General features: G+C 51.9%; 100 protein-coding genes and 1 pseudogene (2 of these 101 cut by a window edge). 35 read left to right on the forward strand and 66 right to left on the reverse strand.

The features are described 5' to 3' along the window. The 6 genes from Dvar_RS40365 to Dvar_RS40390 all read right to left on the reverse strand — a co-directional run. A protein-coding gene (locus Dvar_RS40365) for a hypothetical protein (RefSeq protein ID WP_419659117.1) crosses the window boundary here: on the reverse strand, positions 1-78 show its 5' portion. 120 nt of this gene lie to the left of the window's left edge; the window shows 78 of its 198 coding nt (coding positions 1-78); it begins with the start codon at positions 76-78; its stop codon lies off the left edge, out of view. Between the two features lie 275 nt (positions 79-353). Then, complete coding sequence (locus Dvar_RS40370; protein WP_419659118.1) at positions 354-1997, reverse strand: IS1634 family transposase; 1644 nt, start codon at positions 1995-1997, stop codon at positions 354-356. Beyond that, a complete protein-coding gene (locus tag Dvar_RS40375) occupies positions 1987-2922 on the reverse strand; it encodes a nitrilase-related carbon-nitrogen hydrolase (protein WP_419659119.1) in 936 nt (311 codons plus the stop codon). The genes Dvar_RS40370 and Dvar_RS40375 overlap by 11 nt, the downstream gene beginning before the upstream one ends. A 32-nt stretch (positions 2923-2954) precedes the next feature. Next, a complete protein-coding gene (locus Dvar_RS40380) occupies positions 2955-4406 on the reverse strand; it encodes a trimethylamine methyltransferase family protein (RefSeq protein ID WP_419659120.1) in 1452 nt (483 codons plus the stop codon). A gap of 79 nt (positions 4407-4485) precedes the next feature. Continuing rightward, entirely contained in the window at positions 4486-5844 is a 1359-nt protein-coding gene (locus Dvar_RS40385; RefSeq protein ID WP_419659121.1) for a sigma-54-dependent transcriptional regulator, read from the reverse strand. After that, positions 5826-7754 carry an ATP-binding protein gene (locus Dvar_RS40390; RefSeq protein ID WP_419664233.1) on the reverse strand — a complete coding sequence of 643 codons (1929 nt, stop codon included), beginning with the start codon at positions 7752-7754 and terminating at the stop codon, positions 5826-5828. Before Dvar_RS40390 ends, Dvar_RS40385 begins: the two co-directional genes overlap by 19 nt. 397 nt (positions 7755-8151) lie before the next feature. Here Dvar_RS40390 and Dvar_RS40395 point away from each other — a divergent pair, with 397 nt between their 5' ends. From Dvar_RS40395 to Dvar_RS40405, 3 genes are all read left to right on the forward strand, one after another. After that, positions 8152-9162 (forward strand): ABC transporter substrate-binding protein, encoded by a 1011-nt coding sequence (locus Dvar_RS40395; protein WP_419659122.1) that lies wholly within the window; start codon positions 8152-8154, stop codon positions 9160-9162. 267 nt (positions 9163-9429) lie between these two features. Next, the gene (locus Dvar_RS40400) at positions 9430-10191 is read left to right on the forward strand and encodes an ABC transporter permease (protein ID WP_419659123.1); all 762 of its coding nucleotides are present in this window, start codon (positions 9430-9432) and stop codon (positions 10189-10191) included. Beyond that, positions 10179-10979 (forward strand): ABC transporter ATP-binding protein, encoded by an 801-nt coding sequence (locus Dvar_RS40405; RefSeq protein ID WP_419659124.1) that lies wholly within the window; start codon positions 10179-10181, stop codon positions 10977-10979. Before Dvar_RS40400 ends, Dvar_RS40405 begins: the two co-directional genes overlap by 13 nt. A gap of 150 nt (positions 10980-11129) precedes the next feature. Here the strand turns inward: Dvar_RS40405 and Dvar_RS40410 are convergent, their stop codons facing one another. The 7 genes from Dvar_RS40410 to Dvar_RS40440 form a co-directional block, all read right to left on the reverse strand. Further along, a complete protein-coding gene (locus Dvar_RS40410; protein WP_419659125.1) occupies positions 11130-11636 on the reverse strand; it encodes an ADP-ribosylglycohydrolase family protein in 507 nt (168 codons plus the stop codon). A 92-nt stretch (positions 11637-11728) separates the two neighbouring features. Then, positions 11729-12121 (reverse strand): hypothetical protein, encoded by a 393-nt coding sequence (locus Dvar_RS40415; RefSeq protein ID WP_419659126.1) that lies wholly within the window; start codon positions 12119-12121, stop codon positions 11729-11731. 70 nt (positions 12122-12191) lie between these two features. Further along, positions 12192-13367 carry an MFS transporter gene (locus tag Dvar_RS40420; protein ID WP_419659127.1) on the reverse strand — a complete coding sequence of 392 codons (1176 nt, stop codon included), beginning with the start codon at positions 13365-13367 and terminating at the stop codon, positions 12192-12194. 321 nt (positions 13368-13688) lie between these two features. Beyond that, positions 13689-14177, reverse strand: coding sequence for a GNAT family N-acetyltransferase (locus tag Dvar_RS40425; protein ID WP_419659128.1), 489 nt, complete (start codon positions 14175-14177; stop codon positions 13689-13691). Then, positions 14174-14971, reverse strand: a complete 798-nt coding sequence (locus Dvar_RS40430; protein WP_419659129.1) for a type III pantothenate kinase — start codon at positions 14969-14971, stop codon at positions 14174-14176. Before Dvar_RS40430 ends, Dvar_RS40425 begins: the two co-directional genes overlap by 4 nt. 317 nt (positions 14972-15288) lie before the next feature. Then, positions 15289-15987, reverse strand: coding sequence for a signal peptidase I (gene lepB / locus Dvar_RS40435; RefSeq protein WP_419659130.1), 699 nt, complete (start codon positions 15985-15987; stop codon positions 15289-15291). Between the two features lie 94 nt (positions 15988-16081). Continuing rightward, the gene (locus Dvar_RS40440; protein ID WP_419659131.1) at positions 16082-16546 is read right to left on the reverse strand and encodes a response regulator; all 465 of its coding nucleotides are present in this window, start codon (positions 16544-16546) and stop codon (positions 16082-16084) included. 1086 nt (positions 16547-17632) lie between these two features. Here Dvar_RS40440 and Dvar_RS40445 point away from each other — a divergent pair. Both Dvar_RS40445 and hpf read left to right on the forward strand, forming a co-directional pair. Next, a complete protein-coding gene (locus Dvar_RS40445; protein WP_419659132.1) occupies positions 17633-17989 on the forward strand; it encodes a helix-turn-helix transcriptional regulator in 357 nt (118 codons plus the stop codon). A 195-nt stretch (positions 17990-18184) separates the two neighbouring features. Then, positions 18185-18526 (forward strand): ribosome hibernation-promoting factor, HPF/YfiA family, encoded by a 342-nt coding sequence (gene hpf / locus Dvar_RS40450; protein WP_419659133.1) that lies wholly within the window; start codon positions 18185-18187, stop codon positions 18524-18526. Between the two features lie 288 nt (positions 18527-18814). Here the strand turns inward: hpf and Dvar_RS40455 are convergent, their stop codons facing one another. Then, positions 18815-19132 carry a HigA family addiction module antitoxin gene (locus tag Dvar_RS40455; protein WP_419659134.1) on the reverse strand — a complete coding sequence of 106 codons (318 nt, stop codon included), beginning with the start codon at positions 19130-19132 and terminating at the stop codon, positions 18815-18817. 8 nt (positions 19133-19140) lie between these two features. After that, positions 19141-19410: a type II toxin-antitoxin system RelE/ParE family toxin gene (locus Dvar_RS40460; protein WP_419659135.1), complete on the reverse strand. Its 270-nt coding sequence runs from the start codon at positions 19408-19410 to the stop codon at positions 19141-19143. A 500-nt stretch (positions 19411-19910) separates the two neighbouring features. Between Dvar_RS40460 and Dvar_RS40465 the strand changes: the two genes are divergently transcribed. After that, positions 19911-20465, forward strand: a complete 555-nt coding sequence (locus tag Dvar_RS40465; protein ID WP_419659136.1) for a L,D-transpeptidase family protein — start codon at positions 19911-19913, stop codon at positions 20463-20465. A 236-nt stretch (positions 20466-20701) separates the two neighbouring features. Here the strand turns inward: Dvar_RS40465 and Dvar_RS40470 are convergent, their stop codons facing one another. Both Dvar_RS40470 and Dvar_RS40475 read right to left on the reverse strand, forming a co-directional pair. Then, the gene (locus Dvar_RS40470) at positions 20702-21097 is read right to left on the reverse strand and encodes a hypothetical protein (protein ID WP_419659137.1); all 396 of its coding nucleotides are present in this window, start codon (positions 21095-21097) and stop codon (positions 20702-20704) included. Between the two features lie 23 nt (positions 21098-21120). Beyond that, positions 21121-21765 carry a hypothetical protein gene (locus tag Dvar_RS40475; protein WP_419659138.1) on the reverse strand — a complete coding sequence of 215 codons (645 nt, stop codon included), beginning with the start codon at positions 21763-21765 and terminating at the stop codon, positions 21121-21123. 366 nt (positions 21766-22131) lie between these two features. On the opposite strand from Dvar_RS40475, the gene Dvar_RS40480 reads away from it, so the two are divergent. From Dvar_RS40480 to Dvar_RS40505, 6 genes are all read left to right on the forward strand, one after another. Beyond that, positions 22132-22917 (forward strand): IclR family transcriptional regulator, encoded by a 786-nt coding sequence (locus Dvar_RS40480; RefSeq protein WP_419659139.1) that lies wholly within the window; start codon positions 22132-22134, stop codon positions 22915-22917. A 93-nt stretch (positions 22918-23010) separates the two neighbouring features. Further along, the gene (locus Dvar_RS40485) at positions 23011-24516 is read left to right on the forward strand and encodes a long-chain-fatty-acid--CoA ligase (RefSeq protein ID WP_419659140.1); all 1506 of its coding nucleotides are present in this window, start codon (positions 23011-23013) and stop codon (positions 24514-24516) included. Between the two features lie 61 nt (positions 24517-24577). Then, entirely contained in the window at positions 24578-25099 is a 522-nt protein-coding gene (locus tag Dvar_RS40490; RefSeq protein WP_419659141.1) for a (2Fe-2S)-binding protein, read from the forward strand. Next, a complete protein-coding gene (locus tag Dvar_RS40495) occupies positions 25092-27359 on the forward strand; it encodes a xanthine dehydrogenase family protein molybdopterin-binding subunit (RefSeq protein ID WP_419659142.1) in 2268 nt (755 codons plus the stop codon). Before Dvar_RS40490 ends, Dvar_RS40495 begins: the two co-directional genes overlap by 8 nt. Before the next feature lie 156 nt (positions 27360-27515). Continuing rightward, complete coding sequence (locus Dvar_RS40500) at positions 27516-28487, forward strand: FAD binding domain-containing protein (RefSeq protein ID WP_419659143.1); 972 nt, start codon at positions 27516-27518, stop codon at positions 28485-28487. An 88-nt stretch (positions 28488-28575) separates the two neighbouring features. Further along, positions 28576-30861 (forward strand): xanthine dehydrogenase family protein molybdopterin-binding subunit, encoded by a 2286-nt coding sequence (locus Dvar_RS40505; protein ID WP_419659144.1) that lies wholly within the window; start codon positions 28576-28578, stop codon positions 30859-30861. 149 nt (positions 30862-31010) lie between these two features. On the opposite strand, the gene Dvar_RS40510 is transcribed toward Dvar_RS40505, so the two are convergent. Together Dvar_RS40510 and Dvar_RS40515 are read right to left on the reverse strand one after the other, a co-directional pair. Further along, positions 31011-31307 (reverse strand): hypothetical protein, encoded by a 297-nt coding sequence (locus Dvar_RS40510; protein WP_419659145.1) that lies wholly within the window; start codon positions 31305-31307, stop codon positions 31011-31013. A 109-nt stretch (positions 31308-31416) separates the two neighbouring features. Further along, positions 31417-32310, reverse strand: coding sequence for a LysR family transcriptional regulator ArgP (locus Dvar_RS40515; RefSeq protein ID WP_419659146.1), 894 nt, complete (start codon positions 32308-32310; stop codon positions 31417-31419). Between the two features lie 185 nt (positions 32311-32495). Here Dvar_RS40515 and Dvar_RS40520 point away from each other — a divergent pair, with 185 nt between their 5' ends. From Dvar_RS40520 to Dvar_RS40535, 4 genes are all read left to right on the forward strand, one after another. Then, a complete protein-coding gene (locus Dvar_RS40520; RefSeq protein ID WP_419659147.1) occupies positions 32496-33101 on the forward strand; it encodes a LysE/ArgO family amino acid transporter in 606 nt (201 codons plus the stop codon). Positions 33102-33170: 69 nt separating this feature from the next. After that, positions 33171-33473, forward strand: a complete 303-nt coding sequence (locus Dvar_RS40525) for a hypothetical protein (protein WP_419659148.1) — start codon at positions 33171-33173, stop codon at positions 33471-33473. A gap of 24 nt (positions 33474-33497) precedes the next feature. Then, complete coding sequence (locus Dvar_RS40530; protein WP_419659149.1) at positions 33498-33710, forward strand: DVU_1557 family redox protein; 213 nt, start codon at positions 33498-33500, stop codon at positions 33708-33710. Positions 33711-33797: 87 nt separating this feature from the next. Then, positions 33798-35111 carry a DVU_1553 family AMP-dependent CoA ligase gene (locus tag Dvar_RS40535; RefSeq protein WP_419659150.1) on the forward strand — a complete coding sequence of 438 codons (1314 nt, stop codon included), beginning with the start codon at positions 33798-33800 and terminating at the stop codon, positions 35109-35111. 146 nt (positions 35112-35257) lie between these two features. Here the strand turns inward: Dvar_RS40535 and Dvar_RS40540 are convergent, their stop codons facing one another. Then, on the reverse strand, positions 35258-35965 hold the full coding sequence (locus tag Dvar_RS40540) for a galactosyltransferase-related protein (RefSeq protein WP_419659151.1): 708 nt from the start codon (positions 35963-35965) through the stop codon (positions 35258-35260). A 195-nt stretch (positions 35966-36160) separates the two neighbouring features. Here Dvar_RS40540 and Dvar_RS40545 point away from each other — a divergent pair, with 195 nt between their 5' ends. The 9 genes from Dvar_RS40545 (at position 36161) to Dvar_RS40585 (ending at position 43734) form a co-directional block, all read left to right on the forward strand. Then, a complete protein-coding gene (locus Dvar_RS40545) occupies positions 36161-36790 on the forward strand; it encodes an acetyltransferase (protein WP_419659152.1) in 630 nt (209 codons plus the stop codon). A gap of 16 nt (positions 36791-36806) precedes the next feature. After that, positions 36807-37271 (forward strand): phosphonate C-P lyase system protein PhnG, encoded by a 465-nt coding sequence (locus tag Dvar_RS40550; protein WP_419659153.1) that lies wholly within the window; start codon positions 36807-36809, stop codon positions 37269-37271. 5 nt (positions 37272-37276) lie between these two features. After that, positions 37277-37870: a phosphonate C-P lyase system protein PhnH gene (phnH, locus tag Dvar_RS40555; protein ID WP_419659154.1), complete on the forward strand. Its 594-nt coding sequence runs from the start codon at positions 37277-37279 to the stop codon at positions 37868-37870. Positions 37871-37874: 4 nt separating this feature from the next. Then, positions 37875-38978 carry a carbon-phosphorus lyase complex subunit PhnI gene (locus Dvar_RS40560; RefSeq protein ID WP_419659155.1) on the forward strand — a complete coding sequence of 368 codons (1104 nt, stop codon included), beginning with the start codon at positions 37875-37877 and terminating at the stop codon, positions 38976-38978. Then, positions 38975-39904 carry an alpha-D-ribose 1-methylphosphonate 5-phosphate C-P-lyase PhnJ gene (locus Dvar_RS40565; RefSeq protein ID WP_419659156.1) on the forward strand — a complete coding sequence of 310 codons (930 nt, stop codon included), beginning with the start codon at positions 38975-38977 and terminating at the stop codon, positions 39902-39904. Before Dvar_RS40560 ends, Dvar_RS40565 begins: the two co-directional genes overlap by 4 nt. Then, positions 39901-40764, forward strand: a complete 864-nt coding sequence (locus tag Dvar_RS40570) for an ATP-binding cassette domain-containing protein (protein ID WP_419659157.1) — start codon at positions 39901-39903, stop codon at positions 40762-40764. Before Dvar_RS40565 ends, Dvar_RS40570 begins: the two co-directional genes overlap by 4 nt. A 186-nt stretch (positions 40765-40950) precedes the next feature. Beyond that, positions 40951-41658, forward strand: a complete 708-nt coding sequence (locus Dvar_RS40575; protein WP_419659158.1) for a phosphonate C-P lyase system protein PhnL — start codon at positions 40951-40953, stop codon at positions 41656-41658. Between the two features lie 2 nt (positions 41659-41660). Further along, a complete protein-coding gene (phnM, locus tag Dvar_RS40580; protein WP_419659159.1) occupies positions 41661-42845 on the forward strand; it encodes a phosphonate metabolism protein PhnM in 1185 nt (394 codons plus the stop codon). A gap of 31 nt (positions 42846-42876) precedes the next feature. Beyond that, positions 42877-43734: an inositol monophosphatase family protein gene (locus Dvar_RS40585; protein ID WP_419659160.1), complete on the forward strand. Its 858-nt coding sequence runs from the start codon at positions 42877-42879 to the stop codon at positions 43732-43734. 5 nt (positions 43735-43739) lie between these two features. Here Dvar_RS40585 and phnE read toward each other — a convergent pair whose 3' ends face one another. The 3 genes from phnE to phnC all read right to left on the reverse strand — a co-directional run bounded on the left by phnE (position 43740) and on the right by phnC (position 46578). Then, positions 43740-44537 (reverse strand): phosphonate ABC transporter, permease protein PhnE, encoded by a 798-nt coding sequence (gene phnE / locus Dvar_RS40590; protein WP_419659161.1) that lies wholly within the window; start codon positions 44535-44537, stop codon positions 43740-43742. A 95-nt stretch (positions 44538-44632) separates the two neighbouring features. After that, the gene (gene phnD, locus Dvar_RS40595; protein WP_419659162.1) at positions 44633-45646 is read right to left on the reverse strand and encodes a phosphonate ABC transporter substrate-binding protein; all 1014 of its coding nucleotides are present in this window, start codon (positions 45644-45646) and stop codon (positions 44633-44635) included. Between the two features lie 77 nt (positions 45647-45723). Beyond that, positions 45724-46578: a phosphonate ABC transporter ATP-binding protein gene (phnC, locus tag Dvar_RS40600; protein WP_419659163.1), complete on the reverse strand. Its 855-nt coding sequence runs from the start codon at positions 46576-46578 to the stop codon at positions 45724-45726. A 161-nt stretch (positions 46579-46739) separates the two neighbouring features. Here phnC and Dvar_RS40605 point away from each other — a divergent pair, with 161 nt between their 5' ends. Further along, the gene (locus Dvar_RS40605) at positions 46740-47480 is read left to right on the forward strand and encodes a DnaJ domain-containing protein (protein ID WP_419659164.1); all 741 of its coding nucleotides are present in this window, start codon (positions 46740-46742) and stop codon (positions 47478-47480) included. A 23-nt stretch (positions 47481-47503) separates the two neighbouring features. Here the strand turns inward: Dvar_RS40605 and Dvar_RS40610 are convergent, their stop codons facing one another. Then, positions 47504-48121, reverse strand: a complete 618-nt coding sequence (locus Dvar_RS40610) for a DUF2239 family protein (RefSeq protein ID WP_419659165.1) — start codon at positions 48119-48121, stop codon at positions 47504-47506. Positions 48122-48212: 91 nt separating this feature from the next. On the opposite strand from Dvar_RS40610, the gene Dvar_RS40615 reads away from it, so the two are divergent. Further along, the gene (locus Dvar_RS40615; protein WP_419659166.1) at positions 48213-48404 is read left to right on the forward strand and encodes a hypothetical protein; all 192 of its coding nucleotides are present in this window, start codon (positions 48213-48215) and stop codon (positions 48402-48404) included. A 106-nt stretch (positions 48405-48510) separates the two neighbouring features. Here the strand turns inward: Dvar_RS40615 and Dvar_RS40620 are convergent, their stop codons facing one another. The 3 genes from Dvar_RS40620 to Dvar_RS40630 form a co-directional block, all read right to left on the reverse strand. Next, complete coding sequence (locus Dvar_RS40620) at positions 48511-48816, reverse strand: hypothetical protein (RefSeq protein ID WP_419659167.1); 306 nt, start codon at positions 48814-48816, stop codon at positions 48511-48513. 987 nt (positions 48817-49803) lie between these two features. Continuing rightward, positions 49804-49944, reverse strand: coding sequence for a YwbE family protein (locus Dvar_RS40625; protein ID WP_419659168.1), 141 nt, complete (start codon positions 49942-49944; stop codon positions 49804-49806). Beyond that, complete coding sequence (locus tag Dvar_RS40630; protein WP_419659169.1) at positions 49895-51628, reverse strand: DEAD/DEAH box helicase; 1734 nt, start codon at positions 51626-51628, stop codon at positions 49895-49897. The genes Dvar_RS40625 and Dvar_RS40630 overlap by 50 nt, the downstream gene beginning before the upstream one ends. A gap of 157 nt (positions 51629-51785) precedes the next feature. Between Dvar_RS40630 and Dvar_RS40635 the strand changes: the two genes are divergently transcribed. Further along, positions 51786-51980, forward strand: coding sequence for a hypothetical protein (locus Dvar_RS40635; protein ID WP_419659170.1), 195 nt, complete (start codon positions 51786-51788; stop codon positions 51978-51980). 9 nt (positions 51981-51989) lie between these two features. Here the strand turns inward: Dvar_RS40635 and Dvar_RS40640 are convergent, their stop codons facing one another. The 17 genes from Dvar_RS40640 to Dvar_RS40720 all read right to left on the reverse strand — a co-directional run bounded on the left by Dvar_RS40640 (position 51990) and on the right by Dvar_RS40720 (position 72860). Beyond that, the gene (locus Dvar_RS40640; RefSeq protein WP_419659171.1) at positions 51990-52202 is read right to left on the reverse strand and encodes a GGDEF domain-containing protein; all 213 of its coding nucleotides are present in this window, start codon (positions 52200-52202) and stop codon (positions 51990-51992) included. Continuing rightward, positions 52148-52783, reverse strand: coding sequence for a GGDEF domain-containing protein (locus Dvar_RS40645; RefSeq protein WP_419659172.1), 636 nt, complete (start codon positions 52781-52783; stop codon positions 52148-52150). Before Dvar_RS40645 ends, Dvar_RS40640 begins: the two co-directional genes overlap by 55 nt. A 232-nt stretch (positions 52784-53015) precedes the next feature. Beyond that, positions 53016-53192, reverse strand: coding sequence for a hypothetical protein (locus tag Dvar_RS40650; protein WP_419659173.1), 177 nt, complete (start codon positions 53190-53192; stop codon positions 53016-53018). A gap of 141 nt (positions 53193-53333) precedes the next feature. Next, entirely contained in the window at positions 53334-54518 is a 1185-nt protein-coding gene (locus Dvar_RS40655) for a thrombospondin type 3 repeat-containing protein (RefSeq protein ID WP_419659174.1), read from the reverse strand. 432 nt (positions 54519-54950) lie between these two features. Further along, on the reverse strand, positions 54951-56300 hold the full coding sequence (locus tag Dvar_RS40660) for an SGNH/GDSL hydrolase family protein (protein ID WP_419659175.1): 1350 nt from the start codon (positions 56298-56300) through the stop codon (positions 54951-54953). A 308-nt stretch (positions 56301-56608) separates the two neighbouring features. Continuing rightward, the gene (locus tag Dvar_RS40665; protein ID WP_419659176.1) at positions 56609-56950 is read right to left on the reverse strand and encodes a hypothetical protein; all 342 of its coding nucleotides are present in this window, start codon (positions 56948-56950) and stop codon (positions 56609-56611) included. Between the two features lie 17 nt (positions 56951-56967). Then, the gene (locus Dvar_RS40670; RefSeq protein WP_419659177.1) at positions 56968-57471 is read right to left on the reverse strand and encodes a hypothetical protein; all 504 of its coding nucleotides are present in this window, start codon (positions 57469-57471) and stop codon (positions 56968-56970) included. A gap of 338 nt (positions 57472-57809) precedes the next feature. Continuing rightward, positions 57810-59966, reverse strand: coding sequence for a C25 family cysteine peptidase (locus Dvar_RS40675; RefSeq protein ID WP_419659178.1), 2157 nt, complete (start codon positions 59964-59966; stop codon positions 57810-57812). A gap of 41 nt (positions 59967-60007) precedes the next feature. Next, entirely contained in the window at positions 60008-62374 is a 2367-nt protein-coding gene (locus Dvar_RS40680) for a VWA domain-containing protein (protein WP_419659179.1), read from the reverse strand. 109 nt (positions 62375-62483) lie between these two features. After that, a complete protein-coding gene (locus tag Dvar_RS40685; protein ID WP_419659180.1) occupies positions 62484-63455 on the reverse strand; it encodes a hypothetical protein in 972 nt (323 codons plus the stop codon). 303 nt (positions 63456-63758) lie between these two features. Then, complete coding sequence (locus Dvar_RS40690) at positions 63759-65183, reverse strand: hypothetical protein (protein ID WP_419659181.1); 1425 nt, start codon at positions 65181-65183, stop codon at positions 63759-63761. A gap of 664 nt (positions 65184-65847) precedes the next feature. Further along, the gene (locus Dvar_RS40695) at positions 65848-66909 is read right to left on the reverse strand and encodes a metallophosphoesterase (protein ID WP_419659182.1); all 1062 of its coding nucleotides are present in this window, start codon (positions 66907-66909) and stop codon (positions 65848-65850) included. Positions 66910-67102: 193 nt separating this feature from the next. Next, the gene (locus Dvar_RS40700; RefSeq protein ID WP_419659183.1) at positions 67103-68419 is read right to left on the reverse strand and encodes a hypothetical protein; all 1317 of its coding nucleotides are present in this window, start codon (positions 68417-68419) and stop codon (positions 67103-67105) included. A 519-nt stretch (positions 68420-68938) separates the two neighbouring features. Then, a complete protein-coding gene (locus tag Dvar_RS40705) occupies positions 68939-69352 on the reverse strand; it encodes a hypothetical protein (protein ID WP_419659184.1) in 414 nt (137 codons plus the stop codon). 608 nt (positions 69353-69960) lie between these two features. Continuing rightward, positions 69961-70143 carry a hypothetical protein gene (locus tag Dvar_RS40710; RefSeq protein ID WP_419659185.1) on the reverse strand — a complete coding sequence of 61 codons (183 nt, stop codon included), beginning with the start codon at positions 70141-70143 and terminating at the stop codon, positions 69961-69963. Between the two features lie 147 nt (positions 70144-70290). Further along, a complete protein-coding gene (locus Dvar_RS40715) occupies positions 70291-72144 on the reverse strand; it encodes a hypothetical protein (RefSeq protein WP_419659186.1) in 1854 nt (617 codons plus the stop codon). Next, entirely contained in the window at positions 72141-72860 is a 720-nt protein-coding gene (locus tag Dvar_RS40720; protein WP_419659187.1) for a hypothetical protein, read from the reverse strand. The genes Dvar_RS40715 and Dvar_RS40720 overlap by 4 nt, the downstream gene beginning before the upstream one ends. Before the next feature lie 1327 nt (positions 72861-74187). Here Dvar_RS40720 and istA point away from each other — a divergent pair. Further along, positions 74188-75721 (forward strand): annotated as a pseudogene (gene istA, locus Dvar_RS40725) (IS21 family transposase). Between the two features lie 2 nt (positions 75722-75723). Beyond that, the gene (istB, locus tag Dvar_RS40730; RefSeq protein WP_419659188.1) at positions 75724-76482 is read left to right on the forward strand and encodes an IS21-like element helper ATPase IstB; all 759 of its coding nucleotides are present in this window, start codon (positions 75724-75726) and stop codon (positions 76480-76482) included. A gap of 251 nt (positions 76483-76733) precedes the next feature. Here the strand turns inward: istB and Dvar_RS40735 are convergent, their stop codons facing one another. From Dvar_RS40735 to Dvar_RS40760, 6 genes are all read right to left on the reverse strand, one after another. Then, a complete protein-coding gene (locus tag Dvar_RS40735; protein ID WP_419659189.1) occupies positions 76734-77483 on the reverse strand; it encodes a hypothetical protein in 750 nt (249 codons plus the stop codon). Positions 77484-77528: 45 nt separating this feature from the next. Further along, positions 77529-78290 carry a hypothetical protein gene (locus Dvar_RS40740; protein WP_419659190.1) on the reverse strand — a complete coding sequence of 254 codons (762 nt, stop codon included), beginning with the start codon at positions 78288-78290 and terminating at the stop codon, positions 77529-77531. A gap of 823 nt (positions 78291-79113) precedes the next feature. Continuing rightward, positions 79114-79443, reverse strand: a complete 330-nt coding sequence (locus Dvar_RS40745; protein ID WP_419659191.1) for a hypothetical protein — start codon at positions 79441-79443, stop codon at positions 79114-79116. A gap of 20 nt (positions 79444-79463) precedes the next feature. Further along, positions 79464-80342 carry a hypothetical protein gene (locus Dvar_RS40750; protein ID WP_419659192.1) on the reverse strand — a complete coding sequence of 293 codons (879 nt, stop codon included), beginning with the start codon at positions 80340-80342 and terminating at the stop codon, positions 79464-79466. A 166-nt stretch (positions 80343-80508) separates the two neighbouring features. Beyond that, positions 80509-81537, reverse strand: a complete 1029-nt coding sequence (locus Dvar_RS40755) for a hypothetical protein (RefSeq protein ID WP_419659193.1) — start codon at positions 81535-81537, stop codon at positions 80509-80511. 517 nt (positions 81538-82054) lie between these two features. Beyond that, positions 82055-82675 carry a YiiX/YebB-like N1pC/P60 family cysteine hydrolase gene (locus Dvar_RS40760; protein WP_419659194.1) on the reverse strand — a complete coding sequence of 207 codons (621 nt, stop codon included), beginning with the start codon at positions 82673-82675 and terminating at the stop codon, positions 82055-82057. 376 nt (positions 82676-83051) lie between these two features. On the opposite strand from Dvar_RS40760, the gene Dvar_RS40765 reads away from it, so the two are divergent. Beyond that, positions 83052-83645 carry a DUF2284 domain-containing protein gene (locus tag Dvar_RS40765; RefSeq protein ID WP_419659195.1) on the forward strand — a complete coding sequence of 198 codons (594 nt, stop codon included), beginning with the start codon at positions 83052-83054 and terminating at the stop codon, positions 83643-83645. A gap of 346 nt (positions 83646-83991) precedes the next feature. Here the strand turns inward: Dvar_RS40765 and Dvar_RS40770 are convergent, their stop codons facing one another. The 14 genes from Dvar_RS40770 to gltB form a co-directional block, all read right to left on the reverse strand. Beyond that, on the reverse strand, positions 83992-84921 hold the full coding sequence (locus Dvar_RS40770; RefSeq protein WP_419659196.1) for an AraC family transcriptional regulator: 930 nt from the start codon (positions 84919-84921) through the stop codon (positions 83992-83994). Continuing rightward, positions 84908-87187, reverse strand: a complete 2280-nt coding sequence (locus Dvar_RS40775) for a PEP/pyruvate-binding domain-containing protein (RefSeq protein ID WP_419659197.1) — start codon at positions 87185-87187, stop codon at positions 84908-84910. The genes Dvar_RS40770 and Dvar_RS40775 overlap by 14 nt, the downstream gene beginning before the upstream one ends. Continuing rightward, a complete protein-coding gene (locus Dvar_RS40780) occupies positions 87184-87654 on the reverse strand; it encodes a pyridoxamine 5'-phosphate oxidase family protein (RefSeq protein ID WP_419659198.1) in 471 nt (156 codons plus the stop codon). Before Dvar_RS40780 ends, Dvar_RS40775 begins: the two co-directional genes overlap by 4 nt. 320 nt (positions 87655-87974) lie before the next feature. Beyond that, positions 87975-89213: a diaminopimelate decarboxylase gene (lysA, locus tag Dvar_RS40785; RefSeq protein ID WP_419659199.1), complete on the reverse strand. Its 1239-nt coding sequence runs from the start codon at positions 89211-89213 to the stop codon at positions 87975-87977. Between the two features lie 382 nt (positions 89214-89595). Continuing rightward, complete coding sequence (locus Dvar_RS40790; protein WP_419659200.1) at positions 89596-90063, reverse strand: aminoacyl-tRNA deacylase; 468 nt, start codon at positions 90061-90063, stop codon at positions 89596-89598. Positions 90064-90471: 408 nt separating this feature from the next. Further along, entirely contained in the window at positions 90472-91884 is a 1413-nt protein-coding gene (gene glnT / locus Dvar_RS40795) for a type III glutamate--ammonia ligase (protein WP_419659201.1), read from the reverse strand. Between the two features lie 95 nt (positions 91885-91979). Continuing rightward, positions 91980-95057: a glutamate synthase-related protein gene (locus Dvar_RS40800; protein ID WP_419659202.1), complete on the reverse strand. Its 3078-nt coding sequence runs from the start codon at positions 95055-95057 to the stop codon at positions 91980-91982. A 220-nt stretch (positions 95058-95277) separates the two neighbouring features. Continuing rightward, complete coding sequence (locus Dvar_RS40805; protein WP_419659203.1) at positions 95278-96192, reverse strand: amidophosphoribosyltransferase; 915 nt, start codon at positions 96190-96192, stop codon at positions 95278-95280. A 225-nt stretch (positions 96193-96417) separates the two neighbouring features. Then, positions 96418-97038, reverse strand: coding sequence for a helix-turn-helix domain-containing protein (locus Dvar_RS40810; protein ID WP_419659204.1), 621 nt, complete (start codon positions 97036-97038; stop codon positions 96418-96420). A 379-nt stretch (positions 97039-97417) separates the two neighbouring features. Then, positions 97418-98920 (reverse strand): ammonium transporter, encoded by a 1503-nt coding sequence (locus Dvar_RS40815; protein WP_419659205.1) that lies wholly within the window; start codon positions 98918-98920, stop codon positions 97418-97420. A gap of 560 nt (positions 98921-99480) precedes the next feature. Beyond that, positions 99481-100476, reverse strand: coding sequence for a sensor histidine kinase (locus tag Dvar_RS40820; protein ID WP_419659206.1), 996 nt, complete (start codon positions 100474-100476; stop codon positions 99481-99483). A gap of 21 nt (positions 100477-100497) precedes the next feature. Next, the gene (locus Dvar_RS40825) at positions 100498-100674 is read right to left on the reverse strand and encodes a hypothetical protein (RefSeq protein ID WP_419659207.1); all 177 of its coding nucleotides are present in this window, start codon (positions 100672-100674) and stop codon (positions 100498-100500) included. 333 nt (positions 100675-101007) lie between these two features. Then, positions 101008-102468, reverse strand: a complete 1461-nt coding sequence (locus tag Dvar_RS40830) for a glutamate synthase subunit beta (RefSeq protein WP_419659208.1) — start codon at positions 102466-102468, stop codon at positions 101008-101010. A 238-nt stretch (positions 102469-102706) separates the two neighbouring features. Next, entirely contained in the window at positions 102707-107245 is a 4539-nt protein-coding gene (gltB, locus tag Dvar_RS40835; protein ID WP_419664234.1) for a glutamate synthase large subunit, read from the reverse strand. Positions 107246-107658: 413 nt separating this feature from the next. Between gltB and ptsP the strand changes: the two genes are divergently transcribed. The 4 genes from ptsP (at position 107659) to gabD (ending at position 114825) form a co-directional block, all read left to right on the forward strand. Then, a complete protein-coding gene (ptsP, locus tag Dvar_RS40840; protein ID WP_419659209.1) occupies positions 107659-109935 on the forward strand; it encodes a phosphoenolpyruvate--protein phosphotransferase in 2277 nt (758 codons plus the stop codon). A gap of 100 nt (positions 109936-110035) precedes the next feature. After that, positions 110036-112510, forward strand: a complete 2475-nt coding sequence (locus Dvar_RS40845) for a mechanosensitive ion channel domain-containing protein (protein WP_419659210.1) — start codon at positions 110036-110038, stop codon at positions 112508-112510. Further along, positions 112507-113244, forward strand: a complete 738-nt coding sequence (gene nfsA / locus Dvar_RS40850) for an oxygen-insensitive NADPH nitroreductase (RefSeq protein WP_419659211.1) — start codon at positions 112507-112509, stop codon at positions 113242-113244. The genes Dvar_RS40845 and nfsA overlap by 4 nt, the downstream gene beginning before the upstream one ends. A gap of 120 nt (positions 113245-113364) precedes the next feature. After that, complete coding sequence (gene gabD / locus Dvar_RS40855) at positions 113365-114825, forward strand: NADP-dependent succinate-semialdehyde dehydrogenase (RefSeq protein ID WP_419659212.1); 1461 nt, start codon at positions 113365-113367, stop codon at positions 114823-114825. A 9-nt stretch (positions 114826-114834) separates the two neighbouring features. Here gabD and Dvar_RS40860 read toward each other — a convergent pair whose 3' ends face one another. Both Dvar_RS40860 and Dvar_RS40865 read right to left on the reverse strand, forming a co-directional pair. Continuing rightward, positions 114835-115173 (reverse strand): LysR family transcriptional regulator, encoded by a 339-nt coding sequence (locus Dvar_RS40860; protein ID WP_419659213.1) that lies wholly within the window; start codon positions 115171-115173, stop codon positions 114835-114837. A 17-nt stretch (positions 115174-115190) separates the two neighbouring features. Continuing rightward, on the reverse strand, positions 115191-115343 hold the end of the coding sequence (locus tag Dvar_RS40865) for a response regulator (RefSeq protein WP_419659214.1). The gene runs 240 nt beyond the window's last position; the window shows 153 of its 393 coding nt (coding positions 241-393); its start codon lies beyond the right edge, outside the window — the gene reads right to left on this strand; the stop codon is at positions 115191-115193.

Genomic DNA, 115343 nt, shown 5'->3' on the forward strand with positions numbered 1-115343 from the left:
GACAATCGCCGGAACCGGTCCCTTCCAGCGCTTGACAAGCTTGCGGCTTTCCAAATAATTGACGTTGCTGTTCTCCATGTTTTCTCCCTCTCCAATGGCTGTTGACAAAATCAATCATCTGACGCTGACGATTATGATAGTATGCGATTACCTCCTTTCTTTAAGAGCCTGTTTTAGAAGTCTGCTGCGGGTTGGATCTGAATTTTGTAATTTTTGGAGTCGGATGTTGGTTGACGTGCTGCCCGGTCGGCAGGCCTAATTTTGAACATATGTTATTTACCGGCGTTTGATAAGACGAGACCCAAAAAAATGCAGACAAATCAAACTCGATCGCTTCACGCCAGGCGGGATTATCAAGCCGATGCGTGGATTTGGGGAAGATCAATGCGCAGTTGTTGCAGGATCTTTTTTTGGGTTGCAGTAAGCGCTGTATATTTAAACATACGACGATTGCCGTCGGCAAATTCTCCGAGATGAAGCCCCTGCATATCGCGGCACAGGTCTTTCCAGGACAGGCCGGTCTTCAGTTCGGCAATACGTCTGAGCAGCAGAATCAACCATGCCAGCAGCATGCCGGGGTCGGTGAAATCATCGCTTAAGGAGGCCCATGCGGCCTGCGCCTCAGTCCTTTTCAACTCACGATAGATTTGGTCGATGTCAAGCAGTTGTTTATGTCCCCTGGCCAGGGTTTCGGGCGGCAGACGGTGATCATTGGACATGAGCAGGTACTTCCCATCTTGTTTTTCGTCTTGTCTGACCTGGACGTGGTTGATCGTGGGCGTTTTTTTTTCTGATATTTTGAGATACCGCTCCATTTTGTGCGGGTACCCGGGCCTTGCCGCGTTATCCGTGGTTTTGCTCTTATTCCAATTCTCCAGTTGCATCCGCAATCGCCGGAGATGGTGTTGCCTGGCCTTACGGTCCATGGCGGCCTGCCCAGGATGATAGGTGATCACGCACTGCCCGCAAGGGGCGTCTTCTTTAAGGATCGGCGCCTTGAATTGCAGATCAGGGCCGAGGATTTTAAAACGGCCTTTTGGCATCGTTGCCGCTTGTGCCATGCCGCTATCACGCAGTGTCCGGCCCAGAATATACGTGCAGCCGCTTTGCTGCAACGCATTCTGAAGTGCATCGCCGGTGGCCGGCCGGTCCATCACCCACACGATCCGGCGTGGTGACCATGGCATGAGATTTTCTTCTACGGTTTTTATCCCATCCGTGTCGATGGTATGGCCGAGCATCAGCCAGCAGCCGATGGGAATTCCCATTTGCGATACGGCCAGGGCAAGAGTCCCATTACTCGGCCCATCAGCGTAGTGATGCGATGCCCATGGCTCCTTTTTGTGTATCGGAGAGTCAATCCGATCGTTCAGGACGCTTGCGGGAATCAGATCAACAAATACCAGGTCAAGATCCAGATTCAAGTGACTGGCAATCGCCCGGAAAATCTCCTGCTGGACGGCTTCAATATGACCGGACAACATGTCCATCGCATGATCAAAATGCCGATCCGCAAGGGATATGCGTTGTCCTGAGCTGGCCAGAAAACCTTCCGATACAATCTGCAAAATGGTCTGCTCGGCCGCAAAGGGGGCCAGGGCGCTGCTGGCCACCAGCGCAAACAGAGCGTTTTGGCTGGATGCGGAAAAAGACGGCGGGGCCAGCGCTTTTTGCAGGCACGCATTAATGCCGAACCGATCCCACAGGGCATGCAGAATCAGGATACCGCCGACCGGCAGACTGCGAACGAAAGCCATGCAAGACGTATCGGGCCGGGCCGGCGGTTCTGCCGGCGTTTCGTCAAGATCGACAAATCGGCTGATGCTCGCCACGAGGCGTTTCAGCCCATCGACATCCAGTTGTTCTCTTCTACCAAAGGAATGGATGACCTCGGCCTTGGAATAGCCTTTTACCGGGTGGCGGACATTGTGGGCCAGCTGAACATATTCGACGACCGAGCCGTCTTTGTTTTTACGTTTAATCGTCCTAAGATACATGCTTACGCGCTACCGGTTTTTTATACAGGATACGCTCCAGTTCCCGGTGGGTAAAATAAGGATCGTCATTGCGCAGATAGGGCAGAACAATCCGCTTGGTACGAATCAGATCACGGGAAATTTTCGCAAAAATGGCATCCGGGTCAAACAGGGCGGCCGTGACGATTGCCTGGCCAAAGGGATTGACAATCTCACTGCCACCCCAGAACCGGAAGGGATTGTCATCCAGCTCGACGCCTTCAGCCGGGCCCTGTGCGCCATCTGTGCCTGCACTCGAGCTCCGACGGTCTTCGAAAAGCTCGCAGCCCACGCGATTGGCGCAAAGGTTGTAGACGCCGAAAACCCGGGAGTAAAAGCGGTTGATGATGTTCCAGCTTTCAATATTGGAAAATTCGGTGCCCATGGACCCCCGGGAAGAATTAAACAAGGTGAGAAAAATATCCGCTTTCTGGGTAATCCCAAGGTACGGCAGGGAGGGGTGCCACAGGTCATTGCAGATAAACGGCGCAATGGTCAGGCCCTTGAGTCTGAACACGCGCACATGCTTGCCGCCGGAAAAAATCTTACGTTCCTCGAATACGCCGTAGTTGGGCAGATTCAACTTACGGTAGGCGAAAAGGATCTGTCCATCCACGGCCACCAGGGCCGAATTATAAAAATTCATGGCCTGGGACTCTTCGATAAACCCCACCACCGCGGCCGTTCCCTTGGTGGCCTTGGCCAGCTGCTGGATTTCCTTGGAGTCCATTCGCAGCGCGACTTCGTGGTAGCGCTCCCGAACAAAATAACCGGTCAGCGACAGCTCTGGAAATAAAACGAGTTCCACGCCTTCGGCTTTGGCGGCATGAATCTTCTCAATCACATCGGCCAGATTGGCCTTGACATCCAAAAGGACCGGGTCGGTCTGATAAATTCCCACTTGCATGGCAAAAATCCTTTCAACTTTCCGGATGAACACTATAGCAGGATATTGAATTTAGCCCGCATTGCCTTGTCAATGTCCGCCGGAATATATGGCGCCTGTTCTTCGGCCAGAAGTTTGCGGGCCATCTGCCTGGCCCGTTCACGGGTATCCATGGCCCCGCCCTGCTCCCATTGAGGACGGCTGCGACGGTCGCTGACCCCATTGCCCTGAAAATATTCCTGGCGCATGTACTTCATGGTATGGGGGGACATCATGAAATTACCGGCCGGACCGACCGTATCGATGACATCCAGGGCCAGGTGCTCTGCATCCACCTCGATCCCTTTGAGCACCTTGCAGGCCATGCCGATGATTTCATCATCGATCACATACTGCTCAGGAGCCACGGTAAGCATGGATTCAAGCATGCCGGCGCTGTGATGCATGTAATTGGATCCGCCCATGGCAGCGAGCAGAATCGTCATGGCTTTTTCCCATCCGGCCTGGGCATCGGGGAGTTTGGCATCGGAGAGCCCCGCGGAGTTGTAATTGGGCACGTTGATGTGAGCAGACAACTGGTGGATCGCGGCATTCATCATGCCACACTCCACCCCACCGCCCTGATAGCCCATGGTGGCCATGTTGGCCATGCTGGGGATGCCACCGTAAAGAAGCGGTGCGCCGGCCTGGGTCAACTGACAAATCGTGATCCCGGCCATTTGCTCAGCGTGCAGCTGGGCCAGGGTACCGGCCATGGTCATGGGGCTGGTGGAACCGGACATGGGCGCGGCGGACAGCGCCACGGGGATGCCTTTTCGATTGCACGCCTGCATGATGCGGGTGGATTGCGTACACAGCTTCAGTGGTGAGATGGAAAAGGAGGTAATAATCGAAATAAAGGGGTTGGCCGTCAGCTGCGTTTCCCCCCCGGCCAGCATGGCGGCCATGTCGATGACCCGCTGCAGGCCATCCTCGTCGTTGACACCGCTCATGACGTGCTTTCCGGTGGCTTTGAGGCAGGCGTAAAACATGTTGACGTCGTAGTCCGCCTCGGGAATGTCCGTGGGAATGCAGGGCCGCAGAAAAAAATGAATGTTGTCGAGCCGGTCCACCAAACGGCCCAGATCGTACAAATCCTTCAGCGTCGATGATCGCGGCGCACCACTGTCAAGGTCCAGTATTTTGACGGCTGCGCCGCCCGTCCCCAAATGCACCTTGTCCTCAGTCAAATCCAGATCGTTTTTTCCATCACGGGCGTATAAGATCACCCGGCCGGGCGCCTTGGCCACCTGCTCGCTGATCAGCGCCGGAGAAAACCGAATCCGCTTTTTTTCCCGGTCGACCGTCGCTCCGGCATCGGCCAGCATGTCCACGGTTTCATCCAGCCCGGATTCATAGGTGATCCCTGTTTTTTCAAGGACGGATAACGACGCCGTGTGGATAGTATCGATACCATCAGGAGACAAGGGCCGGTAGATGCCGCCGCGAAGACCTTTTAAATCCATAGGAATGCTCCTTTTTCATTAAAGGGTTAACAAAACATAGACCTGCCTTTTCCCATGATGGGACATCCAGGCCCAAGCGTCAATCATCTATCTGATAGGCGGCCAATTTGTCATAAAGGGTTCGACGGCCGATGCCTAAAATAACGGCGGCCTTGGAACGGTTGCCACCGGCCAGCTTCAAGGCCCGCCGGATGGCCATCTTTTCCGCCTCCTCCACCGCTTTCTTGAGCACCACCGGTTTGGATGGAAGGGGATCGGTGCCGTTGCTGCCGCCGATATCGCCGGCAGCAAAGCAGTCCCCGTCGATCACCGGCCCGTCGGCCAACAGTACGGCCCGCTCGATAACATTTTTCAATTCCCGGATATTGCCTTTCCAGGGCAGCTCCATGATTTTTCTCAGCACAATCGGGCTCAGCTTGGTCACCTTTTTGTTGTGCCGTCGATTGAATTCGCTGACGAACCGGCCGACGAACTGCAAAAGGTCTTCCCGGCGCTGGCGCAATGGTGGAAGCCGGATGGGAATCAAGGACAGTCGATAATAAAGGTCTTCCCGGAAAAGGCCGGCCTCAACGGCGTTTTTCAGATTGCGGTTGGTTGCGGAGATAAAGCGCACATCGATCTTGATGGGGTGGTTACCCCCCACGGGACGGATCTCCCGTTCCTGAAGAGCGCGCAGCAATTTCACCTGGGTCGACACGGCCAGCTCGCCGATTTCATCCAAAAATACGGTTCCCCCGTGGGCCTCCTCCAACAAGCCGCGTTTGGCCCGCACGGCACCGGTAAAGGCGCCCTTGACGTGGCCGAAAAGCTCACTTTCCAGCAGGTTTTCCGGCAGGGTTCCGCAATCGATGGTCACAAAGGGGGTCTGGCTGCGGCTGCTCAGGGAGTGGATGGTTTTGGCCAAAACGGTTTTGCCCGTGCCTGTCTCTCCCTGGAGCAATACCGGCGTGTCCGCATCTGCAATTTTCCCGACAATGGTCATGATTTTCTGCATTTTGCGGCTGTTGCCAATGATGATCGGCCCGCCATCTGATTCCGACGCATCACTTAGTTTTGAGATGCGCCGGTGCATCAAGCCGTATTCCACGGCCCGCTGGACGGTAATCTCCAGTTCCTGGCGTTTGAAGGGCTTGGTCACATAGTGAAACGCGCCCAGCTTGATCGCCTCCACCGCACTCTCGATGCTTCCGGCCCCCGTGAGAATGACAAAGGGCAGATCGCGATCAATCTCCCGGATCTTATGGAGCAGTTCCATCCCGCTCATGCCCCCTAACACCAGATCGCAGAGCACCAGGTCATATTCGGTTTCGCTGATTGCGTCCCACGCCTCTTCGGCGCTTACCACCGCGGTGACTGCGTAGCCTTTGCGCCTAAAAAAGCGTTTGAGAAACATCAGCATTTCCGGTTCGTCTTCGACAATCAACAGACGCGTTTGCATACATACGCTTTCGTACAAGCGGGAAGATCGACGATCATCGCGGTACCGCCCAGGGTGCTGGCCGTGGCAAAAATCCTCCCGTTGTGGTTGTTGACGATCCGTTCGGCAACGAACAATCCAAGGCCGTTGCCCTGGGTCTTTCCGCGCGTGAAAAACGGATCGAAAATGTGCGGCAGGTGGTCGGACAAAATGCCCTTACCGCTGTCTTCAATACAGATCCGATTCGCCTTGTTCATTTTGTCGTCTATCGTGGCCACACTGACCTTCAATTTTCCTTCCCCGCCCATGCTCTCGATGGCATTGAGCAGCAAATTGATGAACACCTGCTGCAACTGGTTGTCGTCTCCGGTGACCCAATGCGTATTGGCATCCAGGGCCTGATGGACCACCGTTTTTTTCAGGCGTGGTTTTAAAAAATACAGGCACTCTTCTAAAAGCACGGCCACATCCAGGGCGACCCGCTCCGCCGGCGCCTGGGTGGCCTGATCCAAAAGCGCCCGGATCGTGCTGCCGGCCCGCAGGGCATTGCGCCGGATGGCGGTGAGGCTCTCCTGGGATTCCTCCCTATTGAGTTCACCGCTGATCAAATCCTCGGCATGGGCCAGGATAATACCGATTGGATTATTGACTTCGTGAGCCACGCCCGCCGCTATTTTCCCAATGGTGGCCAGTCGTTCGGAGGTAATCAGTTCCTGTTCGATCATTTTGCGGATGGTCAGATCCCGCGCAAAACAACAGGCCAGATCGCCTTCTTCTGTATTACCGCGCAGACGGGCAGCCATCAGTTCAACACTGATTTCGCGGCCGCTGAAATTTCTCATGCGTGTCTCCAGCGTGGCGATCCGATCGGAAAACAGGCGATCCCAAAATATTTTAAAACGGCCGAGTTCATCCGGCACCAGCAGGTATTGCAATCGATTGAGCAGCAGCTGGTCCTGAGGAATCAAAAGCCGTTTGCTGGCACTATGGTTGGCCAGCTGGATCCAGCCCTTGCGGTCGACCAGAAAGACCATATCCGGTGCAGACTCAATCAGCTGCCGGTAACGCACCTCTGAAGTTCTCAGGCGACCGGTCACCTGGGTCACTTTTCGTTTGAGCGCCATATGCCAACCCAGGAAAAACAATACCACAGACATGAGCATCAGGGCCGCCAGCACAAACCATGGTGCGAAGCGTTGCCAGATATAGGACGCCCAACTTTTTCCAAGCCACTTGTCGCGTACCCGATCAAGCTGCCCGCTCTTGATCGCCTGGCCCAATGCCTCGCGCAACCCGGAACCGAGCGCCCGGTTGTCCTTGGCAATGATCATGGTAAACGGAAAGCGCCCCATTTTCACACCGGCCTGCCGAACATTCGCCAGACCGTACTTACCGATCAGATAGGCCGCCAAATGATCCGAATAGTCAATAAACTGCCTGGCCTGGCCGGAGTCGACCATCATCAATGCATCCTTGATGGTTCGGGCCTGGATACAATTCTCACTTTGATTAAAAAAATCAGGTGCCATAAAAGGCTGATCGCGCACGACAACCAATGACACCCCGGAATGATCAACGGATTTGGTGTGATCCACACAGTGATGGACAAACACATAGTGCTTGACATAGATGAAAATTTCCAGGATATCAAATTCCTGTCGGTTCGATTCATTACTGACAATGCCAATCACCAGATCCAGATCATGATTCTTTAGCGCCTTTAGCAAATCCTCATGCCGGCCCACCAGATAGCGCGGCTTGACCAAGAGTTCCTTGGCTAAAATCTCAAGCACATCCACGCTATACCCACGCACTTCGCGTTCACCTTCAGCCTGATAGGCAAAAGGCGGGAAGCCCATGGGCACACCGATGCGCAATCCGTCTTGGGCCACGGCCGTTTCCTGCAAAGCCATGATCAAAATAACGATCATCACGGGGCCCCACCCCCACCACCTGAGTGTGCGTTTTTTTTGCATAGAATCAACGGCTATTGGGTTAACAACCTGTACGCCTGAAAACGCCATTGAACGGAAAAACGCGTTGACATCGCCTTTATCCTTCCAACCGCTACAATTGTCAAACCTTGAATTACCAGAGGAAAAGGGAAACTTTGTACGGCGTATCGCACAACTTTTGATCGTGTGCAGCCAGGCGCACAGTTTTTTACGGCGGTATGTCTTCTCATCATCGGCCAGGACAATCTAGCCCGGTGATATTACAGCCATGTTCTTTGCCTAAGCCATTGTGGCATGTTAATTGATAGTTCATATCTGTAAACAATATCCACTGTTCTCATCCCCCAACACAATTTAGATGAAGGAGACAACGATGAGAAAGATGGCAACGCTGACAGGCGTGTTCATCTGGGTTGTAGCATTGGTTTTCAGTATGGGTGCCCTTACGGTGCATGCGCAGGAAAAGCCGGAGAAGGTGACGGTGATCTATGGCGGATCATCCTGGCTGGGACATTATCCGGCGTGGGTGGGCATCGAAAAAGGATTGTTCAAGAAATACGAACTTGGGGTATTGTTCCAGAATTTCTATGCTTCTTCGGGCCGCATGGGCTCCCTGGTGGCCGGGGATCTGGATGTCGCATCGACTGGTTGCATTTCGGCAATTGCATTGATGGCATCGGGCAGCAAAGGCTTCATGGCCTTCGGCACGCAGGATTCTTACGCAACGGTGGAAGGCATCATTGCCAAAGACACGCTAAAAAGCATCAAAAGTCTCAAGGGCAAGCGCATTGCCGCGCCGTTCGCCTCCAGCGCCCATGTCCTGGTGCTGGACATATTGGCGCAAAACGGATTGAATCCAAACACGGATCTGACCCTGATCAACCTGAAAGTCAATGAAATGCCCGCCGCCATGGGCTCCGGTGAAATCGACGCCTGTGCCGCATGGACCCCCCACTTTAACAAACTGCTCAATATGCCGGGCAACCACCTTCTGGTCAATGACACGCAGTTCAGCCTGTACAAACAATACAAGCTCGGCCCCGGACCGGATCTCTTAGTCGTTCGCAGGGAATTTGCCCAAGAATATCCCAACACCTGCAAGGCCTTTGTCAAAGGCTACTTCGAGGCCGTGGACATGCTGATCAACGCGCCTGAAGAATGCGCCAAGGTGCTGGTCAAGCTCACCAACCTGAGCATGGAGGACCAGATGGCCGTGCTCAAGGATATTACCTGGATCAAGGGCGACGAGCAAAAAGCCCTCATGGTTCAGCCGGGCGGTTTTGTCACCGGTATGCAGCAGCTGGCCGACTTTCTGGTCAAACACCAGCAGATTGACAAAGCCCCCCAGGTAAAGCAGTGGATTGCAGAAAAGATGGTCCCCTAACAGCGCATCTTAAGTGTTAGCGCAACTGTAAGGCCGTGCCCTGTCCTGTGAACGGTGGGCAACCCATGAAACCATCAGAGCGGATCATGCGTTGAAGTGGTACTGCATCAGAAAGCGGGTCAGGTAGTTTGTTGAGCGTGAAAATCCCAATGGTCTCCAACAGGTCTCGACAGATAAGCTGAAGCGAAGCTCCTGTTCACCGTTCACATGACCGGGCACGGTCCTCCAATTTTGGTATGGCGTGCGTTGCTGCTTTTGGAGAACTCAATGAAAGTTGACAGCCCGGCCAAATCACTGGTTATCGGCACGGTTTCCCTTTTTTTGTTCATTACCGCCTGGGAGCTGTTCTGCCGCCTTGGTTTCATCGAACCCCTGTTTATGCCCGCCCCATCCAAGATCCTTGCCCGCGCCATCAAGATGATCGACAACGGCCAGCTCATCGCCCATACCCTGTCCTCCACAAGGCGGGTCATGGTGGGATTTTCCGTCTCCAGCCTGGTGGCCATCCCTTTTGGGATCTTTCTGGGGTCATCCCGCTTTTTCATGGCTGTCTTCGATCCACTCATCTCACTGTTACGCCCCCTGCCCTCCATGAGCTGGATACCCCTGTCGCTTTTATGGTTGGGCATCACCGAAACCCAGAAGTACTCGATCGTCTTCATGGGCTCCTTTGCCCCCTCGCTGCTCTACATTATCGAAGCCACCAAGAGCATCGACCCGTTGCTGATCCGGGCCGCCAAAAATTTAGGCGCATCCAAGCTGGATGTCATGCGCGAGGTCATCCTGCCCGGCGCCCTGCCCCAGATCATCGCCGGCTTGAAAGTCATGTTAGGCATTGCCTGGACATGCATCATCTCGGCCGAACTGGTGGCGGCCAGGGAGGGGCTGGGTTTCATGATCATGAACGGCAAGGAGTATTTCCAGACCGACACGGTCCTGTTGGGCATGGTGATGATCAGCGTCACGGTGATGATCATCGACGTGGTTTTTCGTAAAGTCGAGAAAAGGCTGCTGCCGTGGACACGCTAGGCCGAGCCAAAATTTCGGTCCAGGCGGTGACCAAGCGCTTCTCCGGTAAACGGGGCCAGGTTACTGCGCTTAAGGAACTTTCCCTGGATGTGCAGGATGGAGAATTCGTGGTGATCGTCGGCGCTTCGGGATGCGGCAAAACCACCCTGCTCAATCTGGTGGCCGGATTCGAAAAGCCCAGCCAGGGCCGGATTCTTCTCGACGAAGAGCCGGTCACCGGCATCACCCCGGAATGCGGCATGATCTTTCAGCAGTACGCCCTGTTTCCCTGGAAGACCGTTCAAGCCAATGTGGAATTCGGCCTGAAAATGAAACGCATGCCCGTCAAACAGCGCCGCGAACGGGCGGCACGGTTCATTGACATCGTGGGGCTCAAAGGATTTGAGAAGACCTATCCCCACCATCTGTCCGGCGGCATGAAACAGCGCGTGTCCATCGCCCGCAGTCTGGCCAACGACCCCAAGGTCATGCTGCTTGACGAGCCCTTTGCCGCCCTGGATGCCATGACCCGACAGGTCCTTCAGGAGCAATTGGTCCGCATCTACGAGAAGCATCGCAAGACCATTATCTTTATTACGCACTCCATCGACGAAGCGCTGTTGCTCTCATCGCGAATCGTTGTCATGACCGCCCGGCCCGGCCGCATCGCCCAGGACATCGTCAACGACCTGCCCCATCCACGCAACGCCACGGTGCAACTCTCCAGTCGCTACATGGATCTGAAACGAACCATCTGGGACAGCGTTCAGGCCGAAGTGATGAAGAGCATGGAGGTCGAAGCCGACTGATCCCATCACCCATCACCCATCACCCATCACCCATCACCCATCACCCATCACCCATCACCCATCACCCATCACCCATCACCTATCACCTATCACCTATCACCCATCGCCTATCGCCTATCGCCTATTGCCTATTGCAAAGCAATACTATTTCTATACCAACGCCGCCACAGCACTCGCCAACCGGCCCAATTCCGCCGCATTGTCGAGACCGTCGACAAACCGTTTGGGGATGCCCGACAAACCGGTCTGGGCGCCCGTCAGCGCACCGGTCAGGTTCTGCTGAACGCGCCGTCGCCAAGCCTCACGGATCGACTGGCTGGTGTAATTACCCGGCCCACTGACCGGCATGCCGTCGAGAAGCGGAAAGAGTTCGCTATCCATCCGCTCACAAAAATCTTTTTCATCGTATCCCCCGCAGGCGGCCAGGGATTTGAGCATCAGCGTGAGAATAAAGCCGGCCTGGGAAGGCTGGCCGGCCTTGATGCCGTCATGATATCGTCCGGGCTTTGGATTGGTATAGTCATCGATCCAATCCCCATAATCATTACGCAATTCGGCAAGATCATAGTACCAGTGGGGGCCTAAGGCCAAGGCGTCACCGATCAACGCGCCCATGATGGCACCGGATGCGCGGTCTTGAATGGTATTTGTAGGCATGAATCGCTCCGTTGGATATTTACCACAAAGGCTAACCATTCTGGTCGCCAGTTCAAGTCACTGCGTCAGAATCAAGGATCAATGACGAATTGTCAGGAATGCATGCGAAAAAAAAGGTAGGGCGCCAAGGCCGTCCAGACCAGTACCAGCAGCCAGACCCGTCCTTGGCGCAGATTGTAGTCGTGCAATAGCCGCTGCCAGGAATGTCCGATCACATAGTGACCGAAGACAAATTCGAACAGGATGGTCATGATCACCCACATGGCGCCGATGATCAGCGCCTGATTGGCGGATTGGATCCGGTACACACCGGTGAGTATCCAGGTATAAGCACCGAAAAAAAGCAGGCCGGTCAAGGTCGACAATTGGTGGGCGGACAATTCGCGCATCACCCGGCCATAGGTCTTCTCACGGATCAATCCGTTGAGAATGGCCAACGCCACTAGGCCCAGCCAGGCGATTGCATAAAATATCAACAGCTTCATGGCAGATCCGTCGAGGCAGCGGGCAGCGGCTCTGCCGCTGCCCGCTGCCCTTGTCTGAATTTAAAAAAATCTATGTTAATGAATCCCCACATGCCGTCGTCGTGCGGGAACCATGCGCCAGAGCGATTAGTTCAAGGCCAATGATACCGGCCAGAGACAGGAAACCGGTCTTGAACTCAAACGCGCTGATGACACATCCCCAAAAAAGCGGCCCCAGAAAATACCCCGCGCCCCAGAAAAAACAGAACACTGCGGAGATGGTGCCTTTTGCCGATGCAGGCGCGGATTCATTCAAAAAGGCCATCGCCGCGACGCAAAACACGCCCAGGCCAAAGGCGGCCACGGTCAACGGACCGAGCAGCCAGGGCAGTTCCAGAAACGGGGTGCCCGCGATTCCGCCACCGGCCATCATCAATCCGCAGAGCATTACGCCCTTTCTGCTATTACGATCAGAGAGGGGTCCCGCGATCAACTGTGATCCCCCCAGAACAACGTAAAAAAAGGTGAAAAACAAACCGACGGTGACGTTATCGCCATTTTTCACGCTGATCAGAAACGCTGGAATGAGCGTGATAAAGACACCATACCCAGCCCCGTAAAGAACAATCCCAGCCAACACCCGTTGAGTTGTAGAATTCTTCATAACCGCATACAGATACCGTCGACTGAGGATCTTTTTCTCCGTGTATGTCCGGTATGGAGGGACATCGACCAAAAAAACAGTCAACAACGCGGCTGCCAAACCGGCCACAGAGAACATCAGGAAGCAGGCTTCATCCTGCCATGCCGCACAAAGCGACATTCCCAAAAGGCTTCCGGCGGTCAGTCCGCAATGCAGCGACGCGTTGTATATCCCCAGGGATTTCCCTTTGCCAGACGGCGCCTGTAATGTCAGCAGGGCAGGCGCAAGGGCCCACATCGGGATTTCACCGACACCTTGCAACATCCTTCCCAAAAAGATCATGTTGGCTGATCCTGAGAAATAATACAGCAACCCAACCAGAGAACAAAGCAGATATCCACCGACAAGAAAGCGCTTGATTCCATACCTGTCGGCAAGCATGCCGATAGGAATCTGAAACGTCACATAAAACAACGCAAAAGCGGATGCAAGATAACCGACACTCGCCACCGATCCCGACAGATCCATGATCCGTTGAGGCAGCCGTGCGACGATCATCCCCACGCCTGCCATTTGAAGAAAAACAGCCGTATTGATGATGACAAAAGACAGATAAAGTCCCATAGAATCTCTCCGTAATTAGAGAACAGTTCACCAGGGCACGCAAAGTCAGGTCGGGATCGGGGTGTTGGTCCGGCTGACGCAACAAACACCTCACCCTTGGCTTTTAGCCGATTGCGGCCAAAAGCAGCCAAAAACTCACGTGCGTCTCATTTCCCTGAATATGAATGGGGTTAAATGAGAACGGGCGGTGATTTTAATCCTATGGAAGGCAGGTCCATAATAGTCTAATAATTCTGATAGGGTTTGTGTTATCTAGACCAAGTTCGATTTTGACGGATTCCTAATCCTATTTGATCCTTATAGGTGACCGATACCGCGAAATCAACCATCATCATCATCGTCGAGGAACAACCGCATCGCGTCGGGTAAGGCACAAAACCCGGCCTGTTCATAAATCCGCCGTCCGGCGTCACTGGCGTTCAGCAACACCCGCCGAATGCCAAGCGCCCTGCATTCGCGGATGGCTCGCTCAACGACTTTCCTGGCACACTGCTGGTGACGATGGGAGGAATCGGTATAGATGCTGTGCAGATAGGCGACAAACCGGTTGAGATCCCCTGGGACCGGCACCAGACTCACCAGGCTCATGGCTCCGCTGGCAATGATCTGGCGATCCGTTTTCGCCACCCAGGCCCGGCAACGTCCGTCTGGCATCTCCTGTTCGAGTTTTTCCCGGTAGGCCGCTTCAACCGCCTGGACTCTGGCGTCGTCAATGCTCAGTCCCTTTAGCGCCCACATCTCCAGAAACATCTTGCGATGGTGGCGGCACAACACCGGGATATCGGCCAGCCCGGCAGACTCGATGATCATTTTTTCGCCCGCCCGCCGTGATTCAGATCATAGATCAACCGCAAACCGTTGAGGGTCAATTGCTGATCAACGACATCGATCACATCCGTTTCCGGGGCGATCACCTCGGCCAGTCCGCCGGTGGCGATCACCGTAATGGGTTTCGCTGTCGAATCAGCGGCCATTTCGCTTTTCAAGCGCTCGACCATCCGTTCGACAAGCCCGGCAAAGCCGAAAACCATGCCCGACTGAATGGCATGCATTGAGTTTTTGCCAATGGCTGAAGGGGGCCTGACCAGTTCCACCTTGAACAGTTGGGCCGCCCGCGCGGTGAGTGATTCGAGGGCGCCGATCATGCCCGGCGCAATGGCACCCCCCAGATAGACCCCATCTGCTGAAACGCAGTCAAACACCGTGGCCGTGCCAAAGGCAATAGCAATCGCTGGACCGCCGTACAAGACGTGAGTCGCGTAGGCATTGGTAATGCGGTCGCCGCCCACTTCAGACGGGTAATCCTGGGCCAACTTGATCCCCATGTTGACATCAAGGCCAACAATAAATGATTCCAGGTTGAGATATTTGATCGAAAATTGCCTGAAAACCGATCGAAGGATAGGAACAACACACGAAATGGAAACCCCGGTGATTGATTTTGGATCGATATTAGAAGACCGGAACAGGTTCAAGAACAGCATGGCATAGTCATCGGCCACCTTATGGCGCTCTGTCGCGATCTGCCAGAAGGCGATGATTTCTTCATCTTTGAAAACACCTGCTTTGATGGTTGAATTGCTGACGTCTATGGTTAACAGCATAAACACTCCTGTAAATCAAATATAGCATTCAAGATAATGTTTTTGGGCTGCGTTATCGGTCGTCGCAGTATGACAATACGGCATCCGGCATCCTCCCTCTGGCCTTGCCAAAAACATTATCTTAAACACTATAGCTGTTGTTTCCTTGAGCGAGCCTTAGGGTTCGCGCAAAAATAAATTCATAAATTGTCAGTGTTCAGGCGCCCGCTCAGCAAGGCGCGAAGACAAAGGAATATCAGGCATATTCCGTGTTTTCGCACCGCCGCTGAGCGGGATGGATGGGCGCTGAAAATGGGAAGTTATTTTTGTGCGAGCCCTTAATCCAGCTGTGAGAAAAACCGTGACCATCGTGGCTGGTGATGGTTGAAAATGTCCAGTGAAATAACAATGGTCGTGGCCTGGCCCAAGATGCAATCCCTGTCGATAAAGCCAAAAAATCGTGAATCCGCGCTGTTGTCCCGGTTGTCCCCCATCATGAAATAGTGCCCCTCCGGAACCTTGATCGGCCGGAATGAACGAATCGATGGCTGGCCAGGCGTGATCATGGTTTGATGTTCGTGGCCGGTCAAATCCTCAACATAAACGCTATACTGTTTGATCTGTCCGGAATCCAATTTTTCCAAGTCGCTCGGCTGAACAAAGCGATAAGCCATGGCCTTGCCATTTACATAAAGCTGGTTGTTGGCCATGGCCACCACGTCTCCAGGGATCCCCACCACCCGCTTGACCAAGCGTTTATTATCCCGCGGTGAATGGAACACCACAATCTCCCCCCGCTGAGGATCATCCCAGGTTGCCAGATGCAGTGTGGTATAGGGTATTTTTAGGTCATACGCCAATTTATTGGTAAGAATCCGGTCCCCTTCAAGGATGGTGGGTTTCATGGACCCTGTTGGCACCACATACCAGTCGGCGACGGCCGATTTGATTGATGTGGCCACCAGCAACGCAACGAGAAAACTGCCGATCCATCCCCGCATGAAGGCTGATATGGAGTGTTTGACTGATTCTTTCATCCGTCCCTCCCTCGTAGATAGTGTCAATTTAAACGGGCAGGATTATAACACCTCCAAACCAGACTGCCAAGACACCCCTAAAAGCCCAAATTTTTCATTGCTCCAATATTTTTGATATCAAATCGCTTCGCTCACGCTCTGAGATATAAGGTTTTGTCCTGGCTTCAAACAACTTGGCTTCACGCTCCTTCTTACGCTGTGCCGCCTTTTGGGCCTTGGCCAGGAGGTCTTCGATGTCACAGGGCTTTTGCAAATAATCCATCGCACCGTGTTTGACCGTCTCCACCGCTGTCTGAACCGTGGCATGTCCCGTGAGCATGATGACTTCCATAAGCGGATGCTTTTTTTTGATTCGCTTGACGGTCTGAATGCCATCTAATCCGGGCATTATTACATCAAGGACCACAACGTCGAAAATTCCGCCCAATTCCAACCGGTCCAGCGCCGCCTGCCCTGAAAATGCGCATTCCACTTCATGGCCCCGTTGCCGAAGGCGCTGAGCAATGACTTCAATAAGTGCCTGTTCGTCATCGACCAACAAAAATGATATTGCTGCCATCGTTTTGTCCTCCTTTTATGAAAAACTGCCCGTTGTTATGTCCTAAACTGGGCAATTGTCGAGCTTGCCGCATATACAAGGCAGATGCCTTTCCGCTATAGTCGCCTATGCGGGAAGACATCTAACGCGGTTCGAAGATCCCGCGGCCGGGAAGATGCGGTGAGATCGGCAATCCCGTCAGGGGTTCAAATTCTGGGAGGTAATAATGACCAATCGTATGACCATGCTTACTAATATTCATGCATACCAGAATTTGAATCGCCCAGTTTAGTATGTGTATGGCTTCGCATGCGCAGGTTTGATGGCAAAATTTCGCCAACGGATGGGCGGCATCATTAGTGGACATATTCCACGTTAACGTCAAAAAGCCTACCATATGCCGTTGCCTGCAGTATTCCAGCGGCCCCATAATAATAATGTACCATAACGGATTTCAAATGTGGTCGAATAAAGCTAAAAATGAACCATTTGTTTATTCCATTTTCCAATCATAATGGACTCGTAATAAGTGCCTGGCTCGTCATGCCGGACATGATCCGGCATCCAGAACTTATTAAAAGGTGGCGCCTCGCTGCGCGCGGCGCCACCGGCCCGAGCTGAGCGGCGCGCCGCTCCAACGCCGTGGTGGCTGTCACTGGCTGGTGCGGATAAAGCATGTCAGCAACTCAAGCATAATAGGATAGCTTGCGCGCTGATTCGCGGTCGCCACCAAGTCGTTGGAGCGGACTGGCACGTCTTGCACGCAAGCCTTAAAGGCTTAAAGCAAGCCTGTGCCAGCCGCTCAACTCGGGCCGTTCGCATCTCAATCAGATAAATCTTGACCATAACCAAATATGGTTATATTATAACTTCATGTCATACGAGGTCAAAATCAAAAAGAAAGTTGCCCGCAGGTTGAAAAAGCTGCCGACAAATGTTCAAAAGCTTCTGTTCTTATTGATTGAAGACCTCAAGGCCGATGGCCCAATACAAAAAAGCTGGAGCAATTTTTCCCTTTGGGAGATGATATTTTTCATTGCCACTTAAATTATCGCTATGTGGCATGTTGGACTCATCGGCAAGGGGAAATCGAAATTGAGGTGTATTATGTTGGCTCTCGTGAAAAAGCCCCGTATTGAGATATCCCTTCAGGGGGAGAATGTTGAAGAACTCATTGAATGGATCAGAAAGAAATTCGAAGTCAGCATTCTGACCCCCGATAATTCTGAACGCATTGCCGTTGAGGATACCGATTTCTGGAAGGAAATGCAGTCAAATAGAATTGGGAACCTTCTTTCGGCAGCAAGGATCAAGGCGAATATGACACAAGCTCAACTTGCTGAGCAGCTTGAAATTCGTCAGAATATGATCAGTGATTATGAAAGAGGCAAACGCCGTCTGTCGCTCTCAATGGCAAAACGCATCGCAAAAATTCTTAAAATCAAAGTGGACAGAATCTCTTAGTGCGAACCACAGCTTTCACACCGACCGGGCTGGTCCAGGCATTTTTTGGAAAGCTTGTTCTTTCATTTGTTTCAAAGCTTTTTTGAACGCTTTTCCTGGCTTTCCGCCCGGCCGGGTGAAGCAAAGCGTTATGTCAATTTGAATTTTCAGGATTAAGTTATCCTGAAATTATACAACTGTAAAGGAGGGTTTAATATGGAAATTACAGTTAATTTTAAAAATATTAAATCATCTGATAAATTAAGAGAGTATGTTGAAAAGAAACTGAACAAGGTCGATAAGCTTTTCGATAAACTCTCAGAAGCACGCGTGGTTTTTTCCAAAGAAAAGGACATCCGTATTGTCGAGATTAATCTTATTGGCAGCAAATTAAATGTTCATGTAAAAGAGACCGGTAGAAATATGCGGCCAACGATAGATCTGGCAGTAGATAAATTAAAAAGTCAGGTAAAAAAAGTCAGGGAAAAGATTTACAACCATCGGACACGCCGTAAACCACGGGAAGAACTTGTTGAGAATGAAATTGTCGAGGAATAGATGCATCCCGGAATTTGGACAATGTGTTAACCTCAGCATTAATACCGATAAACAAATAGGCATTAAATAACCACTGGCTCCATTGGACCGCAAAAGTCGGACGACTGTGGCTTTAACGAAATCATCATTTAACATTTCGTTGGCGGTGCCCGTATACTTTTGCGGCCCATGAGCCAAGGCGGTGGCGCCTCGCTGCGCGCGGCCCCACCAGCCCGAGTTGAGCGGCACGCCGCTCAACTCGGGCCGGTGGGGCTGGTGAAATCAGGAAATCTACAGTCAGTTATAATGTCATGCGGCATTCAAAGGTTTGATTTGTGAAAGTTCTTTACTATACCGCTGTGCTGAATCCCAAAGATCCCATGAATGCTGAACATTCAGCCAGAATTCAGGTGAATTGCCAAAAAGACGTGATAATCTGAGCGCCATAACAGGGCTGATAGCTCGTCGTTCTCTTAAAATTTCATTTATTGTTTGGCGTGATACGCCTAAAGCCTTCGCCATAGAGGACGTGCTAAGATTATAGTCCGGCATGAAATCCTCTCTGAGCATTTCACCGGGATGAGTCGGCCTGATTTCTCGCTTTGTTGTATTAGGGATAGCCATCATTTCAGTCCTTAATGGTAATCGGTTATCTCAACATCGTAGGCATCGCCTTCAGTGAAACGGAAACATATTCGCCACTGGTCATTTATTGATATGGAATATTGCCCTTTTCTATCTCCTTTTAGCGCGTGGAGTCTGTTGCTGGGGGGCACCAAAAGATCATTTATGTCATTTGCAAAATGGATAAATTCTAAACGTCGTATTGCCCTTCGTAATAAATCCGAAGGGACACGTTTTGATTTGCCAGTAGTGAATAATCTTTGGGGTTTCCTTATCGGCAAATGTTTTTATCATAAACAAACTGTAAACAATCACGTGACAGTTGTCAATGGTTATGGTTGAAGTTCTATAATTAATGAGTTTGCCCCAACCTCCCCTTTCACTCCGACCGGGCGGGTCTTGGCATTTTATGGAAGCTTGTGCTTTTATTTTTTTCACGTTTTTCTGAATGCTTTTACTGGCCTTCCGCCCGGCCGGTGAAGCAGTTGGCCTCCTCCAAAGAGATAAAACATGTATATAGTATGTCTATCCACTGCCGAAAAGCTGTAAGCTTTACTATCGATTTGACTTTGGCGATAACTGGTACTTTGAGATTCGAAAAGTCGATTACTGCATCGAGGCTAATATCCGGCGATTTTCCAAATGCTGAAAGATTGTTGAGAAACGGTTTAAAGCAATTAAAAACAAGCTTAGTATGGGCATATCGTCTCGTAAATATTTACTTGGAGGTATTTTCAGACGGGAATTCCCAATAGGGAGTATTAAAGGAAGATCCCAACGAATGATTCCAATCCATTTTTACACCAGGTGCCGAGCAGCCAGTGTCTGTATAAAACGCTTCCTGTTTCCACAAATAAAAACGATTATATTTATTCTCATTTTGCTCATACCAGTCCATACTTTAGGGATCGAGCGTGCTGATAAGGTGCTGGTAGTGAAGTCAGAATCCAAATTGTATCTTATAAAAAATAAAAAGGTTCTAAGCGTCTTCAAGGTGGCTTTCGGTGCAAATCCAAAAGGACATAAGCAACAAGAAGGCGATGAAAAAACTCCCGAGGGAAAATACATTTTGGACTATAAAAAGAGCGATAGTGCATTTTATAAAGCAATTCATATCTCATATCCAAATGACGAAGATATAAAGCGCGCAAAAGCGGCTGGTGTCAGTCCCGGTGGCTTCATCATGGTACATGGTCAGAAAAATGGTTTTGGCTGGCTTGCATGGATCACTCAGCATTTTAATTGGACCGACGGTTGCATAGCGGTTTCAAATAGGGCCATGGATGAAATTTGGGAAGCTGTAACTGTTGGAACGTCAATAGAAATTAAACCATGAACACAGAACCTGGGTCTGCCGCAAGCAGGATCGAAGCGTTCAGGATCGAATATCAGAGGAAAACGGCATATTGCTAATCGCTCAATTTACTGTCCGTTCAGAAATGGTGAATTTCGCCCGAGTCCAAGGCGGCCAACAAATTCAAACTGGAGGAATATTCGTAATATTTTGAGGATTTGAATTTGTTGCCCAACGCCGGAATCGGGCGAGAGGCGCCGTTTTTGGATGGACAATAGTTAGAGCTTCAGGGCAGTACGCAGATTTTCGAACATGGGGCGGATATTTTTCTCAACTTCATGATATCCGATCTTTTTGGCAATGCTTTTACCGACTGGCACGTCAATTTTTTCCGTAAAGGCTTGATTGAGCAATATAACCAAAGTGCTGTCACGGTGGGGCAGGCAGCCGATGACCACCTGCAGGCTGTCCAAAGAGTGGTTCAGATAGAACCGCCGCTCGGTAATAATGGCATGGTCGGACCTGACATCCAAGACCCAGTGTTTGAGCATGAACAGCGGACGCCCCGATTCCCTCTGCTTGGCCCAGAAAAACTGATGCGCCAGTTTGGCGTGTTGTTTGTGCGGATAATGTCGCAGGCATTCAAAATAATGCGGGAATCGCTCCTTTACCAAAAGCAGGGATTCCGTGGCCGAAATCAATTCCTTGGACGGGTGGACCTGCTTCGACGCTTCTTCCTGGTATAAGGTGCCAGCCCCTCAAGCCCGTGCTCCTGGTAAGCCAAATATCGGCCTTTGAGCACATCACGCAGGGCAAGGGACATGGCTTTGATAGCCCCAGCGCCTGTTTTTTTGTTATCTTTTACCCTATCCGCATGTTTTTTTATCAATGCGATTTCATCCCGGCTGTAGTTGAAGTGTTTCCCAGGGCCAATTGCCATCATTTTTTCTACTTCGTTTATTTCCTCGGCTGTATAGGCAACACCATCAAATGCCTTGCATAGGTCTGAAGCCGATGCGTTTTTGATTTCGCCAATGGCGAGAATCCCGAAACCGTCCTTGGCAGTAGCCTGTCGTTGCAGGATATCAACTGTTTTTTCCAATGACGCAGGGACCAGGATCGCCATGAGCACATTGAGTTGGTTGGCGCGTTCGTGCTCCGGCCGGGTCATCATCACAATCTTACCGTTTTTCAGTTCCTCGACATGGGCACTCAGCGTACTGGTTTCCACGAATTCCCTGGCCGTAATCGGTGCGGATTGCGCGAAAATGTTCGCCCAAAGAAGAAACACTTGCAGTGGCACGATAATGCCAACACACACGACCGCTTTGATCTTTTGCATGAGTAATCCTTTCGATGTGGCAAGGAGTTTCGTGACTGGAAGGGGTAAAATCGGATTTCACGGTCTATCACGGACACTATAATGGATAAGCTATCACGGATCGCCATCCTATTCAAGCTGATGCCCACCAAAGTCAACCCCAATGCTGCGACATTGGGTTCAAGCTCTGAAAAACGCACAACGTAAGCAAAACGGGGTCGAATAAGCCCCAACACAATTGTTTTCTATCACCCACAGATGATTGATCTGCTGTGGTGCGGTTGCCCATTCGTCTATCCATCAGGTTTTTCTTGACAGCACAAGCAGGGGTTTGATAGGGGTTTTTCAGTTTCTATATACAAAACTTTGGTTTTTAATACCGAACTCATGGCAAAACAGAAAAAAACAACACCCACAGACAAGTATATCGTGCCGGCCGTGGAACAAGCCATGCGTGTGCTGTTTCGTATCGCCCAAAGCGATTCGGCACACATGAACCTGACCCAGATCTGCGAGCAGACCGGAATCCACAAAAGTACAGCCTTCTGCCTGCTGTACACCCTGCGTAAATACGGCATCGTCCAAACGGAAGGCCGTGGCAAGGGATATACGCTTGGCCCGGGACTGATCGGGCTTTCACGCAAATTCCTCGACACACTGAGCGCGCCTCGACTGGCCGACCCGATTCTGGCGGATCTGGCCGGTAAGGCCGGCGTTACTGCCGCCCTGGGACTGATCGCCGATAACAACGTCTTCGTGGCAGCCAAGCATGAAGGCGGGAACCCGCTCGGGCTCACCATGCGTGTGGGGCATCGGTTTCCGCTGACCTACGGCTGTCATGGCAAGGCCATCTGCGCCGTCCTGCCTGAAGCGGAGCTGGATGCGCTGCTTCAGGAAGAGAAACTGTACTTTCATGGAGATCCGTCAGCCTTCGATCGCAAGCGGCTCATGAAAGAAATCGCCCAATGCCGCCGGGACGGATTTGCCGATGACCTGGAAGAGACCATGCCGGGCCTTTATGCTGTCGCCGCTCCGGTCATCGGCCCCAACCAGCGGCCGATCGGTTACATTGCGGTTCTGGGACTGGCCTCCGTCGAGGCGGTCCGTCAATACGGCCCGATGGTCGCTGAAGCGGTAAAAGACCTGTCACGGCAACTGGGGACACAGATTTAGGAGGATTTGAATTTGTTGCCCAACGCCGGAATCGGGTGAAAGGCGCCGTTTCTGGATGGGCACTAACCACAAACCGGTACTGGAGGTCATGACATGGTAATTGGAGACGTACTCGCAAGACGCGCGTTTATTACGCCCCATCGTCCGGCATTGGTGTTCCAGGATCAGGAGATGTCCTTCCTCGAATTCGACAGGCGCACCAATCAGACTGCTCACATGCTGTTGGCCCAGGGCGTCAAGCCCGGTGACCGGGTCGGTTTGTTGATGCACAACTGCCCCCAGTTTCTGGAAGTGTTTTTCGCCACCGCCCGCATCGGCGCCGTGCTGGTATCGCTGAACGTCCGTCTGGTCTCGGCCGAACTGGACTTCATCCTGGATGACTGTGAAGTCGGCGGATTGATTTACGGCCCGGAATTTGAGGACACGGTCGCAGCCTTGACCATGCTGCCCCGCCTCACCTATCAAATCACCACGGCAGCGCCGGCACCGGGCGGCTGTCAAAACTATGAAACCCTGGTATCGTCACAGCCATCTACGGCACCGAAAATCGCCGTAGCCGAAAACGACCTGGTCGCCATCATGTACACGTCCGGCACCACCGGCCATCCCAAAGGCGTCATGCTGACCCACCACGCGGTCTATCACGCGGCGCTGAACATGCTGATCGGCCTGGATTACGAATACCCGGACAAGCTTTTGATGCTGGCCCCCTTTTTTCACACCGGCGCCAGCAGTCCCATCGTCGGCCACGTGATCAAAGGCATCGCCACGGTCATCACCGAGCGCTTCGATCCGGAGGGCACCCTGGCCCTGATCGAGCGGCATCAGATTCGGATCATCCAGGGGGTGACCGCCATGATGCGCATGATCCTGGACGTGCCGGATCCCGAGCGCTTTGATCTGAGCGCCTGGGAGATTGCGGCCCTGCCTGGCTCTCCCCTGCCCTTTTCACTGATCAAGGCCGCCCATGATCGGTTCGGGGTCCTGTGTCAAAACCTTTGGGGCATGACCGAAATCGCCGGCCCCGGTGCGCTGATGAACATCGAGGATATCATGGACAAACCCGAAAGCGCCGGCCGGCCGTACTTCGAGGTCGATCTGAAAATCGTCGATCCGGAAGGCCAGGCCCAGCCTGCCGGCGAGTCCGGAGAACTCGTGGTGCGCTGTCCGCACATGATGACCGGCTATTACAACCGCCCCGATGCCACAAAAGACACCATTGTCGATGGATGGCTGCACACCGGCGACATGGGCTATCTGGATGAAGACGGCTTTCTGTACATCATTGATCGTCTCAAAGACATGATCGTTTCGGGCGGCGAGAATGTCTACCCGGCTGAAATTGAAAAAGTGCTTCTTCAGTTGCCGGAAATCAATGAAGCCTCGGTGGTGGGAATTCCCGACGACAAGTGGGGAGAAGTTCCCAAGGCCTTTATTGTGTGCAAGCATAACGCGCCGCCGTCCAAGGAGGATATCATCGCTTTTTGCCGCCAGAACCTGGCCGGCTACAAGATTCCCAGGCACATCGAGCAAATCGACGAACTGCCCAAAAACCCGTCCGGCAAGGTATTGAAAAAAGTATTACGCCAGCAGGCGTAAGAGCCTTTTTAAGAAGTATGAACACTTTCATCAAGTACAACCGGCACAAAAAGAGGAGACTATGAGCACACAAGAACAAGAAAAGCAAACCATTCACCTGACTGTGAATGGCAAGGAATATGCCCTTTGCATCGGAGACACCGTGGGCGCGGTGGCCCCGTCCGACACCCTGACCCACACCCTGAGGGAAACGCTGGGCCTGACCGGCACCAAGATCGGCTGCGACCAGGGCTCCTGCGGATCATGCACAGTAATCATGAACGGCAAGCCGATTCTCTCCTGCATGACCCTGACCGTTGAATGCGACGGTGCCCAGGTGACCACCATCGAGGGGCTGGAGGACGCCGCCACTGGAGAATTGCACCCCCTGCAGCAGTCGTTCGTGGACAACAGCGCCTTTCAGTGCGGGTTCTGCACACCGGGCATTCTGATGAGCGCCAAATCACTGATCGATGAAGATCCGCATCCAAGCGTCGATTCCATCAAGGATGCATTGTCCGGTCATTTCTGCCGCTGCATTTCTCACTATGAAGTGATTGAGGCCGTCCGCGAAGCAACCGCAAAGGAAGGCGAGCATGAGTAAAGAATTAAGATTTATCGGTAAAGAAACGCCGCGCAAGGATGCGAGGGATATCGTTACCGGCAAGGCCCAGTATCTGGACGATGTCAAACTTCCCGGGATGCTGTACGGCAAAGTGAAGCGAAGTCCTCACGCCCACGCCAATATCACCCGTATCGATGGTTCGAAAGCCAAAGCACTGACCGGGGTCAGAGCCGTTTTGACCCACAATGACATCCCCCGTTGGGAATGGGGGCTTCCCAAGCATATGCCGGTGTTGGACAACAAAGTACGCTTTGTCGGCGATGCCGTGGCCCTGGTGGCCGCCGACACGCCCGATATCGCCGAGGAGGCCCTGGAACTGATTGACGTGGAATACGAGCCGCTTCCCGCAGTCTATGACGTGGAAGCGGCCATGACCATCGATGCACCGCCGCTTTATTCGCAGTACGCAAACAACACCTACCCCAATGAGGCGCCGGTGTACGAACCTCATCTGCTCCAACACCTGCGTCTGGGAGATGTGGAAAAAGGGTTTGAAGAAGCCGACTTTATCATCGAGGATACCTGCGGGTATGAAATTTTTCCCAATCCCCTGCCCCCCGAACCGCCCGGAGTGATCGCCACCTGGGAAACACCGGGCTGCCTGACGATCTACACCCCCTCCCAATCCATTGCCTTTTTCCGCTTCATCGGCATCCCGTTCATCGACATGGCCGACATGCGCGCCATCAGCACCCAATGCGGTGGCAGCTACGGCACCAAAAACGCCAACCTGACACCGGTGGGCTATGCCGCCCTGCTCGCCAAAAATACCGGCAAGCCGGTCAAGGTTTACTACACCAAGGACGAGCATTTCCACAGCTATTCCATGCGCCTGGGCTCGCGCGTGAAAGCCAAAGTAGGCATGAAAAAAGACGGCACGGTTTCCGCCATCAGCGGCCTATGGATGGTCAATACTGGCTCGGGATCGGAGTCCGGACCGTTCCAGATCGCCGTGGGACTGGGCGAGGTACAGTTGAACCTGCGCTGCGCCAACTGGGACCTGGCGGGCAAGCTGGTGTGTACCAACCGCTCGCCATCAGGGATCGTGCGCGGCTATGGCGGGCAGGAGCTGGAAAGCTCGATCCTGCCGATCATCGGCAGGGCTATGGAAAAAGCCGACATCAATCCGATCGACTTTTTCAAGAAGAACAGCGTCAAACCGGGCGACGGCTATTTCTGGCGCGAGGGCAACTGGTGGACGTACCGCGGCGTCAATTTCAACACGGCCATCGACAAGGGAGCCGAGGCATTCGGCTGGAAAGAGAAATGGCAGGGCTGGGGAAAACCAACGGCCGTCAACGGCACCAAGCGGGTGGGCGTCGGTGTGGGCGTTCACAGCAACGCGGATGTGGGTGAGGATTCATCCGAAGCCACAATCAAACTCACACCGGACGGCCGGGCCGTGCTCTACTGCTGCGTGTCCGAGGCAGGACTGGGCCAGCGCAGCAGCTTGTGCAAAATGGTCGCCGAAGTGCTGGACATGCCCCTTGAGCGGGTCGACATGTCGCCACCGGACACCCATCTCAACCCGTTCGAGTTCGGTCTGATGGGCTCCCGTGGCACCTACGCCGTGGGCTCGGCGGTGATTGCCGCGGCAGAAGATGCCCGCCAGAAGCTGCTTGAAATTGCAGCGCTCAAATTAGACGTCACCGCCGAGCAGTTGGAAACAAAAAACGGCAAGGTTTACATCATCGGCCGTCCCGACAAGAAAGTTCCCTGGCACCGCATCTTGGGGCTCTATCGCACGATTACCGGCAAGGGCCGGTTCGAGCCGGATTACTCGCTGTGCAACTTTTTGATGTCTTTTGTGGAAGTGGAAGTGGACACCGAAACCGGGCAGGTGAGCCTGACCCATGTGGTCAATGCCACGGATGTCGGGCAGATCATCGCCCCCAAAGTTCTCGAAGGCCAGCTCCACGGGGCGTTTGGGTCAGCCGGACTGGATACCGCCCTGTTTGAGGAGTCGGTTCTGGATGAAGCCAGCGGGCGCATTCTCAACGGAAACATGGTGGATTATAAATGGCGGACCTTCACCGATCTGCCTGATTTTACCAACGTGATTCTGGAAACGCCAATTCCCAGCCATCGCTTCAAGGCCGTCGGGGTGGGTGAAATCGCCACCTCGCCCGGCCCCAGCGCCGTGCTCATGGCGGTTTACAATGCCATCGGCACGCGGATTACGAGTTATCCGGTAACGGCCGATAAAATTCTCAGCGCCTTTTCGAAAACGGAAGTCTAAGGCCCGCTAACGGCGTTGGAAAGTGTCTCAAAATGCTCACATATTACATATATGCTCCGCTTTATAGCCACTTTCCGCCTTGTTATCGGACCTGATCCATCATTTTCAAAAAGGCGCTTACTCATTTGGAAAAATATAAAAGGGAAAAACAATGCCATGAAAACATTTCAGCACAAAACGGCCACCAGCGTGGCCGATACCCTATCCATCCTTTCCGAATATGGCGAGAAAGCCAAATTGATGGCCGGCGGCACGGATCTTCTCGGCCTGCTTAAGAGCAAATCAATGGTTGGCTATCCGGATGTCGTGGTAAACATAAAAACCATCGCCGGCCTGAATGAAATCAAAACGGACGCCCAGGGCCTGACCATTGGCGCACTGGCCCGCCTGGCCGATATCGCGGGCTCAACGGATGTCAAGGACACCTGGCCGATTCTCGCCGAGGCGGCAGCCTCGGTGGCCATGCCCCAGATCCGCAATGTCGGCACCCTGGGCGGCAACCTGGCTCAGGAAACCCGTTGCTGGTATTTCCGTTTTCCCAATGCCATTGGCGGACGCATCATGTGCAAGCGCAAAGGCGAAGGCCCGTGCCTGGCCGTCAAAGGCGACAATCGTTATCATGCCATCTTTGGGGCAAAGAAGTGCTTTGCCGTCTGCCCGTCCGACATGGCCGTGGCCCTGGCTGCCCTGGATGCTCAGATCAAGATCAGCGGGCCAAAGGGTGAACGAATGGTCGCCATGACGGACTTCTATCATCCGCTCGGCAATGCATTGGCAGCTGATGAAATCATCGTCGAGGTGCAGATTCCCCGGCCCGCCGACAATAATCGACAGGTATTTATCAAGCACCGCGTGCGCGATACCATCGATTTCGCCACGGTCAGCGTGGGTTTGGTGGTATCCATGGATGGTGAAACCGTCGCCGATGCGCGGGTCGTACTGGGCGCCGTGGCCCCGGGACCGTATCGCGCCACAAAAGCGGAGGCCGCTCTGAAGGGCCAACCGATCAACAGCGAAACCGCCGCAACCGCCTCTGCCGCAGCCATCGTTGGCGCGGTGCCGTTGAGCCGCAATGCCTACAAACTCGATATCACCAAAACGCTGGTAAAAAGGGCGCTGCTCCCCTAGCGTTGCCGAAAAACAACCTGTCAGCCAATTGCCGGATGGGCAAGAACCGTGTCCATCCATAGGTGACCAATCAAGAAGGAAGGCGACCATGAGTAGCAATTATCGATATATCGGCAAAGAGACACCGCGCAAGGATGCCCGGAACATCGTTACCGGAAAAGCCCAGTTTTTTGACGATATCAAGGTTCCTGGGATGCTCTACGGCAAAGTTCTCAGGAGTCCCCATGCCCACGCCAATATCACCCACATCGATGTGTCCCGGGCCAGAGGGTTGACCGGGGTCAGGGCGGTTCTCACCCACGAAGATATTCCCCCCTGGGAATGGGGGATGCCCAAACACATTCCGATCCTGGCCGGCAAAGTACGCTTTGTTGGCGATGCCGTGGCCCTGGTGGCCGCCGACACGCCGGACATCGCCGAGGCCGCCCTGGAGATGATCGATGTAGAATACGAGCCGCTTCCGGCAGTCTTTGATGTGGAAGCGGCCATGGAGATTGATGCGCCGCCGATTTACCGGCAGTTTGCCAATAACACCTATCCCGATGAACCGCCCGCCTTCGAGCCCGAGATGCTGGGCCACATCCAGATCGGCGACACGCAAAAAGGATTTGACGAGGCAGATTTTACCATCGAGGACACCTGCGGGTACGAGATTTTCCCCAATCCCCTGCCGCCCGAACCGCCCGGATTCATCGCCACCTGGGAGACACCGGACTGTCTGACGGTTTACACCCCGTCCCAGAGCATCGCCCAGGTCCGCCTGGTCGGCATGCCGTTTATCGGTATGGCTGACATCCGGGCCATCAGCACCCAGTGCGGCGGCAGCTACGGCACAAAGAACGCCAACCTGACCCCCATGGGATATGCGGCCGTGCTGGCCAAAGCCACCGGCAAACCGGTCAAGGTCTATTTTACCAAGGAAGAGCATTTTCACAGCTATTCCATGCGGCTGGGGTCCCGCGTGCGTGCCAAGGTCGGGATAAAAAAGGACGGCACCCTGTCGGCCATCCGTGGTGTATGGATGGTCAACACCGGTTCAGGATCGGAATCCGGCCCCTTGCAGATCGCCGTAGGACTCGGCGAAGTACAACTGGTCCTGCGCTGCGCCAATTGGGATCTGAAAGGCAAGCTGATCTGTACCAACCGCTCACCATCGGGCATTGTCCGCGGCTATGGCGGACAGGAACTGGAAAGTTCCATCCTGCCGATCATCGGCCGCGCCATGGAAAAAGCCGACATGGATCCGGTGGACTTTTTCAAGAAGAACAGCGTCAAACCGGGCAACGGTTATTTCTGGCGCGAGGGCCAGTGGTGGACCTATCGGGGCATCGACTTCAACACGGCCATCGACAGGGGGGCCGAGACCTTTGGCTGGAAAGAGAAGTGGCAGGGCTGGGGCAAACCGACGGCTGTCAACGGAACCAAACGTGTGGGCGTGGGTGTGGGTGTGCACAGCAATGCGGATGTAGGAGAGGATTCCTCCCATGCCACGGTCAAACTCACGGCAGACGGGCGGGCCGTTGTCTACTGCTGCGTGTCCGAGGCCGGGCTGGGGCAACGCAGCAGCCTGTGCAAGATGGCCGCGGAAGTATTGGACCTGCCTTTGGAACGGGTGACCCTGTCGCCACCGGACACCCAGCTCAACCCCTTCGAACTGGGTCTGGTGGGCTCCCGCGGCACCTATGCCGTTGGCTCCGCGGTCATCGCCGCCGCAGAAGATGCCCGGCGCAAGCTGCTTGAAATCGCGGCCCTTCAATTCAAAAGCACCGCAGACCAACTGGAAACCCAAAACGGGAAGATTTACATGATCGGTCGTCCAGACAAAAAAATTGCCTGGCACCGGATCATGGGCGTCTACAACTCCGTCACCGGTGTGGGGCAATTTGAACCGGATTACTCGCTGTGCAACTTTTTAATGACCTTTGTGGAAGTGGAAGTAGACACCGAGACCGGTCAGGTGGTCCTTACCCAAGTGGTCAATGCCACGGATTGCGGTCAGATCATCGCGCCCAAAGTCCTCGAAGGCCAGCTTCACGGTGCCTTTGGATCAGCCGGGTTGGATACCGCCCTGTTTGAGGAAACCGTCCTCGATGAAACCAGCGGCCGTATGCTCAACGGCAACATGGTGGATTACAAATGGCGAACGTTCACCAATCTACCCGATGTCAAGAATGTGATTCTTGAAACGCCAATACCCAGCCATCGCTTCAAAGCCGTCGGTGTCGGCGAAATTGCCACATCACCCGGCCCCAGCGCCGTGCTCATGGCGGTCTACAATGCCATCGGCACACGGATCACGAGTTATCCGGTGACGGCCGATAAAGTTCTCAATGCTTTTGGGAAAACGATAGAGGGAAAAAATACAAAGCATTAGCGTTTAAGATAATGTTTTTGGCAAGGCCAGGGGGAAGAAGCGGTATAATCAATACCGCGACGACCGATAACGCAGCCCGAAAACATTATCTTGAATGCTATATTCTCCCGGCTGTGGCACATCGCTCTTGTTCACGTCCTGTGCGTGGGTTAGTTTTGCTGCCCAATCGTGGTCTGCCTTATCGGCCACAGAAAGGTATAGGGCAATACCCACCGCAGCTGCCAAGTCATACATATGGCGGTAACTGCGAGCAGCGCCCAGGTTGTGGCTGTATTGAGATCAAGAAAAAACAAATGGGCGAACAGCAACAAGGCGGCAAAACTGCCAATCTGGAGGCGAGGAAAATCCAGCCCCCGCACCACCCAATGCTGATGTCGCGACATGGGCAAGAGCGTTGCAATCAATAACCCAATCGTACTGAAAACGAGTATTGGCAGCATTGTCATTCCTTACGAACGCCAAATTGTCTATATGCCCAGCCATGGCGTTTGTCGAAAAAGGAGAGGCTGATTTATAATCGGTATTTTCAAAAAATGGCACAGCCAAGCGATTCAATTATGCCGATGCGAGCATTTGTTCTCCCCCATCCACAAGCGCCCGGGTAAGGGCATCAAGGGATTTTGTGGCCACCTGCCAGCAGTGCCAGTAAAGAGCCACGTCCACCATTGCGCCCGGCCGTAGATCGATCAACAGGCCTTGCCGTGCAAGGGGCAGGGCCTGCAGTTCCGGTAACAGCCCGTAGGCCAGACCGGCCGTGATCCAATCGACAAATTTCTCCGACGAGGGCAGGTAATGGCGGGGAAACCGATCTGTGCGGATCTTGAATTCATCTTCCAGAAACCGGTGCAGCAAACGGTCCTTGCGGTTGTAGATCAGCGCCGGCGCTTCATCCACAGCAGCAGCCGTGATCCCTTTCGGAAAATGTCGCCGGGCAAAGTCCGGCGTTGCATAAAGCCGATAGGCCATTCGTCCTAAAGGTGTCATCCGGCATCCCTGCACCGGTGTGGGCCGCGTGCTGATGCATCCGGCAACATCACCATCACGCAGCATTCGATGTGTCTCATCCTGATCATCCATCCGGACGTCCAGAACTATCGGTAGCCCTTGCAGACAGGGGGCAACGGCTGTCATGAACCAGGTGGCCAGACTGTCGGCATTGATTCCGATGGCCAGGGACCGATACCCTGCAGATCCGACGAAGTCCGCCGCTTCGGCCAGTTCCGCCTCCAGCTGCGCCACTTGATGGTAATGTTTGACCAGACGTTTACCGACCGCGGTTGGCCGTGGGGGTGTAGTCCGGGCCAGCAGAATCTGGCCGATCTGGTCTTCCAATAGGCGCACCCGCTGGGAAACAGCACTCTGGGTGAGATTCAAGGCTGTCGCGGCCCGGTCGAACCCGCCTGACTGAATCACCATGGCCAGGGCCTGAAGAAGTTTGTAATCCAGCATAGGCAAATTGAAAATTCCGTCTAAGGCCCAATGAAAGTTACTGAGATTAAGGCTATATTAGCAAAATTAATATTATATAAAAACTATTAATTTTACTTTATCTATCGATTTGCCTAACCTGTCCCCAGGCAATAACGACGACAAAAGGCAAATCAATGATAGGACCCTTTTTACAAGGAGCTGGCGTGGGTGCAGGCCTGATCATCGCCATCGGGGCGCAGAACGCGTTTGTTCTCTCCCAGGGGGTACGCCGGAATTACCCGCTGCTGATTGCCCTGATCTGCTGGTGGTGCGACTGTGTGCTGATCCTGGCCGGAATGGCCGGGATGGGCAAAGCCGTGGCAACGCACCCGCAATGGATGCGACTGGCAGCCTGGGGTGGGGCGGCGTTTCTGCTGGTCTACGGATTCCGTTCATTGCAAGCCGCCTTTGCCGGTGGACGCCTTGAGACCGGCGGTACGCCGGCGGTCACCGCTCGCTCGGCCGTTCTCACCACACTGGCCGTCACCCTGCTCAATCCCCATGTCTACCTGGATACCGTGGTGCTGCTGGGCAGTCTCTCCGGCCAATTTCCAGGGACCGGCCGCTATGCCTTTGCCACTGGCGCCATCATGGCGTCATTTGTGTGGTTTTTGTCCTTGAGCCTGGGTGCCCGCATCCTGGCACCGCTTTTCAGGCACCCCGCAGCCTGGCGTGTGTTGGACAGCCTGGTATGTCTGACTATGTGGAGCATCGCCGCTTCGCTGGTATTTCAAAATTGGTTTCTTGACAAAATTCAAATGGCATCCTAATAATCGGTATCACTTTGTGGTACAATGCAATTTGCGGTTCATGCCTTTTGGCAACACGAGGGATATTCCATGGATGACCACCGACAAATGCACCTTTTCATTGCCCCTGAGGTCAACGCCGTCCTGGAAAAACGCCGACTGGGAAAAGAAGACATTCAAAAAACCCTTTTCGAGGCCGAAAAGACCGGCAAAAAGTTTGTTCACCCGGACAACGCCCATTTCCTGGCGGGGATGCGCCAGGGCGCTGTATCGGTCTGGGTGGAATACAGCCCCCGGGAAGATGGTTTTGAAATCCACAGCGCTTACCAGTACCGCCTTACGCTTTCGGCCTGGGATCTGAAAAAAGGCCAAACCCGGTCCGACCCGATTTAAAAACAATGATAGTGAGGCCAACCAATGCCTGTAGACCATATCAAACCTGAAGACCTTGTCTGGAAATGCTTCCGTTGTGATCAACAACTGGTGGTCGATTCCGTTCTCGCAGATTACCTGGGAATCAATATTACCACCCAACTGCCCCAGTGCCCGTCCTGCCACATGATTCTCGTATCCGAGGAACTGGCTGTCGGAAAGATTGCCGAGGTAGAAAAACTGCTCGAGAACAAATAGCTAAAGAGATTAACCAAGGGAATCGAGAACCATGGATGATACCCTTATCCAAATGCTTCGTTCCACATCCAAAGGATGTTACCGGTCATGACACCGATCGCTCCCACGCGCCTGGAAAACTGGCTCAAAAGCTGTCTGGGCCATCCCCATCTTTCTGTTGAGACGCTCAATGCCTTCCAGCTGGATCAGCTCAACCAGACCTTGGCCCACGCAAAGAAAAACAGCCCGTTTTACCGTGAGCGGTTGAGCAGCCTCCCGGATCAGCCGCTGACCGATCTCTCCCAAATCGCCCAGCTGCCGATGATCTGCGCCGACGATCTGCGCGAGCACCACCTGGACATGCTTTGCGTGTCCCACAGCCAGGTCTCGCGAGTGGTTACCATGCAGACCTCCGGCACCACCGCATCGCCCAAACGCCTATATTTCAGCGAAAACGATCTGGAACGGAACATCGATTTCTTCCATCACGGCCTGACCTTACTGATGGATCCCGGCCACCGTATTTTAATCATGCTGCCCAGCACCACACCGGACAGCGTGGCCGATCAATTGAAACAAGCCGCCAGCCGTATTCCGGCCACAGGATACATTCACTGGCCAGTTCTGGATTTAGAGGAGATTCTCGACTTTATCGAAAAGGAAAAGATCAACTGCCTGCTTGGCGTACCGGCCCAGATTTTTGCGCTTTGCCGGCATGCCCAATACTCCGGGCGGTTGACGCCCACCCCGCTGAAAAGTATTTTGCTGACCACCGATTACGTACCCCAGGTCGTTGTTGACGACATCCGAAGTGCGTGGGGATGCGAGGTGTTCGAGCATTACGGAATGTCTGAAATGGGCTTGGGCGGTGCACTGGAATGCGGTGCCCACCAGGGCTATCATCTGCGGGAAGCCGATCTGCTGATCGAAGTCATTGATCCCGACAGTGGCGCCTTGCTGCCACCCGGCAACTACGGTGAGGTGGTATTCACCACCCTCACCCGCCAGGCCATGCCCCTGATTCGCTACCGCACCGGCGATCGGGCGGCCTGGCTGGAAGGCCCTTGCCCCTGCGGCTCGTTCATGCGTCGCTTGGGCAAAGTGCGCGGCCGCATCGCGGATCTATCCTCCAGTCAACTGTCCTTTTCCATGCCGCAGTTGGATGAAACGATTCTGGCCCTTCCAGGCGTCTATTCCTTTCAGGCTGCCGTAGCATCAGAGGCAGAAACCGAATGTCTGAACATAACGCTGTTCTGCCCGAAGCAGCATGCGTCGCAATTGAAAAAAGACGTTGACATGGCAGTCAACGCATTGCTGGCAAGCCTTACGGCAAACGCACCGGTAGTCCGAGTCAATGCCCGGCCGCCAGAGGCACTGCGCTGGGACAGTACCGGCATGATCAAACGAACCATCGGTTCGTAGATCTTTCCCAATAGGGTCAAAGCCCCCCATGTTGCAAAGGCCGGAGACATTTTATAGTTGATGACGATAACAATTGGCGATTTTTTCTTAATCTTTTTCCTTCGCCCTAAGCCCACCGGAAGGCGATGGCCGGTGCCCGTATGCGGTCATCGATATTTATCGGGTTTGTCGATCCAATCTGATTTCTTGCGGATCAGTTCAATATTTTCCAGTGTCTGGATTTGCCGTGGATGCCATAAATGAATAATTGAACCGTCCTCAATTCTTTTATATTTCGCGCCCTTGGCAAGAAATCGGGCATGTCTTTCATCGTCTTCGCCACCATATGTGGCAAAGTCCTCATCGGTTCCGCCCCATTCAATGTATTTGTCTCTTCTGACCATAAATATGCCACCTGTACACGGTCTTCCAAAACTATCTCTTATTGCACAAGAATGGTTCTTGAAACATGTAGCGACGCCTTCCAGCGTCCCATCCCACGATTCCGGCAGATCACAGCAATGCGTAAAGGGATGCCCATAGTTGATTTTTCCCTTGTTCATCAGACGGTACAATTCTTTAATTTCAGTGGCACCGGCAAGAATGTCGTTATCAATGACCAAAACCATATCCGTTGTTGCTTCACGAACGCCGGCATTGATCACGGGTGCCTGCACGTGGGGCAGCGGTAAGGTAAAATAAAACACGGCATAGTCATCACAAGGAAAAACGGTTTGCTTTTCGTGGCTGACTTCTACCACAAGTTTCTGTACATCAGGAAAATAACGGATGTAGTATTGAAGTGTAACATCAAGATTTCGGGCACGATATTCATCCCCTTTTCGATGAGGGAAAATCATGGTCAAATTTTTCATGGCGCAACCCATTTAACCTGGAACCTTCCATTTCTGGCAATTTTGCAACGATAGAGTTTACCCTTCCACTTAATTAACCATACACGCTTTAATCAATTTAGGGAACAATCCAAATTCTAACCCAATGCTAATATGACCCTAACCATCGTTGGTGATAGTACGCACTCATCATGAATCACCGGGAAGTATGGAATCATGGGTTTTCAAGCGGAAATATTGATGCAAAGCAAGGCGGCACCGCGTATTCATCCATCGGCGCTTGTCACCGCATCCACGATCGGCAGCTACACGGACATCGGGGCCAATTGGACGCTGCTGGAGTCCACGTTGGGGGACTACAGTTATCTGGCCGGAACCGACGGGGTTGTCGCCTACACTGAAATCGGCAAATTCTGCTCAATTGCTTCCCATGTCGCTATCAACCCGGGCAATCACCCGATGCACCGGGTGATGCAGCATCATTGCACCTATCGCCGACGCCGATATGGATTTTCACCCACTGATGACGAAGAATTTTTCCAGTGGCGGCGGGAAAACAATTGCTGCATTGATCACGATGTGTGGATTGGTACAGGTGCCAAGGTGATGGCCGGCGTTCATATCAAGACCGGTGCCGTGGTTGCCGCCGGCGCGGTGGTGACAAAGGATGTGGACCCGTACCAAGTGGTGGCGGGTGTGCCCGCTCGTTTCCTGCGCACACGCTTTGACGCGGATACGGTAGCCATACTGCTGCGCATTGCCTGGTGGGAGTGGGATCGGCGCACCCTGGAACAACGCTTCAACCATTTTAGAGACCTGGCATCGTTTATAGAACGTTACGCTTAAAAAGCGGGGCCATCATTTGCGAAAGACATCTATAAAAACACGCCTGCTTGAGGTGATTTCGAAGGCTGAAATTGACCAAATCGAATCCTTGCTGGACGATCTGTGGGCCTCCGGCCGATTTACCGTCCAACAGCCGCCTGGAACCGGGCTGGTCATGTCGCTGGCCTGCGATCCCTTCGATGTACGCTTTTGTTTTGGGGAAATACTGGTCAGTCAGGCACAGGTATGTTGTGACGATCAGCCCGGCTGTGGGGTGCTATGCGGTGACGATCCCCAGCGGGTGCTATTACTGGCCGCGGTTGAGGCCGCCGAATTACGCGGTGCAACAGATCTGCTCGAGGGGGTTGAGGTGGTAATCGACCCCCTCGAGCAGGCAAAGAGCGAGCACCAGACACGCCTGTCAAAAGTGGCCGCAGCCACTAGCGTTCAATTTTCCTCCATGACAAAAGAGACCGTGGATTTCGGTTCTCTTGGAGAATAAGGCCAATGACAACAACTTGGGATGATGCGGATAAAAAGAATCAGCAAACCTATCGTCACTTGCTCGAATCCATGAGTCGACCGGGACGAGTGGTTAAAATTCATCTCCCGGAGGAAGGCAACGGATATGCGGCGGCCCTGGCCATCGGCCGATGCCTCCTGGACCAGGAGGTGAGCATGGGCGCTGCCGGTAGCAACGCCATTAAACGCATCCAGGATATGCTGGTTGAAAAAACCCGGGTGCGTGTGGATGGGTATGAAACGGCAGACTACCTGTTTGTCGATGATCAAGGCATCGATAAAGGCATTGCCGTGGCCAAGCGCGGCCGCATTGATGCACCGGAAACCGCGGCCACGCTGATTTGTTTTCTCTCTGACAATCCGGCCTGTGAGACAGACCGACTGCGCGTGCGTCTGACCGGCCCGGGCATTGGTTCGCCGCTGGGCATCATGCCGGAGATGCCGGGTATTGGGCTGGCCACATTCAAGGCCCTGGCGGAGGCCAACGCGGATTATCCATTGGGCGTGGACGCCTTTTTTGTGCGCGCCACCGGCGATCTGATGGCCCTGCCCCGTTCCACGAGAATTTCAGTGAGGTAAACAGATGGGCTATGTGGCCGTAAAAGGCGGTGCTGCCGCCATCGGCAATGCCGAACAATTTTGTCTGATTCGCCGCGCCGGTGGCTGTTCCAATCTGCTGGAGATAGAGCAGATCCGCGAGCAGCTCCACCTGGCGGTGGATCGGGTCATGGGCGAAGGCTCGATTTATGCCCCGGATCTGGCCGCCCTGGCCATTAAACAGGCGGCTGGCGACACATTTGAAGCCGCCTTTATCCTGCGTGCCTATCGCACCACCCTGCCCCGTTTCGGCTATACCGCCCCCATGGCCACGGACCGCATTCGCCTGATCCGGCGGATCTCGGCGGCGTTCAAAGATATTCCGGGCGGCCAGGTTCTGGGTCCGACACCGGATTACACCCTGCGCCTTCTTGATTTCGATCTCAAAGACGAGTCCCCGGAGCGCACCCATCGGCAGATCTCGCGTTTGTTCACTGATACCAAACCCCTTGAACCGCTTCCGGAAAATTTTCCCAAGGTTGTGGAAATGCTGCGCCGGGAAGGATTATTGGTGTCTTCGCCTACCGGTACCCGGGAGGACGCCTTGCCTGTGGACGTCACCCGTCAGGCCCTCTCTTTCCCGGCGCCGCGCAGCGCCCAGCTGCAGACCCTGGCCCGCGGTGAAACAGGCGGCATGCTCGCCCTGGCCTACTCGAACATGCGCGGTTATGGGTCTGTGCACCCGGTGATCGGAGAACTGCGGGTCGGATATCTGCCAGTGCCCTACCCCAACCCGGTAACCGGAGAGGTTGAGAATATCGGTGAGATCCTGGTCACCGAGGCGGAAGTAATCTCACGCATAGAAGGTGGCGAGGGGCCAGCCGTTTTCAGTCTTGGGTACGGGCTCTGCTTTGGCCACAACGAAACCAAGGCCATTGCCATGGCGGTTCTGGACCGGGCCATCTCCACCCAAACACCCACGGCACCCTCCGAGAATCAGGAGTTTGTCCTCACCCATGTGGACGGCATCGAATCCATGGGGTTCTGCAACCACTACAAACTCCCCCACTATGTCACATTTCAGTCTGAACTGGACCGCCTGCGCAAAATTCAGGAAGAACAATTCGCTCAAAAGGAGCCCCATAGATGAAGCCGAATCCACTGGCGCAAACGCCGATGCAATCGCCTGATTGGCGCGATGGTCTGAAGCATAGATCCGGCCATTATTCCTATGCTTTTCTCGATGAAGGCGCCAAACGGGAAATCCGGCGCAAAATGCTCAAAGCGGTTGCCCTGCCGGGTTGTCAGGTGTCCTTCGGATCCAGGGAAATGCCCATCGCCAGGGGATGGGGAACCGGCGGACTGCAGCTCACCCTGGCGCTGATCGGTGACGATGATGTGCTCAAGGTCATTGATCAGGGATCTGACGACAGCGTGAATGCGGTCAACATCAAACAGTTCGTTCAGCAGGTCACCGGTGTGCGCTTGACCACAGACACCACCGCCGCCACCCTGATTCAGACCCGGCATCGCATTCCCGAAGAAACGCTTGCGCCTCACCAGCTGCTGATATTTCAGGTACCCATTCCCGAACCGCTGCGCCTGGTCGAACCCAGCGAGCAGAAGACCCGCCGGATGCACGCCGAAGCGGATTACAGCCGCATGTGGCTGTACCTTTACGAGGATATCGTCAAGTTCAACGAAATCACCATCGGTGCCCGCTACCCGGTGATGGTCAATCATCGCTACCTCATGGACCCCAGCCCCATTCCGCGCTGGGATGTGCCCAGGCTCAATCAAAACGACGCGCTGCTTCTCTTTTGCGCGGGACGGGAAAAACGGATCTACGCCATTCCGCCCCATACGGATGTCCGTCCACTCGAATTCGATGATTTTGCCTTTCGGGTAGAGGCCTTTCACGGGCGTCGATGCGATCGCTGCGGGTCGGTGGGAACCTTTCTGGATGAAGTCATTGACGATGAAAGTGGGCAGCGCATCTACACCTGCTCGGACACGTCCTTCTGCGACAAGCACAAAGCCGCCAATCCCAACCCCCAGTCGGAGAACAAACCGTGAAGCCGATCCTCCGGGTTGAGTACTTGACCAAGCGCTACGGGCCGGGTTGCCCATATTGTTTTTCCCTTACCGGAGCAGACCGGCAGACCAACCAGTGCCCACGGTGCCAGTCGGTCCTGGCCTGCCGTGATGTCACGTTCGATCTTTATCCCAACGAAGTGCTGGGAATCGTCGGCGAAAGCGGCTCGGGGAAGAGCACCGTGGTGCGGTTGCTGCACTTTGACTTTGAACCCACTGACGGCCGGTTCCATCTCGATTTGAACGGGAACGATCCAGCCGCAGGCGCACTGGGCATTGATCCGGATCAAAATCTCTTCTCGCTCAGTGCATTCAAACAGCGCCGGATTCGTAACGAACGCATGGGCATTGTCTACCAGAACCCTCGCATGGGGTTGTATCTCAAGGTCAGCGCAGGCGGCAACATTGCCGAGCGCCTGTTGATGGGCGGCTGGCGCCATGTGGGCCGGATGCAGCAGCGGGCCTCGCATCTTTTGGAGCAAACCGAAGTGCCCGCCCGGCGCATGAACGAACCGCCGGTCAACTTTTCCGGCGGCATGCAGCAACGGGTGCAGATCGCCAAAGCGCTGTCCACCCGGCCGGCCGTCCTGTTCCTGGACGAGGTCACCACCGGTCTGGATGTGTCGGTACAGGCCAGGGTGCTGGACCTGATCCGCTCGCTGCAACAAGCGCTGGGGATTGCCACCATCGTCGTGTCCCATGACCTGGGCGTCATCCGTTTACTCACCTCGCGAACAATTGTGATGCGCCATGGCTGCATTGTCGAATCGGGATTGTCGGATCAGATTCTTGAGGACCCCCAGCATCCGTATACACAGCTTCTGGTGAATTCGGTGCTTTAGCGCCTGTTTGATAAATCCGTCTAAGGCCCGCTAACGGCGTTGGAAAGCGTCTCAAAATGCTCACATATTACATATATGCTCCGCTTTCGAGCCACTTTCCGCCTTGTTATCGGACCTGATCCAGACTTCTCAAAAAAAGGCGCTCAGAATTGTGGCAATAACAATTGAAAAAAATGCACATCAATTATGGAAACATATCCCAAACCTCTGCTGGCCGTCGAGAATCTGGAAAAACGATTTATTTCGCATGTGCTCGGCGGCAAAGCCATCATCGGCTTTCGTAAAATCTCTTTTACGGTGCCCCACGGCACAGCATTGGGGCTGGCCGGTCCCAGCGGGTATGGAAAGAGTTCGGTGCTCAAATGCATCTATCGCACATACGGTGCCAGCTCAGGGCAGATTCTTTATGACTCGAAGGCCTTTGGTCCGGTCCAGTTGACCGACCTGCCGGAAAATCAGGTCCTGGCGCTGCGCCGCGATGAAATCGGCTATGTGACCCAGTTTCTCTCCGTGCTGCCCCGCGTATCCACAAGGGACGTGGTGGCCGAACCCCTGGTCAATGCCGGCATGTCCAAAGCCGACGCGCGGGAACGATCCGGTGCGCTTCTCCAGCGGCTGCGCATCGACCAGAAACTCCACGACGCCTATCCGGCTACGTTCAGCGGTGGTGAGAAACAGCGGGTCAACCTGGCCCGGGCGATTATCCATCCACCGCGGCTGCTGCTGCTCGATGAACCGACCGCATCCCTGGACGTCGAGGCCCTTTCTATCGTGCTTCAACTGCTGTCGGAACTGAAAAACCGTGGTACCACCATGATTGCCATCTTCCATGACAAGTCGATCATGGATCGCCTGATGGACACGACCTTTACCATGCCTGAAAAGGAAACGTAATCATGCGCACAGAAACACTCACCCCGCCCGATATGATTATCCGCAACGTCCGCGTGGTCACGCCGGATGCGGTTCTGCCCAGTACCGCCGTCGTGGTGTCGCAGGGCATCATCTGCGATATTGCCACGTCGCCCGTATCGATTCACGGCACGATTGACATCGAAGGAGAGAACAACCTTTTACTGCCGGGCTTCATCGACATTCACAGTGATGTGATCGAAAACGCGATTCAGCCGCGCCCGGGCGGACAATTTCCCATCGATATCGCTCTGCATGAGCTGGACAAACAACTGGTTGCCTGCGGGGTGGCCACGATCTTTCATTGTCTGTGTTTTCTGGATAATGATGAAAAGCCGGCCTTTCGCAACGCCGAAATGACCGACTTTCTGGTTCACCATCTGCATCGTCAGCGAGCCGATTTCCGTGCGCGAACCCACGTACACGCCCGCTACGAGATCTCCAACACCGAAGGATTCGTGCATGTCGAAAGGCTGATCAATGAACGCCTGATTCACTTTTTCTCGCTGATGGATCACACCCCGGGGCAAGGTCAATTCTCCGATTTACACCACTTCAGGGCTTACTATGCCAAAGCACGCGGTCTGTCGGCGGAGCATGTGGATCGGTTGATCGAGCAACGCCTGGAGGCCAGTGGCCGTATCGACTGGGAAGGCATCGCGCATCTGACCCGCATATGTCAGGAGAACAATATTCAGGTTGCCAGCCACGATGACGACAGCCCTGACAAAGTGGCTGCGGTCAGCCGGCTGGGGGCGACGATTTCCGAATTCCCGGTCAACCTGGAAGCCGCCCAGGCCGCCCGCCGGCATGGTATGTTTATCTCGCTGGGCTCACCCAATGTGCTGCGCGGGGCTTCACTGACCGACAACCTGTCCGGACAGGAGGCGATCAAGGCGGAACTGGGAGACATCTTGTGCTCTGACTATGCGCCCATGTCCCTGCTCCACGCAGCCCTGAAGCTCTACCATGAAGACATTTTAAGTCTGCCGCAGGCCATCCGCATGATCAGCCTCAATGCCGCCCGTGCCGCCGGCATCGACAATCTGACCGGCTCCATTGAAATCGGCAAATCCGCCGACATGGTAATGGTTGACGATCGCACGGGTGTTGCCGATGTGCTGCGCACGTTTGTCGAGGGGCGCGAAGTCTATACGGCTGGCCGTTAGCAATTGCCCATCCATACCAATGGGGACTACCATGACACCCGATATCCAAACCGGTTTGGGAAAAAACATTGCACCCGTACACCACGACCGGATCGTGGCCACAGCCGAGCATGCCGCCCGCCTTGCCGGTGAGATCCAGATGAAGGCCTTTCGCCGGGAGTCCAGCGGCGGCAGCGTGCGGCTTTTGCATGACATCAAGCTCGAAACAGACCGCCACTGTGAAGGGGTCATTATTGAAACCATTCGGCAAACGTTTCCAGACCACGCCATTCTCACCGAAGAAAGCGGGGCGCTGCCGGGCAGTGGCGGCTACACCTGGGTCGTCGACCCGCTTGACGGTACGGTCAACTTTTCGCAGGGCATCCCGTTTTTTTGCGTTTCCATCGCCTGTTATCGAAATGGAGCGCATGATAGCGACACATACCTGAAACGGCCGACCCGTTGGGGACAACCCATCGTGGGCGTTGTTTATCTTCCGTCAAACCGTGAGATGTTTGCAGGCATTGCCGGCCACGGTGCGTTTCTGAATGAACGGCCGATCCGGATATCTCAGGTCAACGGCGTCAGCGACGCCGTGGTGTCGATGAGTTTCGGGAAAACGCCGGAGGTCATGCAGATCATGACCCGCCGGCTGAATACACTGCTGCCCCGGATTCGGAAAGCGCGTTGTCTGGGAGCGGCCGCCGCCGAGCTAGCCTATGCGGCTGCCGGCTATCTGGCGGGCGTGTTTTATGAGGGGATCAGGCAGTGGGACTTCGCGGCATCAAAGATTCTGTTAACCGAGGCAGGCGGTTTCTTCGAGGCGGAGGAGATCCATGCGGATCACTGGCGGGTGTGGGCGGGGACACCGGCACTTCAGGCATCGCTGGGTCCGGTGTTGAAGGGGTGAGAACTTTAAATGAATTGTTTGCGCACATAACTGGATCCCACATCCAAAAAACTCACCACAACCACCAGAATCAGCAGCATGGCGGCCGTGGCGCCATAATTAAAGCTGCGGATGGCATCCCACAATAGCATCCCGATCCCGCCGGCCCCAACCATGCCCACAACACTGGCCGAGCGCACGTTGGACTCGAATCGATAGAGAGAGTAAGAAATCCACAAGGGCACGACCTGCGGGATGATGCCGTAGGCGATTTCCTGAACCTTGTTGGCGCCCGTGGCACGGATGCCCTCTACCGGCTGGGGGTCGATGGCCTCCACGGCTTCGGAAAAAAGCTTGGCCAGGGTGCCCAGGGTGTGCATGAACAGAGCCAGCACACCGGCAAAGGGGCCCAGTCCGACGGCGCTGATAAAGAGCATGGCAAAAATCATCTCGTTGATCGAGCGACAGGCATCCATCAACCGCCGGATCGGCTGATAGATCCAGAAAGGCACCACGTTGGTGGCCGACATCAAGCCAAAGGGCACTGCCCCCACAATGGCCAGCAAACTCCCCCAAATGGCAATCTGGATGGTCACAAGCGTATGGTGCAGATATTGACGCCACTCGGTAAAATCCGGCGTCAAAAAGCCGGACAGGTAAGCGGCCATATTTTTACGGTAGATAAAAAGATCCAATGGCCGCATTTCGGCGCCCTGCCAGGCCCACATCAGCATGACGGCAAAGCCCAGACCGATGATCAGTCGCAGTAATTTCTGGCGAATGGGCATTTCCGGAATTTCAGTCAACGGGATAGCAGTTGCCATGGGTCTGTTTTCGTCTCGTTTCGTTTTTAAGGGTGCAGGAAAAAAATAAAACGGGGGCCGATAAACGGATCCGCCCCCGTTGTTGTCTCTGGGGGTTAATTGTATTTGCCGACAAGCTTGCTGTATGTTTGAATTTCCACCAGCTGTTTGTCGATTTCAGCCATCTGCTGGGCCTTTGTATCGGCGGCCACGGCATCGTTATGCTCAATTTTCATTCTGTTTTTCGCATAATTGATTTCCATGATCGGCAGCAGTTGGTGGTTGGAGGAATCCTGGAACGGGGCCCAGCCTGAACTCATGCCCGCAAGGACTTTCAGTTCTTTATCCTTGTTGGCGCCAATGCGGCCATAGGCCAGGAAAAACCCTTTGATTCTGCTTTTCCATTCTTTTGACAGATCTTTGCGCCAGACCATGGGATCACTGGGAATCAGGGGGCTTTTCCAGATAATGCGCACATTCTTGATCAGGTCGGGATGGGCTTTGGAAAATTTATCCCAGTTTTCTGTATTGTTGGTGGCAAAATCCACTTGTTTGTTGGCCACGGCCATCAGGTTGGTTTCATGATTGGCGTTACGCACCAGCTTGAAGTGTTTGACCGGATCGATGCCGTGTTTCCCCCAGACGTAGTAGGTGGGAATCAGATAGCCTGAGGTGCTGTTGGGATCACCGTTGCCGAAAGTCAGCTTTTTGCCATCGCGGATAATATCTTCGATGGTCTTGTAAGGGCTGTCTTTATGGACGACAAGAATCGACCAGTAGCCCGGGTTTCCCGTTACGTCCACGGTCTGTACGAAAACTTCACCGCTTGCCCGGTTAACCGCTTCAATGGCAGATTTGTTGCCAAACCAGGCGATCTGAACCTTATCGAACCGCATGGCCTCGATGACACCGGCGTAATCGGGCGCCATGAACAGCTTTACCGGCACGCCCAGTGCTTTTTCCATGTCGGCGCGAAAGGGTTCGAACCCTTTCATGGCCGTCGACGAGGATTCTGTAGGAATTATCCCGATGGTAAGCGATGTGGGGTTCTTCTCCGCCAGGGCCACGCCGGACATGAAAACCAGAGCCGCCACCAAGCCTGCGATAAACGCACGACACAAGTTGTTCATCTGTTTTCTCCTTTCCAAATAGGGGGATTCATGTATAACAAGTGATAGTAAAGGATTACTGCAAGGGTTGAAGTCGTTCAGGCAACGCCAGCAGCGACGACAGACGAGGGATTGGGCATATCCCATTGCAACGGCGTCGTTCCGTCAATATTGAATTCAGCAACTTTCAGACCATAGATATCACGCAACACAGAAGGGGTCAGCGCATCGCTGGGGCCATCGAAAACAATGCGACCCGCTTTCATGGCGATAGACCGCGGACAATAGGTTAACGCGAATTGAACCTGGTGCAGACTGATAAAGACCGTTACACCATTATTTTGATTGAGGGCTTTCAAAGACGTCATGACCATGCGGGCGGATTCGGGATCCAGTGAAGCAATGGGTTCATCGGCCAGGATTATGCGCGCCCGCTGCTCGATAGCACGTGCAATGGCAGCCCGCTGTTGTTGGCCGCCGGAAAGCGTGCTCGCCCGCTGACTGGCGTACGGCGCCAGCCCGACAGCATTCAGCGCCCGCATGGCGCGTTGTTTTTCTTCCCGGGTAAACCAACCGATCAGGCTGCGCCAGGTATTGATGCGTGGCAACATGCCCGTCATCACGTTGGTTAACAGGGTCAACCGGCCAACCAGATTAAACTGTTGAAAGATGAATCCGATATCGGATCGAATTTGCCGGATATCCGCTGCCACGGCACCGTTTTGCTGCGCCGTGCGCCCGAAAATACGGATGCCCCCCGAATTCCGGTCACCGGAAAGCAGCCCTGAAATGTGACGCAGCAAGGTGGACTTGCCTGATCCGGACGGCCCGATGAGGGCGACCATCTCTCCTTCAAAGATCTGTAAAGTCACATCTTGCAGCGCCTTGTGCTTACCAAAATGTTTATTGATGGATGAAATCTCAATGGATTTCGTTTGCTTTGTACTGCGCATGATCGTATCCTCACGGTCGATGTAGTCTTACGAGGCAGGATGACAAACACTGCTACGCTACCGGCTTATTGTGAGCATTCGATTAGTGTTCTATTATATTTGTGTTCAGGCAATAAAATAGGGATACTCCCTTTTGGTAAATCCTGCTATGGTTGACCTCCATGCAGCCAGACGAACAAAAATTTGTCCCCACTGCAGCGCCCAAACCCATCCGGCGCTGCCTTGCCTGCGGTGATCGACTGCCCCCCCGTCACCGACGATACTGCAGTATGGCCTGCCCGCAGCACCTGTTGGCGTCATTAAACCGCCGCACGGGCCTGTTACAGGCCTTGAGTGCCCGCTATGCCACTTTTTACTTTACCGATTATGTAATCATGATGGATATTCTGCTTTACGGCAGCGAGCAAATCCACAGCTATATACTGCCGCGCTCTTGGCGCAGTAAACCCGTAGAGGACTTTCGAATACTCTCAAATATTCTGGGTAATTTGTGGTGGGACGAAAAGGACCGTACCAAAAAACGCTATCTGGCTTCCCGTCAGGTGTTACAACAGGCCTATAAAAACAAGACCACCGTTGATGCCGTTATGCCTCATAGGCATAAAGTTCCGTCGATCAAAACCAGCAGCCTGATTCAATTGGAACTGGACGCCCACGATCTGACCCAGGCCGATCTGGAACTGAAAATCAAAAGCGCCTATCGGCGACAGGCACTGAAACACCACCCCGATCAGGGCGGCAGTGGGGAAACCTTCTTAAAAATTCAGGACGCCTATGAAAAACTGATCCAGTGGGCCAAGCAGCCGACCTTTATTCACCAGAGTGGGTTTCCGGACAAATGGTTCTATGAAGGCGCCAGAAATCGATGGCTCAAACCCATTGTGCCGCGGAAAAAACCCTGACTTTGTATAAGAGCGCAGGCAAATCATACTGATTCTTGGAATGCAGGCTGTGCAAGCTTTCTGGCATGGTCCCGGATATCCATAGGCCATAAATCCGTCAATCTGTTGAAACGTTCGGAATCGCCGGCAAACAGGGCTCTTGTCGCCTCTTCAAATCCCGGCAAGTTTCCGGCCATGGCAGACATGAACCTGTATGCCACCTCTTGTGAATGCCTCAATTTGTCCTTTCCCCTGTTTATTCGTCTAGCTTCCTCAACGAGCTTACGAAGAGCGACAGAGGCGCCTCCGGGTTGGCGATTAAGCCAGTCCCAATGCCTTGGCAGCAACGTGACTTCACGGGACACAACACCGAGTTTGGGACGACCGCGTTTGCGCTGTAAGTGTTTGCCGGTAGTTGATGATACGTTGGTAGGCTGCTCCCTCGATTTTGATTTTTTCAACCGCTTGAATACATCGTCCATCGTGCCACGAAAATCCACCTCGACAAGCTCACTGGTGTCATCGTTAAAAATGAGTATCGATGCCTGATCATCCTGATCAATGAGGCTTTTCACTTTTCCAGCAACGTTCAAAAGATCTCCTGAAGCGACACAATGGTTGTCTTTGAATGCGGTACAGCTTTTTATTTTTTTTTCGCCCATCTTTCCATTTCTCCCTGTTGAGATTGAGTGGACGATATATACCCGGGTAATATTATGGCGTCAACACAAATATTACCCGGGTAAAAAAAATATGAGTGTCCGGGTTCAAATCAACGCAATCTGTTTTGAAGCTGACTCAGAAAAGGACAATTCAAAACCAAAGAAAAAGGGAAAAAAGATGAGTAAAACAGTTAAATTGGTCGTGGTTTTTATGAACGTCAGAGAAGTCGTGCAGACCAACTGCAAGGGCGAGTACTCAATGCCAGCCTATGAAGGTATTTGAAATCGAATAAACACTTCTATCAATCAATATCATCGATAGCTGGGAGCACTTCATCTCTCCCGGCTATCGGTGATCAGGGCGCCATTTGAGTGTGTCAAATTATAAATCAGTTTCCGATCTTGTTCGCGTCATAGATGGAGATGACGCCTTCACGCCAGCCGTTCATAAAATCCATCGTATTGAAAATCTTAACATCCCGGGTTTCATCGGGATATTGCTTTTCTATGGCGTTGAAAAAAATATTACGCATAGATGCAAAGTAATTGGTATCCTGGTGGGCGCTGCCTCGTTTTAATGTGGCTTCAATTTCCTGCGGGGAGGCAATTTTAATCCATTTTTGGGCGACTTTTCTTCCATTCTCATAGGCAAGTTGTTTTTTTCTTGCGCTTCTGGACAGTTTTTTAATTCTCAATTTTTCGATAGCTACTCCCTTTCTTTATTTGATGTCTTCAGCATTTCAGATAGGTATATCAACTGGTATTTTTCAACCATCAATCTAAACGCCTACCGCATCGATTCAGTCATCTTTTTTCGTTTTCTGCCTTTCTTCTTTTTATTTCTTCACCCTATTTTTTACCGGCACCCAAAGTACATTTAGGGTTCGCGCATAAATAAAATCGCAAATTGTCAGTATTCAGGCGCCTGTTCAGCAAGGCGCGTAGACAAAGGAATATCAGGCATATTCCGTGTTTTTGCAACGCCGATGAGCGGAATGGATGGGCGCTGAAAATGTGAAGTTATTTTTGCGCGAGCCCTTACCCCCTGTTTCCTCCTGTCTTATCAATTGTCGGGGACAACTTGATGGGTCATCACCACTATGACAATGACACTTTAAAATGCTCGAGAGGAAGTAACGAGAAAGAATAAGCTAAAAAATGGCTTTGAACAAAGCACATCCAAACAGTACGAGAGATACTGCTGTTTTGCTTATATTACTACAAATTGGAGGCCGATATATGGTAAAAAAGCACGTTCTTCAGAGAAAACTAATCTGAAGAATATCGTATCGGCAGGACTCGAACAACAACTGATTCTATAACTTATTACGAATTTTGGCAAGCGATTTATTTCGATGCCTGAAATCGCCGTTTGATTGTATGTCGTTCTGAATTTTACTCATTTGTTATTCGGATGTTAAAAAACGTGTTTATCGCAACGGCAGAATCTTGCCTATAGATGTACAAGTCATACATTAATTAATTGACAATTAGGGATAAATGGATGGGCGCTGAAAATGTGAAGTTATTTTTGCGCGAGCCCTTACACCGTGCCCTGTGATGGGGTGGAGGTCGGGAACGCCTCCGACGGATCTATTTTAATCATACCTAATCCTGGAGGCGCTTGTTGAGGTTAAACAGATTCGGGTGGCCGATCTTGAAACGGTGCTGCTGGGTCAGCGTCAAATGATAAGCTTGACGCGTCCCACTTGTCCGTCCATCAGACGCACTTTGATACCATGTGGATGGTGCGGTGACTTGGTCAACAGGTTCTTAACCACGCCGCGGGTCAGCGCACCGGTACGCTGGTCTTTTTTGAGCACGATGTCGACGGTTTGACCGGGATGAATGTTTTTTCGATATTGATTTTCCATAAGATCGCCTGCTTTCTATGGGGGAATTTTCAACCGGTTTTATGCTGACGCTGCGATTTTCCAATTTCGTGTTTTTCAGGCCATGCAGCACTTTGCTGGCGACCTGCTTATCCACATCAAAAAAAGAAAATTCCCGTTTCAGATTGATCTGCCCGATTTTTTTCGACCGAATGCCGGTCTTATCGCATACCCAGCGTACAATCGCACCCTCGTTGATATTGTCCAGGCGGCCAATATTGATGAAAAAGCGCTGAACGTTTTTATCCGCTTTTTCAGGCGACTTCCAGGCACTTTTCTTCGACTTGACCGTACGAACATTCAAATCACTGCTGTCGCGGTAGTCATTCAGGAAGCGATTGAATTCCACCGAAACAAAACGCTGGATCAATTCTTCTTTGCAAAAGTTTCCCAATGCCTTATGCACAAGCGGAAGATAATCTGCGATATCGCTGTGCTTGACCTCAACAGCGGCCATCTTTTTAACGATTGCCAGAAGTTGTTTTTCGCAGATATCACGGCCTTGGGGGATTTCTCCCCTTTTCAATCGCACACCCGCCCGATGTTCTATTTCAGGCAGGCGATGGACTTCACGGGAATTGACCAACATAAGGGAAAATCCCGATTTTCCGGCCCTGGCCGTGCGACCGCTGCGATGGGTATAGCGTTCGGTATCATCCGGAAGATTGTAGTGGATGACATGGGAGATATCTTCCACATCTATGCCCCTGGCAGCCACATCGGTAGCGACCAGAATATGCAAGGTGCGATCTCGGAACCCACGCATGACCCGGTTTCGCTGATCTTGCGACAGGTCACCGTGCAGGGCCTCGGCATTATAGCCCTCCTGGGAAAGTTTTTCCGCTACAGTTCGCGTTTCCGCGCGGGTACGGCAAAAAACGAGCCCATAGATGTCGGGTTCGAAATCGATCAGCCGCTTCAAGGCGATATATCTGTCTTTTTCCTTGACGACATAATAGATGTGCTCGATATTTTCAGCCCCCATGTTGCGTTGCCCCATGGACAATTCAATCGGATCATGCATGTAGGTCTTTGCAATCCGCTCGGCCGCAGCCGGCATGGTGGCTGAAAAAAGCCAGGTCCGGCGGGTGTCGGGTGTCTGCTTAAGGATCTCGTCGATATCCTCCTGAAACCCCATGGTAAACATTTCATCGGCTTCATCCAGCACCACAAATCTGATCTGTGACGTGGGGACAACGCCGCGATGCATCAGGTCGAGCAGCCTGCCGGGGGTGGCCACAATGAGTTGCGCCCCGCGCTTTATCTGGCGGATCTGGTTCGCCATGCCGGCCCCGCCATAAACGGGTACAATTTCCAATGGCTTCAGATAGCATGCCAGACGTTTCAAATCCGCTGTGATCTGGACGCAGAGTTCACGGGTCGGGCAGATCACCACCCCTTGCGCCATGGCCTTTCTGGGATCTATCAACTGCAGTATCGGCAGGCCAAAGGCGGCTGTTTTACCGGTTCCTGTCTGGGCCAGCCCCACCAGGTCGGACCGGCCTTCCAAAAGATCCGGAATGGCGGCTTGTTGTATGGGTGTAGGGGTTGTAAATCCCAACGAATGGACGGCCTTTAAAAGTTTGGGATTTAGCCCCAGCTCATCGAATGTCATTTTTTTTGTCCCTTGAAACAAACAGGACCGTCCGACATACTGCACGGACGGCCCGCAAGTAATTTTAACGCTATATTAAACCAAACATTTTAGTATGGTCTTATTTTTTGAAAAGATCAACAACAATCTTGATTTCGGCAGCAAGGATAATAATCAAATGCAGAAAAAGAAAGACGATTTGGAAATCAAAATTCAGCTTTTCGGATGGATCCTTTTCATCATCTGTGCGCTTTTGTTTATGGCAGCCAGCCTGAAGAATCAGGACGTCTTAACATTTGCGGGCAGTCTCATCTTCTTGGTTGCATGCATCGTTTTTCTGATACCGCTGGTTAAGCGTCTGGCAAAAAAATAAGCGAACGGACTATACGGATGCCTTGCACACCACCTGGTTGCGGCCGTTTGCCTTGGCCTGGTACATGGCCTCATCGGCGGCTTTAAGCACCGCCTCCACATCGCTTGATCCGGTGGAGGCGGTTGCGCACCCAATACTCACGGTGATGGTGAGTGGCTCACGTCGTCCTAGCAGATCAATCGATGCAGCGGCGATTCCTTCACGGATTCGTTCCGCCAGCACATGAGCCTCCGTGGAGGTGGTTTCGGGCAATACCAATAGAAACTCTTCTCTCCACCGAATCGGTCAAAAACATCCTTGCTACGGATCATCGTGCGTGTATTTTCCGCGAATGCCTTCAGTGCCATGTCTCCGACATCATGACCAAAACGATCATTAATCGATTTGAATTTATCAATACCCATCATCAACATGGAAAAACCAATGGGTGGATTCATCAAACAATACTTGTTCAGCCTGCCGAACGCCTGTTCCAATCCGCGCCGATTGTAGATACCGGTGAGTGAATCGATCAGGGATAGGTTGATTATTTTTTTTCGGGACCGGGTAAGCCAGACACTACCGCCCATGCCCAGGAGCATCCCCAGTAATATTGAACCCATAGAGATGATGATCCCATGCCACTTGCGCTGCTCGATCAGCATGTATTCGCCTGAAATATTGGATTCCATCACATTGATCTGCAACCGGATCTGATGAACGATCTGCTTGATGCCGCCATCGAAGCGCTCCATTTCATCGGCAGCAGTTCGGTTAAGGATACCGGGCGCTTCAAGAAACAGCATGTCTCCTGTTCTGGCCATATCAATCCACTGTTTTCGCAGGTCTTTCAGTATAATCTTCCTGGAATCCAGAACATTGCTTTCTATCGCTGTGTGAAACGCATCGTCGACCTCTGTCTTTAAGCGCTTCCACTCATTATTTTTCCTGTTCGGCACCATGGATCAGATGGTCATTGGGGGGCATGACGGCTTTGAGCAAAGCAATCTGTAAATAAGCTGTTTCTTGATCGTTGCGTAAAAATCCTTTGGTGGGTTAGAACAGGTAGGACATAATGGTAATGACCACTGCCAGTCCGGAGCCAGGGTGATCCGCATCACCTTCGCGCGCCCAGCCGATCATGCGGGCATTTTCGAATCGGTCGAATTGACGCCCGTAGGCGTGGGATCGCCGCAAGGCCACCAACCTCGGCAAATGCGGTACAGGAACCATATCGATCTCACAGTCGTTGCCATCTTTCCCCTTGCTTTGTACTGCGAACCGAACCAATCCGCTTAAAAAACAAATGGATAGCCTTCCTTGCGCAGGTTGGCCCTGCTATTTTTTACCCCCGGAAACAGGTGATAAAGATTGTTATTTCCAGATAGATTTTAAGGAAACGACATCGAGGAAGCATCCGCCACCGCCGCCACCGCCACCACCATCACCACCATCACCACCGTCACCATCGTCTCCGTCGCCATTGTTACTATCAGCTGATTTAACACCTTCTCCCTGCGATGTACCGCTACAGGAATCAATGCCATCGGTCCATGACCAGGAAGATTGTGAAGTAAAGGTGTTTCCATCATCCGAGACATCAACAGTCATAGACAATATCGTTGTTGTGCCGCCATCTTCGGGATAGCTACCGCTCCATGTGATTGTATTTCCTGAGAGCGTCCCTGTGAAAGTCCCCTCAGGATCTTTATCAACAGTGATTTGCTCACCATTTTGTGTGATGTAGATAGTGTATTCAACGGTGTTTATGCCTTCACCACAATCAGTTTCGTCGTTTATATCTGTAACTTGCCACGTTCCTGCAACGTCAATGGGTTCGCAAACATCTCCAATATTATCGTTATCCGTATCTTCCTGGCCTGGATTCGGATCGTTCGGGCAATTGTCTGAATCGTCGGGAATACCATCTCCATCCGTATCTGCATCTTTGATTCTCAAATCAACATCAGTAGTTAAACAATCAAAATTGAAATCCGTAGACCCAGCGTAACTACCATGGCTGACACAGAGCTTTACAGGGAGTTCACCATTAATCGGCACTTGGACTTCATCTATTTCCATTAATATCCAATCCGCCGCTGAATAGTAATACCAATAGTGAGTGATAGAATTCCGCCCATAATCATGAACAGCGATCAAACTGGCCTGGGCTTGCCCACTGGTCGACGCTTTTGCCCTGACCCTTAAATTTGCCATCAATCCAGGCGTTCCCAATAACACCGCTTCTATACAGGTATAATAGGTTTCATCATATACCGCGTTTGCATATAAACTTGAATTGCCTTGATAACTATCCATTCCTTTATCAAACACAGCCTTTTCGGGGCCGCTAATCGACCATGATGAAGGAATATTCCCATAGCCCGTTTCGGATATAAAAGGTCCTTCAAAATCTTCTATCGTATTACCAACACATTCAGCTGCGCGGCAATCCTGCCAACAAATCAATAGAAAGACCAATAGTAATGAAGAAAGTAAATAATAAGGAATTTTTCTGGAAAGAAATCCTAAACAAAAAACATAATCAACACGATTCATATCCACCCCCATTTCAGTTAGACATTCATGCAATGATTCCGTTTGGATAGCCATATACAAAATGTGCCCCAACAAACACATTTTATATCTTAACAGCAAGTTATGCAGCAGATAGGGCCAGTTATTAACTGCATTACTATCGATAGTAAAAATATCAGCAAATGACCGGCCCGGATAAAACCAGGGGTTTTAAGAAAAAAATTTTCAATATGGTGTACATGGGAGTACAGAATTCACGACCGTAGATAATTTAGACTAATCTTGTGACAAGGTTATGTCAATTACTTTGATTAGGGGCTATACGCTGGGAATATTGTGTTAAGGAAACAGTGAACACCGGCACTTGGCCGAAGTGACACTTGTATATAGTTTTAACAACTGATCGCCAAAAGTGGTTTTCCCTTTTTCAAGATCTTTTTCATATTGTGGTGATTATAAAATCCTGGAAATATGAAACCATTTCTCCAAAGTCTTTAACATACCGAACACATCGTCGAGGGTTCTGGGCGGCCTGCTGACTAGAGTGTCCCAAAAGCGAATGTCGGCGAAATCAATGTTTCGAATGGCAGGATTCTTTTTTCTCATGACGTTGATGAATTCCTGAGCAACCAGTCCATAGCCGCATGTCGTCGGGTGAATGCCGTCAAGCGATATCAGACCGCCATTAATGATTTTTCCGCTTTTATCGATTTCAAAAAACCGCACGCCTAAATCTTTAACCTCAGTCGGCAGATTATATTTAGGACTGCCATGGTTTCGACGTTCGGCCAGAAGATCTAACAGCCTGCACGTGTCCACCACTTCCCAGCCTTTATCATCAGCCTGGCGGCGGATGAATTCGTTGTATTGATCAATATAATTGTCGATTTTTTCGGCATCGTCCTTGGTCAGATGGGAATCTTTGTCGGGATCAAAACGCTTATCTTTAATGAAAAAATGGGTGTAGTAATCAAAGTAGCGCCGGTTGTTAGGCAGGCGTCCCCTGTTTTTCATGATGCCGCGTGTGATCGGTGGAATGGTAACATGGGGAATTGTTGCCACATAAACATGGGTGGCGCCGATGGTATCGATCTGGTTGGCCAGTTCCCGATATTCAGCCTCAAAAGCCTTGGGTGTCCAAAGGGTGTGCTTGGAATTGGGGCCTGGCGGATCATCCCCGGTTTCATCTATTTTCAGTCCTGTTACGGTTCCTAAACAGTTGTTCGCCCCCAGCCAGACAATGAGGTTTTCTATTTCGCCGTCTTCTTCCTTTATCCTACGGGCAATATTTATCTGCGTATCATTATTTCTATCTTCAGCCTGGGAAGGATTCAACACCTTGTAGGCAGTCCTGAGCCGTGGCTCCGAGGGAATCTGGAGCCAATCATCTTTGTTGGATTCTATTTTTTGTCTACACATACCAGCGTTGATATTATAGGCGTCGGCAACCTCAAACCCCCATACCGCAAGGTTGTGATATAAAACGCCTTTCGAAGGACGTGCGCCTTTACCTCTTTCCCAGTAGTCTTCTACATCGTCCATCATATCGACAATTTTATCAATGGCGAACGGCCATTCGAAAACGTTGATGTCCTGACCGTAACTGCTCTCCAACTGCCTCGATAGCCATTCAATGTTGAATGGAAATCCTCCTTTGCCCAAAAAATTGGGGACCCTGAAATCAGGAATATCCTCACCAAGACACTGGGCGATCATGGCGGGATAGGACAGGTTGCATTTATGAATGGCAAAAGATTGAAACCCCTGAGTCAAACTATCACCGATTGCGACTAATTTGGCCATCCTGCTCCTCCTTTTGTTGGTATTTCGATAATATTAGTCATAGCCACTGTGTAATTTGATTGGTCTGATGGTGTGCTGTTATCAAAACCTCCTTAAAATTTTGGGTGCGATACGGAACGTCAAGCTCCAGTGCGGCCTTGCCCTGAACCCCCTTGCTGTCTGCCGCAGAAACGGTTAACGGATGGCCAAAATCTTTGTGATTTTGATTGTAATATACTAGTCCTGAATCTATTGCGAACACCGACGTCAGTGTTTATCGTTGACATACGAATTTTCCGCAGCGTCCGGAAAATCCGAATGATACACGATTATAAGCCGGGTTGAGGCAAGACTATGCCGGTTGTGGATTCGATGGCCTTCCAAATTACACCCACAATCGCATTCCACACTTTTTCGACCGTCACCATCACAAGCCCCCTGAGCGTTTTTACAAAAGTAAGGGCCATGTCTTCCAAACTATCCAGGAAAAAGTCCCTCGTCTCTTCAGTTATTTGTCCGCTCAGTATGCCTGCTTCGATAAAGGCCGCTTGCTGGGCGATTGCCTGGACTTGTCTTGCTGAAAAGCCCCTCAACTGCTTCACGTCTTGGTTCAGTACCTGTGTGGCAGTATTGGTTATCTCCTCAACCAGTTGAGTAACATCAATAGCCATTGGTCATCCCCCTTTACTTAACGTTCCAGAAAACTTTCGTAGGTTAACGCCTGGTCCAAAAAAATAGCTACTTGATTCTTGAATGCCTGCACCTCCATTGCAGTTACACCCTGTTTTTTATCGGTATCTCTCATTTTGGTAAGCGTGGATGATATCTTCCCCATCGTCGTCGCACTTGGAATTTCAGAGTTGTCTCCAACCGGTATCCCTCTTTTGTTCAAAACCTCATTTATCTTTTCGGTGACTTTGTTACTCGGCACCGGTCTTGCCATGGCTTGAATCTGCAACGCATCAAAACGTCCGATCATCGTCGCATAAGGGCCTGAGCGCACCTCAAAATCTTCCTTTTGGGTTCCACTTGATACCGAGGCGAAAAACGCCATGACATCTGTATTCGCTTCGGTCAACCCTTTGAATATGGCCTTATCGTACTGGGGGGCTAACGTGGTTGCACAGCCAGTCAAAATAAAAATCAAGGCAACTAAAATGACGCGCTTTTTTAACAACCATTGGTGTTTCATATTATCCTCCATCTCATTGTCCCGTGTAGGGACTGTCGGCATGATAATTCTGGTAGACCGCTTATAGGGAAATTCAGAATAGACATGCTTGAACACGCCAACCATGATCACATGAATACCTTCCCGGTGGCAGGCGTCGATCATCAGCTCATAGATAATGGTGTATCCAGCATAAATTGAAAATGAAGTGGAGCAAAGAATAAGGGCATATGAACAATAAATGCTTTTTTGTATAATTTCAAGAATATTCGATCATAATTTGGTATCCCTATCTTCATATTAATTTGAAACGCCCGGTTTAGGCTTGAATCAATTTTTATGTGTTATCAAACTGGCTCTTATAGTTTTACCCTTGTCTGGGCATATCGATAGCCTGGCGCCGATACGCAAACATTGAGAAAACGCCGGAATGTAGGAACCAGCGGCGGAGTTAGCTGAAAATCGCTTACCGACAGGCTTATACGACTTGAGGAAACAGCGGCGCGCTTGATCAGTTTATTTTGGTACCAGATGGTGAGCACCGAGTCCGCCGGAACAGGACTGACATGGATATTTAGCTGCTTGCGCTGGATGTTCGCATTCAGCCTGATTGGCGCTGGTTCCCCCGCCCAAAGCTGCAAAGTGGGGTCACCCACAACATGGTAAATTTCGAAATGGTGCTTAACACCAGAGTTGGTGCCATGGGCAACAAGTAGATAGGACTTTCCATAGTTGAGAATATCGCCGAGACGATTGTGTTTGATCGCATAGCTTGCGGTGGTACCCGGAAAACCGGGAATTACACCCGGCCACATGGCATCGAATAGGGCCTTTATAAGGCTGTCATTACGCCAGGTACCGGAGCACTGTGTAGCCGCAAGTAAAGATGGCGCACCGCCATTCAGCAGCATAATATCCTCGGCAAAGCTGTCGCTGGGAATGTCATCAAAACGACCGGTTAAGCAGTTTATGCTGTAGAAAATCGTTGGGTATCGGCTCAGGATGGACGTTAAGTGGGAACTCGTGAAAGAAGGATGGGACCAACCCGTCTTGCCGCCGTGGTCCCTGTGGCCCACTGCGAGTTGCCCTTCTGAAGTTTCGGAGATCAGCATATCCGTGGCGTCATCGCCATCGGTGATGGCGTTAAGCACTGCTGCCGGCACCGTTGTACCGTCCTTGTATGTTTGTGGATTGGGGTTATTAGAAACATACACCCGCTCCACGTCAAAACCGATGGAAACCATATGGTCACGAATCCCTTCCATGGTCTTCATATAGGCCCTGTCGGCACGCCCGTCTTGAGGACTGCTGTCCTGGAAATACGCGGCAAAGGTCATACGGTGATAATAGTCGGGGTCGCAGGGCGGGGTTTTCTCGTAGTCGATAATTTGCTTGACCACGGTCTTGGCCTCGTCCAGTGACTTAACAGGGATGCGGCCACCAGAAATCCACGGCAACACACAATCGTTGGAATCTGCAGGATCCCGTGAAGTGAAGAAGTAATGGTCACTGTAAAAAGTTGCCGGGCAACCAGAAGGGATATAGAAAGGTTCAGGATGCTGCTCTGACACAATCGCCGTGACGTCACCGAGCAGTAACACATAGCGCAGACGGGAAAATAAGATCTTGCGGCGTTTCCGGATATAACTTTTAATCTTTCCTACCGTATTGCCTACAGTTTTTATGGACACCGTCTCGGTAATCAACCCTTTGTGGTTCTTCCAGTCAGCCAGTAGTTCGGCGGCACTTTTCAGTTGGTCATCATAGATGATGAGAAACTCGGGTCCTCGAGGTAGAATGACGATGGGGCCAGGAATAGGTCTTATTGCCGTCCGATCGGCTATACCACGCCGCGGATTGAGGAGCAAATTTCCGTAGCCTTCGCGATTCACGGACGACTCCACCAATGGGAATTCTTCCATTTCCTGCTCGTCTGCTTCTTTTGCCTTCAACTTGATTTTGACGTTGATGTTGCTATAGCCGACCAGTTGCTTTTTTCTCGCGTTATACTGGATCGGGCGCACATGGATCACGATTACTTTGTAATCATCTAAATTTTGCGGTTTACCAACCTGCACAACGTCCGCTGGGTACAGTGCTTCATCTTTGTAGGCCTTGGTGTCGTATTCGAATTCATCCGTTTCATCGGCTTTGTCGTTGGCCTGCTCCTGGGCCGGCGCAATCAAGATATCATCAAACTTGACCGGCGTGCCCTTTTTGCTGATGACCTCGTAGTCGCAACCGGACGGAATTTGTACGAAACGCCCAAACGAGGGCAAAAGTGGCTTGCCGCTCTCAGACACAAACCCGGCACCCGAGATACCGATTTCCTTGAACGGCATGGTATGGTCGTCCATTTGCTGCGCATTGTCACCTACAGTAAAGCCAGGAAAGATGTAATTGACCTCGATCTGATCTTCTTTTTCTTCCACCGATACAATCGGTTTCTCCGAATGGTGGTCCAGATCAAATTCGGCTGGCAATCCTGAAGGGGATAAAGATAGAAATTCAGACATGGCAATTTCTCCTTTCTGGGAAAAGTTTTTACAAATACACCTTATTTGTTGAGGTATATGAAGAATAAAATGAGAATGACCAATAAAAAGATGATCACTACAATAAGGAACGTTATAGAATCTGAATCCACGTCATCGTTGCCGCCAGGCATAATACGATTTAGGGAATCTGTTGGATCCGTGCCTTCTTCAACTTCTTTCCCGTCAGGAATTAGATCGTTATCGGTATCTGCATTATTGGGTGAGCTGCCGTTTTCAAATTCCATTCGGTTAGATAGATTATCTCCGTCGCGGTCTTCATCAGCATCGGTTGGATCTTCGGGATTCAACCCAAATGCTGTTTCCCAGGCGTCCGGCATTGTGTCGCCATCGGTGTCCTTGCCGGATTCGGCATCGTCGTCGGGATTCTCCGGGTCGCTGCCTGTGGCCACTTCGACGCCATCAGGCGTGCCACCGCCATCACTATCCGGATTGAACAAATCAAGACCGATAAGATGCTCTTTCCAGTTGGGCAGACTGTCTCGGTCAGGATCTTCTCCGCCGTCGTGAGCATCTTCGGGATCGAGGCCAAGCCTGGTTTCATCCTGGTCGCTAATACCGTCACCGTCCGTGTCCAACTCCGGGATTGAAACACTCAAAGGAAATATTCGTGAGTGTTGGGTCCCATCGGTGCCGGTCCAGGCAGCATTCACCTCGATGACAAATGCGCCGCCCTGCGTTGTTTTGGTGAAAGCGCCAGAGTAAAATCCGTCATCGGCAACAGCATCGTCTGCCTTTCCATCATCATGGAGCTGAATGGACGCTTCTTCGTTGGCGATGCTGATCGCATTGGCTGTTACAATCGCACCCAGAATCGGCTTGTCACCAAAAAGGCTGCAAACAATGTTAATAGGATCACCGGGTGATGGAAAGTTGGGACTCACGGCGTTCGTTAAAGCCCGCACCAATCCAATATCCTTGCTGGTACCGCTGAGGGTGACAAAAAATTCTTCACCTGTTGTTTTGGCTGGGATGCCGATACGCCAGTCACCGGCTGCCGGTCGGTCGACCCGAAAAACGGTGTTTGTGATACCATTCGTGATGGCTATGTTGTTGGGATTTTGCTCGGGCGGAAGAAAAATTTGTAAGTTCTTGGCACCCGGTTTGGTCCAATTGACGGTTATCGTCGCATAGTTGAGCCCTGTCTCCATGGGGAATTCGATTATATCAGCGGAATCTTCTTTAAACGAAGCCACATTTCGCCGGACAAAATTCAGAGCCTTCCCACAGGACGTTACATGCTTCTTTTGCAGAATCCGTTGCTTGGCGGACGTATCGTTGTGCAGGTGTTCGTATAGATTCGAAAGCCGCAAAGACAGATCCGATGGGGCATCAATACCAGTGTTGCCCGCCGCATAAGCAACCGATGAGAACAAAGCGCGGTCGACAGCCGAAAATTCGGTGCCGCTGACAATATCTGAATGACGATACGTTCCGCGATGGTCACTGATAGCAGCCATTAGCACCGGATCAGAATCAGGCCCCAGGGAAACCGTATCTATCTGAACCTCGCTGTGTTCTGGCGCGTCAAAGGTATTAACGACCGGGGTATTGGGCGGTTCAGGCGGGGAATAGTGGCCCTCAGGCGGTTCATTCCAGTAGTTGGGGACATTTTCTTTTCCGTCACTCAAAAGAATAATGGCACGCACATCGTTTCGTTCAGCGGGAACGACGGAATTGAGTTCCTCAAGTCCACGAAGGAGTCCGGTCCCAAGCGGCGTGGAAGCAGATGGCCGCAGGTCGCGTACTTGGTTTTCAACATCTTGCCTGTGACCGGCAGCAGTATTGATGGAGTAGACTTCTTCGGCACGACCGTAACCCCCAGACAGCTTTCCCGAGTACTCGATAACACCAATCCGATCATTATCGCGCAGTGTGTTGGCAAACAGCACGGCAGCATTAATGGCGGATTCCATCTTGCGATCATCATCCATGCTACCGGAGGTGTCAATAACCAGAACGACGTCGCTGGCCGATGGATCACCGAAAAAAACGGCGTTTTCTTCGGTATCTACTGTTTCGATGCCGCACATGGAATATAGGACATGCAAGTCAGCCTCTGCATCTATACTCGCTGGTGTTTGTACAATCAACCAGTACTGTCCACCCACCAGGGCGCCAGTGATAATCGGGGCAACAACACCCCCGATTTGCACCTCAAACTCCTCGGTCGCGGGAATCAAAATGGCAGGTTGAAAATCGATTCGGATTAGCAATCGGCCTGTACCGTCGCCGGGTTGAAGGTTCGCCGGAAGCGCCTGGGTCGGCTCGATGATATCAATTGCCGGTTCAATCCCCAGGTAACATTTCAGCGCACACATATACAGATCATACCAGTTTTGCATTAACTGCTGTGTCTCATCATCCATCAGCGTCTCGTTAAGGACAGCTCTCATATCCTGGTCGTGTCGCACAATATGCAACGCCTGGATTTTGGTTGCTACCGGGTCGGTCCGGCTGATAAGCCAGTTATAGTAATCATAAACGTTGTCGGTATACAGGACGTCGTGGATTTTTCCAATATTCCGGACACATAACACCGGTAAGGTCCCAATCATACGGAATGTAGTAACCGTTGAGTTCCTCATCCTTGCATTTGCGGGTATTATGACCGTCTTCAATGATATAGTCTTCATTGTAGACGAATTTGTTATACATCTCTCCTTGTAAGACGGATGTCGGATCAGGAATCAGCTCATCGGTGTCTTCTGCTTCATCCACGCAACCGCACCGCACACAGGCATCATCCTCTCTTTCGCGTAGGAAGGCGTATTTGGTGCCGATTTCTGTTCCGTCATCATCGCGGTAGGTGATGCGTGCCAGCCGAGTAGCAAGAGCGGTTGAATCAAGTGTTTCGAGGACTTGGTAAAAGTAGTACTCCGCCAGGAGGCGCTGTTCAAACTCTTCTGGAGTTCCGTCGGGAAACCAGTCGCAGGAATTGATATCGTTTTTGTTACAGTGGGTAACGATCTTAACTTTCTTTGAGGCCCCTTCGAAGATGTTGCCGACCTGATTATCGTCAAATACTATTTTTAGTGGTCGAAAAGTACAACAATCATATCTCGATTTCCCCCTTGCCTCCAGCGTAATCGGGATCACGATCGTCTCACCCGAGATAGCGTCTACATACCGCAATGTTCCCGGAGAACTCGCTTCATCCTGGTTTGCTCTTAGGATACTGAGGTCATTGATCACATCAAAGTCGGCCTGAAGTTCGAACTCAAAAACGTCGTTAGGGCCTGCCTCGGAAAAGAGTCTTGCCGTGGTTGGAGAGCACTGAACCGGTGAATATTGATTCCAGGTAGCCTCATCAATGACGCTAAGATCGAAAGCATCGAGACAGTTGCCGTCTGGAGTGGGTGGGGTGAAAGTACGCTGTGCAATGGCCGAACCAAAGGCACATAGTACAAAAACCAGAGGGATGAGTAATAGGAAACGTTTTGGTTTCATATTAGCCTCCAAAATAAGCAGATTTAACTGCACCATAACCCAGCGTGAAGGCCATGGTATGTGAGGCTTGTCACATTCTGAAATCTTTTTTTCTTCCAGACGACCCTATTCGAAACACTGATGTATGATGATCGGATTGCGAAATGGGGAGGGAGATTAAGGTGGGCAAATCAATCACGAATGATCTTGTTGCAGGTCTTCAGACCCAATGAAAGGGTCCGGTCTGCAGTTGAAGCATTGTATCCCCCAATGTTGCAACATTGGGGGATATCAGCCGTCCCGCGGAAGACAACTGGCGTTCTTTTAATCGTATTGTTTATCCCACGACTGTGCATATTCATTCAATATATTCCATAAATTTGTGTTTTTGGGTGTCATATCCTGTTTAAAGTACCACCAGAAAAACCCGCCGATAAATTCAGGACGAATACGATTCATGCTGTAATAACGGCGCAAAATCTCTTCTTTTCGAGAACTATTATTAGTGCCGACTTCACCAAACCCTAATTTTGAGTTTGGAAAAATCCTATGCAATTCGGCAAAGACCTGGTCCCAATCCGGAGAAATATTTTCACAATCCCCTTCGTAAAAGCTCACTAAAACCCAATCCAGCCCTTGTTTCATGCGTTTCGGAACATTCTTTTCCGCCCAAACCTGCATTTGATTTTCAGGGGCTTCCCAGCAATTATTGGCTGTCGGTGTGCCATCGTCATAGGTACCGTTGTAGTATAGCGTAAGGGCGGTAGGCTCCCCAGCGGCCTTGACAATATCATACGCTGCCGCAGCCTTAGCCATGGCCCCAGGTCCAAGCCATTCACCATTGATTTCGTTGCCGACTTCCCATACGTCCACGTCTTCAGCCATGGCCTGGACATAGCTGTGTGTCCGCTCTGCATAGGCTTCCTGAGAATATTCCTTGACATAATAGGAATCAAGGATCTCCCCCATAATACCCGCCACCGTGTGAAATTTTCTCACAGCGTCTTTGTAGTAAGCAGGTTGCACATATTCGTCAAAGACAATCCGCGCAAAAGGACATCGCGCCAGACTTGAAAGCGATTCTATAATTGCATTGGGATTGCTGATATCGTCGATTGTGACACCGAATATGGGATCAGCAGACGATGTGGTATTCGAAACAGACGCTGATATCTTCGAAAACACGCGTATATCGTCAACATACAAATAATCTTTGTTTCCGCTCATTTCAGCCTCAAAACCGATCGAAACAGTGGATGTCAAACCATAGGGCGTTAAATCAAATTCATAGTAGTGATAAAGGTTGTCCGCATCGGCCGGTGTAAACCGCCGCAATGTTTCCCATTGATCGCCTCCGGAACTGATCATAAGTTCAGCATAATCCTTTTTCTCAAAGCTCTTCACTTTCACGAATAGCCCGAGTTTGGCATTATCAAATCGGGAAAGATTCAATGGCCGGTCTGTCCACGCGGCACCGGCTCGAAGGCACATATGATAGGAACCTGAATACGGACTCCCCTTAGAGACAATAGATGCGTTGCCTTCATGATACCAAGAGTGACTCCATCCTTTTCCAGTGCGCCATGAATTGGCCCTAAATTTTTCAACTGCGATTTCGACAACACCGGCTTGAGTCTCGGACAGGTTGCAATCAGTGATCCCCATACCGAGAAAGATGCTTGCACCAATCAGATAAATAAACAGCTGTAAATGAGCAATTGCAGAGGTTTTTTTTGACAGTGTTTTCATCTTGATTGACCTTTAGGTTGTCTGTCATTTGTAGGGATTATGCTTGCTGCCTTAATCATCCTCTCGACTTTACGATCTTTTGTGGATTCACCCCAGTGTTGCAACATTGGAGTTCACTCTAATAACATTTTTTAAAAGAGACGTTAAATGCTCAGCCGAACATCACAGATAGAGCATCACTAACAAAACATTTTGGGGTCAATTGATGTGGAAAGTGAAAAAAAGTACCAACTGAGAAGCGGTCTGGTTGAATGCAAAATTAATCGACCATAAAATCTCAAACTTTAGAAAAGTTTTAAAGGTCCCATCGGAGCCTCTTATCTTATCTGGTTCAAAAAAACCGGCGGACCGTCTTACCATGCTTGCCAATTTTCATGCATACCAATCCGTGGAAGTCTTTCCTTCTATTGGATTTTCATCCTTTGGGCGAGTCGGAGGCTTCCATCTGCGGAGCTATTAAGGGCTTGCTGATGAAACCCTCCGACTCATGCAAAATTCAGGTAATATCTTTTTACACGCGCCATGTTGCATCGCTTTTCTTAAACGAATGTTTTTAAGTTCAAAAACAGAGGATTAAGCCTGTTTTCCCCCATCCTGTAACACATTAATCGTTTATTCTAAATTGGTTAGCTCGGCCCAACCCAAGTTACCACTGAAATTTTTTCTAAATCGTTAGTCTTTTCCCTCTTTTAATTTCGTTGTTACCCTTCCATTCAACAATACCGACAGTGTAACTGTCATTGTTTTCTTCGACCTCTACAAAAGTACAGTTCTCCCCGCACCAGTAGCCGGTGTTTGCATAAATACGGTCGTTGACAAACCAGGTATCGCGATCAATTTCCTTTTTGTGGCTGTGGCCAAAAATACAAACTTTGTATAGTCCGTCCTTACACAGTTTATCCGCAATGGGGCCAAGCATATCCAATTCCGCAAAAACCGCCCGATGTTTGGAGACGTATGCGGAAGGCCAGTCATTGTAGATATTCTTATAATCTTCCTTAACCTGGCTCGCCGGAATCAACTGAACCTGTCCGTTGGGCCTTTTGATTTTATATTGGATATCCTCATCCAGCCCCGCTTCCTCAATGACCGCCTCAAGCACACTTTGTGGCAGGGTCTGTTCTCCTAAAACCTCGATAAAGTCGTCCACGTAAGTCTGATACTGACGTCCATCACGATCACTCATGGCCTTTTTCGTAGCCTCGATGCGGGAAATAAAATAACCCAGAGGCAGCCCCATGATGTTTTTGGAATACCGGGGGGGCGCATTAAACATGGCGTACCGGTGACCGTGTTCAGCAATCAACCGGATGGATGAAAAACGAACCGGGCAATAGATAAACTTTGGAAAGTGTGCTTTGATTAGCAATTCACTGGCGTGCATGTCATGGTTGCCCGGCACGTAGTAGACCTTCTTTTTACTTGCCAGTGTGTTAAGTTGCTCCACAACCTGGGCGTTTTTTTCAGCGCTCAATAACTCTTCCATGGTTGGCGGAACCAGATCATGGGGAAATACCCAGTTATCAAAAATGTCACCGAGCAAAACAACCGCATCGAATTCACAATCATATTCGCTATGAAGGAATTTGATAAAATTCATAAAATTTTCTGTCTCCTGCAGAGAGAGCCAGTCCCAGTCGTATCGATACTTTTCCTTATCTTGGCTCTCAGGACTGAATCTGCCGGCCCCTAAATGGACATCACTGATAAACAGTTTCCTGGACATGTCTACCTCCTTTTCTTTTAGGGTTTTTACGTACAAAACTGAACGGCTAAGATTATTTCAAGGGCATCTTTTACCGTTTTATTCCGCTATATTAATAGGTTGTTTTAGTTCGATCCAAAATTTACCCTAAGTTTCTGCTACACAGCCCGACCCAAGCTAATTTAAATATACTACCATTGATGGCTAAAAGTAATCAAAACGGTCTGAACCATTGGTTCAATGAATGATAATATTTAAAAGGAATAGAAGCTAAATATTTAGGCCAAAAAGAATAATAGTCTGATTTTAAAAATTCTTCCCACAACTTTTCATTAGCCTTCTCAAAATTCTGATTCAAGGGATAAGTATCTAAAAATTTAAGAAAGCTGTTTGCAAGTATTTTTTCATCTAAATATTTTTTTATATTATCCACAATCTCATTTTGAGTTATTGCATTTGTTGAATGTAAAGCTCTGGCATTTATCGAACCACTTATTGGAGTTGTGGACGACGTGCCAACGCAATATCCTGTTTGAATTGTCGGTTCTTCTTGTACAATCAGTTCCATGATACCTTTATATGCAGAGTCTGGAGTAGCTTGCCGCAACTCGCCATTAATCAATTCTCTTTGAATGTACATTTCATACAGAATTAACAAGGTGTTGTTATGAAAAGAAACAAAAATCGAATTCCAATACCCTCTTGTTTTATTGTCATCCGGCTTTGTATCATAATACCAGCACTTACCCTGAACTTTAATCTCATTATTTTGAGAATATAGTAAGTTAAAAGTGCCGTATATTTTCATACGAGTTTCTTTATTTTTAAGAGTGTAGACCCAGTTTCCTTCAAGAAAAGAACATTTATCTTTTATAATCTTTTTTTCTGCCACCGTATCAATAGTCTCTCCGATCAACGCTTTAAACTTCTCTGTTGGAGTAATTCCATGTAATTTAATTATGATATATCCAACTATCATTGAAATTAATACTACAATAGAACCAGGAAGACATGAAACAACCACAGATTTCCAGGTAGATGGAGGTTGAGTTTCGGAAATAAGGAACCATAGTAGCCCAACAAGAATTAGAGCCATAACTAAAGCTGCAAAAAACTTATACTTTTCTGAAATATCGACTATCTTTTTCATTAATAGATTAGACAGAATTGATTTTTCTTCTTTAATTTTTTCTTGATTGATATACTCCAAACCAGATGAATAACAGGGGTGTCCTGAATCTAATTTCTTACACCATTTTACCACTGCAAATTTGCCAGGGTTTAAAGGATGGAGAATACGATTTCTGGTTAACAGACTTATTTTTTTGATAGTTATTGCTGTTTTAGGGGTTAGGCTATATTCTGTCAATAAATTCAATCCGGATTTACTATAATTACTTATTTTCCCAACCTCTTCCATAACGTTGTTGTTTTTTCTGAATAATAAAGGACTATCATTACTACAACGTTCATGTTGTCTATTATCATTACTACAAAATTTATTTTTTCCTTCATTGGCTCTATGCTCCATGTTTCCTCCTTTAGGTATAACGTATAGAGTTTTAGTTTCATCCTTCATCCCGCTAATTTTCTGAACGAGAAACCACCTTATACGAAAAGTGCTGATCTGCATGTAATAATTTCGCCCTGCGCTGCGAGATGATGTCTAAATTTGGTTGGACCAATAAGTCATATTGGTTATAATCGAGACTTTTTGACGCCGAAAAGGTCTGGGTAAAACTACAGGTCACATCGAAGTTTGTTATATGGTTCATAAAAACCGGCATGGCCATATGATATTAGTCGCTTATTTTAAATTGGTTAGCGCGGTCCGCCCCAAAATACCAAGATACCAAAATTTCCCGCACAACCCAGTCGCGACTCAGGAATGAGATCAGACTATTCTACAGAGGAATACTACTTTCGCAAGACCATCGTCGCCCGTTCCTTTCTTCGTATAGCGGTGGTACTTCGCCTTCGCGGCCAAGTCATAGGTCTTTCCCGATATCACGTACTGCCAAAGTTCCACCACTATGTCGTTATCCAAAAGTTAGTAGCCGAACTTCTCTTGCGTTTTTGCCATGATGAGTGATACCTTCTTGGGCTTGACTGGCCTCACAGACTCGGACAGTACCATTATATGGTGATCCCTGCAGATCACGGCTGCCTGGTACATGGCAAGTCCCTTGCTTTTGGCGATTCCTTTCAATTGTTCTTTGGCTACTGCTGCAAGGCCAAAACAACGGCCGTACTTGTAAGCCAACGTACTCTTCCCAAGATTTTCCCAGTATTCTTTCTTGCTGAGGGCGCCAAGCCCACTTTGAATCTCGACCTTAGTCACAATTTTTCGGTAACCTTCGTCATAATTCGTGAAAGTGTACTGCCCTACCGTCTCTGTGGGCCGGTCCGTTACGGAAAGGCCGAGATTCTTCAACTTTTTGTGGATCTCTTTAATGGTACTCATATCCTTATTCCTCCAAACGTCTTGCCTGGCGCGCAGTTCCTATCGCCTTTCCCTAGTTTAATAGGAGTAAAACACAAGGGGGCGACACGTCAATAAGTTCATAAATAAGCCTTGGCAATATTGTTGTGAATGATTGAGATAAATCGCTTTGGGACGGGCCGCGCTAAGTGACTGAGACAAAGCAAAAAAACATTGAAAATGTAGGCCCATTTGACGGCTATATCAAAATTTTCGAGGCTAAAAATCGAATTATAGGCCGACTGTTATTTGTTTAATTCAACCCATTCCCCATCGCTTCCCCTTATATTGCTGTTTTAGACCTCAAAAATCGCAATATAGATGGTATTTCGACAGGACTTTTCAACAATTTTCAATTAATATTAATGATTTGTCTTGGCCCGTCCCAATTTTTCTCGCCCCAATTTTTCCCCCAATTTTTCCCCAATTTTTGCCTTAATTTTTTTGGCCCAATTTTCCCAATTTTCGCCCCCCAATTTTCTCCAATTTTCCCATTAGCGCGGCCCGACCCATTCCCCATTTTTACTTACCCGCCCTTTACTGGGCGATCTTCGGGAATTCGAATGAGCATATTACTATCGAACACAAGTTTAATCGTCACACCCTCTTTTCAGATACTTTGGCGGGATATTCTCTTGGTTTCCTCCACAGTTGCAGTTGACTGTTCCAATTCCATTGTAATTCTGATTTACTATACAGCAATCTCCTTTCAGCAGGGTTGGTGTTTCAGGTCCTGTATACTCGACTACTTCGTCCTTTTTAAAATTTGTCATGATACCTCCTTAAAACCTATTCGGCCTTGATCTTCGTTTCGGCCATCTGCCGACTGGCTTTAACATACGGACCGTGTAGGGTGGGCATTGCTCACCATCACCATCACTATCAACCCATCGGGCGGCCAAAACGTTAATCAAGACTACCTAATCTTTTATTTCTTCTATATTTTCGCTAATTTCGGAAAATTTAATCAGTAAAGATGAGTCCAATATTGCCTGCAGTTCAGTTTGATAGCCTTTTAAGATACCTTTCAACCGGCTTTTCATCTCTGCACTGATGTTGTCAGACAATCCGTCTGATGGAATTTGATTTAAGATATTCTGTAGTGAAACTTTTAACCCCTGAAATGATATATCCGCTTCTTCTTTTATGATCAGTTCCTGCTCTCTTACTGAGGTACCACTCAGCGGAATTTCATTTGGCTGATTTTGATTTGGGCCTGCCTCCGGAACGGGTATGCCATACATTCCTGCAGCAGATAATGCGACTGATCCCAAGACTTCAACAGCTGCATCAGCGATTGAAAGCTTCAGGTCGATAACCTTACTAGGATCAACACTTAGTTTTTTTAATCTAAAGTTCTTGGGGCTATCCTGAACAATGATATATTGAGCGTCTCCACCACCCTCAACAACAAGATTGTCTATAGGCTTTGGCTGCCACATATCTTTACCACTTTCATCTACCTCTGATGTTATTTCCTTTATGTTCGGGTCAGTTATCATAAACGGAGCAGTTTTTATGAGGCTTACCAAGTTATTTGTCTGCTCGCGAAAAGTTTCAGGACCTTCTGTTAGCATAACGATTTGTTTTGAAAAATCTGCCACTCTTTTTTCTAACTCCAACCTGCCAATCTGCTCAGGCTTGATTTGGTTTGTAGCAGCGATTTCCTTAAGAATATGATCGGGTAATTTCACAGACAAGCTTGAATATGGATTTTTTGGATTGTTTTCCAAGTTATTTAGCTGGTTTTTCAGGCTATTAATATATTCTGTTTCCAATTTCCGTACAGGTTGATATACTTCGTCTATTTTCGCGACATATCGATCAACAGAATTTTTCAAAGCAGCATTTTTTGAAAAAATTTCAAGTTGGTTCATCTCTTTTACATCATTTTGGGTAGTCATGAGTTTCATGGCCTCACTGTTTAGACCATCCACAGCAGAAATAACGCTGCCGAAAAGAGCCTCCAACTGTATTTTGTCACTTGTGGAGACCGCATCGTTTACCTTTTGAAGTATTGGATTTACACTTTCATCTATTTCCATATAGGCCGTCATTGATTCGTCAGAAATCGTTAAGTCCTCATCTGCCAACTTCAACTCCGATAATACTTTTTCAAGTTTTTTAAAATCATCTTTTTTAACAGATTTCAAAATAACTTCTGATTTCGATTTTGTCCCTAATTTATCTTTTTGCAAAACTGCTTCTCGCAGTGCACTCAGAATTTTTTCAGATTCTTTCCCATTATCACCCGTATTGATTATTTTTTTTCTGATAATTTTAAATATAAATGGTTCGATATCGACGCCGTTCAATATAGTCTTTCCCCTACTATTACTACTGTATAACCAGCTTTCGATCGATTCTAATTGCTTTGTAAGAATATCAGGGTGTTTTTTTGTATCACCTTCCTTTTTCAAAGCCGCTTCAATTGATTTAACCGCCTGATACCATTTGCTTTTGTAAGATTTTGCAGCATCTTTAAACAAAATTTCCCCTGCAAGCTGCGAAAGATACTCGCCGTAGGCCTGAATCGTTGCCCTGTAGGTATTCGGTATTTTTTTTAACTTTTCAGGCTGGTTTTTCAAAGCATTATGATATTCCTGTATATCTCGTCCGATCCCACTCGAAGCTGAAATGATCTTTCGTGCATCTGTAACAGCGCAAACAGGTAATGTTGGGCCACCATAGACTTCGACTTTTGTAGAAATCACACTTTTAAATGAACAGCTCGCTAAAAATATACCCGAAAATAGCAGAATAATATGCTTCATTGGATCACCTCCATCTGCTCAATCATCTGCTCCAACCAGTCCTTCAATTCCTTATAGATCGTCATCTCATCAATCCTTTGTTCGCCTCCTGAAAGATACAATTTTAAATTCTCAACCCTGCTGGTCAGCATTTTTAAACGGATTTGACTTTGTGTTACTTGACTTTTGTTCTGCTGTTCGAAAAGAAGGCCCAGCGTATTTTTTAAATTATTGGATTGTGTTTTCTCTTTTATCAACTCAATCACCCTACCAGGATCACTTGATAGAACAATGACAAACTTCTCATTTGCATGATCAAGTGAACTTACAGGTGATTCACCCAGAGAAGTAACCCCTTGAACATCTTCTAATGCTTTATTATATAACATATACGCTTTTTCTACTTCAGTGTCTGATTTATTATTTTCAAGTGCTGACATATAGTTCGCATACGTTTTTCGAATCGCATCTTTTCGTCTCTTTGCGGTTGCAACATCCAAATCATAATCTTCAGATATTTTCCCAAGCAGGCTGTCAACTGATTTTGCATCATACCAACCGGAGCGGTAATCCACTTGACTGTTTTTCCCGCTTCCGACAATTGTAACCCTGTAATAATCAGCACGACAATTTGGGCCATACTCAGCAAACATCTCTGTTTTATGAAATTGAGCCTTTGTGCATGCCGAACTGCAGAGTACAATTATGCAAAATAATAAGAATCTTAGTAAAACCATACTGCACTCTCCTTTTTTTAAAATCTTAACTATTTTCAGTTTTCTCAACAATTAATTATTATTTGATTCCAGTACCTTCCGCGGATCTCGCTGATCTCGAATCGGACCGCGCTAAACCATTAGAAATAAATTATAAGAGCTGAAAATACGCGACTGAAAGGTCAGTTTAAAACTATAGGTCCTATCGAAGCGTTTTAGATGATACATAATAACCAGCGTGACCATATGGTATATAAGCGATTCCCGTAAATCAAAGGAGTCTGGGTTGCCGAATTTTTCGTCCCCTCGCCCTGAAACCAAGAGAATCTTTGACCTTTAAAATCAGGTGAGTGTGGTTGCAAGTGACTATCTAATTCAGTATGCACAAATGCGGGTGGCGTTTCTTTGCTTGGTACAGCCATTCAATCCATCGACGGTGATCTTTTGCAAGTTTTAAAAGGAAATCTCTTCTTTTTTGACAGCGATGGGTAATGTGCCAGACATGATCGGGAATCAAATGTCTTTTTGCACTATCCATTTTACATCGGTTTCCTTAAACGAATGTTTTTGATGTCAAAAACGGCGGATTAAGCCTGTTTTACCCCCATCCCATAAGATATTAATCTATTATTATAAATTGGTTAGCGCGGCCCGACCCAAGATAAACAAACCAAGATAAACAAAAATCTCCTGGAATATAGCATGATATCACCAGTTATTTTCTCTTTTATATTCTATTCGCTGGCATTAATGATTTCGCCGAATTCGAGACCTAACGGGCGCGCCGGTTCACCGCCTTATATTGCTTAGGTGGTGGTTCTGTCCACTCCATGGTTGGTAAGTCTGTATTAATCCCATTACTTTGGTCGCGATTCCAGCGATTCCGGGTCGGCCAAACTTTCTCCCTTTAATAATTGGCTATCACCCCAATTTTTAGCCGATTTTCTACCTTAGCCGTTCAGTTTTAGGGACAAAATGCAGCTTTTAAGAACAGGTCCGACCTCACATGGGATCGCAAATACAATGTCTATGCCACGTGCCATGGCACATTCTTCTTAGAATAGAGTTTTTTACCCACAATACTGAGCTGATAAGACCGTTTTAACTGCGTATTCCGCCGCAAAGTGACCACTCATTCCGCTGGAAACTGTCCAGCCATTCCGCTCCATTGTGACCACCCATTCCGGAGCAAACTGTCCACCGATTCCGGAACATAGTGACCACCCATTCCGCTGGATTGTGACCACTTTTTCCGGGAGCGATTCGACGCTGGATCAATTGGCCTTTTAACGATAATCCTCCTCATTTTTATCCGTGAGGGGGATTGATGGCAAAGGATCGATTATCCATGCGAAAATTCAAAGAGGTATTACGGCTCAAATTCGAACACGGGCTGACCAACCGTAAAATTGCCAAAAGCTGTGCCATGTCCCATGTCACTGTGGGAAAGTATCTGACACTTGCCGAAAATGCCGATATCACCTGGCCACTGCCTGATGATATCGATGATAGCCAATTAGAGCAGCGTCTTTACCAAAAGGTCCCGCGGCCGGATTCCCAGAAACCGGTCATGCCGCAAATGGAATACCTGTTTAAGGAGCTCAAAAGGAAATACGTCACCTTGCAGCTACTGTGGTACGAATACAAACAGGACAATCCAGAGGGCTACCAATACAGTTATTTTTGCGAACTATACCAAAAATGGCGCAAGGGCCTCGATATCAGTATGCGCCAGGAACACCTGGCCGGCGAGAAACTGTTTATCGATTATGCCGGACAGACGGTGTCCATCATCAATCCCGAAACGGGAAAGGTTGAGCTGGAGGCCCAAATCTTTATCGCCACTTTAGGCGCCAGCAACTTCAGCTACACCGAGGCCACCGCATCCCAGACATTGCCGGACTGGATAAAGTCACACATCCGCGCCCTGGAGTTCTTCGGCGGCGTCCCACAGATTTTGGTGCCCGACAATCTGAAAAGCGGTGTTACCCATCCCTGCCGCTACGAACCGGATGTCAACCCGACCTACACGGATTTGGCCAACCACTATGGCACCACGGTCATTCCCACCAGGCCCGGAAAACCCAAAGACAAAGCCAAGGTAGAGTCATCTGTTTTGATCGTCGAGCGCTGGATATTGGCGGCGTTAAGAAACCATCGATTCTTCTCGTTGGCTGAACTGAACAAGGCCATCTATGAGAAGTTGATGATATTCAATCAGCGTCCACTACAAAAGATGAAAGCCTCTCGTCAGCACCTTTTTGAAACCATCGACAAACCGGCGCTGGCCCCTTTGCCTGCCCATCGATACGAGTTTGCCCAATGGAAAAAGGCGACCGTAAATATCGATTACCATGTCGAAGTGGATCATCACTATTACAGCGTTCCTTATCAACTCAGGGGAAAGAAACTCGATGTAAGCAGCACCGCCACTACGGTTACGGTCTTTCATAAAAAACCGGCGTGTGGCCAGCCATCTGAAAAGTCACCGGAAATACCATTATTCGACGTTACCGGAGCACATGCCCAAAACCCACCAGAAATACCTGGAATGGACACCTTCCCGAATCATCAACTGGGCGGGTAAGACCGGACCGTGTACACAACACCTGGTCACGGAAATCATGCAGCGCAAAAAGCATCCGGAACAAGGCTTCAGGTCTTGTCTTGGCGTGATGCGTCTGGGCAAACGCTATAGTCCCCAGCGACTGGAAAAGGCCTGTGAACGAGCGGTGGCCATCGGTGCCTACACATTTAAGAATGTCGAATCCATCCTCAAAAACGGGCTCGACCAGACACCGCTGATTCAACAGACCAAAAGCCGTAGCATCTCTCATCCCAATATCAGAGGCTCACGCTATTACAACAAAAAGGAGAATTAATCATGATGACTCAGCAAACACTGGATAAATTATACGATATGAAACTGACCGCCATGGCCGAAGCCTTTTCTCAGCAGATGGCGCAACCGGATTTGGGGGACCTGAGCTTTGAAGACCGGTTTGCCATGCTGGTGGATCGACAGTGGACCTTCAAAGAAGACCGCCGAATGACACGACTGCTGAGGACCGCTAAACTCAAAGACGGCGCCTGTATCGAGAACATCGATTTTAAGACACCCCGGGCTTTGGATAAATCGTTGGTTTTGAGACTGACCGGCAGCGATTGGATCAAAAATGCCCAGAACGTCATCATCCTCGGTCCTACCGGGGTCGGCAAAACCTACCTGGCGTGTGCCATTGCCAACAGCGCCTGTCGTAGCGGTTATCCAGCTATGTTCAAACGGGCTCCACGATTATACCAGGAAATCGCCATTGCCAGAGCCGACGGATCTTATCCGAAGCTGATGAACAAATTGTTAAAGATCAAAGTGTTGATCATCGATGACTTTTGCATCGCATCAATGAGTGACCCGGAACGACGGGATCTGCTGGAGGTGTTGGAAGACCGCCAAGGCATATCTTCCACAATAATTGCCACCCAGGTCCCCGTCGAGAACTGGATCGAAAACATCGGCGATCCAACCCTGGCCGATGCGATTTTGGATCGTCTGGTTCACAACGCCCACAGAATAAATTTGAAAGGAGAATCCATGCGAAAAATCCGCTCGTCCTTGACGAAATCAACCAAGTCTGAAAGGTAGGAAAAAACCAGCGTCGCTTCGCTCCGATCAAGTGGTCACAATGCAGCGGAACAAGTGGTCACTTTGGAGCGGAATGCGTGGTCACTATCCTCCGGAATGACTGGTCAGTTTGAGCGGAATACGCATTTTAACTGCATATTTTAGCGATTTAGTCCGTTATATTACAAGTTACTTTGGTTCGTTCCATTGCCATTGCCATTATAGAATGTCTCGGTATTTCACCGTTATTTCATTGTTGGCAACCTCATAGCTCAGAATCGCCAGCCGACTGACCCTCCTATTTCAAGTCCTTTCGCTACTGAACTGCCGAGGGCTTCAGTATCGTATTCGAGATTCATGAAACGGTACGCTGCGAAAACGGCGAACTTCAGACTTGATGTGCCTATTGACCCCTCGAGTTGCGGCGAAAAACTAAACCCCTTCGCATCGCTCGAATGCTCTATCTCGTCACACCCGAATCGGTTCCATCCTTTTTCAAAGGACAATTGCCAGTATCCGATAGTGAGTCTTGGAGTTAGTGCATAGCGAATCTTGCCTGTTGATCGCCAGTAGCTCAAGTCCACAGCAATCTCGTGTTGCGGTTCCACCTCATTGATCTTCGTGTAGATGTAACTTCCCGAAGTTGAGGGACGAGTGTCGTTCTCATTTTGGATCTCCTCGCGTCCATCTTCGCTGACAGGTATCTTAAGAACATATGCGATACCCCAATTCCAGCCGTGCTTAATCTGTTCGTCTATTGGCCAGACATAGCCAAGAGACAGATTCAAAAAGGTGATACTGACTTCGCTCAAGTCTGTTTCACCGGGTGATCCAGTCATGAAGGTTTGGTCGTCGACATGGGTCGTATGAATCGTAAGGTCCCTTGGGAGATTTGGGTCAAGCCACAGATACGACACTCCTGCATCCGCTCTCCAGCCTGGACCGCCCTCCTCCGCCCTCACCAAAGACCCAATGCAGACCAGCACGAAAATCGCGATTATAACGGCATATCTCGATTTCATTCTGCCCCCCTTTCATTATAATTTTCCAGCATATACTGGTGTTCTTCAACGAAGTAATACCAATGCTTCCCTTTCTTCAATGCCGAAGCCTGTTGCAACCTCAGCTGTAAAATGCGGTGTTTCTATGTGCTTGACCCCTAACAGCGCTGTCACCGTTTTCTTGATCTCAGCTAATCCAGGGGTATTGCGATCGCTAACATAGATGGCTGTCTCCGGCAGATGTGGCACATTAGCATCACGAAAATAGTCTCTTACAGACTTGACCCAGTTGTCATACGGAGTCGTCATTGTCGCAAAGCCCGCCTCCTGCAAACTCTCGGAAACGTTTTGCGCCAGGGTCTTGTTCACTCTCGTGAAGACGATCTGGACGATTTTGATTTGGTCGTCTGGACATAGGCGTTTAACTCTGTCAAGCTCGTTATTCAGTCTTTCGATCTCCATCTTTGTGTTCCGATGGATATCGCCCAGATTCACGTATTGTTTCTTAAGTGCTTCAAACCGCTCTTTTTCTGCTTCGAGAGCAGCCTTCTCGTCCTTATATTTCTCTTTCCATTTGCTGTTAACCATTCCGAGTTGCGTCTTCAAGTCCTGAGCATCCTTCTGTGCCTGTTCTAATTTCACCTGTTGTTCCCTGACGTCCTTGCTAAGATGTCTTTTTTCCTCTTGCGCCTTCTGGCACTTTTTTTCCTCTTCCTCAAACTTCCTCTCAAAGCTCTCTATCTGCTCGCCCTTTAACAAAATCTGCTCGCCCTTTAACGAATCAATCTGTTCAGTGATAAAGAAGACACCTGTTCCTACGGCCATCATGAAGGTAAAGGTCGCGCTAGCCCCAGTTACGATACCCTTCCTAAATGGATCATTTAACAAATATTTAAAAATGACATTACCTCCTTGTTCCTGTATCTATGACAGCCCAACAGGAACGAGATGAGGTGGCGATGTTGTCCGCTACATGAAGGGTTAGGCGGCGCTGTGCGACGCATACCATCCATGACGAAGCGGATCGCGCCCGTTAAGCGGCGCGCAGCGCCGCTTAATTCGGTTTAGGAGCCCAATTGGGTTTTTAATCATTTGACTATCAGGAGCCTTTGGCCTGCACTTGTCATATCAAGGTTCTTTTTGTTGCCATAAGAAATATAGAATGTCGTATAGCTGTTATCCTATATGATTGCATCTTCCTTGAATCTGCGGTAGGCGCGACAATCGCTCAGATATGAATGGTGTATCCAGCTGAAGTTTAAAACGTAATAGAGCGGTAATTTAAGAACATATGAACAATAAAATCTTTTTACTATAAATTCAAGAAAATTCGATCATAATTTTGGCAGATTCCTAATAAATCCAAAACTACAAACCTACGTTATTTCGGCGCACGTTAGACGCGAATAAAAGCGTTAGCGCCATCGGGGATTTTCTATAGGTTCTGTATACCGGCTCAAGTCCAGCATGACCGGAGCAATTCCTTGAAATTATTTGGTGACGGGCCGCACTAATCGTTCAAAATGAATTAACAAACATTGAAAATACGGGCCTTTTTTATGTTCATATCGTAATTTTCGGTGCCAAAAATCGAATTATAGGCCGGTTGCTATTTGAAGATAAATTTGGACTCTTAGACATTTTGCTGTATTTAGGTTTTAATGATTTCTACTGGAAGAAGACCTTTAGGTGCTGTAGATAACAAAAGTCGCTCAAAGCGTCTCTTTTCATCTTTCTTCCATTTGACGATATTGCTTGCCTTCTTTTTTACATGGCCATCAAAAGCCGTATACTCTTCATTATTTTCACACACTATAGAAACGCCACGGTATCCCAACCTTGATTTAGGAGGCGTCGGAGCTACGCATGGTGTGAGTTGATTCCATATCGCCTCAAGTCGTTTTGATTGTTGATCTTCAACAACCCACGTTGGGTCGGGACGGCCGGAAAAAACGAAAGCACATGCTGTGCATTGTGTCATTTTTAAAAGTATCTCCTCATTTAACTGATCTTTATGTGCCCATGCTTAACAACCATAAAAGTACAAAAATCGGTATAGCCTCCTCGATCAGCATTTCTGGGGTCAGCAATCGTATTCCCGCTGTTATCCAAATTGGTAACTGCCGTGCCGCCTGGCTTGTGAGACCACCTTCCAAATACATCTTTCCTGTACCAATGGTAATCCACATTCGGCCAGATAACCAAAGCAACAAGGTGTCCTTCATTTGGACATTTATTATCAGCACTCGGACTATTGATCAATTCATCAGCAACAGCTCCTGCTTTAACCTCTGTGCAGTTCAACTCGTTATACATTGCTCCTGATGCTCGACCAGGCTGTGCGAATGTATTCGTCCGATAATTAGTAGCATAGTTATAGCAGTTATTAAAGGGTTGACGTGTTGATACATTCCACCAGTCTGGCTCGTAAATTGGAGCACATTTGCATTTTATCTTGAGAGGCGGCCAAACAATCCCGTCTCCCAAACGCCATTTATTCCAGAACTCGTGTAGTTCTTTAAGTCGGACTATCTCTCTTTTAAAGTCATCTATTGGAAATTCCTTTGGAACGCTGCCACAAACAAAGTCCTCAAAAGCCTCATCAGCCATGGCGTAGGAAATCTCACGACCAAATGCAGTACCAGAAGCCAATCGAAATGCTCCTGGTAAATCTTTTAGAGGCATTCCCAATTGCTCAACCACAAGCCCTCTATAACCGAGTGTAGGAACAGGCGGAAGACCTAATTCTTTTGTTTGAAACTTCCGCGTTGGAGCAAGTCTCGCAGAGATCTCTGCGAGCTTTTTTCCACTAAACTCTACCACAGGGTTTTCTCTTCCACTAAAGATGTCTATTGTGATACGCAGTTTTTGGCCTTTCATGATTTTTTCTCCTTTTGTTTAATTCAACCCATTACCGATCGTCTCTTCTTATATTGGTGTTTTTACATTAAAAATCGCAATATAGATAGTATTTCGATTCTACTTGTCATTAATTCGTATTTATTATTAAGTAGTTGTCTTGGCCTGTCTTGGTCCGTTGTTCTTCTCAAATCTGCAGCTTGTCGAACAGTTGCAGAGTCTTTGGACCTGAGTCCTGCTTGGCTTCATTCAATGGAGCCACAAGCTCGGCCTTTTCCTCAGAGGATAGTTTATTCCAGCCTTCCTGACTAACAAACAGCCAGTTGTAACGCGCGTTATCGTCTTTTGTCCTTGCCGCACGAGGAATTGCCAGTTTCGTTGTTCGCATGTCCCCCAAATCGAACAGGAACTCGGACGCGTAGACCCGGACGGTACGGTCTGAATCACCTGCAGCATCCAATAACAGGTTGATGTCGTTCACTGTAAGTTTAGACGAGATTGTCTCCGCTTTGGTCTTGTCGGAACGAAGCATCTGCGCCAAGGCCACACAGACTCCCAATTTCACGCGATAATTTGAAATTTCCCGGCGCAGTGTGTTCATGATGACTGGGATCTGATCGGCTGGTACTTGAGATAGTGCGTCGCGGGCACCGCGCCGAGTCGGCGTATCGTGCGCCTTCAGCGTTTCCAAAATAAGCGTTACATTGGTAGCTGACCCGTCCTTTGCGAAGGCGTAGTTGATCACCTTGATACTGTGAAGGTTCCACGCAGTTGCCGATGTTCCGATTATCATTTCACCTTCACACGCAATGGTCTTGCCCTTGTTTAGATCAAAGAGGGTGAGGATGCTTTCCGGGCCACGCCCTTCCTCGCGAAGCTCCCACTCCAGTCTTTGATAATCGCCAAAAGCCCAAGCGAAGTCACTGGTGCGCACACGAAGCTCCCGCTCTTCGAGCCTATCCTTCCACGGGAGTGAAACGGTAACAATATTGCTGTGGATCTGCTGCTTGAAAATGACAAAATCATAGTCGGCTCGTTTCGGATTGGTGGGTTTCACAACTAACCGACCAAGAATCGAATTCCTCTGACAGCTTATATCCAATGATTGGTAGGTAACGGAATCGAATCCATGAATCCTGCCCAGAAGGTACAATTTAGGCGAAGATTGCTGAAGATAGATGAACAAACCCAGCGCTACGGCGGCAACACCAGCCATGATGAGGCCTCCGATACGCACGGTCGCTTGGCCACCGAATGCAGCAAGCACAACGGCTGCACCAATGCACAGGACCAGGTTCGATTGCATTCCATTGACGGCAAAGTATGTCCTGAAAACTGTTGTCATCGACAATGAGTAGCAGCCCGACAACGATTGCAGCGAAGAAAATAATTGTTGGCTGACGAGGAAAAACGGTCTGAATTAGAGTCGGGGCGGTGTCAGATTTAGGAGTCTTATTACCTTCGGGAGTCGGATTTTCGTTTGACATAGCTTACCCTCCGTGTTGCTATCAGTCCGGTATAATGATGTTCAATGCCAGATACCGTGGCTCCGAGCGTTAACCAATCCTGATAGCCCAACGCGGATTAGACTGATTAATAGACGTTTTATTTTACTTCTATTTAGCAACCTAACGAATACTATCTTCTTTAACTCTGCAGCAGGCGCGACAATCGCACAGAAGCAAATGATGTGATTATCTTCTGAAATAACACTGCAGTTGTCTAATCCGCTTTTATTCAAGCGTCTCAATAACCACTTCGTTTTCCAGTCGATAATCTAGTTCAAGGCGAAGTTGTTTTTCCGATGAAAAGTCTTTCGGTGTATATTCATTGGATGGCTTTTCTTCTGTCAGCAATCCCATCCGCTGGTATGCTTCAGCGACCATTTCACTGCAAAATAAAGAACTTAAATCTTCCTTGTTTTCACCAAACAGCCCATCATATGCCGATTTTAAAAGCTCAATATTGCTTAGCTCGTATGGACGTCCACTGACTTCATGCCTGAAATCATTTAACGCTCTGACCATGTCATCGGCAAGCTGATCGGATAAGGGACGAACACTGATCTCGTAGCCTTTGGCAAAGCAGCGTTCCAGTCGTTCAGAGAGTTCAACCCGCTGTACGCCTTTGGTCAGTTTACCAGAATCGGCGTCAGCAATATCGTTTAGCGTTGTTGACTCCCAGCAGAAGATGGATCCCTTTGGATCCAGTTCGGATTCAAATTTATACACCAATCCAACGTGCGACCACTTACTCATCGTAAAAAACTTGATTCCTTCAGAAATACCGCTCTTTCCGGAGAATAATAAAATATCACCTGTCTTTAGTTGAGACCGCAAATCTTTGTATTTCATTGCTCTCTCCCTATTGGCTTGGGTTGCACCATGCTGGGAAATTACCGATTTAAGCGCACCCTAACCTGATGCGACAATCATGGTCTGTGATGTCTGTCACATTTTGAAAAAAAAGTATTTCAGGGAGTAAAAAAACAAAAGGATGGGAAATAACGGGCATGTTTTTATGCGTTTTGATATGATTCCCTCAAGAATCGCATAAATTCATGCCCCCCAGTTAAATGATTTTCAATACGATCCATATGATGGTAAAATAACGTCATTGAGCCATGTGAATCTCATTTAGAAAGATCATTGTCTTTTCAAATTCTCGAGGTTTCATGGTTTTTTGTGTCAGAGGCTCTCTGACATTATAGATAGTTATTGGAGATGATCAATGATCACTGTCACGGAGAAGATACGGCAGATAATGGATTGCGCATTGGAAAATGGTGCCACCCATGTCGCTGTGATTTCGCCTTATGATGTAACGGTCAAAAACCATTTTGCCGATTTTTGCAGAGAGCCTAAATGCCCCGGTTATGGGAAATCCATGAGTTGCCCGCCAAATGTTTCAGGCCCTGAGGGGTTCAGGAGAAAACTTGCAGCCAGTCAATATGCCATTGTCATCCGACTGGAAGTGGATAAAGCTTCAATGATGGGCAGGGAGCGGCATGACGTTTTTCGGATATTGCAGAAAATTGCAGCGGTAACGGAACAAAAGGCAAAATCTTTGGGTTTTACCGGTTCCGAAGGATTTGCGGCCGGGTCATGCAAGCTCAGCTTTTGTAAAAAATATGACCATTGCCAAGTGCTGCACGGAAACGGCGAATGTCGTCATCCAGACAGCGCCCGTCCCTCCATGTCCGGCTTCGGGGTTGATGTGGGAAAGCTGATGAAGTCCGTGGGATGGAGTTCGACTTTTCTTAAAAACGCCGATCAGCAGGAAGATCAGATGACTTGGGTGGCCGCGCTGGTAACGCTTAGATGACAATGACAGATATGAACTTGCTTTTTGACTTCTAAAGTATAGGAAAATATTAGAAGCTTTATCATCAGGCTCAATTCTTCCTCCAATATCGATCCGGAAGAAGAACACGCCGCTACCCTGGATCATTTATTGGGTGCGGTGGGCGAGTGAATGATGGGCACCTTGGCCACGGTGCTGGCCAAAAACAAAATCCGTACATTTCAGGACCGCTTTATGGCTAAGGGCGTGGGTTGCACATTTACAACCCACGCCCTTATTCTTTTGAGGATGTTGCGCCCTCACAGGATTATTAATAAAAACCGAAAGGATTCCTCCCGACCTTCAGCCTCAACAACTATCAACCTATTTATCCTAACTTCAGCGGGATGCAAATATCAAAAATCCATTTGCCTTCGGGATCATCGGCAGCATTGTTGTAATAGCGCTCGTAGCATGGCTTGTCCCCGCATTCGTATCCGCTGTTGACCAGCCAGGTGAAGGCATCGTCCCACGCCTGCTTGAAACTGTCGGACTGAATTTCGAAATGACACACGCCGTACGCCCCGCCTTTTATTGTCTGCATGGCGATCTGTCCTTCGGGGACCGCATTTTGGGGAACGCTCACACAGGCGTCCACCCGGCATTTATCAGGATCCGTAACATCCGGATTATCCCAGTAGACACCCAGTAGCACGCCGGATGCCATAAACCCCTTCGGCCCTGCCCACTGGGCCAGTTCCATGAATGCCTGCTCGCATGTTTCCTTGCCGTAAGGTCCCAGCTTGCGGACATAGGCGACATTGTACTCGGGTAATTCTTTGACTTCTGCCTTCATGATAGTTCTCCTTTCACTGGTTAATGGGTTGATGAACACAGTGTCAGGATCATACAAGGCTGCCAGCGAGGGTGCGTTTTCTCCATTGCGGTATTTGTTTCCAATCTTGCTTTTTCGAAATTGGGAGGGGGTCATGTCAAACCGCTGCCGGAATGCTTTGGCAAAATTTTGAGAACTTGAAAATCCGCATGCCATGGCAATCGTGGTAATATTCTCACTTTCATTTGCCAGCAAACGGTTCGCGGCCATCTCGATGCGCAACCGCCGCGTGAACACGGCAACGGTTTCACCTACCACCACCTTGAAAATCCGGTGAAAATGAAACTTGGAAAATGAAGCAGCCGTTGCAATCTCCTCCAGTGAGAGATCACGATCCAGATTCCGGCTGATATAGTTCATCGCCTGGCAAATCCGCTTTCTGTAGTCCATGGCGGTTTGCCGCATAAGGTTACTTGTTTCCATCGCTTGTGCGCATCCCGTCAATGGTGACAATGCCCAGATAGCCGTCCACGGTGAGATGATCCCCGGTTTGGATCAAATTCGTGGCGTCGGCAGCGCCAGTAACGCAGGGCAGACCGTACTCGCGGGCAATGATCGCGCCGTGCACCAGCATCCCGCCCCGGCGTTCGACAATGGCCGCAGCCAGGGGCACCACGAAGGTCATGTTGGGGTCGATGGCATCGCAGACGAGAATTTCACCGGCCTTGAATTGGAAGAGATCATCTGCGGCCGCAATCACCCGGGCCGACCCCACAGCCAGGCCCTGTCCGGCGGGCTGGCCGATAATCTGGCGGGCGCGCAGGGAAAAGTCGCCGTCCACGGTGGCGATTGCCCGGGGCGCCAGATCCGGCCGCGCCTGATGTTCGACAGGTTCGTCAACAGTCTTTTGCCGGGCAATGGATTGGACAGGCGCCTGCGGATCGGACAGGATGCCCAGCACCTGCTCCGGCGTGAGTGCGGATGTGTCCATGTCGTTGCGGGCCGCAATGCGCCGCTTGCCTTCATCGACAGCCTTGATCAACTGGGCTTCGATACGGGCCAAAACAATGTTGTCATCGTCGCGCAACCGGTAGCTGGAACGGCCGATCTCCAGAATTTCACGGGCGAACGCCTGGCGGTCCGTCGGAAAACGGGAGATGAAATCGGCGGTCAGGTCGCTGATGTTGCCCCTGTCTGCCGCCTCCGGCGGTTGGGGCTGGGCGGCCATCTCCAGCAGCAAACGAATCAACCCCTCCCGATCCTTGAAAAAGCGCACGGCCTTGAAGGTCAGGTCACCATAACGCGTCAGAAAATCATCCAGCCGGGCATTGAAGGCCGGGTCCAGATCCGCTGATTGTCCGGATTCCAGCTGATCACGCAGATCCGGATGGCTTCTGATGTGGCGGGCCAAGGCCTGCAGATCGCGGTTGCGATCGAGACCGGTCATGCGGGTCTCGCCCAGCAGCGCGGTGAAGGCATATGGATCCTCGGGCTTGACCATATCGTTGTACACCTGTCCGAACAGGCGCGCCCCATGGGCAAAGGGAATGAAGTCGCGCCAGTAAACATCCACCCAGTGCTGATGAATGTGCATGCGCGCGTCAATGGCCTCGGCCAATGCCGTATCGGACAGTGATCCAGGATCGCAGCGGGCCAATGTGTCGGCCTCGGCAGCCATGCGCGGCAGCAGATCCCCTTCAATGCGCTGATGCAGAATTTTCAGATTGGCAAAACTGCGTTTGAGGCTCAGATACCATGGCCGTTTGTCATCTACCGACCAGGGGGCAGGCCCTCCGGCATCTTCCCGGATGGTTGTAATCGGCCGGCTCTGAAGCAGAAACAAGGCGCCGTTTTGAAACGTCCACTCCACATCCTGAGGCCGCCCGAAGATTTTCTCAAGGGTGGCGGCCAGATGGAATACCTCAGCCAGCGCCGGCTCATCAAGGGGCGGATGGGTCTTCTCTGCGGGGTCAAGGGGGACGCTTGCCACACCGCCGGAGACTTCGCGCACGGCCGATTCCCTGTTGGCCGGGCTGTGGCTCAGCACACGTCCGGTCCGGCGGTCCATGGTCCAGCGGTCCGGCGTGATGGTTCCGTCCACCAGCCCCTGGTTGAGGCCGTAAACCGATTCCACGATCGAATGGTCTGCGCCATCAGGGCTTGCAGAGAAAGCCACCCCCGAACGATCGCCGGCCACCAGCACCTGAACGAGCACCGCCATGCTGCTCGTTTGCATGTCCATGCCCAGTTCCCGACGATACAACAAGGCCCCATCAGACCAAAGGGAGGCCCACACCATGCGGATATGGGTCATGATATCGTCCAGGCCTTTTACGTTGACGTAGCTGTCGTGCAGGCCGGCAAAAGAGGTGCCGGCACGGTCTTCCTGGGGTGAGGAGGATCTGACGACCACAGGGCGAGGGCCTACCCGATCCGCCAGCACCGGAAGCAGTTTTTCCATGATCGGATCGGGAATCGCGGTATTCAGAAACAGGTTGCGTATGCGCAGTGCCATGTCCCAGATCTCTTCCCAGCGCATTTTTTCCAGGGGCAGACGCCCCAGTTCCATGGCAATGCGGGTGTCCAGCCCGGTCGTGCGCACGAATTTTTCGTAGACAGCGGTAGTAACACACAGCCCATCAGGGACCCTGATCCCTTCTCGCATTAGCCGGGCCAGCGTCAGCGCCTTGCCGCCCACCAGCCGTTTGTGGCCGGTTTCGATACGGTCGAGGGCCAGGGTGGCGATCATGGGGACACAATCCGATCTTTGCCGATGTCCAGGATGGCCACCTCCTGAAAGTGAGCCACCACATCGTAGCGACTGACGCGGATCTCGACCATGGCCGTATTGGGTGCGTTGGCAAAACCGGTCATCTGGGATTGCTTGGCCAGGTATATTCCGCGGGCCTGGTCCAATTGGTCGGCATCGACTTCCGCCGCCGTGCCGGAAACGGTTACCGCTATGGACTGACGGATATCAGTGGTCTGATTGGTGCTGTTGTGCACCAGCAGTGAAACAATCGGATTGTCTTTGATATTGTTGAACTTGCGCGTCGCCCGGGGCGTACACAGGTAAATGCTTTTCAGGTTGTCGGCAGCCGCGAAGGCCACCAGGCTGGTGTGAAGGTGCTCGCCGGTACGAGTGGCCAGCACGGCAAAGTACTGCCGGCCGAACAGTGTGGTAATATCAGCCTTGAGGGTGGTAATATCCTTCAATGGGTTACCTCTATCTGAATCTTGTTAGTGCCCATCCAGAAACGGCGCCTTTCACCCGATTCCGGCGTTGGGCAACAAATTCAAATCCTCAAAATATTACTAATATTCCTCCGGTTTGAATTTGTTGGCCGCCTTGGACTCGGGCAAAATTCACCATTTCCGGACGGACACTTGTTAGAAAATCGGCATCAAATTACTGATAATTTCTCAACTAATAGGGGCTAACAGCTAATTGCTAAAAGCTAACCGCTCACCTTGGGGCCTTATCACCGTCGGTTGTCGGGTATCGCTGCGCTCAACCCGACCTACAATAGCTACTTTCAAGTTTCAAGGGCGATCAGGTCCTGGTACGTTTCACGCCGACGCGCCAGAATGGTCTTATCGCCATCCACGATCACCTCGGCAGCCCGCAGCCGGGAATTGTACTGGGACGACATGGTGAACCCATACGCTCCGGCGGAAAAAACAGCCAACAGTTCTCCGGGCTGTACGGTAGGCAACATGCGGTCCTGGGCCAGAAAATCGCCGCTTTCACAGATCGGTCCCACCACGTCCATGCTCAGTTTTTCGCGTCCCTTGGGAATGACTTCACCGATGCGATGAAACGCCTGGTACAGGGAGGGGCGTACCAGATCGTTCATCCCCGCATCCACAATCACAAAATGTTTGGCCGGCGTCTTTTTGGTGTAGATGACCCTTGTGACCAAAATACCGGCATTGCCGGCAATGGCACGCCCGGGCTCGAGAATCACCGTTAGCTGTCGGCCGGCCAGGGTATCCATAATGGCCCGTCCCAGATCCTCGGGCAGCGGCGGGGATTCTTCGTTATAGGTGATTCCCAGCCCCCCGCCCAGATCCAGGTAGCGGATATCAATGCCCGACGACTTCAACTGATCGGCAAAATCAAGCAGCTTTTCCAGGGCCTCTGCAAAAGGCGAGATCTGGGTAAGCTGGGAGCCGATGTGGCAATCCAGCCCCACCGGGTCCAGGGCCGGGTGGTGCTTGGCCATCGAATAGACGCCGGTGGCTTCCAGCATGTCCAGACCGAACTTGTTTTTCTTGAGTCCGGTTGAAATATACGGGTGGGTTTTGGGGTCCACGTCCGGATTGATGCGAATGCTGACACGCGCCACGGTATTCATCTGCCCGGCAATGGCACCGATGCGCTCCAGTTCCTGAGTGGATTCCACATTGAACATGAGAATATCGGCATCTAACGCTTCCTTGATTTCGTGATCCTGCTTGCCCACACCGGAAAAAACAATTTTTTGGGGATCAACCCCAGCGGCCAGGGCCCGGTACAGCTCGCCACCGGATACAATATCCATGCCGGCGCCATAGCCTCCCAACAACCGCAGCAGGCCGACATTGCTGTTGGCCTTGACCGAAAAGCAGGTCAGATGGTCCACTCCGGTCAATGCTTTGTCAAAGGCCCGATAATGACGTTTAAGGGTTTTTGTGGAATAGATGTACAGTGGCGTGCCATACTTTTCGGCCAGTTCACTGACACGGACGTCTTCTGCCCAAAGCTCACCGTTGCGGCATTCGAAATAGTTCATTTTTCCCTCCCGTGGTTGAAGGAATAATAACACCGATATTGGGGTTATGCTACGGCTGTTTAAAAATTGGAATTATATGGGTGATGGGTGATGGGTGATGGGTGATGGGTGATGGGTGATGGGTGATGGGTGATGGGTGATGGGTGATGGGTGATGCATAAAACTTGGAATCTTTTATGTCCACTATTTTTTGCTAATCGCACACCTTGAAAATTTTGATTGGAGAAGCGCTTATAGGTAGTGTTTTCCAGAAATGGTGAATCTCACCCGAGTTCAAGGCGGGCAACAAATTCAAACCGGAGGAATATTTGTAATATTTTGAGGATTTGAGTTTGTTGCCCAACGCCGAAATCGGGTGAGAGGCGCCGTTTCTGAACAAACACTATTTGGTGATTGGATACACCCTCGCCTTGGCCAATTCAATCAAATCGGCGCTTTTCATTTCAATGGTGCGGGTATTTTTGCCGCTGCCGCAGAATACATGATCCAAAGGCGCCAGGGTCTCGTCGAATACCACGCGGATGTCTTCGCGCACGGGGAACGGACCGACGCCGCCGATCTCGAACCCAAGCTCGGATTCGACCTGCTGCGGAGCGATTGAACGCAGCTCCTTGCGCTTGACCCCCATGGCATCGGCCAGCTTTTTATAGTGGATACGAACGTTTCCGGTTACCGCCGCCAGGATCCAGTGGGCGTCCTTGATCCGGAACACGACTGTTTTCAATAGATTATGGGTAAGGTGAGGCACTTTTTGGTGCGCCTCGTCCACGGTGGTGACAGGCGTATGCTCGTGAACGGTGTACGTAAACCCGCTTTCTTTCAACATGTCGATTACTTTGGTGTAGACCATTGTTCACGATCTCTATTCAACATTTTTAATTGGATGCATTCTTAAAAAACGCCGGGCTCGTCATGCCGGACTTGATCCGGCATCCAGAACGAAACTAAGATGCCTGTCTACCAAATTAGATCCTTTTTGAAAAGTCTGGATCAGGCCCGATAACAAGGCGGAAAACGGCTTAAAAGCGGAGCATATATGTAATATGTGAGCATTTTAAGTCGTTTTCCAACGCCGTTAGCGGGTCTTAGACGGGCTTTTCAAAAAGGATCATAGAATAGTGTCTATCCAGAAATAGGAGAATTTGTTCGAGATCAAGGCGCACGAAAAATTTTACCGCAGGCATATGGTTGATATTCCGAGGATAAAATTTTTCGTGTAACGCCGATATCGGGCAAATTGGCCATTTCTGGATGGGCACTATAGCAAGGTCAGATACCGATCCACCTCCCACGGCGTCACATGCTTCATGAATTCTCCCCATTCACCCTTTTTCAATTTGATGTATTCATCGGCAATGGGGCCCAGTCCGGACCGGACCACCTCGTCCGCTTCGAGCGCTTCGATGGCTTCCAGCAGATTCTGGGGCAACAGATGCATACCGCGCTCGCGTCGCTGATCAAAGGAAAGGTTCCAGACATTCTCACCGATAATCGGATCACCAGGATCGATTTTGTTCTTGATGCCGTCCATTCCGGCAGCCATGTGGGCGGCCATGAACAGATAGGGGTTGACCATGGCTGACGGTGAACGATCCTCGACCCGGTTGCTGTCCGGGCAGCGGTAGAGCTGGGTGCGGTTGTTGTCTCCGTAGGACGCGAAAGAGGGCGTCCAGGTGTAACCGGAAGCGGAGGAATAGACAAACTCTCCGCTCTGGATGCGACGATAGCAGTTGATGATCGGGGAACTCACGGCAGTCAGGGCCCGGATGTGTTTGAGCAGACCGCCGATGTAATAAATAGCGGTATCGGAAAGCCCCAGGCCTTTGCTGTCACTGCCATCACCATTGGCTGGAAACAGGTTCCGGGCCGTCTGGGCGTCGGCGATGTGAAAATGAAAATGAGCCCCGGAGCCGGTCTTGTCGTCAAACGGCTTGGCCAGAAACGTGGCCGTGGCGCCATATTTGGCAGCGGTCTGTCCGGCCAGCATGCGAAATCGGACCAGGCGATCGGCCGTGTGCAGGGCGTTAGTCCAGCCGAAATTGATCTCATATTGCCCGTTGGCATCTTCGTGATCGCTCTGGTAAATGCCAAACCCCATTTGGTTGCCGAAACGGATGATATCCTGCAGGTAGTCCATGGTCTGGCACATGCCTTTGAAGTCGTAGCAGGGTTTGGCCAGGACATCGACGCCCTGGGGATCCCAGGCCCGGATGCGCCCATCAGGACCTTTGTCCACGAGAAAATGCTCAGGCTCGAATCCTCCGTTGAGCAGGTAACCCTCGGTGGCCAACAGATCCATCATGCGTTGCAGATTGTTTCGCGGGCAATAAGGCCAGGGCTCGTTGTCAACGTAAAGATCGCAACTGGCGATGGCCACGTTCTGCTTCCAGGGCAGCTGACAGAAGGTGTCCAAATCAGCCCGGGCCATCAGGTCATGGCTCTCCGGGCCCTGTCCCATGCCCCACACGGCACCGCCGGCAAATCCAGCGCCGTCTTCGACGATATCATCGAAACACTCGACCGGCACCTGCTTGACCTTGGGACTGCCGTGGATGTCCACAAATTGGGCCAGGATGAATTCAATGCCCTGCGCTTCCAACTGCTTGCGGACGACTTCGCGTTTTTCTACATCAGTACCGGCCTCGCCTTTCATCGCAACGATTTGATTCATTTTCTCATTCCCCTTTAAAAACAGTGGTAAATCAGTATCGAGTCAACAATTATATCTTAGCGTCTGCTTGAACGCTAGTGTGGTCAAGCTGACGATTAGAATCCTTCCCTTTTTTCTGCCCCTGACGCCAACCCGATCCCCGTCGCCTTGGCCGCGGCAATACTGATGCAACGCATGTCCTCGGGCTCCAGGTTGTGCACACTGGTTTTGCCGGTACACCGGGCAATAATCGCGGTCTCCTGGGAGGTGGCCTGAATCCAGTTCTCCACTGCAGCGGCAATCTGGTCGGGCTGGGTATCGTCGGCAAACACCATACGCCCGTCCTCGATCACACCGCCCATGGCCAGTGCGGGTGCCACGCTGAACAGGGCCGCATGGCAGTTGATGGCCAGGGCCTTGGCCACGTCTGTTCCCGAGCGTATGCCGCCGAAGCTGATCAGGGCGATCTCTTCTTCCCTGCCCATCTGACGAAGCAGGGCAATGGTATCGCGCCAGAGGGTCAGGTCCGGTGCGCCCTGCAATTCAGCCCATGGTGTTGCAATCCCGGCGGTTCCATCCAGCACCAGAAAATCCAGCTCGTTTTCCAGGGCGAAGGGAAGAACAGTGCATACGGTGTTAGCTGACACGGTGATCCCCAGCAATTGATCGTCCCACCGGCGCCTGATGGTTTTCTGTGAGAGGTTGCCATCGCCGCTGAAGATCAGCCCATCCGCCGTCATATCGGGCTCATCTCCATCTTGGATCAATTGCAGCCATTTGACCCTTTTTGCATCGGGCGCTTTTTCATCTTCCCGCACCAGCGGTCGTCGGCCCACATACCCGCATCCTTTGGCAGCCAGACCCGCTGCCAGTCCCTGGCGAACCGGTTCGGGCGCATCGTCAAAACCGGTGATCAGAAAGGGCTCCGCCAATGTCAGGCACGGAATCTCGTCCGGGCGCCGGCCGATTTCCATCCAGCGGCTAATGGCGGTGCTCGTGCTGCAAGCTTCTCGGTAGGGATCAATGACTAAGCGGGTCAGTGCGGCCGATAGAAACACCACGTCGTCCAGGCTGGCGGCACGCGACTCCGGAAAGGGGTTGTCACGCGGCACCAGCAGGCTGTCCAATAACCGTTTTTGGGTGGGGGTATCGTGGGCCTCGATGGCGGCCATTTCCCGAATGGCGCGGCGGTCGCGGCGGGTGAAGTTGGCCGACCCGGTTTCACGATTGCTTTTTGAATCGATGGCGGGCGAAGCCAACAACTGCTCACGATATTCCGGGCAGTACGGCAGGCGGGTCAGCGCGGCCGCTTCCGGGGTCAGGGCCACCAGGTCATCGCGCGACAGCTGGCGGATATCATTGTATCCCAGCGCAGTGGCAATGGCGGAGAGCTGCCAGCGGATGGATTCCAGGTAGGCGTGCATTTTAAGCGCCACCTTGCGAACATCCAGGTTGCGGGTCAAAGACTCGTTCTGGGTCGCCATACCGATGGGACAGTTTCCGGAACTGCATTCCATGCAGCCGGTGCATCCGCCGGCAACCAACATGCCGGTGCCTATCGCGACAGCCGATGCGCCCAAAGCAATGGCCTTGGCCACGTCGATGCCGTCTTGAATCCCACCCATGAGTACAATGGGCAGCTGTCCGCCGGCATCGATCTCCTCCAGGCCGTCTACAGCTTCCATCAGCGCGGCCATGGAGGGGATGCCCACATATTCGGCCACCTCGTCACCAGCCGCACCGGTTCCGCCCTGAGAACCGTCCAGGGCAATGAAATCCAGCCCGTCCTTGTAGGCAATCTTGACATCATCGCGAGTGCGGCCACCGCCGAGTTTGAGGCTGACCGGCAGGCGGCCCCCCACCGCTTCCTTGAATTCCTGGACTTTCATGATCAGATCGTCACCGCCCAGGATGTCCGGATGCCGCGAGGGAGAACGCAGGTCCATGCCGGCGGGAATGCCGCGCATGGCGGCAATTTCCTCGGTCAGTTTGGATGCCATCAACTGGCCGCCGAGGCCTGGTTTGGCCCCCTGGGAAATGTAAAGCTCAAGCGCGTCGGCGCGTTTCATGTCATGGATGTTCCACCCCAGGCGGCCCGACAGACACTGGGCGATCAACTGCCGCGCCTCGGCTCGTTCCACCGAGTACATTCCGCCCTCACCGGTATTGTCGGCAATGCCGGAAAGGTGAGAGGCCAGGCCCAGGGCCTGTTTCATGCCTGCGCTCAGCGCGCCATAACTCATGGGGGCGATCATCACCGGCATGCTCAGGTCAATGGCCCGCGCCCCGTGGCGATCACCGATCAATGTTCTCAGGCTTACCGAGGGAAAATCCTGGACATCCGCCAGGGCCCTGGCAATGTCCGTTTTGAATGCCAGATCCCCAAAATGCGGGACATGGCGGGTCGTGCCATAGCCGCGGATACGATAGCGACCGATGTCGCTTTTTACCCGGATGTCCTGCTGAACCTTCTCATTCCAGTACGGTGTGGCCGAACCGGAAAAGACCGTAAAAGGCATCCGTGTGGTCTTGGGTTCCGGCTTGCCGTATTTGAGATCGTTGCCGGCGCTGACGACCTTTTTGAAGGTACCGTTAAAGTCAATTCCGTATCGCTCCAGAAAGGCCCGGATGGATTCGATGTCCGCACCAGTGGCGTCAACCACCATGGCATCGCATCCCAAAGAGTCGATGGCGCCGCCCACGAATATCTCACCACCGGCCATGTTCTCACCCACACGTTCGCCAGAGTCACCCAGGATAATCAACCGGCCGCCGTACATCATATAGCCGGCCATGAAACTGGCGTTACCCGCGCAGCACAGGGTGCCTTTTTTCATCACCTGACCGGCGCGGCTGCCCATGTTGCCCTTGATGACAATCTCGCCGCCCCGCAGGGCTTCACCGGCAATGGCGCCGGCGTTGCCGTCGACAATAATCGAGCCGGACAGCATGTTGTCGCCCACGCCCCAGCTGACGTTTTTCTGTACATGGATGCGCGGGCTGTCGCTGAGACCGCCGCAAAAGTATCCGGCCGATCCGCAGATTTCGATGGCAATGGGGTTGGTCAGACCGGCAGCCAGATAATGTTTGGCGTCGGGATTGAGAATAGTGATGTCCTGGTGAATGGCACCATAGCCTTTGATGACCTCGTTGGCCGTCTTCATCGGCATGATGGAAAGATCGATTGTCGCCATTTTATTTACTTTCTTTTGTCAATATGTTCTGGAAGCCGGATCAAGTCCGGCATGACGAGTCCTGCTCTTTTTAGTAGAAGTGTCCGTCCAGAAATCGGGCAATTGGGTCGAGATCAAGGCTTTCGAAAAATTTTACCACAGGCATATGGTTGATATTCCGAGGATAAAATTTTTCGTATAACGCCGATATCGAGCCAATTGGCCATTTATGGATGGGCACTTAGTTTCGGGTCCAGAGTCCATAGGTCAACGGCGCCGGCTCGCTCGTCTCCAATGCTTTTCCCGGAAAAAGCCGGTTAAGCCCGACTTCTTCCGATGAGATGGCAATCAAGTCCTCATCTTCGTATTTAACCATGGGCTTGGCGGCCAGCTTGTCCTTGGCGTAGCCAATGGCGTTTTGGGTGGCCACCAGGTAAGAAAAGGTCCCGTCCAGGTCTTCCAGACTGCTGGCCAAAGATTCTTCCAGAGAGATACTGCGGCTCATCTGGTAGGCCAGATACACGGCGATCAACTCGGTGTCATTCTCGGTCTGGAAATGCATCCCTTTTCTCTCCAGGCGGCGGCGCATGATCCAGTAGTTGGTGATCTGTCCATTGTGCACCGTAGCCACGTCGGGAAACCCGCAGGCCCAGAACGGATGCGAGGTGTCGGCATGAACGCCGGATTCGGTGGCCAACCGGATGTGGGCAATGCCGTGGTTGCCGTCAAATTTCGCAATGTCGTATTTCTGGGACAGCCCCATGGGTTGTCCCACGTCTTTGATGATATCCAGGCTGGTTCCGATGGAGACCAGTTTGGTTACCCCTTCAAGGGCGCGGGTCAGTTCCAGTACGCTGCCACCATAGGCGGCAACCACCTGATATGTGCATCCAAGGGTTTGCTCCTTTTGAATATCCACACTTTGCGCCGCCAACCGCTCGCGGATAGAGCGAATTTCTTCTTCCCGGGACCCATTGTCGGAGATGAAAAACCGCATGTGCAGCAGATCGCCCATAGGCTCGTGATAAAGGGCCCAGCCGGCCGAGTCCGGACCGCGATGCAAGGTGGCGTCCAGCATGGCGGTCAGGGCCTGGCCCGTGGTCATGTTTAAATTTCGTTTTCCATTTTTGAACAAAAGTCCTGCAATTGCACACATGGTGCACTCCTTTGCATTGAGATCTAAATCCCCCATTGGCGCTGTGGGCAAACGGCGTTCGCCATAGGCAGGCCCGCATGGGGGCAGTGGTTAAGACGGATTTTTTAAAACCGTTTCAATAAGGGCTCGGTGTCGGTTGGGCGAAACGGTCGGGCACGGGGGCCTTTTCGTATGCCAACACGGGCAGGCACGCAGGCCTAAAAGGGCAGGCACACAGGCCTGCCCCTACGACACCTCCGAAAACCGAGGAGAAACGATGACGGACAGGAATTTGATCGGCAGTTGGATCAACTCTTCGGGACCGTGGGTGGTTTCCGCATCAAAAAAGAGCGAGTCCCCCGGTTCCAGCATGTAGGATTTGTCACCATGCAGATAGAGCAGTTTTCCCTCCAACATATAGATGAACTCCATGCCTGTATGCTGGAACAATGGGAAAACCTCCGATTCGACGGTCAGCGTGATCAGATACGGTTCAACGGAAATGGATTTGCCCACACTGTGCCCGAGCAGCTGGTACTCATGTCCGGCACGGGTGCCCCGCCGCTCGATGACCAGCCCCTTGCCCGCCTTTACAAAACTGGCGTTGCGCCGTTCTTCGAACTTTCGAAAAAAGGCGGTCACCGGAATGTTCAGGGCATCCGACAGGGACTGCAAGGTGGACAGCGATGGTGAGGCGTTGCCATTTTCAATTTTGGACAGCATGCCGATGGACAGGTTGGCCAGGCTTGCCAGTTCGGCAATCGTCAGGTCCATTTTCTTGCGAAAACTTCGGATCTGGCTGCCGATAGCAATTTCCAGTTTATTGTCTGGCCCGGAGCGATTTGAATGGTTGTTCCGCTTTTTCATGCGCTGCCCGTCTCACCCACTGTCGGTTGTGTATCCCTTGTGCTGACGCGTTTTGCTCAATCGTTGTAGAATCGATGTTTTCAATTAACAGGTAACCCAAACGCCGTCAATTCTCCTGCATGTCTTCCGATTTTTCTCCTTTTTCTCCCCGATGGAGGACATCTATATCGCCACCCACCGGATTTTCTCATTAAAAGAATATAATTTTATTCTGATGAAAATTATTAACCATACGTCCCCCTTCCGGCATGCAACAATCCGGTTGATTCAAATGGTTGACCCGGATCCTTCGTTCTCAAAAAGAGTTCGTGGGCCGGGGGAGAGAATGACCCGGCCCACGTGGATTGCCTACAAAGCCTGCAGCAGCCGGAAGCAGGCTTTACGGCGCCATATTGTGTTGCGGAAAGGCCGTGTAGGCCGCTCCGCCGTGCTCACCAATGTCGAGGCCTTCTTCTTCTTCTTTCTCGGTTACCCGCAAACCGATGGTGTATTTGATAGCCAGAAAGAGCACCAGGCCGGTGCCGAAGGCCCACACAAAGCCCGCACCGATACCGATCAATTGAGCAAACAGGACCTTCATGCTGAACGCTTCAACGCCGAAAAAGGCATAGGCCAGTGTGCCCCAGGCCCCACAGACGCCATGCACGCTAATACAGCCGACCGGATCATCGATCTTCAGGGTTCGCTCGATGAAAATGACGCTGAACACAACCAGTACGCCGGCAACGATACCGATGATAAATGCACCGGTGGGTGTCACCACATCCACGGCCGTACAGATGGCCACCATGCCAGCCAGAAATCCGTTGACGGTCATGCCCACATCCGGTTTCCCGATATACATCCAGATGGCGATGATGGCGCCAATCCCACCGGCGGCACCGGCGATGTTGGTCATCACCGCAATGCGGGCCAGGTTGCCGTCAAAGGTTGTCGTGCTGCCCGGATTGAAACCAAACCAGCCCAGCCACAGGATGAAGCCGCCAATGACGGCGAAAGGCAGGTTATGACCGGGAATCGCCCGCGGGGTTCCATCGGGTGCAAACTTGCCGATACGCGGACCGATGACCAGGGCACCGGCCAGGGCGATCCAGCCACCAATGGAATGCACCACGGTGGAGCCGGCAAAATCGTAGAACCCCACGCCCAGCACACCTTCCAGCCAGCCATTGCCATCCAGCAGGCTGCCCCAGGCCCAACCCCCGAACACCGGGTAGATGAAGGCGCAGATCACGACGCTGTATGCCAGATAACCGGTGAATTTGGTGCGTTCGGCCATCCCGCCGGAGACGATGGTGGCCGTGGTGGCGGCAAACACACACTGGAACAGCCAGAAGGCAAACCCCCACTGGGTGGCCGAGGTGTTGCCCAGCCAGAACAGGGATTCGTCAGGCCCGGCAAACATGAGATGAAAACCAACGGCCAGAAAGGCGATGGTACCGATACAAAAGTCCATGATGTTCTTCATCATGATATTGACCGCGTTTTTCGCACGGGTGAAACCCGCCTCCACCATGGCAAATCCGGCCTGCATGATGAAAACCAGAAAAGCGGCGATGCAGGTCCAGAGTACATCGCCACGGTATTGCAATATTTCGATGTCGGTCAGGTAGCGCAGCACCGTGTAGCTCTTTGTGGTGCCGTCCACCGCCACCTCGATTTCTTCTTCAATGGGAGAGGTTTCATCACGGTAGGCACCGGAAACCGGTAATTCTTTGGCAATTTCCGCCTGGGTCTTATCTTGGAACAACTCAGGCGGAAAGGCTGACAGCGCCACATCATCGGGTGCCGGCTCGGCAGCACCCACCGGAAAAAAGCCTCCCCAGGCAGCGGTGAGAAAAACAACCATAAAAACCCATAAACAGTTCCGCTTAACGTTCATTTTCAATCTCCTTTGATAGTTCTGATGTAACAGCCGAGCCATCGTTGAAACTCAACATTGCCCAAGATCGTTTCTTTCCAAAGCGCCATGGTCGCTCTTTGATTTTTACTGAAGCATGCCATCCAGCGCACACCTCGCAATCACGTTGATGACAATATGAGCAAAAGGTGTTCCATTTGCTCCGGCATTTTTCGATAGCGGCGGGAAACACCGCATTTACAATGAAAAAATATTTACTCAAATGAAAGTCTGCCCAAACAACACCGGTGAATACCTTACAAAAAAGATACAAAAATGTATTATCTACAAAATAGACTTTCGATAATGTATTTTGAATACGAATTGCCCGGAAAGAAGTGGCAGCATCAATGTTGGTTGGGGCAGGTACCGATAAGGGTGCAGGAAAAAAATAATTACACCAGATTGCGCCGGATTTGCGCCTCGTCTACAAGGCGCATCCGCCGGTGCATATTTGGAATCTGTACCGGTGGATGGAACGCCGTAGACGGGCGCAAGGACAAGTAAGATGGAGTAATTATTTTTTTCCTGCGCCCTTAAACCTATCCGGCAGGAGGCTGGCTGGAACTGTCGACCGGTGGGGTGGACGGCAACGAAGGATGACGGAAGCTGGCGGTCAGCGTGGCGCCCTTGCCAATGCCGTCACTGGTCAGCGTCAGCCAGCCGTTATTGGCATCGATGAATATTTTACAATAATAGAGGCCGATACCCGATGATCCTTTGCTGGTTCGTCCCAATTCAAACACCGTCGCCAATTGATCGGCGGTCAAACCGATACCGGAATCTTGTATGCTAAAGCCGATGCGCTTGCCGTCGTCGAACGTTTCCAGGGTAATGGTCGCTTCGCCGGGATGGTCCTTGTGCGCGTCGATGGCCTCGTAGCTGTTTTTGATCACATTGACCAGCACCTGCATGAGCCGGTTTTTGGCAATCAGGAGTTTGGGCAGACCTGTTTTCAAATTGCGGATCACCCGGACGCCCCTTTTTTCCAGCACGCCCATCTGCATGCGCAAGGCGTCTTCGATTAAAAGGTTGATATCGGCGAGTTCTTTCATCTCCTTGTCGCTTGACGCGTAGGCCTGCTGGAGTGCCAGCGTGTCGGGGACATAGGACAGGGAACGGCCGATCTTGTCGACAACTTCACGCTGACGGTCCGTGCGTTGAGCCATTTCATCGATCAGCGCGCCCATGGTGGCGAAGACCTGTTGGCCACGCGAATCTATCGTCACGTACCGGGACAGATCCGGCGCATAGGCGGATAGCTCCGCATAGCACTTTTCCAGATACACAAGGGATTGCGCGGGTTGGGCGGACTTTAATTTTTCGATTTGTACGCCGGCGGGGGTGATGGCATTGCCGATGTTATGCAGCACCATGGCCGATAATTGCGCCCGGGCGGATTCCATGGCGTTGGTGACCAGTTCCGCCTGGGCTTCTTCCAGCTTACGGGTCCGGTCGGCGACCATCTGTTCGAGCTTGGTCTGGTAGTTTTTCAGCTTTACCGCCGCCGCCTTGGCCGCAGAGATATCGCGGATCATACCGGTGAAAATATGCAGGCCTTACATCTTGATTTCACTGACGGCCAGATCCAGGGGAACAAAGGTCCCGTTCTTGCGCCGTCCCACCACTTCACGGCCCATGCCGATCACCTTGGCCTGACCGGTTTTCAGATAGGCATCGATATAGCTCTGGGAATATCCGAATGGATGGGACGTGGCGCGTTGTTCATTTATCAAACATCAACGGGTGGTTCGCGGCGAAAGCGCTTGACGGGGAGGGTGGGAGGTGGAACGTCGTCTGACATACGGAACAGTCGCGGCCGCTTACACATTGTGGATAAAATGGGAACCGGTAGAACACGAAATGCATCTGTCTGGCACACCAAGAGGGCTATTCATTGTCCCATTTCTTGAAATTACAGTGGCATATATCTGCAATGGTGTCAATGACCGGATGCGTCCGGCCCAGGGCAGGCGCAAGTAAAATCAAAAGCCGGCTGTTCCCGAAAGTGGGGAAATGCCAAATGAAGCAGGTTTAGGTAATTCGTCGTGCTCCTGCCCAGCGTTGCGTTACACCCGCGGCAGGTCACAACACGGTTTTTCCGGCAGGTCGCTTTTTCCCATGAGAAACAAATCCACATGCCGGGCGGTTTCGCGGCCCTCGGAAATGGCCCAGACGACCAGACTCTGGCCACGGCGGGCATCACCGGCGGCAAACACACCGGATTTGGATGTCATCCAATGCGCGTCGGTAGAAAGATTGCCGCGCTCGTCCAGTTTCAAATCCAGTTGGGCCACCACCGTGTCGGATTCAGGACCGACAAATCCCAGGGCCAGCAGCACCAGGTCGGCCGGCCAGACTTTCTCGGAGCCGGGAATCTCGGCGAAACGAACGGGCCGGCCGTTTTCATAGGTCCACGCCACCGACACGGTTTCAAGGGCCGTAACCCTTCCCTTTTCGCCGATGAACCGTTTGGTAAGGATATTCCAGTGGCGGGTGCCGCCCTCTTCATGGCTGCTGCTGGTACGCAGCCGCATGGGCCAATAGGGCCAGGGCTGACTTTCCGGTCGTTCTTCACTCGGCTGGGGCAACAGCTCGAAATTGACCACCGACACCGCCCCCTGGCGATGGCTGGTGCCAATGCAGTCACTGCCCGTGTCACCGCCGCCGATGACAATCACGTTCTTGCCGGCGGCGCTGATGGCTATTTCTTTTGCGTCACCGGCAATCACGCGGTTCTGGCCGGTGAGAAAGTCCATGGCATAATGAACGCCCGGCAGATCGCGTCCCGGAATCGGCAGATCGCGTGGACGGGTGCTGCCCGTGCACAATACCACGGCGTCGAAATCCTTGCACAGGGAGTCGCCGCTGACCTGGTCCCCAACCTGAACGCCGGTAGTGAAAACAATCCCCTCCTGGCGCATGATGGCAAGGCGCCGGTCCAAAACCGATTTTTCCAGCTTGAAATCCGGAATGCCGTAGCGCAGAAGCCCACCCGGCCGCTGATCACGCTCGAACACGGTCACCGTATGGCCGGCGGTGTTGAGCTGTGCAGCGCAAGCCAGGCCCGAGGGGCCGGAACCGACCACGGCCACTGTTTTTCCCGTGCGCCGGGCCGGTGGCCGGGGCTTCACCCACCCGTTGGCAAACGCCTTTTCAATAATGGTCTTCTCAATCTGCTCGATGGTCACCGCCGGGGCATTGATGGAGAGCACACAGGCCTCCTCACAAGGCGCCGGGCAGAGACGGCCGGTAAACTCGGAAAAATTGTTGGTGGCCGAAAGCTGCTTGAAAGCCGCTTCCCAGCGTCCATGGTAGACCTCGTCGTTCCAGTCCGGAATGCGATTGCCCAAGGGGCAGCCGGCATGGCAGGTGGGCACCCCGCAGTCCATGCAGCGGGCCGCCTGCTCACACAAGCTCGCCTCGGGAAAGGGCTGATAGATTTCCTTGAAATCCTTGATCCTTTCTGTCGCCGGTCGTTTTTCGGGCAGCTGCCGGTCGTGCTCCATGAATCCTGTGGGTTTGCCCATCTTTTCGGTCCTCTTTTATCAATATATACGTTTACGGTTATTTACAAAGCTCAAGTTTTAAAGCGCAAACGATTCATAAGACTTTTTTGAAATAGTGTTAAGTGTGAAGTGTTAAGTGTTAAGTAGTGGATCGGATCTATCTTATATCCAAATCGTTAGCATTCCTTCTCTTAACACTTAACACTTTTAACTTAACACTAATCCGCCCTCTGACCTCTGACTTCCGACCTCTACCCTTTCATTCCCCATCCAACCGAGCCAGCGCCGTCTTATACTCCTTGGGCATGACCTTGACGAAACGGGACCGGATCGTCAGCCGGTTTTCAAGAAGCGATCCAGCCACGGCACTGCCGGTAAGCGAGAGGTGTTCCTCGATCAGCCCCACCAACTCGGCTTCATCGTCTGCGCTCACAGGATCCAAATCCACCGATTCACGGTTGCAGTTGAACCGTTTGAACTGGTCGGTTTCATCTTCCAGCACATAGGCGATGCCGCCGCTCATGCCCGCGGCAAAGTTACGTCCCGTGGGGCCCAGCACCACCACGCAGCCACCGGTCATGTACTCGCAACCGTGATCGCCGACCCCTTCCACCACAGCCCAGGCGCCACTGTTGCGCACGCCAAACCGCTCCCCGGCCCGACCACGGATAAAAGCGCGGCCGGACGTTGCCCCATACAGCGCCACATTACCGATAATGATATTCTCCTCGGCCACAAAGGTTGCCGTCTGCGGCGGCCGGACAGCCAGCCGGGCACCGCAAAGCCCTTTGCCGAAGTAGTCGTTGGCATCGCCGGTAACGCGTACCGCAATGCCCGGGGCGCCAAAGGCAAAAAAGCTTTGTCCGGCACTGCCGGTGGCCTCGATCTGAATCGTAGCGTCGGGTAGACCCTTTTCGCCATGCCGCTTGGCGATCTGGTAGCTGAGCCGGGTGCCCACCGTGCGCTGGACATTGGAAAGCGTCAGATCGATCTTCACGGCCTGGCGCCGTTCAAGGGCCGGGGTGGCCTGCCGGATCAGGTCGGCATCGGGAGAATCATCGGCAATGGTTAAATCAGCCTTGGGAATGCAGAAGGCCTCAATATGGGGCGCCGGCTTCGGCTGGTATAAAATGGGCGACAGATCCAGACCGCGGGCCTTCCAATGATCCAGAGCCGGGCCGGCCTTGAGCCGGTCGACCCGGCCAGCCATGTCCGCGATGCTGCGAAATCCCAGTCGGGCCATGATGGCGCGCAAATCCTCGGCCACAAAGCGCATCAACCGCACCAGGTATTCGGGCTTGCCGGCGAATTTTTTTCTCAATTCCGGATCCTGGGTGGCAATACCCACCGGGCAGGTGTTGAGGTGACAGACCCGCATCATGATGCAGCCCAGGGCTACCAGGCTGATGGTGCCAAAGCCAAATTCCTGGGCGCCCAACAGACAGGCCACGGCCACGTCATGGGCGGTTTTGAGCTGGCCGTCACATTCCAGCACCACCCGGTCGCGCAAGCCGTTGTGGATCAAGGTCTGCTGGGTTTCAGAAAGGCCCAGTTCCCAGGGCAGTCCGCCGTAACGAATGGAGGTCAGCGGTGAGGCGCCGGTGCCGCCCACTTCGCCGCTGATCAGAATCACGTCGGCACCGGCCTTGGCCACGCCGGCGGCCACGGTGCCCACGCCCACCTCGGAAACCAGCTTGACATTGATGCGCGCATGGGGGTTGGCGCACTTGAGATCATAGATCAGCTGGGCCAGATCCTCGATAGAGTAGATGTCGTGGTGCGGCGGCGGTGAAATCAACCCCACATAAGGGGTGCTGTGACGGGTCCTGGCAATCCAGGGATAGACTTTTTCGCCGGGCAGTTGCCCGCCCTCACCGGGTTTGGCGCCCTGGGCCATCTTGATCTGCAGTTCCACGGCGCTGGCCAGATAGGTGATGGTCACACCGAACCGGCCCGAGGCGATCTGCTTGATGGCGCTGTTGCGCCAGTCGCCGTTGGCATCACGGACAAACCGGTCCGCATCCTCGCCCCCCTCCCCGCTGTTGCTCCTTCCGCCGATACGGTTCATGGCGATGGCCTGGGTTTCATGGGCCTCCTTGCTGATGGAGCCATAGGACATGGCCCCGGTCTTGAACCGCTTGACGATCTCGGTCCAGGGCTCCACCGTGTCAATGGGAAGGGGGGGGGCGGCCGGCTCGAAATCAAACAGGCCGCGGATCAACCCCTCCTGCCGGTTCATGGCCAGCACTGCATCACTGAACGTGCGCCATGCCGCGGCGTCATCCTGGCGCACGGCCTGCTGCAGGGCGGGGATGGTGGTCGGGTTATACTGGTGCACCTCTCCATCCCGGCGCCACTTGTAGCGTCCGCCCGGATCCAGAAGACTGTCCGCCGGTGCGTCGACGGGCCGATCCACCGCACCGCAGCGAATCCCGATCTCCCGGGCCAGGGCCTTTTCATCCAGGCCCCCGATACGCGACGGTGTACCGGTGAACCAGCGGTCCACAATGGACCGGTTCAGGCCCACGCACTCGAATATCTGGGCGCCTTTGTAGCTTTGCAGGGTGGAGATGCCCATCTTGGACAGGACTTTAAGAATGCCTTTGTCCACGGCGGCGACATATCGCTCGCGAGCGGTTTTGGCGTCAACGCCGTCCAGCCGGTCCTGTGCGGCCAGGCTGTCCACGGTGGCCATGGCCAGCCAGGGCACCACCGCACCGGCGCCGTAACCGATAAGGCAGCAGAAATGATGGATCTCCCTTGCTTCACCGGTCTCGACGATCAGTCCGCACCTAGCGCGCATACCGGTCTTGATCAGGTGATGATGCACGGCGGCAGTGGCCAGCAGCGCCGGTATGGGAGCCTGGCCGTCTGGTGTCTGCCGGTCGGAAAGAATCAGCAGGCGGGCACCGGCCTCCACCTGGTAGACCGCATACTGGCACAGGGATGAAATCGCCTCTTCCAGACCGGCCCCACCGCGCGCCACGGGCCAGCACATGGACAGCTGGGCGGATTGCAGATCCTCGTGATCGGACTGCCGAATCGCATCCAGGTCTTCGGGGGTTAAAATGGGCTGCGGCAGCATCAGCTGGCGGCAGTGCAGCGGTGTCTCGGCAAACAGGTTCTGCTCCCGGCCGATGGGAGCGGCCAGCGAGGTCACCAATTTTTCCCGGATGGCATCCAGGGGCGGGTTGGTCACCTGGGCGAACAGCTGGCGGAAGTAATCGTAAAGCAGACGCGAACGCCGGGAAAGCACGGCAAGCGGGATGTCATCGCCCATGGAACCGGTGGGCTCTGCGCCGCCTACGGCCATGGGTGGCAGAATCAGCTTGAGATCTTCGGCGGAAAACCCGAAGCGCCGCTGCTCGACCAGCAGGCGGTCACCGGTGGGCAGGGGCGAAGGTGTGGCCGGCGGCAAATCCTTCAGGTGCAGCAAGTTCTGCTCCAGCCAGCGGCCGTAAGGCTGGCGGGTGGCCATGGTCTGTTTGATTTCATCATCATGGATAATGCGGCGGTGTTCAAGATCCACCAGAAACATGCGGCCCGGTTCCAGGCGCCCCTTGTGAGCCACATTGGCCGGATCCACCGGCAGCACGCCGGTCTCCGAAGCCATAATCACCCGGCCGTCGCGGGTCACTGTGTAGCGGCTGGGACGCAGGCCGTTGCGATCCAGCACCGCCCCGACCTGAATGCCGTCGGTAAAGGGAATCGCCGCCGGGCCATCCCAGGGTTCCATCAGACAGCCGTGATACGCGTAAAAATCACGCTTGGCCCGGCTCATGGTCGGGTGGTGCTGCCATGCCTCGGGGATCAGCATCATCATGCACTGGGCCAGGGGGCGGCCGGTGGCAAGCAGCAGTTCCAGGGCATTGTCCAGGGAAGCCGAATCGCTTGCACCCGGGGTGCAGACCGGGTTCAGGGCAGCGACTGGTTTGTCACCCGCCGGATCACTGAACAGCGGCGCCCTGGCCTGCATCCAGTTGCGGTTGCCTTTGACGGTATTGATTTCTCCGTTATGGCACAGATAGCGAAAGGGCTGGGCCAGGTCCCAGGAGGGCAGCGTATTGGTACTGTAACGCTGGTGAACCAGGGCCAGGGCGCTGGCCATGGCCGGATGGGCAAGATCCGGATAAAACGGCGTCATCTGGTCGGCCAGCAGCATCCCCTTGTACACCAGGGTACGGGAACTGAGGCTGACCACATGAAACAGGTCATCAGCCTCGCCAAGGTCGCCGCGCACCTGATTCTCTGCGGTTTTGCGCATCAGAAGCAGGCGCCAATCAAACCCCGCCTGGTCACACGGCGCTTTCTTGCCAACAAAAACCATACGAATCATCGGCATCACCCGGCGGGCCAGGTCTCCGATGGCCTCCGGGTGCACCGGTACATCGCGCCAGCCCAGCACATTCAACCCCACCTGGCCGGCAGCGTCAGCAACAATGCGTTCTGCCGTCTGGCGCCGATCCGCATGGGGGGGCAGAAAAACCAGACCGGCCGCATAATCGGATGCCACCGGCAACTGAATCGATGCCTCGCGGGCCGCGATGCGCAAAAATTCATGGGGCATTTGTATCAGAATCCCGGCACCGTCACCGGTGGTCTCATCGCATCCGCAAGCACCGCGGTGAGTCAGATTGACCAGAATCTGCAGGGCATCACCGATCAGCGCATGGCTTTTGCGATTGCGGATGTCGCAGATCATCCCCACACCGCAGGCATCATGGTCGAATGCCGGGTCGTAAAGGCCGGGGGTAGAACGGTGGCGCGTTTTGTCGCCTACATCGCCTGAAGGGGTCATGGTCGGCACCGTATTTTCCTTTGTTAATGTTGATTAGGGCAGGATCGTTAAAGGGTATCCATCCATCAATGGCCACAACTTGACTAAATCCGGATAGACATTAACCAATAAATACGTATTTGTAGTGGAAACCGTCAATGATTTATCGGTATGTCATGCCAGGCATATATCATTATGCGTAGGCAATTTTTTACAAAAATGTATCAATTTTAGCCAAATGAACGCATTTTTGTTATTGACCATAATTTATGCAAATACGATTGACCCTTTACTGTAAACGGTTTAGGGTTTTCCAACATGTTTGCGGCACAATAGATGCATTTGTGGATATAGGTAGTACCCACCCATAGAATAGCGACAACCGGGTAAATCGATTATATCACGATATTTTATATAAGAAGGTCAAAGCAGTAATGAACAAAACACGCAAGGATCTGTTAAACATGCTTTGTGACCTGAGCGACCTGTCGGCTCTGGTTACGGGCAGTGAAAATATCGAAAATTTTCTTTACCGCACCGTGCTCCTGGTTTCCAGCCATCTGGGCACACCGGTATGTTCCATCTATTTATACGATGAAGCCACTGACGAGCTGGTGCTCAAGGCGACCGTGGGACTCAATCCCGAATCCGTGGGAATCGTACGTATGGGCTCTGGTGAAGGGTTGGTGGGAACGGTCATGGCCAGCAGCCAGCCGGTTTGCGAGGGGCATGCCAGCAAAAACCCGCGGTTTCGGTATTTCCCGGAAACCGATGAACTGAAATACGAATCCTTTTTGGCCGTTCCCATCAAGAAAGGGGTGGTCAAAATCGGCGTACTGGTGGTGCAGCATACCGAGGCTGATTTTTTTGATACCACGGATATGACGGCCCTCAAGGCCACGGGCGCCCAACTGGCCGCCGTACTGGAAAATGCCCGGTTGCTCATGGATCTGCAACGCATGTGCAGCATTCCCGAAAATCCGGTGTGCAATCTGGGGTTTATCAAAGGCCAGCGGATCTCGGACGGATACGCCTTCGGACAGGCCTCCATATGGCGCAAGGGCCATGTTCGTCTGCTCGCCGAGCCCCGGGAAGAAGAATACGGAAACATGGCCGATTTCCGCCGGGCCATCGCACAGACCGCGGAGCAATTGGACATTCTGCAGCGTCGCTGTGCCGAAAAGTTGCCGGAGAGCGCCTCTTTGATCTTTGCCGCCCACTTCATGATGCTCAAGGATCCCAAATTCATCGACCGGATGGCCGAAATGATTGAAAACGGCCTGCCGGCCACCCGGGCCGTACGGGAGGTCACGGGGCGTTACGTCAACCTGTTTACCGACAGTCCCCACCATTACATTCGGGAAAAAGTCATTGATATCCAGGACCTGGGTGGCCGTCTGCTCAGCAATCTGACGCCGCTCACACCGGACAAAAGCGCCGCGAGCAATGGCCGGGTGGTCGTCGCCGAGGAGCTCTACCCATCGGAACTGTTGAAGCTGTCGGCCGAAGCAGTGGCCGGCATCGTCCTTTCAAGCGGCGGCGTCACCTCCCATGTGTCCATCATCGCCCGTTCACTCAAAATCCCGTTGGTGGTGGTACAGTGTCCGGATCTCATGCATTTGTCCGAAGGGACCCCCATTCTCATCGATGGTGAAGTGGGCAATGTTTATGTGGAGCCGTCGGCGGATATCATCGATCGCTTTGAAGCCCGCAACCAGGCCCGCATCCAGGTAACGACCCAACACGCCCCCATTCAGGCGGGGCTGGCGCGGACCATGGACGGCACACCGGTTGAACTGCTGGCCAACATCAATCTGTTGGCTGAATTGCCCTTGGCCCGGGAGATGGGCGCGGCCGGAATCGGTCTCTACCGCACCGAATTTCCCTTTATGATTCGCCCGTCGTTTCCCTCGGAAACCGAGCAATACATAGTCTATCGCCAGGTGGTCCACGCCATGGCCGACAAACCAGTGGTGTTCCGGACCCTGGATATCGGCGGCGAAAAAACCCTGGCCTATACCGACGCCCCAACCGATCTCAATCCCGAATTGGGGCTGCGCTCCATTCGTTTTTCACTGGCCTACCCGGATATCTTCGAGGCACAGATTCGCGCGATCCTGCGGGCCGCCGCCGGATGCCAATCACTGGGAATCATGTTCCCCTTGATCTCTTCCCTTGACGATTTTCTTAAGGCCCGCCAGGTGGTCACCGATTGCCTGAACCGGCTCAAGGCCGACGGACTGGAGCATCATGACCATCCGTCCATCGGTATGATGGTGGAACTTCCCTCGGTGGTGGACACCATGGCCGAATTTGCCGCCGAGGCCGATTTTTTTGCCATCGGGACTAATGATTTTGTACAGTACATGCTGGGTGTGGACCGCAGTAACAAACATGTGGCCGAGTATTATCGCCCCGAGCATCCGGCCGTGCTGCGGGCCCTTGACAAAGTCGTTCGAATTGCAGGCGAGCATGAAAAACCGATCAGTATTTGCGGGGAATTGGGACACGATGTGGCCATGCTGCCTTTTTTGATCGGCATCGGCATCCACCGGCTGAGCGTCGACCCCCAGTTCATGCCCGGATTGCACAAGCTGATCGCGGGCTTGAGCGTCGATCATTGCCGTGAGCATTCCCGGAAACTGCTGGGTGCCGGCAGCATCGCGGCTGTCCGTAAAATACTGGAGCGGCGACCAGCTCAGGCGGCCTAGTCATCCCGGTCTTTCTCACGCGTGTTGATTCCCGAGGTCTATGGTTTTATAATCGCTACACCCAAAAGGACATTCAATCCATAATCAGGAAGATCGATTCATGCATTTATCCAAGCGCAGATTGATCCCTCGCCGATGGGGGTGGCTGCTCGCCATCCTGATCCTTTTCTCCTATGTCGGACCTGCCCATTGCGAAGAGAATTCCTCACCCGCATCCTCCCCTCGGGACACACCGGCAAGCGGTGCCGTCAGCCTGGCCGACGTGGTTTATAAATCCGGGACACTGGGCCAGCAATTAGACATGCTGAAACGAAAGCTGGAGGAGGTCGACAGTCTGGATCAAATGGCTGACCGACTGAAGCGGGCCAAAACCCAAAGCGATCAATTCCAAAAACGATTGGACGCCATCAACGCCGATGACCTGCAAAGCTACCAGCTGTTGGCATCGCTTAAAAGCGAGGTCCGCACGGAGGCCGTGGCTGTGGAGCGTGTGGTGGAAACCCTGACCAAGCGCATTCAGCGCGTCGAGGAGTGGCGCAAAAACTGGATTACCAAAAAGCAGCGCTGGCAAACCTGGCGTGCCTCCCTTGACGCCGACCCGGCCCTGAAAAGCATTGCCGACGCCCTGGATAGCGCTGACGGAAACATCAACCAGGCATTGGATCTCATTGGCCGAAAGCTGGAGCCCATGCTGCTGGTCCAGCAACAGGCCGGGGAAACCGAAGCCAGGGTGGGCGGGTTGATCAGCCAAATCGATTCCATCATGGTCAAGCAGCGTGGCGGCACCCTGCGCAGCGGCACGTCAACCATCTTCTCCCTTGATTACTTGAGGCAACTGATCGAGTTGACGCACGAGCCTGAAAAAATGATTGGCGCCATGCAGTTGCCCGAAGCTGCCTTCTTTGCTTCCAAGGGATGGGTTGTCGGCCTTCAGGTTTTTACCTTCGTGGCGCTTTTCTCCCTGATCCGCCGCCACCGACCGTTATTGCTCGGCCAGGCCAACCGCCGTTTTCTCGGCAAGCGACCATTTTCGGCGTCCCTGTTTATCTCCATTTTTACCCTGTCTTTCTTTTACACCCCCCAGCCGGAAGCCTGGCGCATGCTGATAGCGGTGCTGGCCTGTATCGCCACGGGCCGAATGGTAACGGCCCTGGTACAAGACGCTTGGGTCAAGCGGGCCATCACCATATTGGTGGTCGTCGTGGTTGTGTTTCAGATTCTTCTGTTCTTGAGTATTCCATTGGCCCTGATGCGGCTGTTTCTTCTCGTCTGGACCGTGGCCGGCATCATCTACTTCGGCTGGCGTGCACGCCAGGCGACAACCACCGACAAACCGCCCTGGCAGGTATGGGGCATCCGGCTGATCGTACTGGCCTTTGCCGTCATCGCCGTGGCCGATATCATCGGCTTCAGCGGATTTGCCGTTCAACTCATGGACAATTCCCTGCGCACGGCCGTCCTGCTGCTCATGGGGGTGGTCATGATCCGGGTCGCCAGGATGGCCTTGGAAATGGCGGCCGAGTTCTTTCCCATGGGCCGGCTGCATTTTTTACGAACCAACGCCAATGTTATCCTGTCCCGCCTGATCATCGCCGTCAACTTTGTCATCGTGACGTTTGTGGCGGCCCATCTTCTGGTCGCCTGGAGAATCTATGCCTTTCCCACCGAGGCGATTCAGTCGGTCTTCGGTTTCGGTATCGGTGTCGGGGGACGTGAGATCACCGTTGGCCTGGTGCTGACGGCCGGCCTGATTCTTTATGGAACCTTTGCCGTGTCCTGGGCCGTGCAAAGTCTGCTCATGGAAAATGTGCTCAGCCGCGGTCAAATGGATACCGGTGCACGCCTGTCCATTACGCGCCTGGTGCACTATGCCCTGATCCTGGTGGGATTTCTCATCGCCCTGTCCGCCATGGGGTTTGAGCTGAAAAACGTCACCATCATCGGTGGTGCACTGGGTGTCGGGATTGGGTTCGGCATGCAGGCCATCGTCAACAATTTTGTGTCCGGTTTGATACTGCTGTTCGAACGGCCCATCAAGGTGGGCGACGTGATCCAGCTGGGCGACGGCCAACAGGGACGGGTGACCAATCTCGGGCTAAGGGCCACCACCGTGCAAACCTTCGACCGGGCCGAAATCGTGGTTCCCAACGGTGATCTGATCTCCAGCCAGGTCACCAACTGGACTTTGGAAGATCGCAGCATGCGGCTGATCATCCCCGTTGGCGTGGCCTATGGGTCGGATGTGGAGGCCGTGATGCGGGTGCTCCTGGACGTAGCCAGGCAAAGCGAAAAAGTTCTCAAGGAACCGCCCCCGGTGGTATTGTTTCTCAATTTCGGCGATAGTTCCCTGGATTTCCAACTGCGCGTCTGGATCGCCGATTTTGCCGAGCGCCGGTTCATCCAGAGCACGTTGATCCAGGAAATCGACCGCCGGTTCCGCACCAACGACATAGAGATCCCTTTTCCTCAGCGCGATCTGCATCTGCGCAGTGTGGATGACAACGCCGGTAAAGGGTTGAGGGGCGAGACGCAGCCACTGGTCCAAACACCCATACCGCAAGGGAGCGAGACATGAATCCGATGATTGATTTGATGCGATCCCACCGTTCGATCCGCAAATTCAGCGACCGGGCGGTGGACGATGACACCCTGAGGACTATCGTTGAAGCGGCCCAGTGCGCGGCCACGTCTCATTTCGTACAGGCCTACACGGTCATCTGTGTAAAAGACCAATCCACGCGGCAAACCATTGCCCACCTTGCCGGCCCCCAGGTGTGGGTCGAACGGGCGCCGGTTTTTCTGGTTTTTTGCGCCGATCTGAACCGTCTGGAAAGCGTCTGTCGGCAGCGCGGCGCAAAAATGGAAAAAGGCTGGGCCGAGCAGTTTGTCACCGCCACCGTGGACGTGGCCCTTCTGGCCCAAAACGTGCTGCTGGCCGCTGAATCGTTGGGGATGGGCGGTGTTTTTATCGGCGGCATCCGCAATGATCCGCAAACGGTGTGCGATCTTTTGGCCATCCCCGAGCAGGCCTATCCCGTGTTCGGCATGTGCCTGGGATGGCCGGCCCACGACCCGCCCCCCAAGCCCCGCTTGCCCGTCGAGGCGGTACTGTTCACCGACCGCTATCCGGATGCCCATGATCGTCAAACATTAGCGGCTTACGATCGCACGATCAATCATTACTACCTGAACCGCAACGACAACTTAAGGGATGAAACCTGGACCCGCCAGATGGCTGACTTCATGAGCCGGATCATCCGGCCGCAGATGAAAGTGTTCTTGGAAAAAAAAGGATTTTTTCTCAAGTAGTGTCCGTCCCAGCCGATCGTCAGCCACCTTTTGACTTGAAATTTCAATCTACCCGTTTATTTTTGGAAGGACATGTCATCATTAACATGATCTCTCCTGATGAAAAGGAGTTACTGAACAATGAAAACACTCAATGACAGCAATCTGCTGCGTGGCCAGGCTTGGATAAACGGCCAGTGGATCGATGCGGGTTCAGGTAAAACCATCACCGTGACCAACCCGGTCGACGGCAGTATTTTAGGCCGTGTGCCATCACTATCGGCCGCAGAAACGCGCAACGCCATCCACGCGGCGCAAAAAGCGTTGGATGGGTGGCGGCGACTGACAGCCAAGGAGCGATCAACCCGACTAATGAAATGGTATGATCTGATGATGCAGCACCAGGAGGACCTGGCGCTCATTCTCACCAGCGAGCAGGGCAAGCCCCTGGCCGAAGCGCGGGGAGAGATCGCCTATGGGGCGTCTTTTGTACAGTGGTTTGCCGAGGAGGCCAAACGGGTCTATGGTGACACGATTCCCGCAGGCTCAATGGACCAACGCATCATGGTTATCCGGCAGCCTGTGGGGGTATGCGCGGCCGTAACCCCCTGGAATTTTCCGGCCGCCATGATCACCCGCAAGGTAGCCCCGGCCCTGGCCGCCGGCTGCACCATGGTGGTCAAACCGGCCAGCCAGACACCGTTGACGGCCCTGGCCCTGGCCGAGCTGTCCCACCGAGCGGGCCTGCCCGATGGTATCTTTAATGTCATCACCGGATCAGCCGCTGAAATCGGTGCCGAGCTGACCGCCAACCCCGTGGTTCGTAAGCTGAGCTTCACCGGCTCCACCGAGGTGGGCCGCCAACTGATGGCCGAATGCGCTCAGACGATCAAAAAAGTCTCCCTGGAACTGGGGGGCAATGCGCCGTTCATTGTCTTCGATGATGCCGATCTGGCGCAGGCCGTGGCAGGGGCCATGATTTCCAAGTATCGCAATTCCGGCCAGACCTGCGTATGCGCCAACCGGATTTTCGTTCAGTCCGGTGTCTACGACAAATTCTCTCAGCAGCTGGTGGATGCCGTAGAGAAGTTGAACGTCGGCAGCGGTATGGAACCGGATGTACAGCAGGGGCCGCTCATCGATCAGGCCGCTCTGAACAAAGTCTCGCGGCACATCGACGACGCCCTTGCGCGAGGCGCCAAACTGCTCACCGGCGGCCGGCCGCATGCCCTGGGCGGCACCTTTTTTCAGCCCACGGTGCTGGCCGACGTGGATGCTGACATGAGCGTGGCCGTGGACGAAACCTTCGGGCCGGTGGCGCCATTGATCCGCTTTGATGACGAAGACGACGTCATCCGCATGGCCAACAACACCCCTTACGGCCTGGCGGCCTATTTCTACGCTCGCGATTTAGGACGCATCTTCCGGGTCGCCGAGGCCCTGGATTACGGTATGGTGGGCATCAATACCGGCCTGATCTCCACCGAAGTGGCGCCTTTTGGAGGCGTAAAACAGTCGGGCATCGGCCGCGAAGGCTCGAAATATGGTATTGATGAGTATCTGGAGATGAAGTATCTGTGCATCGCCGGTATTCACGGCTGAGGCTTACCATCATTTGAATTCGTTGCCGACCTTGGGCCGTGTCACGGTAATTAGAATGTCAATCTCTCGTTTGGAAAGGCTGTAATACATGGGAACGGGAATCAATTCCACATCCAGGGCGGGATGACGATCTTGAAACCGGCTGAGCCAGGCGGCCAGGTAACAATTGCCGATCCCGTCGGGTGTTCCGATCCGAATGCATCCCGATAACTGCTTATCCTGCCCCGAAATCCGTTCTTCGAGACGGATCGTTGTGCTTTCCAGCCTCTCGGCATAGGGAAGCAGTGCCTCGCCTGCCGGAGTAATCTGGCACCCCTTTTCCGTTCGAAAAAAAAGCTGCGTCTGCAATGCCGCCTCCAATGCCGCTATTCGGAAGCAGGCGAACAAAGCGCCTGGATTTTTTCCAACAAAGTTGCTTTGCGTATGGGCTTAACCAGGAAGGCATCACATTTCTTACGGCTTTTGACCACATAATCAACCTTGCTGTGGGCGGTGACCATAATTTTTTTCGACGGTGA

The organism is Desulfosarcina variabilis str. Montpellier, assembly GCF_048565275.1.
Lineage (GTDB): Bacteria > Desulfobacterota > Desulfobacteria > Desulfobacterales > Desulfosarcinaceae > Desulfosarcina > Desulfosarcina variabilis.

Excerpts from the sequence above, each read along its gene's own strand:
- Dvar_RS40370 (WP_419659118.1), bottom strand. The coding sequence starts at position 1,997 with ATGTATCTTAGGACGATTAAACGTAAAAACAAAGACGGCTCGGTCGTC.
- Dvar_RS40375 (WP_419659119.1), bottom strand. The coding sequence starts at position 2,922 with ATGCAAGTGGGAATTTATCAGACCGACCCGGTCCTTTTGGATGTCAAG.
- Dvar_RS40380 (WP_419659120.1), bottom strand. The coding sequence starts at position 4,406 with ATGGATTTAAAAGGTCTTCGCGGCGGCATCTACCGGCCCTTGTCTCCT.
- Dvar_RS40385 (WP_419659121.1), bottom strand. The coding sequence starts at position 5,844 with ATGCAAACGCGTCTGTTGATTGTCGAAGACGAACCGGAAATGCTGATG.
- Dvar_RS40390 (WP_419664233.1), bottom strand. The coding sequence starts at position 7,754 with ATGATCGTTATTTTGATCATGGCTTTGCAGGAAACGGCCGTGGCCCAA.
- Dvar_RS40395 (WP_419659122.1), top strand. The coding sequence starts at position 8,152 with ATGAGAAAGATGGCAACGCTGACAGGCGTGTTCATCTGGGTTGTAGCA.
- Dvar_RS40400 (WP_419659123.1), top strand. The coding sequence starts at position 9,430 with ATGAAAGTTGACAGCCCGGCCAAATCACTGGTTATCGGCACGGTTTCC.
- Dvar_RS40410 (WP_419659125.1), bottom strand. The coding sequence starts at position 11,636 with ATGCCTACAAATACCATTCAAGACCGCGCATCCGGTGCCATCATGGGC.
- Dvar_RS40415 (WP_419659126.1), bottom strand. The coding sequence starts at position 12,121 with ATGAAGCTGTTGATATTTTATGCAATCGCCTGGCTGGGCCTAGTGGCG.
- Dvar_RS40420 (WP_419659127.1), bottom strand. The coding sequence starts at position 13,367 with ATGGGACTTTATCTGTCTTTTGTCATCATCAATACGGCTGTTTTTCTT.
- Dvar_RS40425 (WP_419659128.1), bottom strand. The coding sequence starts at position 14,177 with ATGATCATCGAGTCTGCCGGGCTGGCCGATATCCCGGTGTTGTGCCGC.
- Dvar_RS40430 (WP_419659129.1), bottom strand. The coding sequence starts at position 14,971 with ATGCTGTTAACCATAGACGTCAGCAATTCAACCATCAAAGCAGGTGTT.
- lepB (WP_419659130.1), bottom strand. The coding sequence starts at position 15,987 with ATGAAAGAATCAGTCAAACACTCCATATCAGCCTTCATGCGGGGATGG.
- Dvar_RS40440 (WP_419659131.1), bottom strand. The coding sequence starts at position 16,546 with ATGGCAGCAATATCATTTTTGTTGGTCGATGACGAACAGGCACTTATT.
- Dvar_RS40445 (WP_419659132.1), top strand. The coding sequence starts at position 17,633 with ATGTTGGCTCTCGTGAAAAAGCCCCGTATTGAGATATCCCTTCAGGGG.
- hpf (WP_419659133.1), top strand. The coding sequence starts at position 18,185 with ATGGAAATTACAGTTAATTTTAAAAATATTAAATCATCTGATAAATTA.
- Dvar_RS40455 (WP_419659134.1), bottom strand. The coding sequence starts at position 19,132 with ATGATGGCTATCCCTAATACAACAAAGCGAGAAATCAGGCCGACTCAT.
- Dvar_RS40465 (WP_419659136.1), top strand. The coding sequence starts at position 19,911 with ATGATTCCAATCCATTTTTACACCAGGTGCCGAGCAGCCAGTGTCTGT.
- Dvar_RS40475 (WP_419659138.1), bottom strand. The coding sequence starts at position 21,765 with ATGCAAAAGATCAAAGCGGTCGTGTGTGTTGGCATTATCGTGCCACTG.
- Dvar_RS40480 (WP_419659139.1), top strand. The coding sequence starts at position 22,132 with ATGGCAAAACAGAAAAAAACAACACCCACAGACAAGTATATCGTGCCG.
- Dvar_RS40485 (WP_419659140.1), top strand. The coding sequence starts at position 23,011 with ATGGTAATTGGAGACGTACTCGCAAGACGCGCGTTTATTACGCCCCAT.
- Dvar_RS40490 (WP_419659141.1), top strand. The coding sequence starts at position 24,578 with ATGAGCACACAAGAACAAGAAAAGCAAACCATTCACCTGACTGTGAAT.
- Dvar_RS40495 (WP_419659142.1), top strand. The coding sequence starts at position 25,092 with ATGAGTAAAGAATTAAGATTTATCGGTAAAGAAACGCCGCGCAAGGAT.
- Dvar_RS40500 (WP_419659143.1), top strand. The coding sequence starts at position 27,516 with ATGAAAACATTTCAGCACAAAACGGCCACCAGCGTGGCCGATACCCTA.
- Dvar_RS40505 (WP_419659144.1), top strand. The coding sequence starts at position 28,576 with ATGAGTAGCAATTATCGATATATCGGCAAAGAGACACCGCGCAAGGAT.
- Dvar_RS40510 (WP_419659145.1), bottom strand. The coding sequence starts at position 31,307 with ATGACAATGCTGCCAATACTCGTTTTCAGTACGATTGGGTTATTGATT.
- Dvar_RS40515 (WP_419659146.1), bottom strand. The coding sequence starts at position 32,310 with ATGCTGGATTACAAACTTCTTCAGGCCCTGGCCATGGTGATTCAGTCA.
- Dvar_RS40525 (WP_419659148.1), top strand. The coding sequence starts at position 33,171 with ATGGATGACCACCGACAAATGCACCTTTTCATTGCCCCTGAGGTCAAC.
- Dvar_RS40530 (WP_419659149.1), top strand. The coding sequence starts at position 33,498 with ATGCCTGTAGACCATATCAAACCTGAAGACCTTGTCTGGAAATGCTTC.
- Dvar_RS40535 (WP_419659150.1), top strand. The coding sequence starts at position 33,798 with ATGACACCGATCGCTCCCACGCGCCTGGAAAACTGGCTCAAAAGCTGT.
- Dvar_RS40540 (WP_419659151.1), bottom strand. The coding sequence starts at position 35,965 with ATGAAAAATTTGACCATGATTTTCCCTCATCGAAAAGGGGATGAATAT.
- Dvar_RS40545 (WP_419659152.1), top strand. The coding sequence starts at position 36,161 with ATGGGTTTTCAAGCGGAAATATTGATGCAAAGCAAGGCGGCACCGCGT.
- phnH (WP_419659154.1), top strand. The coding sequence starts at position 37,277 with ATGACAACAACTTGGGATGATGCGGATAAAAAGAATCAGCAAACCTAT.
- Dvar_RS40560 (WP_419659155.1), top strand. The coding sequence starts at position 37,875 with ATGGGCTATGTGGCCGTAAAAGGCGGTGCTGCCGCCATCGGCAATGCC.
- Dvar_RS40565 (WP_419659156.1), top strand. The coding sequence starts at position 38,975 with ATGAAGCCGAATCCACTGGCGCAAACGCCGATGCAATCGCCTGATTGG.
- Dvar_RS40575 (WP_419659158.1), top strand. The coding sequence starts at position 40,951 with ATGGAAACATATCCCAAACCTCTGCTGGCCGTCGAGAATCTGGAAAAA.
- phnM (WP_419659159.1), top strand. The coding sequence starts at position 41,661 with ATGCGCACAGAAACACTCACCCCGCCCGATATGATTATCCGCAACGTC.
- Dvar_RS40585 (WP_419659160.1), top strand. The coding sequence starts at position 42,877 with ATGACACCCGATATCCAAACCGGTTTGGGAAAAAACATTGCACCCGTA.
- phnE (WP_419659161.1), bottom strand. The coding sequence starts at position 44,537 with ATGGCAACTGCTATCCCGTTGACTGAAATTCCGGAAATGCCCATTCGC.
- phnD (WP_419659162.1), bottom strand. The coding sequence starts at position 45,646 with ATGAACAACTTGTGTCGTGCGTTTATCGCAGGCTTGGTGGCGGCTCTG.
- phnC (WP_419659163.1), bottom strand. The coding sequence starts at position 46,578 with ATGCGCAGTACAAAGCAAACGAAATCCATTGAGATTTCATCCATCAAT.
- Dvar_RS40605 (WP_419659164.1), top strand. The coding sequence starts at position 46,740 with ATGCAGCCAGACGAACAAAAATTTGTCCCCACTGCAGCGCCCAAACCC.
- Dvar_RS40610 (WP_419659165.1), bottom strand. The coding sequence starts at position 48,121 with ATGGGCGAAAAAAAAATAAAAAGCTGTACCGCATTCAAAGACAACCAT.
- Dvar_RS40615 (WP_419659166.1), top strand. The coding sequence starts at position 48,213 with ATGAGTGTCCGGGTTCAAATCAACGCAATCTGTTTTGAAGCTGACTCA.
- Dvar_RS40630 (WP_419659169.1), bottom strand. The coding sequence starts at position 51,628 with ATGACATTCGATGAGCTGGGGCTAAATCCCAAACTTTTAAAGGCCGTC.
- Dvar_RS40635 (WP_419659170.1), top strand. The coding sequence starts at position 51,786 with ATGCAGAAAAAGAAAGACGATTTGGAAATCAAAATTCAGCTTTTCGGA.
- Dvar_RS40645 (WP_419659172.1), bottom strand. The coding sequence starts at position 52,783 with ATGGCCAGAACAGGAGACATGCTGTTTCTTGAAGCGCCCGGTATCCTT.
- Dvar_RS40650 (WP_419659173.1), bottom strand. The coding sequence starts at position 53,192 with ATGGTTCCTGTACCGCATTTGCCGAGGTTGGTGGCCTTGCGGCGATCC.
- Dvar_RS40655 (WP_419659174.1), bottom strand. The coding sequence starts at position 54,518 with ATGAATCGTGTTGATTATGTTTTTTGTTTAGGATTTCTTTCCAGAAAA.
- Dvar_RS40660 (WP_419659175.1), bottom strand. The coding sequence starts at position 56,300 with ATGGCCAAATTAGTCGCAATCGGTGATAGTTTGACTCAGGGGTTTCAA.
- Dvar_RS40665 (WP_419659176.1), bottom strand. The coding sequence starts at position 56,950 with ATGGCTATTGATGTTACTCAACTGGTTGAGGAGATAACCAATACTGCC.
- Dvar_RS40670 (WP_419659177.1), bottom strand. The coding sequence starts at position 57,471 with ATGAAACACCAATGGTTGTTAAAAAAGCGCGTCATTTTAGTTGCCTTG.
- Dvar_RS40675 (WP_419659178.1), bottom strand. The coding sequence starts at position 59,966 with ATGTCTGAATTTCTATCTTTATCCCCTTCAGGATTGCCAGCCGAATTT.
- Dvar_RS40680 (WP_419659179.1), bottom strand. The coding sequence starts at position 62,374 with ATGGATGATGAGACACAGCAGTTAATGCAAAACTGGTATGATCTGTAT.
- Dvar_RS40685 (WP_419659180.1), bottom strand. The coding sequence starts at position 63,455 with ATGAAACCAAAACGTTTCCTATTACTCATCCCTCTGGTTTTTGTACTA.
- Dvar_RS40690 (WP_419659181.1), bottom strand. The coding sequence starts at position 65,183 with ATGAAAACACTGTCAAAAAAAACCTCTGCAATTGCTCATTTACAGCTG.
- Dvar_RS40695 (WP_419659182.1), bottom strand. The coding sequence starts at position 66,909 with ATGTCCAGGAAACTGTTTATCAGTGATGTCCATTTAGGGGCCGGCAGA.
- Dvar_RS40700 (WP_419659183.1), bottom strand. The coding sequence starts at position 68,419 with ATGGAGCATAGAGCCAATGAAGGAAAAAATAAATTTTGTAGTAATGAT.
- Dvar_RS40705 (WP_419659184.1), bottom strand. The coding sequence starts at position 69,352 with ATGAGTACCATTAAAGAGATCCACAAAAAGTTGAAGAATCTCGGCCTT.
- Dvar_RS40710 (WP_419659185.1), bottom strand. The coding sequence starts at position 70,143 with ATGACAAATTTTAAAAAGGACGAAGTAGTCGAGTATACAGGACCTGAA.
- Dvar_RS40715 (WP_419659186.1), bottom strand. The coding sequence starts at position 72,144 with ATGAAGCATATTATTCTGCTATTTTCGGGTATATTTTTAGCGAGCTGT.
- Dvar_RS40720 (WP_419659187.1), bottom strand. The coding sequence starts at position 72,860 with ATGGTTTTACTAAGATTCTTATTATTTTGCATAATTGTACTCTGCAGT.
- istB (WP_419659188.1), top strand. The coding sequence starts at position 75,724 with ATGATGACTCAGCAAACACTGGATAAATTATACGATATGAAACTGACC.
- Dvar_RS40735 (WP_419659189.1), bottom strand. The coding sequence starts at position 77,483 with ATGAAATCGAGATATGCCGTTATAATCGCGATTTTCGTGCTGGTCTGC.
- Dvar_RS40740 (WP_419659190.1), bottom strand. The coding sequence starts at position 78,290 with ATGATGGCCGTAGGAACAGGTGTCTTCTTTATCACTGAACAGATTGAT.
- Dvar_RS40745 (WP_419659191.1), bottom strand. The coding sequence starts at position 79,443 with ATGACACAATGCACAGCATGTGCTTTCGTTTTTTCCGGCCGTCCCGAC.
- Dvar_RS40750 (WP_419659192.1), bottom strand. The coding sequence starts at position 80,342 with ATGAAAGGCCAAAAACTGCGTATCACAATAGACATCTTTAGTGGAAGA.
- Dvar_RS40755 (WP_419659193.1), bottom strand. The coding sequence starts at position 81,537 with ATGGCTGGTGTTGCCGCCGTAGCGCTGGGTTTGTTCATCTATCTTCAG.
- Dvar_RS40760 (WP_419659194.1), bottom strand. The coding sequence starts at position 82,675 with ATGAAATACAAAGATTTGCGGTCTCAACTAAAGACAGGTGATATTTTA.
- Dvar_RS40765 (WP_419659195.1), top strand. The coding sequence starts at position 83,052 with ATGATCACTGTCACGGAGAAGATACGGCAGATAATGGATTGCGCATTG.
- Dvar_RS40770 (WP_419659196.1), bottom strand. The coding sequence starts at position 84,921 with ATGGAAACAAGTAACCTTATGCGGCAAACCGCCATGGACTACAGAAAG.
- Dvar_RS40775 (WP_419659197.1), bottom strand. The coding sequence starts at position 87,187 with ATGATCGCCACCCTGGCCCTCGACCGTATCGAAACCGGCCACAAACGG.
- lysA (WP_419659199.1), bottom strand. The coding sequence starts at position 89,213 with ATGAACTATTTCGAATGCCGCAACGGTGAGCTTTGGGCAGAAGACGTC.
- Dvar_RS40790 (WP_419659200.1), bottom strand. The coding sequence starts at position 90,063 with ATGGTCTACACCAAAGTAATCGACATGTTGAAAGAAAGCGGGTTTACG.
- glnT (WP_419659201.1), bottom strand. The coding sequence starts at position 91,884 with ATGAATCAAATCGTTGCGATGAAAGGCGAGGCCGGTACTGATGTAGAA.
- Dvar_RS40800 (WP_419659202.1), bottom strand. The coding sequence starts at position 95,057 with ATGGCGACAATCGATCTTTCCATCATGCCGATGAAGACGGCCAACGAG.
- Dvar_RS40805 (WP_419659203.1), bottom strand. The coding sequence starts at position 96,192 with ATGTGTGCAATTGCAGGACTTTTGTTCAAAAATGGAAAACGAAATTTA.
- Dvar_RS40810 (WP_419659204.1), bottom strand. The coding sequence starts at position 97,038 with ATGAAAAAGCGGAACAACCATTCAAATCGCTCCGGGCCAGACAATAAA.
- Dvar_RS40815 (WP_419659205.1), bottom strand. The coding sequence starts at position 98,920 with ATGAACGTTAAGCGGAACTGTTTATGGGTTTTTATGGTTGTTTTTCTC.
- Dvar_RS40820 (WP_419659206.1), bottom strand. The coding sequence starts at position 100,476 with ATGATCCGCGATATCTCTGCGGCCAAGGCGGCGGCGGTAAAGCTGAAA.
- Dvar_RS40830 (WP_419659208.1), bottom strand. The coding sequence starts at position 102,468 with ATGGGCAAACCCACAGGATTCATGGAGCACGACCGGCAGCTGCCCGAA.
- gltB (WP_419664234.1), bottom strand. The coding sequence starts at position 107,245 with ATGACCCCTTCAGGCGATGTAGGCGACAAAACGCGCCACCGTTCTACC.
- ptsP (WP_419659209.1), top strand. The coding sequence starts at position 107,659 with ATGAACAAAACACGCAAGGATCTGTTAAACATGCTTTGTGACCTGAGC.
- Dvar_RS40845 (WP_419659210.1), top strand. The coding sequence starts at position 110,036 with ATGCATTTATCCAAGCGCAGATTGATCCCTCGCCGATGGGGGTGGCTG.
- nfsA (WP_419659211.1), top strand. The coding sequence starts at position 112,507 with ATGAATCCGATGATTGATTTGATGCGATCCCACCGTTCGATCCGCAAA.
- gabD (WP_419659212.1), top strand. The coding sequence starts at position 113,365 with ATGAAAACACTCAATGACAGCAATCTGCTGCGTGGCCAGGCTTGGATA.